We start from the raw sequence: 110,582 nt of genomic DNA on the forward strand, positions 1-110,582 counted from the left end.
GCGGTCTTCCTCAGGATCGCGTGGCGCTCGAGAATACCCGAGCGCGACCAGGCCGGAAACGCCGCCTTGGCGGCAGCGATCGCTGCGCGCGCATCGTCCGCCGACGCACGGGCATATTCGCCGACCACGTCGTTGGTATCGGACGGGTTGATGTTGGCAACGCCGTCACCGCCGACCCATTCGCCGGCTATCAGGTTCTGGTGCAAAGTCATGGCCTCAGGCCTCCTTCATAGATGCGCATGACCGTCCCTCGCGAACGGTCGCGCTTAGGAGATGTGTCAGAGCTGGCGGATCGCGACCTCTTCGTCAGCTGCGATCGCGAGAGCGTTGCGGAGCGGAAGGCCGAAACCATCGGCCTCGATCTCAAACACGTCACCTTCCTCGGTGCGGATGCCATCACCGAAGGACAGCGTCGCCGTGCCGAACATGTGCACGTGGATGTCGCCCGGCTGGCGGAACAAGCCATACTTGAAATGGTGATGCTCGAGATTGGCGAAGCTGTGCGACATGTTGGCTTCGCCCGACAGGAACGGCTTTTCCCACAGCACCTTGCCGCCACGCAGGATACGCGACAAGCCGCGAATGTCCTCCGGTGCGACACCAATGCGGATCTCCGGACCGAAGCTCGCCTGGCGCAGCTTCGAATGCGCGAGCCAGAGATAGTTGACCCTCTCGGTCTTGTGGTCGGAGAATTCGTTGGCAACGGCAAAACCGATGCGGAACGGAACGCCCTTCTCGGAGATCACATAGATGCCGGCCATTTCCGGCTCTTCGCCACCATCCTCGGCAAAGGCGGGCGAGACGAGCGCATTCCCCGGCGCCACGGCGGAGGTGCCGTTGCCCTTGTAGAACCATTCCGGCTGCACGCCTGTTTCGCCGGCCCTCGGCTTGCCGCCTTCGAGCCCCATGCGGAACATCTTCATCGAGTCGGTCAGGGTTTCCTCGGCCGCCTCGCTCGTCTTCTTGTGCATGGCGTCGCGGGTCGCAGCCGAGCCGAGATGGGTGAGACCCGTGCCGGTCAGGTGCAGGTGTGCCGGATCCGGATGAGTGATCGGCGGCAGGAAGCGCCCCTCCGCATAGGCCTTTTCGAGGTCGACGGCGGCGCCGAGCCCCTTGGCCTCGATCGTCTGCTTCAGGCTCCGTCCGGCATTGGCCGCTTCCATCGCCAGCGCATAGACGCTTGTCGCGCCGTTCACCGCATGCGCCGCCTCACCCGGCAGCCGTACCGCCACCGTGATCGACCCGTCTTCGTTCCTGATCTGCGAAATCAGCACGATGCTATCCTTCCTATCGTCTTGGGTCGCTGTGTTCGCCTCTTCAAGGCAAAAGCGTCCCCGTGGGTGGCTTTCGCCACCCAATTCCGGCGGACCAATCCGCCGATCCTGGCAGCTGTGGCTGCCGGTGAATGTTACTGGTTCGCGTCGGGTCTTATGGCTTTCCGCTCAACCCTTGTTCTTGTTGTAGACATCGAAGAACACGGCAGCGAGCAGCACGAGGCCCTTGATCAACTGCTGGTAATCGATGCCGATGCCCATGATCGACATGCCGTTGTTCATCACGCCCATGATGAAGGCGCCGATGACGGCCCCGATGATCTTGCCTACACCGCCCGACGCCGAGGCACCGCCGATAAAGCAGGCCGCAATGACGTCGAGCTCGAAACCGACGCCGGCCTTCGGCGTTGCCGAATTGAGGCGAGCGGTGATGATCATGCCGGCGAGTGCCGCAAGCACGCCCATGTTGACGAAGGTGTAGAAGGTCAGCCGCTCGGTGTTGATGCCCGAAAGCTTGGTCGCCTTGACGTTGCCGCCCATGGCATAGATGCGGCGACCGATCGTCGAGCGCGTGGTGACGAAGGTATAGAGCGCAATCAGCACGGCCATGGCGATCAGCACGTTCGGCAGGCCGCGATAGGTCGCAAGCTGGAAGCCGATGAACAGCGCCACGGCAGCGATGACAGCCATCTGCACGGCGAAGAAAATGAACGGCTCGTTCTCCGTGCCGTGCTGCTCGTTGATCTTGCGGTCACGAATGCCCGCGTAGATCGCGTAGCCGACGAGCGCGATGACGGCGACGAGCGCCACCATGTTCTGAATGGTCTCGGGCGCCGGATTGAGGAAATAGAGGAAATCCGGAACGAAGCCGGTCGACAGCAGCTGGAATTCCTTCGGGAACGGACCGATCGGGCGGCCGCCGAGCACCACATAGGTGAGCCCGCGGAACACCAGCATGCCGGCCAGCGTCACGATGAAGGACGGGATCTTCTGGTAGGCGACCCAATAGCCCTGGGCCGCCCCCATGATGCCGCCAACGATCAGACAGGCGGGAATGACGATGATGGCGGGCAAGCCCCATTTCACCAGCATGATCGCCGAGATCGCGCCGATGAAGGCGACGATCGAGCCGACCGACAGGTCGATATGCCCGGCAACGATGATCAGCAGCATGCCGAGCGCCATGATGACGATGAAGGAGTTCTGCAGCACCAGGTTGGTGATGTTGACCGGCTTGAACAGCACGCCGTTGGTGACGAACTGGAAGAACAGCATGATCACCACGAGCGCGACGAGCAGGCCGTATTCGCGGATGTTGTTCTTGAGATAGTCCCCGATCGAGGGCTTGTTGTTTTGGGTGCTCGTATCGGCGACCATTAGTGTTTCTCCCCTGAACGCATGATGGCACGCATGATGGATTCCTGGCTCGCTTCCGCCTTCGAAAGCTCCGCGACGATGCGGCCCTCGTTCATGACGTAGATGCGATCGCAGGTTCCAAGCAGCTCCGGCATTTCCGATGAGATCATCAGGATGCCCTTACCCTCGGCGGCAAGCTGGTTGATGATGGTGTAGATCTCATACTTCGCGCCGATATCGATACCGCGTGTCGGCTCGTCGAGAATGAGAACTTCCGGATTGGTGAACAGCCATTTGGACAAGACGACCTTCTGCTGGTTGCCGCCCGAAAGGTTGACCGTTTCCTGATAGATCGAGTGCGAACGGATGCGCAGCTTCGAGCGATAGTCGGAGGCGACCTTCGCTTCCTTGCGATCGTCGATGACGCCGTTCGCGGCCACCGCCTTCAGATTGGAGAGCGTTGTGTTCTCCTTGATGTTGTTGATCAAGACGAGCCCGAGCTGCTTGCGGTCCTCGGTGACATAGGCAAGCCCCGCATCGATCGCACGCGGAATGGTGCTGACGTCGACGGGCTTGCCGCGCATCGTCACGTCGCCGGTGATCTTGTGGCCCCAGGACTTGCCGAAGAGGCTCATCGCCGTTTCGGTGCGCCCTGCCCCCATCAACCCGGCGATGCCGACGACCTCTCCGGCGCGCACGGTGAAATTGACGTCGTGCAGGAACTGCCGGTCGCGGTGCTGCTGGTGGAAGACATTCCAGTTCTTCACTTCGAGCAGCGTCTCGCCGATCTTCGGTTCGCGCGGCGGATAACGATCTTCCATGGCGCGGCCGACCATGCCCTTGATGATCCGGTCTTCGCCAATGTCTTCGCTGTGACAGTCGAGCGTTTCGACCGTGCCGCCGTCGCGCAGGATGGTGATCTGGTCGGCAACCTTCCGGATCTCGTTCAGCTTGTGCGAAATGATGATCGAGGTCATGCCCTGGGTGCGAAACTCCATCAGCAGCTTCAAAAGCGCATCGGAATCGGTTTCGTTGAGCGAGGCGGTCGGCTCGTCAAGGATCAACAGCCGCACCTTCTTCGAAAGCGCCTTGGCGATCTCGACCAGTTGCTGCTTGCCGACACCGATGTCGGTGATCAACGTCGCCGGGGATTCGCTCAAGCCAACCTTCTTCAGCAGTTCCTGCGTACGGGCAAAGGTCTGCGGCCAGTGAATCACACCGTTGCTGGCGATCTCGTTGCCGAGGAAGATGTTCTCGGCGATCGACAGCAGCGGCACCAGCGCCAGTTCCTGGTGGATGATGATGATGCCGAGGTCTTCGCTGTCGGAAATCGTCGAGAAGCGGCGGGCTTCGCCGCCATAGTGGATTTCGCCATCATAGGTGCCGGCGGGATAGACGCCGCTCAGCACCTTCATCAGCGTCGACTTGCCGGCGCCGTTTTCGCCGACGAGTGCGTGGATCTCGCCTTCGCGGACCTTGAAGCTGACATTGTCCAGCGCCTTGACGCCCGGGAACGTCTTGGTGATGCCCCGCATTTCAAGAATGATATTGTCCATGTTCAGTCATTCCAGCGGCAGTCTTCAAGAGAGTACCGGCTCCGTCATCTGGATAAAAGGGCCCGCGCGCATGCACGGGCCCTCACGCTCAAAAAGATCAGTTGTTGATCTGGTCTTCGGTGTAGTAGCCCGAGCTGACGAGCACGTCCTTGATGTTGGACTTGTCGACGGCAACCGGCTTCAGCAGGTAGGACGGAACCACCTTGACGCCGTTGTCATAGGTCTTGGTGTCGTTCACTTCCGGCTCCTTGCCTTCCATGATCGCGTTGACCATGCCGACGGTGACCTTGGCGAGTTCGCGCGTGTCCTTGAAGATCGACGAATACTGTTCGCCGGCAAGGATCGACTTGACCGACGGCAGTTCGGCGTCCTGGCCGGTGACGGCAGGCATTGCCATGTCGCCCGAACCGTAGCCGACGCCCTTCAGCGCCGAAATGATGCCGATCGACAGGCCGTCATAGGGCGACAGAACGCCATCGACCTTGGCGTCGGTGTAGTTCGACGACAGCAGGTTTTCCATGCGGGCCTGGGCCACGGCACCGTCCCAACGCAGCGTGCCGACCTGGTCCATGCCCTTCTGGCCGGACTTGACGACGATCTTCTTGCTGTCGATCAGCGGCTGCAGGACCGACATCGCGCCGTCGTAGAAGAAGAAGGCGTTGTTATCGTCCGGCGAACCACCGAAGAGCTCGATGTTCTTCGGCTCGGTTGCGCCGTCGAGCTTGAGACCCTGGACCAGCGACGTTGCCTGCTGCACGCCGACCTGGAAGTTGTCGAAGGTGGCGTAGTAGTCGACATTGCCCGAGTCGCGGATCAGGCGGTCATAGGCGATGACCTTGACGCCGGCGTCGTGGGCCTTCTGCAGGATGTCGGAGAGCGTGGTGCCGTCGATGGCGCCGATGACGAGAACCTTGGCGCCCTTGGTCACCATGTTCTCGATCTGAGCGAGCTGGTTCGGGATGTCGTCGTCAGCAAACTGCAGGTCCGGCGTGTAGCCAGCTTCCTTGAACAGCTTCTCCATGGTCTCGCCGTCGGAAATCCAGCGGGTCGACGTCTTCGTCGGCATGGAAATGCCGACCGTGCCCTTGTCCTGCGCAAATGCCGGTGCAGCGAAGGACGCGATCGAAATCGCGGCGGCTGCGAGAAGCGAAGTCATCAATTTCATCAGTTCTCTCCCAAAAAAGTTGAAGCCGGCAGGCGAGAGCCTTTCCGTCTATGCGCAGCAATCCGCCGCCCGAGATCTTCGTCTCCGGCAGCGGATCAAGGTGAAGGAGAGGCCTCCCCGCCTCGCATGCTCCTACATGCGCTGGCACATAAGCAAAAACTGGAATGAAACCATATAACTGTCAAATACAATATTGCTTTGAATACATACCAAAAATGATATATCGAGCGCAAACAGTGTGATTTTTGAAAATCCCTGAAAACCAAAGAAAAAAACGCAGAGGTTGAAATGCGCGATCAGAAACCGAGCACCGCCGGCGAACTCTTCGATTCGACGCTTTTCCGCTCGGGCCTGAAGATCAGCCACCTCCGGCTGATTCTGGCGATCGACGATCACCGCCGCATCAGCGCCGCCGCTGACGCCCTCGGCATCTCGCAACCGGCGGCCTCGCGCATGCTCTCGGAAATCGAGACCATGCTGAAGGCGCCGGTCTGCGAACGCGTTGCCCGCGGTGTCCTGTTGACGCCCTATGGCGAAGCGCTGGCGCGACGCGCGCGCAGCATCTTTCTGGAACTCCGGGAGGCATCGCGCGAGATCAACGAGTTGAAGACCGGCAGCGGCGGCTCGGTTTCGCTCGGCTCGGTCACAGGCCCGGCGCTCAATCTCGCCGTGCCCGCCATCCGTCAGGTGATGACCGCCTATCCCGGCATCGAGATCAACGTCCAGATCGAAAACAGCAACGTGCTGGCAAGGGAACTGCTCGCCGCCCGCCACGATTTCATCATCGGCCGCATCCCCGACGACCAGCCGCCGCGGCTCTTCAACATGGTAGAGATCGGCTACGAGGAGGTTTGCCTGATCGTGCGCGACGGCCATCCGCTGCTCGACAAGCCCATGGTCGTCGCCGAGGACCTGCCCTCCTATGACTGGGTATTCCAGCCGCCCGGCACCCTTCTGAGACGCGCAGTCGAAGACAGTTTCGTGGCGGCCGGGGTGAGACTGCCGGCGACGGTGATCAACACCTCCTCGATCATCCTGACGCTGTCGATGGTGCGCAACACCAACGCGATTGCACCTGTGGCACTCGACGTCGCCAACCTGATTGCCGGCAACGGTACGCCGGCCGGCGAAATCCGCATCCTGAAGACCGAAATCCCGATCCGAATCAAACCCTATGGGCTGATCACTGCCGAGGGACGCGCGCTGCCGCCGAGCGCCAAGCTGCTCTACGACCTGATCCTCAAGCAGGGCCGCGCCTGATCAGCCCGGGCATGATCAGTCTGATCAGCCCGAGATAATCTCCGCCTGCCATGGTGCGCCGCGATCGGAGACGTCATGTTTGGAATGTCAGTCTTTCAGTCGGTGCTCGAGCGGCTGAAATCGGAAGAGGATATCGAACCGGCACCGGCCGAAGCGACGCGCGTCGCCACGCCTTACGCCCCGGCATTCGACAACGCCTTTGCGGCCGAAAGCGCCCGCTCGGCGGCCTTCGGCGCCGTGGAGCGCGCCTATCTCGATGCGTCCTTCGTGGAGCCGCCACCTCCGCCGGTGATGCCGGACTATCTCAGCCGTACGACCCTTGCCGACGTGGCCGAGGAACTGGCCCTTGTCGACAGCGAAACACAAATGACGCTTGCGGCAAAGCGCCGGGCCTTCGCGGCCCTGAACCATCCGGACCGTCTGCCGGCCGCGTTTCGCGCCAACGCCACCGTGCGCATGAAACTCGCCAACATGCTGATTGACGAAGCCGCAAAGCAGATGCGCGCCATCACCCCGGCGCCGTGAACCTCAGCCGGCAGCGTCGCTCCCGTCGCCCTTGCCTTGCCCCTCGTCCCCAGCTTTCTCGACGCCCTTCTCGCTCGGCTTGTAGAAAACCAAGAGAGCCGCCGAGGCATAGGCGGTCACCGCGAGGAAAATCATCCCCCACATCGCTTGCTCGCCCAGGAACTCGACCACTGTCCAGACGCCGCAGAAGCCCACGATCAGCAGACGGATCCACAGTGGGCGGTAGAAGGGATGGTCCGGATCGATGAATTTGAGCATTCTGTCCTCTGGTGGCCTTGTCGCGTGCGTCCCATTTAGGGGAAATTCGTCGCTGACGGCAAGGCCATGGCCTCCGACTCCCTTGACGGACGCAATAAAAATGGAATAAAAATTCCGAAATAATCTACATCGGCGACTTCATTCTAAATAGGAAGTTGCCGAGTAGAAACGGAGGTATCAAGGGAGAGGTGCTGAGCGCAGCGTTCCAACGCGCGGTCTTTCGTGGCAATTCTCCAAACCATTCGCGGAAGCAGCGTTCCGCGGCGCCTTTGCGCGATGAGCGCCGATCATCACGCCCCTTCCCGGTCGCGAACCGGAATTCGAGAGAAACAGAGATGACAGTCAGATTTGGTCTTCTGGGCGCCGGCCGCATCGGCAAGGTTCATGCGAAAGCCGTCAGCGGCAATCCCGACGCTGTGCTTGTTGCCGTCGCCGATGCCTTCCCCGCCGCCGCCGATGCCATCGCCAAGCAGTATGGCTGCGAGGTCCGCACCATCGAAGCGATCGAAGCGGCCAAGGACATCGACGCCGTCGTCATCTGCACGCCGACCGATACCCATGCCGACCTGATCGAACGCTTCGCCCGCGCCGGCAAGGCGATCTTCTGCGAGAAGCCCGTCGATCTCGACGCCGAGCGCGTGAAGGCCTGCCTCAAGGTCGTGAGCGAAACCAAGGCCAAGCTGATGGTCGGCTTCAACCGCCGCTTCGACCCGCATTTCATGGCCGTGAAGAAGGCGATCGACGCCGGCAAGATCGGCGATGTCGAAATGGTGACGATCACCTCGCGCGATCCGGGCGCCCCGCCGGTCGACTATATCAAGCGTTCGGGCGGCATCTTCCGCGACATGACCATCCATGACTTCGACATGGCCCGTTTCCTGCTCGGCGAAGAGCCGGTCTCGGTGACGGCAACCGCTGCCGTTCTCGTCGACAAGGCGATCGGCGAAGCCGGCGACTACGACAGCGTTTCGGTCATCCTGCAGACGGCGTCCGGCAAGCAGGCGATCATCTCCAACTCCCGTCGCGCCACCTACGGCTACGACCAGCGCATCGAAGTCCACGGCTCGAAGGGCGTGGCTTCCGCCGAGAACCAGCGCCCGGTCTCGATCGAGATCGCCAATGGCGACGGCTACACCCGCCCGCCGCTGCACGATTTCTTCATGACCCGCTATACCGAAGCCTATGCCAACGAGATCGAGAGCTTCATCGCCGCGATCGAAAAGGGTGCGGAAATCACGCCGTCCGGCAAGGATGGTCTCGCGGCTCTCGCGCTTGCCGATGCGGCTGTAAAGTCCGTCGTCGAAAAGCGCCAGATCAGCGTCGCCTGAGCCTTCGACCGACGACCGATCAAGGAAAAAGGCCGGGCGCCATATGCCCGGCCTTTTTCGTATCCGCACTGCCCGGCCGCGGCCGTTTCAACCGTCGGCGCGCGCCGGCACCTTCTCCCGGCGCGCGGTTTCCTGGCCGGTGCTGGGCGCGGCACCCGGCCGACCGGAGAGAAAGCCCTGTATCTGCAGGCAGCCCTCCTCCGCAAGGATCTGTCTTTGCCGTTCGGTTTCGACGCCCTCGGTCACGACCGCGAGCCTAAGGCTGTGGCCAAGCGCGATGATCGCCCGGACGATCGCCTGCGCCGAAGGGTCCTTTTCCAGCGCCGCGGTGAAGCTGCAGTCGATCTTCAGCTTGTCGAAGGGGAACGTCTGAAGGTTGCTCAGCGACGAATGGCCGGTGCCGAAATCGTCCATGACGATCCGCACACCAAGGACCCGTAGCCGCACCAGCACTGCCAGCACGTCCTCGCGATTGTGCATCAGCGCCGCCTCGGTGATCTCAAGTTCGAGCCGCCAGGGATTAAGGCCGGTGCGGCGCAGGATGTTCGCAACCTGGTCGAAGAGGTTGGGCAAAAGGAACTGGACCGGCGAAATGTTGACGGAGATCGGCAGGGGCTCGTTCCACTTCGCCGCTTCCGTGCAGGCTTGCTCCAGCACCCATTCGCCGATCTGGATGATCGAGCCGCTCTCCTCGGCAATCGGGATAAAGACATCCGGGCCGATCAACCCGCGCTGCGGATGCTCCCAGCGCAGCAGCGCTTCGTAGCCGATGATCCGGTCGCTCTGGACTTCGACCAGTGGCTGGTATTCGAGGAAGAATTGTCGGCGGAGCACCGCATGGCGCAGGTCGTTTTCGATCTGGCGGCGGGTGCGTACCGCCTCGTCCATCTCCCGGTCGAAGAAGCAGGCGATGCCCTTGCCGCTCTGCTTGGCGCGGTAGAGCGCCGTGTCGGCATTGTTGCGCAACTGATCCGCCGTCTGCCCGTCTGCCGGAAAGATCGCAGCCCCGATGCTGACGCCGACGGCGGTCGGGTCACGATTGGTGTCCATCTCGGCAGCAAACAGCGCCAGGATCCGGTCCGTCAACTGCCGCGCCGCCTCCGGCTCCCTGCCGCCCACCTGGATGATCGCGAACTCGTCGCCGCCGAGCCGGGCGATCGTATCCTGCTCGCCGACGGCTGCGCGCAGGATATCGGCGACCTTCATCAGGATGCGGTCGCCCTCGCCATGGCCGAAGATATCGTTGACCGCCTTGAAGCGGTCGAGGTCGAGGCAGAGGATCGCCAGTTCCTCGTTTCTCGCAGCCGCCGCCGCCAGCGTCTGGCCCAGCCTGCGGTCGAAGAAGGCGCGGTTCGGCAGGTCCGTCAGCGCGTCATGATGGGCGAGATGTTCGATCGTGCGCTCGGCTTCCTTACGCGCCCGCAGGTCACGCACGAAGATCACGTCACATTCCCGGCCGCGATACTCGATCGTACGGCACATGAACTCGACGGGAATGGTGCGCCCTTCTGCGTTCAAGAGGTCGATTTCGCCCGGACCGTCGCCGTGTCTGTGGGCGTCCAACCCCTCCTCGCCGAAGACGAAGATGTCTGCCGGGTGCCGTCCGGAAAGCTCCGAAAGCTTGCGACCTGTCAGGCCCGCGAAGCGCTCGTTGGCGTCCACGATTACGCCATCGAAGACGATCGCCATGCCTTCGAGCGATGCATTGGCGAGTCCGCGCAGATCCGTCAGATGCCGGTCGAGGAAGAGCGCGCCGAAGGCGAGCACGATCAATGTGGTCGAAGCGGCAATGACGCCGCCTGCAAGCCAGGCGGGATGGATGGTATCGGCAACGGCGACATTGGCCTCGGGCACCAGCGTGATGCCGCTCATCGAGGTGAAGTGCAACGCGCAGATGCCGACGACCAGCAGGAGCGACGCGACGACCAGGCGCCGCACGCCGCGCAAGAGCTGAAAGGCGTAGAGCGCGGCACCGGCCAGCACCGTCCCGGCGAGGACTGCGGAGACGGTGGATTGGGGATCGTAGGCAATATGTCCCTGGATCTCGATTGCCCGCATGCCGGTAAAGTGCATCGCCGCGATGCCGGCGCCGAGCAGCAGGCCACCGCAGGTCATCGAGAGATGCGAGCGCCCGCCAAGACCGATCGCAAAGGCCATCCAGGACGCTGCGATCGCCACGGCCACCGACAGGAGCGTGCCCCAGGCGCCATAGGCAACGGGAACGCCGCCGTCATAGGCGAGCATGGCGATGAAATGGGTGGACCAGACGCCGATACCGCAGGCAAAACCGCTTGCCGCGATCCACAAACCGCGTTGGCTGCCTTCGCTTCGTTGCGCGCGCAACAGGAGCAGCATCGTCGCGACGCTGCCTGCCAGGCAGACGATCGCGGCAACCAGGATGAGGCGCCAGTCATGATCGTCGCGTATGCATGCAATCACTGAAAACATAATCGTCTCCCGCGTCAGGGTCACCTTGACAAGGAGTCGCTAAATAACTGTAAATTGTATCACTGGAATTGTTCGCCTTCGGTACAACCCCAAAAATGGTTGCCCGAAAATTCGCCTCAACCGTGCATCGCCGATCCGCCGACGCTGGCGATGTCGCCATCGATCACACCCAGCGCCCGCGCCAGGTGCCCCTCGAAAACCAGGCGCTGCTCGTCGGCAACGACCGTGATTTCCGGCGGCCCCTGAAGACGGATCTGCATCGATTGGGCAAGCCCCTCCTCGATCCCGGGCAGCATCAGATCGAAGTATCGGATGCCGGGTCCGGTGACATGGACCGGCATGCGCTCGTAGAGGCTCAACATGCGCGAGATGCCGTTGCCGAGCGCGATGCCGGCCTGGCGAAAGGCATAGCCGGCCATGCGGTGGCCCTGTCGTGCGCTGGCGGCAATCTTGTCGAGCTCCGTCACCGGAACGAACTTGGCGGGGATCGTATCTGCCGGCACTTCGAACGCCGCGCGCAGGATGCCGTAGAACCCGGCCGCCGCCTCGATGCAGCCATAGGCGCCGCAGCGGCAAAGGCCCGCGGACGGCGCGTGCAGCATGTGGCCGAAATTCGGCGCGCTGACATCCATATCGCCGCTCTGGCTCTTGCGGGCAACACCAAGGCCGATGCTGTGGCCGAGCGAGATCGCCGCAAGCGCCCTGAAGCCGCTCTCCGGCTTGCGCTCTGCCTGGGCGGCGAGGGCCTGCGCGACCAGAAGGGTTTCGTTGCTGAGCATGACCTTCGCCCGCCAGTCCGGCGCGAGCAGCGCGGCGAAATCCAGTTCCTCCCGCCCGAACACCGGCGACCACAAGAGCCGCGCGGACGCGCCGTCGACCAGGCCCTTGCTGCTGATAGAGACGGCCAGTACCTGGTTCCGCTCCAGTCTCGACCGCTGCAACAGGCGCTCGAGCGCATCGACGAATGCCCGGGCGAAAGGGGCCGTACCGCGCTCGTCGTGGTTTCGGCTTTCGTCGAAGCGGTCGAGCAACGTGCCGCCGTAGTCGACCAGCGAATATTGCACGATGTCGGACGAGATCCGAACGACGATCAGATGACCGTGATCGCGGCGTGGCGTGAACAGCACCCGCGGCCGCCCGCGCCCGCCCTGGACCTGCTGCTCTGCCTTGGCGAGCGCACCAGCCTTTTCCAGTTCCGCCGTGATCGCCGAAACGGTCGCGGAGGCAAGCCCGGTCTCGGCAGAGATTTCCGTATGGGAGAGATTGCCGGCGCGCCTGAGCGCCGCAAGGACCAACGCGCTGTTTTGCTGACGCACGAGCTCAGTGCTGGACTTGGTCAGCATGAGACGTCCCTGTCAGTGGCGGATCCTTCGAACACATGCCCCTCCCAAAGCATCTGTTGAACGGCAAGACAAGGAGCAGAACGCCTTGTCGACAGCCTTGTGGCACCGATTTTCAGGGCGGTCGAGAAACATCGGACGCGACCGCTCGCGGAGCACCTTGTTGATGCCGCAACCAAGCTTTCGCACCGTGTTGACAGCCTCAAAAATCCATGACATTCATTTTCTCGACTGTCGAGAAAATAATTCCGCACAATGTAGCGGCACGATCTACGACAGCGTCTTAAGGCTGGCGGAGGATGGTGCGGGAGGTTCGCACGCTTGGCCGGCCCTCACTCGGGAGGATGAAATGAAAACCGTTTTGAAGCTGATGGCAGGGGTTGCCGTCATCGTTTCCCTGCATTCCGTTGCCCAGGCGAAGGACCTGGTCGTCGGCGTATCCTGGTCCAACTTCCAGGAAGAGCGTTGGAAAACCGACGAAGCCGCCATCAAGGCAGCCCTCGAAGCCTCGGGCGACAAGTACATTTCCGCTGACGCCCAGTCGTCCGCCGCCAAGCAGCTGACCGACATCGAGTCGCTGATCGCTCAGGGCGCCAACGCACTGATCGTGCTCGCCCAGGACAGCGACGCCATCGGCCCGGCGATCGAAAAGGCCGCTGCCGAAGGCATTCCGGTCGTCGGCTATGACCGCCTGATCGAAAACCCGGCCGCCTTCTACATCACCTTCGACAACAAGGAAGTGGGCCGCATGCAGGCCCGCGAAGTGTTCAAGGTCAAGCCGGAAGGCAACTATGTCTTCATCAAGGGCTCGTCCTCCGACCCGAACGCCGACTTCCTCTTCTCCGGACAGATGGAAGTGCTGAAGGAAGCCGTCGACGCCGGCAAGATCAAGAATGTCGGCGAAGCCTATACCGACGGCTGGAAGCCTGAAAACGCCCAGAAGAACATGGAGCAGTTCCTGACCGCCAACGACAACAAGGTCGATGCGGTCGTCGCTTCCAACGACGGCACCGCGGGCGGTGCGGTCGCAGCCCTCGATGCCCAGGGCCTGGCCGGCTCCGTTCCGGTCTCCGGCCAGGACGCCGACAAGGCGGCCCTGAACCGTGTTGCTCTCGGCACGCAGACCGTCTCGGTCTGGAAAGACAGCCGTGAACTCGGCAAGCGCGCCGCAGAAGTCGCCGTCGAACTTGCCGGCGGCAAGAAGATGGAAGAAGTCTCTGGCGTCACTACCTTCAACGGCGGCCCGAAGGGCGTGGCCATGCAGTCGGTCTTCCTGGCTCCCCTGCCGATCACCAAGGACAACCTGAACGTCGTCATCGACGCGGGCTGGATCTCCAAGGCTGAAGCCTGCCAGGGCGTCAAGGGCGACGTCGCGGCCTGCAAATAAGCCGCACCAGCAGAACTGAGCGCTGACAAAAGACAAGCGCCGCAACGCAACCCGTTGCGGCGCTTGCGCAAGGTGCGGACGCGGCGGACAATACCGCTACCGCGACCGCACAATCAGCACGAAGGCTCGGTTTCTGCCGTCGTACCGGACTTGTCGCGTCCACTTGGGGCTCTTGGTGCCACTGACGCGATGACATCAACAACATAAGTGGGGGGAAGGCACGTCCATGGCCGACATCACACAAGGCAACACAAAGGGCGCACAGACAAATCGCGCCCGTACAGCGGACGAGAACCCGGTAAAACGTTTCTTCCGCGCCACCGAGATCGACACCCGGCTGCTCGGCATGGTCGGCGCGCTCGTCATCATCTGGGTCGGCTTCCAGATCATGACCGGCGGGCTGTTCCTGACGCCGCGCAACCTGTGGAACCTGACGGTTCAGACCTCCTCCGTCGCCGTGATGGCGACCGGCATGGTGCTGATCATCGTCACCCGCAACATCGACCTCTCCGTCGGCTCCGTGCTCGGCTTCTGCGGCATGGTCATGGGGGTCATGCAGGCGAAGTTCCTGCCGCAATATCTCGGCCTCGAACACCCGGCCATCTGGATCATCACCCTTCTGAGCGGCATCGCCGTCGGTGCCGCCATCGGCGCGCTGCAGGGCTCGATCGTCGCCTTCCTCAACGTGCCCGCCTTCATCGTCACGCTGGGCGGCCTGCTCGTCTGGCGCGGCGCCACCTGGTTCGTCACCAGCGGCCAGACGGTCGCGCCGATGAACGCCACCTTCCGCCTGATGGGCGGCGGCACTGAAGGCTCGATCGGCGCAACGGCAAGCTGGATCGTCGGCATCCTTGCCTGTATCGCCATCGTCGCCGCCATCCTCAATTCGCGCAAGCAGCGCAAGCGCTTCCGCTTCCCGCTCCGTCCGATCTGGGCGGAGTATTTCCTGGCGATCCTCGGCTGTATCCTGGTTCTCGGCGCGATCGCCGTTGCCAACAGCTACTACTGGCCGACCAACATCGCCCGCAAATATGCCGACGCCAACGGCATCGCCTGGCCGGACGGCGGTCTGCTGATCTCCCACGGCATTGCCATTCCGGTGCTGATGGCGATCGCCGTCGGCATCGTCATGACCTTCATCGCCACCCGCCTGCGTTTCGGCCGCTACGTCTTTGCGCTCGGCGGCAACCCGGAAGCGGCCGAACTCGCCGGCATCAAGACCCGCTGGGTTACCGTCAAGATCTTCACGCTGATGGGCATCCTCTGCGCCATCGCCGCGGCGATCTCGACCGCCCGCCTCAATGCGGCAACCAACGCGCAAGGCGAACTCGACGAGCTCTACACGATTGCTGCAGCCGTCATCGGCGGCACCTCGCTTGCCGGCGGCGTCGGCACGATCGCCGGCGCCATGATCGGCGCGCTCGTCATGCAATCCCTACAGTCGGGCATGGTGCTCTTGGGGATCGACAGTCCGTTCCAGCGCATCGTCGTCGGCGTAGTCCTCGTCGTCGCCGTCTGGCTCGACACCGTCTACCGCGCCCGCGCCAAGTAAGGAGTACGATCCATGAAAGACCAACGCACTCCGCTTGTGGAAATGAAGAACATTTCCATCTCCTTCGGCGGCATTCACGCCGTGGACAACGCCTCCGTCGACCTCTACCCCGGAGAGGTCGTGGCGCTGCTCGGCCACAACGGTGCCGGCAAGTCGACGCTGATCAAGATCCTCTCGGGCGCCTACAAGCGCGATGCCGGCGAGATCCTGATCAATGGCGAGGCCGCCGACATCAACAACCCGCGCGACGCCAAGAAATACGGCATCGAGACAATCTACCAGACGCTCGCCGTCGCCGACAATGTCGACGCCGCCGCCAACCTCTATCTCGGCCGTGAGCTGCGCACCCCCTGGGGCACGCTCGACGACGTGGCGATGGAGGCCAAGGCCCGCGAAGTCATGGGGCGCCTCAACCCCAACTTCCAGCGCTTCAAGGAGCCGGTGAAGGCGCTTTCGGGCGGCCAGCGGCAATCGGTGGCGATCGCGCGCGCGATCCTCTTCGACGCCCGCATCCTGATCATGGACGAGCCGACGGCAGCCCTTGGGCCGCAGGAAACCGCCCAGGTCGGCGATCTCATCAAGCAGCTGAAGCGCGAAGGCATCGGCATCTTCCTGATCAGCCACGACATCCACGACGTCTTCGACCTCGCCGACCGCGTGTCTGTCATGAAGAATGGCCAGGTCGTCGGCCAGGCCCGCACCGAGGACGTCACCAAGGACGAGGTGCTCGGCATGATCATCATGGGCAAGGTGCCGCCAAAGGCGATCCCCGGCCCAGGCGCCATGCAGGTGGCGTAAGCCCAGCGTCGCACAAGACCACCCTCTCAATGACGCCGCGCCCCCCGGGCGCGGCGTTTCTATTTGCCCGATGGGGCTCGCCCCGCAGCACGGGCCGGCTCTGTGCCGCGCCCTTCCCCCGCGCTGCCGGCGCGAAAGATCAGCGTCCGGCTCAGCGCATAGTTCACCGAAAAGACCAGGAGCAGCGCCAGCGCCTGGGCAATGACATAGTGCATGACGGCCGATAGCAGCGTGAAGGCGACCGCGTTTATTCCGGCGCCGAAGGTCGACACCGCCAAGAACTTCGGCAACGCCTTCAGGTGCGGTTCGTCGGATCGGAAGGTGAAACGCCGCTGCAGGAAATAGTTGACGACGACGGCAAAGTAGAAAGCGATGGTGGACGCATAGACCGGTTCGAGCCGCGCCGTCTCGACCAGGACGGCGAGCGTAGCCACCTGCAGGCTCGCCGCGATGCAGCCGCAGGCGAAATAGCGAACAAAGCTCATATCCAGAAGGCGTCTCATCCGGTGCCTTTCGCATCGAGCGACATCCAGCGGCTGGCGCATAGATGGTCGCCGCCTGGTCGAAAACAACGTTTTAGTAGCTTTTGCTTATAAGAGCAGCTAGAAATACAGGCAGTAAAGAGCAGACAACCGTATTCATCAAAACAGCGCCAGGCTCCTTTCGAGGGGCCGGCTTGATAACGGGGCTCGGCCATGTCGCAGCACTTTCAACAGGCCATCCTGGCGCTCGGCGAGGCGATTGCCCATGAACGCGGCGCTACCGATGACAGCCGGGGCGCCCTGGGCGTACGTGCGGCAGAGTTTCTGCTGAAAGTTCATCGTCAGATGCCCGACTATCTGCGCCCGCCCTTCCATAGTCTCGTGCTTCTTTTCAATGCCTGGCCGCTGCTGCGCAGAGGCAAGTTCTTTCATCAGCTTTCGCTCGACGACCGACTGGCCGAACTCGACAAATGGCGGCAATCCCGCCTCGAGTTCCGTCGGCGCTTCGTCGAGTTCCATATGTCATTGGCATTATTCTGTATTTACTCAGACCTTTACGGCCAGGATTACCAGCATGAACCTGCAACCGGAGTACCTGCTAGCCCCTGAGAGGCTTGCCCCCGACATCATCGTCATCGGCTCCGGGCCGGGCGGTGCGGTGACCGCCACCCGTTGCGCGGAGGCGGGCAAGTCCGTGCTGATGATCGAGGAAGGTCCGCATCTGGCGCTCGAGTCTGCGCCGCATTTCTCCCGCGAGGAAATCCTTCAGAAGTACCGCAACGCCGGCATCAACATCGGCTTCGGCGCGACGAAGATCGCCTATGTCGAGGGCTGCTGCGTCGGCGGCGGCAGCGAGATCAACCGCGGCCTCTACCACCGCACGCCGCAAGCGGTGCTCGACCGCTGGCGCCGCGACTATCGGGTCGATGCCCTGACGCTCGAAGAACTGACCCCGCATTTCGACGCCTGCGAGGCAGTAGCCCGGGTCGAATACCTGCCCGGCCCTGCGCCGCAGCTGTCGACACGGCTCGATGAGGGTGCGCAGCGGCTCGGATGGTCTTCCCTCGAAGTGCCGCGCCTCTTTGCCTACGCCGCCGCCGGGGCCGGCGGATCTCCGGGCCGCAAGCAATCGATGTCGGCAACCTTCGTGCCGCGCTTCCTCGACGCCGGCGGTATGCTGCTCGCCGATACCTGCGCGACCAAGCTTACCCATGCGAACGGGCAGTGGACGGTGCATGCGCGCAGAAAGGGACCGGCGGGCACGAGCCAGATCGAACTGAAGGCAAAAACCGTCTTCGTTGCCGGCGGCGCGGTGCAGACCCCGTGGCTGCTGCGCCGCTCAGGCATCACGCGCCATGTCGGCGACAGCTTGCGCTTCCATCCGATGCTGAAGGTGGTGGCAGTCTTCCCCGACGAACTCAACACCCCTGGCGAACTCGAACCCGTCCACCAGATCAAGGAATTCGACCCGCGCTTCAGCATGGGCTGCTCGATGAGCAAACGGCCGGCGCTGGCGCTGGCCATGGCGGCACACCCGGAGATGATCGATGCGGTCGATCGGGACTGGCGGCGCATGGCGATCTACTACGTGCAGAGCACCGGCGGATCCGGCAAGGTGAGATCCCTGCCCGGCTTTCGCGATCCCCTGGTGCGGGTCGGCCTTCAACCGTCGGACCTGAAGGAACTGGCCGTCGGCCTTGCACGCCTCGCCGAAGTGCTCTTTGCCGCCGGTGCCCTTGCAGTCTATCCGAGCATTCCGGGCTATCCGGTGCTGAAATCGCTGGCCGATATCGCCAAGCTTCCCGAAACGCTCCCTCCCAAGCAGGCAAACGCCACTGCGCTTCACCTCTTCTCCTCCTGCCCGATGGGCGAGGACGCCGAGAAATGCGCTGCGAGTTCGTTCGGACGCGTGCATGGCGCCAGCAATCTCTACATCGCCGACGCTTCGCTTCTGTGCGGGCCGACGGTCGTCAATCCACAAGGGACAGTGATGGCCGTCGCGCATCGCAACATCACACGCGCGCTCGAGGATCGGGCGATCTGATCAGAAAACTTCCGCAGACAGGGGCTGGAGGGACATATGCGACATCTCATCACCGGCGGATCAGGCTTCATCGGCAACCTCGCAGCTCGACGGTTGCGCGAACACGGCGACGAGGTGCGGGTGCTCGACCTCTGGGAGGATCGTTCCCGCCCGGCGGACATCGAGTTCGTCAATTGCTCCGTGCTCGACCGCGACGGCGTGCGCGCCGCCATGCGCGACGTCGACGTCGTCCACCACAATGCGGCGCTGGTGGCGCAGACGGATGCGGGGCGCGACTACTGGAACGTCAACGTCGAGGGGACCCGTATCGTCTGCGAGGAAGCCGCAAGAGCGGGCGTCCGGTCGCTGATCCATGTCAGTTCGACCGCCGCCTACGGCATCCCGCCTTCCGGCCCGATCACGGCGACAACCCCGCTTCGCCCGGTGGAGCCCTATGGAAAATCGAAGCGCGCCGGCGAAGAAGTGGCCGAGGCCATCTGCACGGCCGCCGATATGACCCTGATCACCATCCGGCCCCGCGCCACCCTTGGCGGCGGCCGGCTCGGCATCTTCCAGATCCTCTTTGAATGGATCAGCGAAAACCGCGCCGTCTATGTCATCGGATCCGGCAACATCAAGTTCCAGTTCGTCCACGCCCATGATCTCATGGATTTCTACATGCTGGCGCTCAAGGCCGGTCGGAGCGGCACCTACAATGTCGGCACCGACAGCTTCGGCACGCTGCGCCATGACCTAGAGGCCCTGATCCGCTATGCCGGCAGCACATCGAAAGTCCGGAGCCTTCCGACCGCCGCCACCATCAACACGCTGCGGGCGCTGCATTGGCTGAGGGTCTCGCCGCTGGTGCCCTGGCACTACCTCACCTACCACAAGGAATGCTACTTCGACGTCGAGTCCCTGCTTGCCATGGGCTGGCGGCCGAAATACTCCAACGAAGCCATGCTGCAGGAGAGCTACGACTGGTATCGCCAAAGCGCGAAGCTCGCGTCAGCCGTCACCGCAAAGAGCCCGCACCGCGCGCCGCTCAAGCAGGGCGCGCTCTGGCTGCTCAAGATGATATCGTAAGCGAGCGGGGCGCCGGAGCCGGCGCGCCCATCGGCTGCGGCTCCGTCACTGGCCAAAAGATCTCGTCGTCATAGCCGCGGAACGTATCGACGCCGGCAATTGGGCTTGCGCTGCGAATCAGGGCGCGCATGCCGTGGCTCTGCGCCACCGCCCAGTCGCGCTCCACCCGGTCGCCAATCATGATCGCCTGCTCCGCCGGCACCTGCGCACGATTGAGCACATGGGCAAGACCGGCCGGATGCGGCTTCAAAGCGCCGACTTCGGGATCCATGGCGGAGACGACGATACTGGCGCCAAGGCCAAGCGCCTTCAGTTTCTCCGACGCCGGATAGTCGGACAAAACCGCAATCGTCTTTCCCTGAACCGCAAGGCCGGCAAACACCCGCTCGACGCCGTGGCACCGGCAAGCCGGAAGGAGATCGAGCGGACGCCGTTCGATCCATTCCTCGACCGTCTTCCGGACGCTCTCCGGCGACTGCCCGCACCGCTCCGCAGTCAGTTCGTATTGCCGGGCTGCCACATCGGTCGCCAACGCATCGCCCAGTTCCTCGCGGCAGTCGCGAAAGGCGCGCAGGATGCGGATGGTGCCAAGGCTGCACCTGCGCGCCGCGTCCGCAACAAGCCGCAGCAGCATCCGCGCCCGCAGCCGCCGCTGGTCGTAGAGCGTGCCGTCGAGATCGAACACCACGAGGCGCACCCGATCCCAATCCACCGGTCCGTTTGGCAAGGCTCCGTTCGGCAGCGTCGAACCGGTCATTGCAGCGACGATATCGGCACGAGGAAAGAAGCGGCCAGGAAGTCCAGCATCGGCACGTTGACGAAGCTCGCGAACAGGAAGACGGCGATGGTCAAAGTCAGCATGACGTCCAGCCGCCGGGAGTGAAACAGCCTTTCCGGCCGTTGCACCACCGATCCGGGGCGCGTGGCAAGCCAGAGATAGACGGCGAAGAGGCCGCTAATGAACGGAAAGACGAGGATGTATTCCACCCGGTATTTCACCAGGAAAACGCCAAGCAGAAACGCCGTCATCATCGCGTAGACGAAGCAGGAAACGGTGAGGCTCTCCTCGGTGTAGTATTCGAACGACCGCCTATATTTCTTCAGGACGGCGACCCCCGCATTCGCGGCGATGTCGCGATACTCCCCGAGCCGCTTGGCCGCCATCAGGAAGGCGCCGGCCATCCAGTAGGCCGCAAGCACGCTGACCGGCGGCAAGGTCACCTGATCGACGATGGCCCAGCCGAGCAGGAAGCGGATCGGATTGTTGAGGCATTCCGTCAGCACATCGAGATAGGGCTTGTCCTTCGCCCGGATGGGCTCGACGTTGTAGAGGATGCCGGACAGCAGGAAGAGCAGCGACGTGGCGAAGAACAGCTTGCCGACGACCGACGCAAGCAGCAGTCCGATGACGGCAAGCAGCAGATATTCGCCGTAGACGATGCGCGGCTGCATCTCGACGACGACGGCGCGACGTTGTGATTTGGTCGGATGGGCCGCGTCGCGTTCCCGGTCGAGCCACTCGTTGATGACGTAATTGGCAGATGCGATCGAGACGGCGCTCAGAAGCCCCACGGGAATGTTGACGAAAAGAGCCGCCGGATCGGGCTCGCTGAGGGCACAGGCAAGGATCAGCCCAGGCAGGATGAAAACGTGCTTGGTGACATGGTCGAACCGGGCCAGCGACAGGTAGTCGCTTGCCCTCCCCCGCGGTTGGGGCCCCAACGCCTCGATAGGCGTCGTCTCTTCCGGGTTTGCTGGCATGTCCCTCTCCTTGTCTAGAGACCACGCGCCTGAGTCGGGACGCCTACGGCGCGCCGGTACTTGCCGTCTGGTAGATGCGACCGTCCCGCTCGGAGCGCACGAGCTTCAGCTTGGCGAGTTTGACGAGCTCTTTCTCCGTTACCAGGTAGAACCGCCAGTCGATCGCATCGACGAAGACGACATAGGCATTCTTCTGCGCCATATCCTCGCGAAACCGCTCTAGCTGTACGTCGAGCGACCCCGCGTCACTCTCAAGGCCGGTTCGCCTTTCGCTGTGGGAGGGGATCCAGTCCGTCGAGCGGCGCGTCAGGAAATTGAGCGGGTCGCACGCATTGGTGAAGATGACCGCATCTGCCGGCAACGCCCTGACGGCGCGCACGATCGGCGACGACTTCCAGGCCGTGCTCTGAAACCCCACCCCGTCACGGAAGGCCTCCGCCGTCTGGGCGGTGCTGCGCAGTCCGTGGATGGCGAGAAGGCAGAGCAGGATCAGCGCAAGCGAACGCCGGACGACAGGTGCTGCATCGACGCGACCGCAATAGTCCGCCGCCGCAATTACCAGAACGAAGATGATGGCGACATAGAAGGGAAGCGAGTAGCGCGAATTAAGCTGCAGGTTCGCCTCCACATGCACGGCGAGCACGACGAACAGCAGATAGAAATATCCAAACAGGCCGAAGATGAGGGTCATCAGATCGTGGTCGTCCGGCTGGCGTTCGGGCCAGTTTCGCTTCAGCGTCTGCACCAGAACAACCGTCGCCGCGACAAGCGCGAGAAGCAGCACCGGGATGCGGATCACCTGCGGCACCTGGCTCGGCAGGAGAAAGCTCGCCAGAAGCGACAGCCCGCCTAGCCAGCGATCGGCATCGGCATTGCCATAGAACCAGAGCGCGCGGCCAACCGACCGGCCGACAAGCAGCTTGCTGACGATCACCCAGGCGAGAAAGATACCGGCGCTACCAGCGAACAGGAGAACGACGTCGAGGAGCCTTTGGCGAAGGGATCGCGCCGAATTGTAGAAGAGCGCGATTGTGGCAAAGGCCGCCCCGACCGGAGGCGCCACGAAGCGAGCGAGCATGGCAAGCCCGACGCAGACAGACGAGGCAAGCAAGGGCCCCCGCCCTTCACCGCGCATATAGCGAATGAAGAAACGGATGGCGAGAAATGTCAGCGCAAGGAACAGCGCCTCCGACATCGCTATCGTGCTCGTCCAGAGGAATGTCGGATTGACGATGATCAAAAGCGTTCCGACGGTCACGAAGAACGGTTGATCCGGCAGTGCCGTCCTGAACAGCGAAAAGACGAGCCAGGTATTGAGAAGATAAAGCAGAAAGGCGATGCCGAGCGCGACATGCTCAAGCGCGAACCCAAGGGATCCCCCGGCACCCAGCATCCACGCGTAAAGCGGCGCGTCATAGGGCGTGCTGACGATCTGCATGTAACGCGTCGAATCCGGAAGGATGCCGATACCGTTCCAGGTGTTCAGCACGAAAAGCACGGCCGCGAGAGCAACAAGAAACATCAATGCGGGATCGGAGCGCAGCCTCTCCAACGCCGGTTCGCCGGTCGTGAGATATCGGTTGACCAAAACTTGCCCCCTCGCCTGAAAAAATTACGCGAGCACTGGGTACTGGAGCACTTGGTTACTGGAACGCTTGCCTACTTGAGCACTAGCACTTTAATTTAGAATTATCTTTAATGCAGAATTTATAACGCGCCGCCTTTCGTCGCAAGGACGTTCGCCTGACCAATTCTAGCTACATCGGGTGGGTGATCCCGTCAGATGGGTTGACCATCGCCCCGCGCCATTGCCCGAAGCGATGCGCCGCGACCACAACGCAAGCACAGGATGGCGGTTTCTACCACAATCTCTTGCAATGACCATTGAAGCGACGCGCAAGCTAGGCTAAGAACCGCTCACAGCCTGCTTCGGCGGCCCTGCCGCCAACGGATGCACCCGTAGCTCAGCTGGATAGAGTGTTGGATTCCGATTCCAAAGGTCACAGGTTCGAATCCTGTCGGGTGCGCCATTTTACGTCTTGAAATTGTTGATTGATAACGTGCCGTCTTCAAGATGCGAGAAGCGCTGGTTGATGGCAGGCAATCCGTACATGTCCGCGCCCTTCCGATTTTCCTAGACTACCGTTTCGGCCTCGAGTGCCTGCAATTCCCTGAAGGAAGCCATCCACCCCTCGGGAAGGCCGTGTGACGCGTTCACCGGCGTGTCGGGCGCTTTGATATGGATCGCTTGGTTAACCCAGACCAATCCGCAATAGACCTTCATGAGATATGCCCGCTTCTGCCAGCGCGAAAGCGGCCACTGAGGATCGGCACCGCAAGCGATCTGCGACACCAGTTCCCCACCGTCCACGCTCTGGTCGACGCGATGAAGCGAACAGCCGAGCAGGCGAGCCTTCGCTTCATAGGCGTCCTCCACGCCTCTCAACCCCTTGAACGCCGGCAAGGCTGCCGGATGGATGTTGAACGTATCGACGCTATCAAACAGTTCGCTCGAAACCAGACGGTCAAAGAACAGCAGTATATTGTTGACGCGCAGGTCTTGAAGGGCTGCGGCCACCTTGCTGGAAAACAGCTTCCTGTCTCGCTCTTCGATGCGGATGTGCTTCGCGTTGACGCGGCCGGCAACCACCTCCGCCCCACACCCTCTATCAGTGATCACCGTGAAATCGACGCCGTCGTGTCGAACAATGCGAGCCACCTGTTCAAACGCTGCCCCACCAGAAGATACAAGGACGGCGAGTTTCATGTCTTGCGCTCCGTAGATATTTTACCGCCCCGAGGAATGCCCCGACATGGCGCAGCTACCGCGTCGCACGTCTGGTGAGACGCTGAAAGCACTGTAGGTTTTCGAACTGCCACACTTTCCATCCGTGTGGATGCCATGAAAGGACGCATGACGCAGAGGCAGGCAGACGGAAGTATCAGATCACCCCCTGCTTTGAGAAGACTATGGCACTTGCGCTTCAACCGATTGATGCGGCGGCCGCCGTGCTCTGTCGTTCCGCGAAACACAGGGCAACATATTCGTCGACCGATGGGCCAACGAGAAAAGTACCGGGCTGCGCATAGCCACGCCCGCCCGTTGGTGGCTATGCGCCCTGGTCTTCTGTGCTGAACGACGCGCTGATGGCCAACACATGTAGTCCATTCCGCGTTGGCGGAAGCGACCGCCCACGGTCGTTGGAAGCCGCCGCCCGCTCAAGTCGCGTCGCGTTCCGTCCTGAGATTGGAGACGACGCGGCGGTTCTGGACCTTGCAGGAGCGCTCGGTGCAGTCGCGCACCTCGCGGTCGTTGCCGTAGCCTTTGGCCCACAAGCGATTGGGGTCCACACCCTTGGACACCAGATAGGCCATTACCGCATCGGCGCGTTTCTGAGACAGCGTTTCCATCTTGGAAACAGAGCCGCTGTCGTCGGAGAAGCCCTGTAGCTTGACCAGCCAGCGCGGGTTGCTGTTAAGCCAGATCGCCTGCTTGTCGAGTGTCGCCTTGGCGACGCTGTCGAGTGCGGAGGAATCCTGGGTGAAGTAGGTCCGGCGGCCGACATTGAGGATAAAGTCCTCTTCGGTACCGACCGATACGGTTTCGAAGCCGGGTGCCGGGTCGTCGGTTTTTCCGGTCATCGGCACGGCTGCGGGCTCTTCGACTGCGGCCATCTCGGTGGTGTTGCAGGAAGCAAACGTCAAGAGAATGGCGGCCGCGGAAAGCAGCCTCGTCAATCCGGTCATAGCGGGCATCGGGTGATATTCCTCATTCGACCGGAGTTGCGACCGGGGTTGCTTGGCTGACCTCGGGGGCCTTTTCGGCGATATGCGGCAGCACCTGCACCGCCGTGCCGATGGGGCAACGCTGGTAAAGGTCGATCGCATCCTCGTTGAACATGCGGATGCAGCCGCTGGAGGCATCCTTGCCGATGCTGCCCGGCTCCAGCGTGCCATGGAAGCGGTAACCGGTATCGACGCCGTCGCGCAGCAGGTACATGGCGCGGGGGCCGAGCGGATTTTTCGGCGAACCGCCCTCGACGAACTCAGGCAGTTCGGGGTGGCGCTCACGCATCTCCGGTGGCGGCGTCCAACGCGGCCACAGCGATTTCCTGTCGATCGTCGCCCGGCCGTACCATTTGAAACCCTCTTTCCCGACGCCGACGCCGTAGCGGATGGCCGTCTTGTTCTCCATGATCAAGTAGAGAAAGTGGTGCCTGGTATCGACGACGACGGTGCCGATCGGCTCGCTGCTGAAATACTTGACGACCTGGCGCTGCCATTTCCTGTCAATGTTGGCGAAATTGGTGCTCCGGTATGTCACGCCGTTGTCCACGGCCGGGCCGGAAAAATAGGCTGTCGCCTTTGCCAGTGCCGGGCTCTGAAGCGCATTGGCGCCAAGCAGCGCCAAACCACCAAGCATAGTCTCCCTGCGGGTCCACACCATCGGCAATATCCCCCGAAAGCCAATTAGCGAGGCTGCAGTAAATCAGATTTTTGAACTGCTACAACAGAAAATTCTCAAGCATCGATTCTTTCGCGACGACCGGACAATAGATTGGATCTTCTCGGCGTTCGTCGCAAACGAAAAGGCGGCAGACATCGCCAGCCCACCGCGGACGTGCCTTCGCCCGCCTCGCCGTTGCAACTGCGCGGCGCCGGCCGCGGCGCAAGCGTCAGCTGCGTTTACCGGCAATATGCGGCGAACTACTTGATATCGCGTGCCTGACCTGACGCCCTGAGCTCCGCGAGCGTCTTTCCAAGGCAACTCCCGCCGGCATCAGAGCCAACCGCCTTGGCCGCGCCGTCCAGAGTGATCGTACCGGCGAAGTTGTCAGAAGCCTGATAGGTTGCGGTTCCATCCGCCGTCACCTTGGACAAATAGAAGGCGTGCTGGGTGCCCTTGTATTCGCAGGCAACGGCAAACGGAAATTGATCGAACAGGACGCCTTCGGCACGTGCCGAGGTACCGAAGGACTGAACGCTGGTCGCAACCAGCAGCACTGCCAGAGACTTGGACATATTCGCAGAGCGTATGCGCACCATCGATCCCCCAACCCAGTTAGATAAAGGTATCCGTCGAGCGCGATGGTGCCGCCTAGCATGCGCTTTGACAAGCCCGACTGGCAGATTCAAGCACAGCAAATATCGACCAGCGGTTGGCCGCTCCTTCCCGCTTCAAGCGGATGGCGCCAAGGAACAGGCGGCAGGCGTCACGCCAGCGCAAACAAGATCGTTCTGAACGGCCAGTCACGCCGGATGGCTGAAGCGGGCGATCTGCGCGCCCCGCATCAGGTTGCGGAAATTCGCGCCGCTCATGTGCACCAGCGTCCGGTGATCGCCGCCTTCGAAATAGACGTCGCTGACATCGCCGAGGCTTTCGTCTAGCAGCACCGGCACGTCATAGGCCGAACCAACCGGCGGCACGGCGCCGATGTCGCAATCGGCAAAGAGATTGCAGACCTCCTCTTCCGAAGCGAGGCCGAGGCGGCGGTCCATTACGTCCTGCAGGGTCGAGAGTTCGACCCGGTGCGTGCTCGGCACGACGGCGAGCACGTAGCCCATTTCGTGGTGAACGACCACGGATTTGGCAAGCCGGCTGCCCGGCACATGCGCCGCCCGTGCCGTCTGGCTGGTGGTCGCGGTGCGGTGATGGTCGACGGTGTCATAGGCGACACCCGAACCGTCGATATAGTCCTGAAGTTTTCTGGCGATCGTCATCGTCGACACCCCTTCTCTCTCGTGGTGGCGCGGAGAGGTTATTGTCCTCCCATCCCTCACGAAGTCAACGACGGGCGGCGACGATCCTGTTCGGCAGCAAAGGGAGCGCCTGGTCGCGCGGCGACATTTGCGAGACCGGCAACGGCCAGGCGATCGCGAGCCCCGGATCGAGCGGGTTAAGCCCGCCTTCGGCCTCGGGCGCATAGGGCTTGTCGTGCAGATAAATCAGCTCGCAATCCTCGGTCAGCGTCTGGAACCCGTGGGCAAAACCGCCAGGGATCATCATCGAGCGACCATTGTCCGCACTCAGCACCTCCCCGTGCCATTGCAGATAGGTCGCAGAATCCGGCCGCAGGTCGACCGCCACATCGAAGACAGCGCCGGAAAGGCAGGAGACGAATTTCGCCTCGTCGTGCGGCGCCTGCTGGAAGTGCAGGCCGCGGATCGTGCCTGCTGCCTGCGTCAGGGTATGGTTGATCTGCGCGATCTTTCCATCGCCGCCGAAATCGGCCAGCGCCTCGCGACAGAAGAAGCGCGAGAAGAAACCGCGATCATCGCCCCTGCGTTGCCGCTCGACGACGATGAGACCCGCTATGGGTGTAGAAATTCGATCGAATCGCGACATGGTTCCTTCCGCCAGAGACCAAGGACTACCCGTCTTTTCGCCCTTAAGAAACCGGCCTTGACCGTATTTGCAATTGCCGACATGAAAGCGTTCACAGGAAAGCGTTGCGAATCGGCGAAAGCGCCAGGGATCGCGATTCGCGGTCGAGAGCGTATCCATAGGTTGTATCCGAAGAAGGGCATCAGACAGCAATGGCAGTGGAAGACGATCGTCTCGCATTCGAAGCCCACAAGACCGAAATGGCCCTTGCGCTCGGCAAGGATCAGGGCGCTTTCCAGCAGGCACACGACACTGTGGTAGCGCTCGACAAGTACGACTACTCCTATCTCTGGTCCTTCATGGGCGTGCCGATCATACAGATGCCGGCTGACGTCATGGCGACCCAGGAAGTCATCTGGAACACGAAGCCGGACATCATCATCGAGACGGGCGTTGCCCGCGGCGGCTCGATGATCTTCATGGCCGCAATGCTGCAACTGATCGGCAAAGGCAAAGTCATCGGCGTCGATATCGATATCCGCGCCCACAATCGTGACTCGATCGAAAACCACCCGATGTCCTCGCGCATCACGCTGATCGAGGGGCCGTCGACGACGGCCGAAACGCTGGCGAGGGTCGCGGCCGAAATCCCAGAGGGTGCTTCGGTCATGGTGGTACTCGACAGCGACCACAGCCGTGATCACGTGCTGGACGAATTGCGGAACTACGGACCTCTGGTGACCGAAGGGCAATATCTCGTGGTCGCCGACACGCTGCTTGGCTATGGCGACGCGTCTCAGACACCTACGAAGCGCTCGAAAATCTGGCATCCGGGCGATGAGCCCTACGCCGCGCTCAACGCCTACCTCAAGGAAACGGATCGCTTCGAAACGGACCCGGTTCTCAACGGCAAGCTTGTGCTTTCGAGCTCCCCCGGAGGCTATCTGAAGTGCGTGCGCAACTAGGAACCGGAGATATCCCAAGCGCGCTGTTCGAGGGTCCTTGCCACGACACGGATGGAGACCTCGACACCATCTTCGCGCCGGACGAGCCCCACGTATGACCGCCGTCGTCATCTCCCAGCCGATGCTTTTTCCCTGGCCGGGCTTTTTCGAACAACTGGCGCTTGCCGACGGCTACATCTACCTCGACGATGCCCAATTCTCGAAAGGCAGCTTCACCAATCGCATCCAACTCCTGAAAGGCAACGATCGTTGCTGGATGACGATACCGCTTGCGGGAAAAGGAAGCTTCCAGAAGATCCAGGATCTTTCGGCGACCGCCGACAACTGGCGCGCCAGCCATCGCTCGTTGCTGCGCCAGTCGCTTGATGGCGCGCCCTACATCGATGACGCGCTGGCAATCTTAGACGAGGTCTACGCCAACGACGGCCTATGTGATCTTCTGATTGCGAGCACCGAGGTCCCGGCCCGCTATCTCGGCATCGGCTTCGAACGCATCATCCGGCGCTCCTGCGACATGGCTTCGAATGGAACGTCCTGGCAGCGCGTGCTCGACCTGGTGCTTGAGGCGAACGGAACGCGCTATCTGACCGGACACGGCGCTGCCAACTATCTCGATCATCAGGCCTTCGAGGCTGCCGGTGTTTACGTCGAATACATGAATTACAGCTGCACGCCGTGGCCCCAGCCCCGCGAAACCTTCACGCCTTATGTTTCCGTCCTGGACCTCATTGCGCGCACTGGGCCCGATGCGCGCAAGCATTTGTTACCAAAAACCATTTCGTGGCGGGAATTCCTGAAGGAGGAAGCAAGCGTATCATGAAGAACGGCACCATCATTTCCGAAAGCGCGCGCCAGGAATTCGAGACCAAGGGTTATCACGTCGTACCCGGCTTCTACGACATTCAGTCAGAGATTGCCCCGATCCACGAAGGCATCCGCCAGACCCTCGAACTGATCTGCAACAAGTACGGCGTCGACGCCCCGACCGACACGGCGCACGAGGCGATGACGATCGCCTATCGCAAGCTGATTGCGGTCAATCGCTCCTGGGGCGGTGAAGTCTATGATGCGATAAAGCAGATTCCTGCCTTCATGCGGCTCGTCAGCTCGGCTGCCAACGACGAGGTCTTTAAGGCACTTCGGCCCGGCAGCATCCCGGGCATCGCAGCTGGCGGCTACGGCATGCGCATCGACAATCCCGGCGAAGAAAAGTTCCGCGCGCAATGGCATCAAGAATTCCCCTCGCAACTGCGCAGTGTCGACGGCATCGTTTTCTGGACGCCGCTTTTGCCGGTCACCGAAGACATGGGTCCGGTCCAGATTGCCGAGGGGTCGCAGGCCGAAGGTCTCGTTCCGGTCTATGAAGACGACGCCGGCGCTGGCAAGACCGGCGCCTATGCGTTGCATCTTCACAAGGGTGAAGAGCGACTTGCCCGCTACAAACACGTTGCTCCCTTGAGCAGGCCCGGCGATCTGATCCTGATGGACTTCCTGACCTTGCATCAGTCGGGTCACAACGTTTCGCAGACGCCGCGGTGGAGCATCCAGTTCCGCTATTTCAACTACGCCGAGCCGCTCGGCATCCGCATCGGCTGGAAGGGCTCGTTCGCCGCAGGCGTAAAGTTCGCCGAGGTTCTGCCGGAGCTGGTTGCACCGCAGGGAGAATTGGCATGACGAACTGCCGTGTGTGCGGCGGCCACATTGGCGCACCGACCTACGACGTGCCCGCGCCGGCGCTGACCTCGATCATGACGCTGCTCGACGTACCGACACGCGTCTTCGTCTGCGGCGCTTGTGGACATGCCCAAAGCGACGATATTCCCGATATCCAAGCCTTCTACGACACCGGCTACCGGATCTCGCTGACCAGCGAAAATCATGATCAGATCTTCGCGGTCGCAACCGATGGCACGATCACCTATCGCACCGATCACCAGGCCGCACTGGCGCTGCGGTTGCTCGATCTGCCCGAGGGCGCCTCAATCCTCGACTATGGTGCAGCAAAGGCAGTGACACTGCGCAAGATGGTTGCGAACCGCAGCGACTTGCGTCCGCACGTCTTCGACGTCAGTGCCGATTATGCGGCCGCCTGGCAGGGCTGGGTGCCGGAAGCGGCCCAGGCCACCTACGCCGCGCCCGAAGGCTGGCAGAACAAGTTCGACGCCGTCATGAGCCACTTCGTCATCGAGCACGTGGCCGATCCCGTCGGCTTCATGCGCGACGTGCGCAACCTCCTGCGGCCGGGCGGCAGCTTCCTGTTTTCCATGCCCGATGTCGCCGGCAACCCGGGCGACATGGCCGTCGCCGATCACGTCAACCATTTCAGCGAAGCCTCGCTTGCCCATGCCCTGGCAAGCGTCGGGTTCGAACTGCAGGTGATCGACTCGACCTCGTTCCCTGGCGCCTTCTTCGTCGTTGCAAAGCGCGCGGAAGCGACCGTCGAGGCCGCCCACACGTCGAAATCCGCCGCCGATGCGGCCAAGGAAGCCCGCGACATCTGCGCCTTCTGGGATCGGGCGTCGGAAACGCTCGCGAGCGGGGCAGATCGCTACGCCAAGCGCAAGGTCGCGATCTACGGCGCCGGTTTCTACGGAAGCTGGATCTACTGCCGGATCGGCCAGGCCGTCGATGTCGTGGCATTCCTCGACCGCAACGAGAACATGAAGGGCGCCACCCATTTCGGCATCCCGGTGCTTTCGCCTGAGGACCTGCCAGCGGAAGCCGAAGCACTGTTCATCGGTCTCAACCCGCTGAAGGCCCGCGCTGCGATTGCCGCGCAACCCTGGCTGCAGCGGCCTGGGCTCGACCACGTCTGGCTCTGACAAGAGCACACAGCAAGAAGCCGGAGCGGGACGAAATCTCGACAAAATCCCGCCCGGCATCCACGCCCCTTTCGAACTCCCGGTTCTCACCAAGCGCTCCCCATGAAACCCCGCATCCTCTACACCAAACCTTCGATCACCGACCGTGAAGTGACCTATGCGACCGATGCGGCGGCCAATGGCTGGGGCGAGCGCTGCTACGACTACATCAACCGCTTCGAGGCGGCCTTCGCCGCGCATCTCGGCACGACGCACGCGATCTCGACATCGAGCTGCACCGGCGCGCTGCACATGGGGCTTGCGGCACTCGGCGTCGGAGCCGGCGACGAAGTGATCCTTGCGGACACCAACTGGACGGCGTCTGCCGCGCCGATCGTTCACCTCGGCGCAAAACCGGTCTTCGTCGACGTGCTTGCCGACAGCTGGTGCATCGACCCGGAAAAGGCGGAGGCAGCGATCACGCCAAGAACCAGGGCGATCCTTGCGGTTCACATCTACGGCAATCTCTGCGACATGGACCGGTTGCTTGAGATCGGCGCCCGGCACGGCATTCCTGTTGTCGAGGATGCGGCCGAAGCGCTCGGATCCGAGTGGCGCGGCCGCAAGGCCGGATCGCTTGGTGCCTTCGGCGCCTTCTCCTTCCACGGCACCAAGACTGTGACGACGGGCGAAGGCGGCATGTTCGTCACCAGCGACGAGACGCTCTACGAAAAGGTGCTGACGCTCTCCAATCACGGCCGCGCCCGCGGGCAAAAAAAGCAGTTCTGGCCGGACGAGATCGGCTTCAAATACAAGATGTCGAACCTGCAGGCCGCCGTCGGCCTCGCGCAGATCGAGCGCGTCGGCGAGCTGGTCGATCGCAAGCGAGAAATCTTCTACGCCTATCGCGAGCAGCTTGCAGGCGTGAACGCCATTGCCATGAACCCAGAGCCGGAGGGAACGAAGAACGGCTTCTGGATGCCGACCGTCGTCTTTGCGCCGGAAACCGGCGTCACCCGGGAGGCTTTGCAGAACGCCTTTGCGGCCGAGAACATCGACGCCCGTGTCTTTTTCTGGCCGCTGAGTTCGTTGCCGCCCTTTGACGAGGTGCCAGCGAACACCGTGGCCTATGACCTGCCCGGCCGCGCGATCAACCTGCCGAGCTATCACGACATGACATGCGACGAGATCGGCCGCGTGGTCGAGGTCCTGCGGGGCTGCCTCGCCGCCTGAGAGCAGGCGCGCGCAGACCACCTCCGCGCAAGGTCGCCAGGATATTAGGACTTTGCAATGCGCCATGCCGAGTGGCCGGCGCAAATACGGGGCGGTCGCATGAAAATCGTCATTCTCGCCGGTGGCTACGGCACGCGGATCTCGGAGGAGAGCCATCTCCGGCCAAAACCGATGATCGAAATCGGCGGGCGGCCGATTCTCTGGCACATCATGAAGATCTACAGCCACTACGGCTTCTCGGATTTCGTGATCTGCCTCGGCTATCGCGGCTACATGATCAAGGAATACTTCGCCAACTACGTGCTGCATTCCTCCGACGTCACCTATTGCATGGCGACGGGTGAAACCCTGTTCCATTCGAACAAGGCCGAGCCCTGGCGAGTGACGCTCGTCGATACCGGAACGGACTCCATGACCGGCGGGCGCCTGAAACGCGTGGCCGACCATCTCGGCGATACGTTCTGCCTCACCTATGGCGACGGCGTCGCCGACATCGATATCAAGGCGCTGACCGACTTCCACCGCCATCACGGCCGCCAGGCGACGGTCACCAGTGTGGTCCCGCCCGGCCGCTATGGCGCGCTTGCTGTCAGCGACGGGCGGGTCAGAAGCTTCATCGAAAAGCCGGCAGGCGACAACGGTCACATCAATGGCGGCTTTTTCGTCCTCAACCGTTCGGTGCTCGATCGCATTGAGGGCGATCAGACGCCGTTCGAAGCGGAGCCTCTGGAAGGTCTCGCCGCAGACGGCCAGTTGATGGCCTTCGAACACGCCGGTTTCTGGCGCCCGATGGATACGTTGCGCGACAAGAACCAGCTCGAAGACCTCTGGCAGAGCGGAGCGGCCCCCTGGAAAGTCTGGGCATGAGCAGGCTTGCGAACCCGTTCTTCTGGGCCGGAAAACGGGTGATGCTGACTGGTCACTCCGGCTTCAAGGGAAGCTGGGCCCGCCTGTGGCTGACACAAATGGGCGCTGAGGTGACCGGATACGGCCTGTCACCGGCGGCCACCCCCTCGCTGCACGCACTGCTCGGATCGGAATCGGCCACCAACGAACATTTCGCCGACATCCGCGACGGCGACACGCTCGCATCCGCCGTCCGCACTTGCGACCCGCAGATCGTCCTTCACATGGCGGCCCAGCCTCTGGTTCGCGAAAGCTACCGGACGCCGGTCGAAACCTTCGACGTCAACGTCATGGGCACGGCGCGCCTGCTGGAGGCAACACGCGCAGCCCCTGCCCTCAAGACCGTCCTTGTCGTCACCACCGACAAGGTCTACCGCAACGACGAAAGCGGCCGGCATTTTCCGGAAGACGCCGTGCTTGGCGGCCATGATCCTTATTCCGGTTCGAAGGCCGCCTGCGAGCTGGTCGTTTCGACCTGGCGGGATTCCTATCTGCGTGAGCGCGGCATAAGGGTGGCAACCGCCCGTGGCGGCAACGTGCTCGGCGGCGGCGATTTTTCCGCGGACCGGCTGGTTCCGGATATCGTTCGCGCTGCCCTTACGGGCGAGACGCTGGACATCCGCAGCCCGATGGCGACACGTCCCTGGCAGCACGTGCTCGACTGCCTCAACGGATACTTCGTCTATGCCGAGGCGCTTCATGGCGGCCAGACCGATGTGGCGGCGCTGAATTTCGGCCCGGCTCCGGACGAGCGACAGATCCCGGTTCGGGACGTTGCCGCCGCCATCCAGACCGCAATGGGCTTGCCCACGCGATGGCGTGACGCGTCATCCGAGGACCAGCCGCACGAAATGAAGACGCTCGGCCTCGATCCGGCACTTGCCGGACGGACGTTGTCATGGGCAACCCGTCTATCGCAGGACGAGGCGATCGCCTGGACCGCCCACTGGTATGACGGCTGGCGCCGCGGCGCTGACGCCCGTGATCTGACACTCGGCCAAATCGACGCATTCATGAGAGGCTAACGACTTCGATGTCCCACAACTGCCGTTTCTGCTCGACACCGCTCAAGACCGTCGTTGCCGACCTGGGCTCCACGCCCTGGTCCAATTCCTTTCTCGAACCGACGAAGGAAGCCATCGCCCGCGAGCGATCGTTTCCGCTGAAGGCGATGGTCTGCTCCGAGTGCCTGCTGGTGCAGACGACGGAAAACGTGCCGGCCGATGAAATCTTCACCGACGGCTACGCCTACCTCTCTTCCTTCTCCACAAGCTGGCTCGAACACGCACGCCGCTACGCCGAGAGCATGACCGAACGCTTCGCGCTCGATGACAATTCACAGGTCGTCGAGATCGCCTCGAACGACGGCTATCTGCTGCAGTATTTCGTCGCCAAGGGCATCCCGGCGCTCGGCATCGAACCGGCCGCCAATGCCGCGCGACTGGCCGAGGAGCGGCAGGTCCCGACCGAGGTCGCCTTCTTCGGACGGGAGACGGCAACCGAACTCGTCAAGCGTGGCATTCGCGCCGACCTCACGGCGGCCAACAACGTGCTCGCCCATGTGCCCGATATCGCCGACTTCGTCGGCGGCTTCGCCATCCTGCTGAAGCCCGATGGCGTTGCGACGTTCGAGTTCCCCCATCTGCTGCGTCTGATGGAAGGCGTGCAATTCGACACGATCTACCACGAGCACTATTCCTATCTGTCGCTGGCGGCCGTCGAACGCATCTTCGAAAGCTCAGGCCTCAAGGTCTTCGACGTCGAGGAACTGCCGACCCATGGCGGTTCGCTGCGCGTCTATGCGCAGCTGAGGTCCGGCGTGCGCGAGACCACGCTGGAACTCGAGCGGTTGCGAGCGACTGAGGCGCTTGCCGGGCTGATGCGGATGGAGACCTACACGGCATTCGACGACCGCATCGCCGCCGTCTGCAAGGATTTTCAGAATTTCCTGGCGAACGCCAAGGCGGAGGGAAAAATCGTAGCCGCCTATGGCGCCGCTGCGAAAGGCAACACGTTCCTCAATGTCTGCGGACTGTCGCCCAGCGAAATCGCCTTTGCCGTGGACCGCAATGACCTGAAGCAGGGCAAGCTTCTGCCCGGTACCCATATTCCGGTGCACGCGCCGACGGTCATCGAGGATGCAAAGCCCGATTATCTCGTCATCCTGCCCTGGAACCTGAAGACGGAAATCGTCGCCGACAACGAGGCGATCCGTGACTGGGGCGGCCGCTTCGTCGTCGCCATTCCGAAGCTGAGCGTCTTCTAATCCTAGACGCCAGGAAGTGTGGACAGTCCTCAACCAGATCGCGTTGAGCCGCCCAAAATCGACTTTATTGATCGCCTTAGGTCGCTTTGCCGTAAATTCGGTGACTTTGCCGTAAATTCGGCACGATCTAAGTGAACGTCAGGGTTGGCGTGGGTATTGACGGTTGAAAAAAATGCACCCAAGGAGGTGCTATGTCCACGATTGACCTATGCCTTGTCGCCACCCGGCGCCCGGACCTGCTTGCCCAGACGCTGGCGAGCTTCCGGGACAAAATCTTTTCCAGGCTCGACCTGCGCGGCGCCTATCTCAATCTCGATCCGGTTTTCGGATCGGAGGAGGATCATCGCGCCTGTGTCGAGATATTCCGCAACCATTTCCCCGACGGAACCGTGTTCCAGCCCGAGAGCCCGGGCTTTTGTGCGGCCGTCGCGAAACTCTGGTCGGCCACCAGCGCCGACTACGTCTTCCACCTGGAGGACGACTGGATCTCGCTGAGGGACATGGGCGAAGAACTGCTGGCGCCCTTCGCGGACCCGGCGATCAGCCAGGTCTCGTTCCACACGGCGGACCAGAACTGGAATATCCGCCGCAAGGGCCATTTCCATCGGCGCAACGAATACGCGTATCTGTTCGGGATCAAGATCCCGTTGTTTCGCACTTTCCCGAAATTCACGACGTCGCCGTCGATCCTTCGCGGCGACTTCGCGCGGCAATGCGCCGGCCTGATGGACCTCTCGCGTGATCCGGAAAAGCAGTTCTATTCGGGCGTCAACCCGGCGATGGAGGCCTATGTCGCCAGTCGCCGCAACTATATCTTCTCGCCCGAGGCGCAGCCGGTCATCAAGGATATGGGCCGGGAATGGCGCGAGCAACGCCGCATCCAGAAGGTGATCACCGACTCGACCTCGGTCTGGCGGCAAAGCGCCTAAGCGGCCGGACCGGATGGCTCGAAACGAAGCGATACAAGCGGGACGATGGCCCCGCTTGTATCGGTACCGTCACGCAGTCACGGCAGCGTCCTTGCGCTGAAAGCCCTTGCTCGCGACCATAAGGCTGCGCGTGTAATCTTCACCGATACGCCCGGCGACGAGGTCCGCCGAGGACAGGCGTTCGACGACACGTCCACCCTGCATCACCGCCAACCGATCGCACATATGGGTGACGACACCGAGATCGTGGCTGACCATGATGAAGGTCAGCTTATGGTCGCGCCGGACCTGTTCCAGGAGATTCAAGACTTCCGCCTGGACCGAGGCGTCGAGCGCCGAAGTCGGCTCGTCGAGCAGCAGGATCGATGGTTCGAGGATCAGCGCCCGGGCGATCGCAACGCGCTGGCGCTGACCGCCCGACAGCTGGTGCGGATAACGGAAGCGGAAACCCGACCCGAGACCGACCTCGTCAAGCGCCTTCAGGATGCGCCGCTCGCCGTCGGCCACGCCGTGGATCGCCAGCGGCTCCAGCAATTGCCGGTCGATCGTCTGGCGCGGGTGCAGCGAGCCATAGGGATCTTGAAACACCATCTGCACGGCGCGGTAGAAGGCCTTGTCGCGCTTTGCCCCCTGCAGAACACGATCGTGCACGCGAATGGTGCCGCCCGTGACGGGCGCGAGACCGGCGATCGCCCGAAGCAAGGTCGACTTGCCCGATCCGGACTCGCCGACGAGCCCGAAGGATTCGCCCGGCGCAATCTCGACGCTGACGTCGTTCAGCGCCTTGAACTCGTCATAGGTGACGGAAAGGTTCGAAACGGAAACGGCTGAGGTCATTGGGCCCACTCCGGCTTGCGGTCGAGAACCGGCAGAGGATGACGATCGGATCCGATCGCCGGCATGCAGTTCAGCAAACCTTGGGTATAGGGATGCTTGGCATTGGCAAGCTCGGACGCCGCCAGTTCCTCGACGATCCGGCCGGCATACATGACGATCACGCGGTCACAGAAGGACGACACGAGCCGCAGATCGTGCGACACGAAGACCAGACCCATGCCTCGATCGGCGACGAGCTTGTCGAGGATGCCAAGCACTTCGAGCTGTACCGTCACGTCGAGCGCCGAGGTCGGCTCGTCGGCGATCAAGAGTTCCGGCCCGGCAACCAGCATCATCGCGATCATCGCGCGCTGGCCCATGCCGCCCGAAACCTCGTGCGGGTAGAGATCGTAAACGCGCTTCGGATCACGGATCTGCACCGCGGCCAGCATGTCGAGTGCCCTCTCCCGGGCCTCGCCGCGGCTGACATTTTCGTGCTGCCGTAGCGTCTCGACGATCTGCCGGCCGATGCTCATCACCGGGTTCAACGAGTACTTGGGGTCCTGCAGGATCATCGCGATCCGCTTGCCCCTGAGATCCCGGCGGACCTTCGGCGATGCGGAGAGCAGGTCGATGCCGTCAAAGTTCAACTGCTTTGCCGTCACCTGCGCATGACCAGGCGTCAGCCCCATGATCGCCCGGCCGGTCTGCGACTTGCCGGAGCCGCTTTCGCCGACGATGCCGAGGCGCTCGCGGCCGAGCGTGAAGGAGACGCCGCGCACGGCCTCGACGAGGCCGGTGCGGGTCGGGAACGAGACCTTGAGGTCTTCAACGGTCAGAAGCGCACTCATTGGCCGCTCTCCCGCGGATCGAGCGCGTCGCGCAGACCGTCGCCGAGCAGGTTGAAACCGAGGCTGACGATCAGGATCGCGATGCCGGGCATCGTTGCCACCCACCACTGGTCGAGGATGAAACGGCGACCGGAAGCGATCATGGCGCCCCATTCCGGCAGCGGCGGCTGCGCGCCGAGGCCGAGGAAGCCGAGGCCCGCGGCCGTCAGAATGATGCCGGCCATGTCGAGCGTGACACGCACGATCAACGACGACATGCACATCGGCATCACATGGCGGAAGACGATACGGATCGGCGATGCGCCCATGAGCTGCACGGCGGCGATGTAGTCGGAGTTGCGCACCGTCAGCGTCTCGGCGCGGGCGATACGCGCATAGGGCGGCCAGGAGGTGATGGCGATCGCGATGACGGCGTTCTCGATACCCGGTCCGAGCGCTGCCACGAAGGCGAGCGCCAGAACCAGTTTCGGGAAGGCGAGGAAGATATCGGTGATACGCATCAGCACTGCGTCGACCCAGCCGCCAGCATAGCCGGCGACAGCGCCGACGATGAGCCCGACAGGTGCTGCAATGATCGCAACGAGAAGCACGACGGCAAGCGTCAGCCGCGAACCATGGATCAGCCGCGAGAGAATATCGCGGCCGAGATCGTCGGTGCCGAGCAGGTAGCCGGGGGTTCTCGGCGGCAGCAGACGGGCGTTGGCAAGATCCCCGATATAGGGCGAATGCGGCGCCAGGAAATCGGCGAAGGCGGCAACGAAGACCAACGCCAGCAGGATGAGCAGGCCGAGAACGGCGAGCTTGTTGGCGGCAAAACGCTGCCACGTCATATAGGCACGGCCAAGCCGGGCCTGGGTGCGCGACTGCGGGCGATCGGACAGCAGCCATTCGCGACGCGTCATCGCACGGGTTTCGGTAACGGTACTCATCGCTGGCGCGTCCTCGGGTCGAGCGTCCGGTAGAGAAGATCGGACAGGAGATTGATGCCGATGAAGACCGAACCGATGATGATGGTGCCACCAAGCACGGCGTTCATGTCGGCATTCTGCAGCGAGTTGGTGATGTAGAGACCGAGACCTGGCCAGGCGAAGACGGTTTCCGTCAAGACCGAGCCCTCGAGCAGGCCGGCATAGGAGAGCGCAATCACCGTCACGAGCGGCACGGCCGCGTTCCGGAGCGCGTGGCCCCAGATGATCCGGGTCTCGGACAGGCCCTTGGCGCGCGCCGCGACGATGTATTCCTGCTGCAGCTCGTTGAGCATGAAGCTGCGCGTCATGCGGCTGATATAGGCGAGCGAGAAGTAGCCGAGCAGCGAGGCCGGCAGAATGATGTGGCGGAACACATCCCAGAGCACGTCCCACTGCCGCTGCCAGAGCGCGTCGAACAGGTAGAAGCCTGTGATCGGCGTGAACGTGTACTCGAACACGATATCGATACGGCCGGGATAGGCGACCCACTTCAGCCGCGCGTAGAACACCAGCAGCGACAGGAGCGCCAGCCAGAAGATCGGCACGGAATAGCCGACAAGGCCGATGACGCGCACGATCTGGTCGGCAATGCTGCCGCGCTTGACGGCCGCAAGTACGCCGAGCGGAACGCCGAACAGGGCGCCGATGAGCGTGCCGAGCGTCGCGAGCTCCATGGTCGCCGGGAAGACGCGGCGGATGTCGGTCATGACCGGATTGGTCGTCAGCACCGAAACGCCGAAGTCACCGGTCAGCGCCTGGCGGACATAGATGAAGAATTGTTGGTAGAGGGGCAGATTGAGCCCCATCGCCTCGCGCGTCCTTTCGACGACATGCGTCGGCGCCCGGTCGCCGAGAACGGCCAGAACCGGGTCGATCGGGATTACCCGGCCGATGAAAAAGGTGACGGCCAGAAGGCCGAGATAGGTGGTGACGACAACGACAAGAAAGCGCAGCACCGCTGCCACGATCTTACCGGGACGGGCGCGTTTGCGCCCGCCCACTGTCCCTGTTGCGCTCATGCTCAAGGGAACGATCCTTTCGGTTTATTCCTTCGAGACGGCTTATTCTTTGGTGATGCCGGCGACGAAGTTGGTGTCGAAGCTCGGACCGAGCTTCAGGCCCTTGACGTTGCCGCGGTAGCCGGCGACTTCGGTCTGCTGGAAGATGATGACGAACGGGCTTTCGCCCAGCACCGTCTTCTGCAGTTCCTTGTAGGTCTCCGCACGCTTGGCGCTATCGCGCTCGAGCAGAGCGTCCTTGGTCTTCTTCGTCAGCTCCGGAACGTCCCAGGCATTGCGCCAGGCTAGGGTCTTGTTCTTGCCTTCGTCGGAGTTATCAGGGTTGCTGGTGAAGGTTTCGGCGTTCGAGTTCGGGTCGAAATAGTCCATGCCCCACTGACCGATATACATGTCGTGGTTACGGGCACGATACTTCGTCAGCGTCTGCTTGCCGTCGCCGGGGATGATTTCGAGCTTCACGCCGGCCTGGCCCAGCGTCTGCTGGAAGGACTCGGCAATGCCGGTGACCGGCTGGCCGTTGCGAACGTCCATGGTGACGGTGAAGCCGTCGGCAAGGCCGGCCTTGGTCAGCAGTTCCTTCGCCTTGGCAACGTCGAGCTTGTAGGGGTTCTCGTCGAGTGCACCCAGAACGCCCTTCGGCAGGAAGCTCTGGTGGATCTCGCCGATGCCCTTGATGAGGGTCGAGCCGATGGCATCGTAGTCGACCAGATACTTGAACGCTTCGCGCACTTCGGGCTTTGCGAGGTTCGCATTCTTCTGGTTGAGGCTGATGTAGTAGACCGTGCCCTTCGGCGCGTTCGTGGTGGCGAGTTCGGCATTCTTCGAAACGGCGTCGAAATCGCCCGGCTCGAGGTTGCGTGCCACGTCGATATCGCCCGCTTCCAGCGCCAGGCGCTGGCCCGAGCTTTCCTTCATGTGGCGATAGATGACGCGAGCAAGCTTTGCCTGTTCGCCATAGTAGTTCTCGTTGCGCTCGAGAACGATGACTTCGTTGGCGCGCCATTCGCGCAGCTTGAATGGGCCCGAGCCGGCATAGCCGGTCTTCAGCCATTCATTGCCGAAGTCGTTGTCATACTTGTACTCGTCCGTCGGCGTGACCGGCTTGACGTTTTCGAGCACGAGCTTCTTGTCGAGCACGGCGCCCACGGTTGCCGTCAGGCAGTTCAAGACGAAGCTCGGCGCATAGGCCTGATCGACGGTGAAGACAAAGGTCTGCGCGTCCGTTGCCTTGGCCTTTTCCGTCACGTTGTCGCCCGTAAGGCCGAACTGGGTGAGGATGAAGGCCGGGCTCTTGTCGAGCTTCACGGCACGCTCGAAGGACCAAGCGACGTCTTCAGCGGTCACCGGATTGCCGGAAGCGAACTTCAGGCCGGGCTTCAGCTTGAACGTATAGGTCAGGCCGTCGTCGGACACGGTCCAGCTGTCGGCGAGGTCGCCGACGACCTTGGTCGTGTCGTTGATGTCGAGGCGCACCAGCATGCTGTAGGTGTTGCCGGTGATTTCGGCCGCGGTCAGCTCGAAGGCTTCGCCCGGATCCATGGTAATCACGTCGTCGATCGCAAAGGCTTCGACCAGCGTGTCCTTCGGCGTTTCCGCAAAGGCCGGTGCGGTTGCAGCCATCACCATGGCCAGCGCCGCAGAAGCCGTCAGAAGACGAAGACGTCCATTGAGCTTGTGCATCATGTTTGCAGTTCCCTCGTTTGCGCCCTTTTGGGCCCCTTCTTCATGGGTTCAGGCGGCCTCGTGCCAAGCCTGTCCCAGAACTCTCCACCAGTTCTCCCGGCATATCTTTGCCAGTTCGGCATCACCATATCCGGCGCTTCTGAGCGCCGCAACGAGCGCCTGACTACCGGCCGCATCAGCAATCTCCTCGGGGATCGTTGCCCCGTCGAAATCCGACCCGAGTGCGACGCAGTCGATGCCCATGCGCTCGATGAGATAGTCGACATGGCGCACCATGTCGGAAAGCGGCGTTGCGGCATTTTCCTGGCCGTCGGCGCGCAGCATCGTCGTCGCATAATTGAGCCCCACGAGGCCCTTGCTTTCGCGGACGGCGTCGAGCTGCTTGTCGGTCAGGTTGCGCGCGACCGGGGTCAGCGCATGCGCATTCGAATGGCTGGCGACCAGCGGCTGGTCGGTGGTCTTCGCCACGTCCCAGAAGCCCTTCTCGGTGATGTGTGCAAGATCGATCAGAATGCCCAGACGGTTGCAGGTCCGCACGAGCTCGAAGCCGGCGTCCGTCAGTCCGGGTGCGGTGTCCGGAGACATCGGATAGGAGAACGGTACGCCATGACCGAAGACGTTGTGGCGGCTCCAGACCGGCCCGAGCGAACGCAGGCCAGCGGCATAGAACGTTTCGAGCGCGGAAAGATCGGCGCCGATCGCTTCGCAGCCTTCCATGTGGAGGACCGAGGCGAAGACGCCGGCCTCGACCGCTCTACGGATTTCGGCGGTCGACCGGCAGAGCTTCCACGCCCCTGCCCGGTCGAGGCGGACGGCGATATCGGCGAGCTCCATGGCGATCGCCAGCGACGGCAGGTGCTCGAGCGGTGCCGAAAGCGGTGTTTCGTAGTGACCGTTCTCGTTCGGCGGCTGCAGGACGAGATCTCCCGAGGGCACGTAGATTGCCGAGAGGCCACCAACGAGACCGCCCGCCTTGGCGCGCGGCGCATCAATATGGCCCTGGTCGATGCCGTCGACGAATTCGCGTACCGGGTCCTGGCCCTTCCGGGCGTTCTGCCACAGACGCAGAAGCACGTCGTTATGGCCATCGAAAACCGCCTGCATTCCTGAATTTCCTTATCATTTCAGGGAGATCGGACGGGCCGTTCGGGTCGCGTCCAGGGGAAAGTCGAAGCGATGCTAGTGAAAGCCCAAAGCCTTTTCAATGAATATCAGGGGGTTTTACCCAGGCCTGCCTGTAGCGAAATGTTGCATGATTGCCGCATAGCCGCTGGCAAACACGGTGCCGCAGGGCTTCGAACCCCAGCCAAGGGATGAAAACACAGCGTTTCTCATGCAAGGAGAATGGCTTGGGCCCACGGATCGGGCCGACATGCTGCATGATGCGGCACAGGGAGGTTGGTGGTGCGTTCGTTTTCTCTTGCGGGCTCGGAGAGGCCCTGGGGCCGCATCGCTGCGACGCTTCTCCTGGTGGCCACCCTTGCGGCCTGCGCCGGACGCCCCGTGGGCGTGCTCGTCCCTTCGGGCACGACGGGTGGCGCCTCCAAGGTCGATCTGCTGGTCGCAACCACCCGTGCCCCCTCCACCGAGCCGGGCGTGCTTTTTAGCGGCGAACGCTCAGCCGAGCTTTCGCTGACGGAAATTGCCGTCTCCATTCCGCCGGAAAAGAACCGCAAGGTCGGCCAGGTGCAATGGCCGACGAAGCTTCCCGCCAATCCGGAGCGGGATTTCTCCACCGTCAGCGTCACGCCGCTCAATCAGGGCAACGACGTGCAGAACTGGGTGAAAGGTCATCTGCCGAAAACCCGGCGCGTACTGATCTTCGTTCACGGCTTCAACAACCGCTACGAAGACGCCGTTTATCGTTTTGCCCAGATCGTGCACGACAGCGGCACCGATGTCGCGCCCGTCATCTTCACCTGGCCCTCGCGCGCCAGCATATTCGACTACAATTACGACAAGGAAAGCACCAACTATTCGCGCGACGCGCTGGAGGAACTGCTGCGGCGTGCCTCAAGCAATCCTGCTGTCGGCGAAATCACCGTCATGGCCCATTCCATGGGGTCGTGGGTGACGGTCGAGGCACTGCGCCAGATGGCGATCCGCGACGGACGCATCGCGCCCAAGATCACCGACGTCATCCTCGCGTCGCCCGACCTCGACGTCGACGTCTTCGGCCAGCAGATCCGCGCCATGGGTACGAAGCGCCCGAAGTTCACGCTGTTCGTATCGCGCGACGACCGGGCGCTGACCTTGTCGAGGCGTATCTCCGGCAATGTCGACCGCCTCGGCCAGATTGACCCGACCGCCGAGCCCTATCGCACGCAACTGGAACAGGCCGGCATCAGCGTCATCGATCTGACAGCGCTGAAGGGCGGCGACAAGCTCAACCACGGGAAGTTCGCCGAAAGCCCCGAAGTCGTGCGCCTGCTTGGCAACCGGCTGATCGCCGGCCAGACCGTGACCGATTCCGATGTCGGTCTCGGCGAACGCATCGGCGCCGTCACGCTCGGCGCCACGCAGACGGTCGGCAATGCCGCGAGCCTGGCGGTTTCGACGCCGATCATGATCTTCGATCCCAACACCCGCAGGAACTACGACGGGCAGCTGCGGCGTCTCGGCCAATCGATGGAAAACACCGTCGGCTCGGCAGTGACCCCTTGGACACCGCCGGAAAGCGGGGGAGCCGCGAAAAGCAACACCCCCGACCGTCACTCTCGTTAGACGGGCAGCTCGCGCCGCTCGGCTTCCGTCACCGTCGCGAGGTCGAGCACTTTCTGCAGGTTCGCCGCATGGCGGAACCCGGGCTCCTCCGTCTTGCCCTTACGGACGGCGGCCACGAAGCGCTCGTAGTTCGTCGCGACGGTGCCCGCATCGACATCGCGCCAGGTCGCGGTTTCGACGTCCGCCCCGAGGCAGGCACGCAGCGTCGATCCATCGGGCGTGTGCACCACTTCGAGGGCACCCTTGTCGCCGTGTAGCCTCAGCCGGAGTTCGTTCAGATGCCCGGTCGCCCAGCGGCTGGCATGGACGACGCCCATGGCGCCGTTGCCGAACTCGGCCGTCATGACGAAGCTGTCATTGGCGTCGAGATCATACTCGCCGATGCGGTTATCAGGCGCCTTGTCGAAGGTCTTCAGCCGCGCGAAGACCCGGGCGGCGTCCGTGCCCGCGCCATAGCCGGCAAAGTCGAGAATGTGGATGCCGACATCGCCGAGCACGCCGTTCGAGCCGTGCTTCGTCGAGAGCCGCCACAGCCATTGCGATTCCGTCGCCCAGTCGCCCCAGGCCTTGGAAACGAGCCAGCTCTGCAGATAGGACGCTTCGAGGTGGCGCAGCTTGCCGACCTCGCCGGCAAGCACCATTGCGCGTGCCTTCTGCAGCGGCGCGACGTTGCGGTAGGTGAGGTTGACCATGGTCACAAGGCCGGAACGCTCGGCCGCTTCCGCCATCTCTGCCGCCTTGGCATAATTCTCGGCGAGCGGCTTTTCGCACAGCACATGCTTGCCAGCGGCAATGAGCGCCAGCGTCGTCGGGTGATGCGCCTTGTCGGGCGTCACGTTCGTCGCCGCATCGAACTTGCCCCAGGCGATCGCCTCGTCGAGCGAGGTGAAGGTCGCGGCAATGCCGTGCTTGTCGGCAAAAGCCTTGGCCCGGGCGGGATCGACATCGACAGCGCCGACCATCTCGACGCCTTCGATCTTGGCAAAGGCCTGGGCATGGCTGTTTGCCATGCCGCCGGTTCCTACAATGAGAAGACGCATGATGCTCACCTGTATCCTGCTTCGCCGGCCTGGTGCAGCCTGGGGCCGCGCTCGACGATCGGTTCCAGCGCCTTTTCGACCGGTACGTTTGGTGCGTCGTGGATCGCCGTGTAGCGGTTGTCGGCGTTGTAGGCCCACTTCACCGAATTGCGCAGCACCTTCTGGACATTGGCGTCGTGATAGGTCGGGTAGGTTTCGTGGCCGGGACGGAAATAGAAGATGTTGCCGGCACCGCGGCGCCAGGTCAGCCCCGAGCGGAACACTTCCCCGCCGGCAAACCACGAGATGAAGACGGTTTCGAGCGGCTCCGGCACCGAGAACTGCTCACCGTACATTTCCTCGTTCTCGAGCACGAAGTTCTCCTCGATGCCTTCGGCGATCGGGTGACGCGGATTGATCGCCCAGACGCGCTCACGCTCGCCTGCTTCGCGCCATTTCAGCGCGCAGGGCGTGCCCATCAGCCGCTTGAAGATCTTGGAGAAGTGGCCGGAGTGCAGCACGATCAGGCCCATGCCCTCCCAGACGCGCTTGGCAACGCGCTCGACGATCTCGTCGCTGACGGCGCCGTGGTCCTTGTGGCCCCACCAGAGAAGCACATCGGTGTTGGCAAGGCGCTCGACGCTCAGGCCATGTTCCGGCTCCTGCAGCGTCGCCGTCGTCGCCTCGATCGCAGCTTCCGTATTCAGCGCCGCCGCGATCGTGTTGTGCATCCCGTTTGGATAGATGCTGCGGACGATTTCGTTGGTCTGCTCGTGAATATTCTCGCCCCAAACAACTGTTCTGATAGGCACGGCCATTCTCCTTGCGTGTTCGCCCGTTACGGGCCTGTCGTCTTACGATAGATGGGGCCGCCAGGAATTGGCGACCCCGAAGCTCTGGGTGTCTTCAGCTTGATCGAGGTCTGGTCAGGCAGCCCCTTTCATGGGTGCGCGGCCGAGAGCCTGCCCCGATGCATCGAAGCGGTGGATGTTGCCGCCGAGCGGCGCGATGTGAATTGTCTCACCCGGCCGGTGATGCGAGGTGCCACCTTCCCGGACGATGACCGGTTCGCCAGCGCCGATATCGAGATAAATGTAGCTGTCGGACCCCAGCATTTCGGAATGCACCACCGTTCCCGACCATTGACCCCCACTCGCCTTGATCTCCAGATGCTCCGCTCGGATGCCGATCGTATGGGCATCGTAGGGCGCAGCCAGTGCGCCGGACAGAAAATTCATCTTCGGCGAACCGATAAAGCCGGCGACGAAGACGGAGTTCGGGCTTTCATAGAGTTCGAGCGGCGTGCCGATCTGTTCGACCCGGCCATCCCGTAGCACGCAAATCCGATCGGCCAGTGTCATCGCCTCGACCTGATCGTGGGTGACATAGATCATCGTCGTCTTGTGCATGCTGCGATGCAGCTTGGCGATCTCGATGCGGGTCGCAACGCGCAGCGCCGCATCGAGATTGGAGAGCGGCTCGTCGAAGAGAAAGACCTTGGGATCACGCACGATAGCCCGGCCGATCGCCACGCGCTGGCGCTGGCCGCCGGAGAGCTGCCGCGGCAGCCGCTGCAGATAGGGCGTCAGCTGCAGCATCTCGGCTGCCGCCTCGACGCGCTTCTTGCACTGCTCCTTGTCCTTGCCGGCAAGCTGCATGCCGAAGGACATGTTCTCGAATACCGTCATATGCGGGTAAAGCGCATAGGACTGGAACACCATCGCGATGCCGCGCTTCGACGGCGTCAACTGGTTGACCACCTGGCCGTCGAAGGACAGCGTGCCCGATGAGATGTCTTCGAGCCCGGCGATCAGCCGCAGCAGCGTGGACTTGCCGCAGCCGGAGGGCCCGACAAAGACCATGAATTCGCCGGCCCGGATATCCATGCTGACGCCCTTGATCACCTCGAAGGCGCCGAAGGACTTGCGGATGTTGCGCAATTGAAGCTCTGCCATATTTTCTCCCCTTATCCTTTGACGCCACCGGCGGTGAGCCCGGAGATGATCCGCCGCTGAAAGATCAGCACGAGAACAACCAGTGGCACGGTGACGATGATCGATGCGGCCATGATGTTGCCCCACGGAATTTCGTACTGGCTGTTTCCCGAGAGCAGCGCGATCGCGACCGGCACCGTGCGCTGGCTGTCCGATGAGGTGAAGGTCAGCGCGAACAGGAACTCGTTCCAGGCGGCGATGAAGGCGAGCAGCCCCGTCGTCACCAGCGCCGGCCACATCAGCGGCATGAACACGCGGGTGATGATCACCCAGGGTGTGGCGCCATCGACGATCGCCGCTTCCTCGATCTCCACCGGCAGATCGCGCATGAAGGTGGTGAGCACCCAGACCGTGAACGGCAAGGTGAAGATCATGTAGGAAAAGATCAGCGCCAGGGGCGTGTTGAAGATGCCGACCGAGCGGATGAGTTCAAAGAGGCCGGCAAGCACCGCGATCTGCGGAAACATCGACACCGACAGGATCGTCAGAAGCAGGAGCCCGCGACCGCGGAACCGCACTCGCGCCAACGCATAGGCAGCGGTGACGGCCAGGAGCAACGACACGGCAACGACGATCGTTGCGACCAGCAGCGAATTGGCGAGATTGCGCAGGAAGCCGCTGCTGGTGACGATGCCCGCGTAGTTGTCGAAGGAGATCTCGGTCGGCCAATAGTCGACCCGGAACAGCGCCGTCCCGGATTTAAAGCTCGTCAGCACCGCATAGTAGAACGGGAAGACGGCCATGACGATGATGGCGGCAACGAGGGCGTAGAACGCCGTGCGCTTGGCAAGGGTGGCAACCATCAGCGCTCTCCTTCGAGATTGACGCGGCCGAACCACATGTAGGCGACGGTGATCGCCGCGATGATCAGGAACAGCATCGTCGAGGCCGCGGCGCCATAGGCGAACTTGTCGAAGTCGAACAGGTTTTCGCGCGCGAGCACCGACATCGTCTTGGTCTTCGCGTTGTTGGGCGTCAGCACATAGATGAGATCGAAGATGCGCAGCGCATCGAGCATGCGGAAGATCACCGCCACCATCAGCGCCGGCCGGATCAAGGGCAACGTCAACCGCCAGAAGACCTTGAGCGGATGCACGCCATCGATCTTGGCCGCCTCATAGATATCCGACGGTACCATCTGCAGGCCGGCCAGCATCAGGAGCGCCATGAACGGCGTCGTCTTCCAGACGTCGACGATCAAAACGGCGACCATCGCGGTCTCCGGATTGGCGGTCCAGGCGACCTTCTGGCTGATGAGGCCGAGGCCGAGCAAAAGATCGTTCAGGATGCCGAACTGGTCGTTGAGCATCCAGGCCCACATCTTGGCGGACACGATCGTCGGGATCGCCCAGGGAATCAGGATTGCGGCGCGCACCAGCCCGCGGCCCGGGAAATTCGCATTCAGGACCAGCGCGACGATCAGGCCGAGCACCGTCTCGATGGTGACGGAAACGGCCGAGAACTTCAGCGTGTTCCAGACGGCGTTCCACCAGGCCGGATCGGCAAGCAGGCCGTTATAGACGGTGCGCCCGCTCTTCAGCGTGATCCAGGAAAGGTAGTTCTTGAAGCCGACGAACTCGGCGCCTTCGAGGTTGGTCAGCGACGCATTGGTGAAGCTGAAATAGACTGTGCGAATGAGCGGCCAGCCGGCGACGAGTGCCAGCACCAGAAGCGTCGGTGCGAGAAAGATCCAGGCGGAGCGGATGCGCTCGGCGTTGAGATCGGAGCGGATCCGGGCCTGCTGCCCAAGGGCGGAAGGCGGGTCTGCGACGGAAATGTCGGTCATGTCTGTACTCACCCTTGCCATTCGGCGCACGGCCGAGCGGTTGATCGGAGAGAAAAGGCGGTGGCTCGGTGGAGCGAAGGGAGGCTTGACAAGCACTCCCCTCGCCCCCGGGAGGATCACCAGTTGTCGCCCTTCATCTCGGTGAGTTCGACTTCGAGCAGTTCAAGATTTTCCGCTGCCGTGCCGTTGCCGGAAAGCGAGTTGTGCACCGCGTTCCAGAACTTGGCGGAAACCTCGTTGTATTTGACCTTGGTGACGGCCGACGGGCGCGGCACCGCGCTTTCGAAGATCGGCTTCCAGGCCGGCATGAACGGCTGGGCCTTGGCGACCTCCGCATCGTCGTAGAGTGCGGCAACCGTCGGCAGGTTCGAAAGCTCGATCGCCCGGCGCTTCTGCACCTCGGCGGACGACAGGAACTTGGCGAGCGCAATCGCCGCCTCCTGGTCGTCGGAATATTTGGAGACGGCGACGTTCCAGCCGCCGAGCGTCGAAGACGGCTGGTCACCATCGGTGGCCGTCGGCAGCGGCGCGACGGCAAACTTGCCCTTCACCGCGCTGTCATCGCCATTGCCGAGCGCATAGGCATAGGGCCAGTTGCGCATGAAGACGGAATTGCCGGTCTGCCAGACCCCGCGCGATTCCTCCTCCTGATAGGCAAGCACGCCCTGCGGCGAGATCGTGCCGACCCATCCCTTGATCCGGTCGATTGCGGCGGCCGCCTTCTCGTTGTTGATCGAGATCGTGCCGTCGGGCTCGACGATCTGGCCACCGCCCGACGACTTGACCCATTCGAGTGCGTTGCAGGTCAGGCCCTCATAGGCATTGCCCTGGAAGACATAGCCCCAGAGATCGGCTTGGCCGGCGGCCCGCTCCTTCTCCTGGATTTCCTTGGCGGTCGCAGCCAGCTCGTCCCAGGTCTTCGGCGGCGTCTTGCCGTATTTTTCGAGCAGGTCCTTGCGATAGAACAGTGCCGGTGCATCGGTGAAAACCGGCAAGGCCACGAGGCGACCGTTCACCGTCTGCGAAGCGATGATCGACGGGAAGTGCTGGCCAACAACGTCCTTTGCCGCCTCCGTCAGATCGACGAACTGGTCGGCCAGTTGCGGCGCCCAGACGACATCGGTCTGGTAGACGTCGACATCCTTGTTTCCGGCGGCAAGCCACAGCCGGTACTGGCTGAACTGCTCGCTGCTCGATGGCGGCATGGTGACCAGGCTCACCTTGTGCCCGGTCTGCTTCTCGAAAATGTCCAGCTGTTCGCGAATGAAATGGACGTTCTTCCCGGTCGTGTTGGCGGCGAGCGAAAGCTCGGCGGCGCCAGCCGTCCCGGCTGCAACGATTGCGGCACAAAAACTCAGCACATTGAGCGTGGTTGTCATTGGGTCGACTCCTCCTGTTCCCCCTCCACCGCACGAAAGCTCCTCGGCAAATTCGAAAGCGGTTTGGATAAGAAAAAGTTGGCAGAAGACGGAAAAACTGTCAATCCACACACTTCGAAAAGTCCATTTGGCGTGGATTATTACAAATAATCGTTATTTTTCAAACAAATAGCAATGGGAGAAAAAAATCGACCGCCCCTCACAGAACCCCATAAAATCAAAGGGGAACCGTATTAATTTAAAACGGTTTGGTAAAATCCATACCCGGTCTGTAGAACCTGGCGTCCCCGACAAACCGATTGTTACGGGCAGCGAAGCTGTATATTTCTGGGACCGGGCTAGGCTTGAGGAAACGCATTTCGAATGAAGCTGAGGGAGTTCGCACAACAACTGGGGCTTTCGCCGACGACGGTCAGCCGGGCGCTGAGCGGTTATCCCGAAGTCAGCGAAAAGACGCGCAAGCGCGTGGCCGAAGAGGCAACCCGCCTTGGCTATCGTCCGAACATCAATGCGGTGCGGCTCGCCACCGGTCGGGCCGGCGCGATCGGCGTGGTCATGGGCCGCTCCGGCGAGTTCCATTTTTCCGAATTCATGGGCGGCCTGGCCGAACGGCTCGGCACCGAGGATATCGACATTCTCGTCAGCCCAATGGACGACAAGAACCCCACGGGCGAAATCCAGCTCTATAGCCGGCTCGCCGTCAGCGGCCGCGTCGACGCCGTGATCGTGCACTCGCCCGAACCGAACGACGAGCGCATCGCCCTCCTCCACAAGCTCGGCATGCCCTTCCTCGTGCACGGGCGCTCCGATATCGACGTGCCGCACGCCTGGCTCGACATCGACAACGAAGGCGCGATCCGCCGCGCGACCTCGCATCTCATCGATCTCGGCCATCGCCGCATCGCCATGATCAACGGCCGGCAAGGCCGCACTTTCTCGCTTCACCGCGATAAGGGGTACCGCGACGCGCTGCAGGCGCGCGGCATCGCCTTCGATCCGCGCCTCGTCGCCCATGGCAACTTTACCGACGAACTCGGCTTCCGCTTCGCGCGCTCGTTCCTGGAGCAGACGCCCCGCCCGACCGCCTTCGTTGCCGGCTCGATGATGACAGCGCTCGGCATCTACCGGGCAGCACGGTCCATGGGCCTGGAGATCGGCCGCGAGGTCTCGGTCATCGCCCATGACGACGTTTTCCCTTACCTCACGGCCGACAACATGGTGCCGTCGCTTTCGGCGACACGCTCTTCGATGCGTGCGGCGGGCGCGCGCTCGGCCGACCTCGTGCTGCAGCTTCTCTCAGGCCGGCCGACCGAAGAGGTTCACGAACTCTGGCCGGTGGAACTGATCCTCAGGGAATCGACCGCGCCACCGCAGGGCGCTTGAGGACAGGCGCTGCCGACCGCTTCAGTGGAAGGTCGACTTGGAAAAGAGATTGAGGACCACCACGCCTGCTATGATCAGCCCCAGTCCGAGGATCGCCGCCAGATCGAGCTTCTGCCCGAAGGCGAAGTAACCGACGAGCGAAATGAGCACGATGCCGAGCCCGCTCCACACCGCATAGGCGATGCCGACGGGGATGAAGCGCAGCGTATAGGACAGGAAGAAGAAGGCGATCGCATAGCAGACCACCATCATCACCGTCGGCCCCAGCCGGGTGAAATGCTGTGCGGCCTGCATCGCCGAGGTGCCGAGCACTTCGAAGACGATGGCTGCAACCAGGACGGTATAGAGCATGGCGGGGTTCATCGGGGACTCCATTCCGGACCAGAGCAGTTCCAGGAAAAGTGCAAAGCGGTTTTCCGTCCGGAACTGCGTGATTTCAAAGACTTAGATCACTTCAGTGTTTCGAGAAAACGATGAAGTGATCTATTGCGCCGAAAGCGCCTTGAGATTTTCAACCAGGCCGACCCGCGCCTCGGCATCGAGATCGTGGCTCTGCATCAGATCCGCGAGCCAGACGCCGTCGCAGGCAAAACGCGCAAGCACGCAGCCCGTCGAGGCGTCCGTCTCCGCGAACTCCGCCGTTCGTCGGCTGACCCAGTCACGCCAACGGCTCTTCAGATGCGGCTCGGCAATCAGCGCGATCGTCAGCATGCGCCAGCCCGGCACGTCTGTTGCCGGATCGAGCGCGAAGCAGACATCGATATAGGCGCGGGTGAAGCGCCCCTTCGCCACCGGATCGCGCGCCATCGCCGCCTCGATCTCGCGATCGAACCGTGTCACCAGGTCGTCGAACAGCCCGTCGAGCAGCGCGAGCTTGTTCGGGAAATGGTGCAGCAGCCCGCCCTTGCTGACCCCGGCTGCCTGCGACACGGCATCGAGCGTGATGCCAGCCACCCCCTGCTCGTGCGAAAGGCGTGCGGCAACCTCCAGCAATTGCTGGCGCACCTGTTCCGGCTGTTTCTTGCGACGATGGGCTTCGGTCATGCGCCATAAAGATACCGTCTGGACGGTTTGTCAAGAGAAGTGTTGTTTGACCGCGATGAAACGCCGCAAATTCCGCGTTCTGAAAACCGTTGTCCGCCCGGTCGCAGCGCGCTAGGACCGAACGAACGAAGGACGCAGAGCATGGCGGAACCGGAAACCACGACCCTCTATGAAGCCATCGGCGGCGACCCGACGGTCCGCGCCCTGACGCGCCGTTTTTATGAGCTGATGGACACGTTGCCGGAAGCGGCGCGCTGCCGTGCCGTGCATCCGCCCGATCTTTCCGGAAGCGAAGAGAAGTTTTACGAGTACCTGACCGGCTGGCTCGGCGGGCCGCCCATCTATGTCGAAAAGCGCGGCCATCCGATGCTGCGCCGTCGCCATTTCGTCGCCGAGATCGGGCCCGAGGAACGGGACGAGTGGCTGCTTTGCTTTACCCGCGCGCTTGAGGAAACGATCGACCATCCCAAGCTCCGGCAGATCATTCTCGACCCGATCACCCGCCTCGCCCTTCACATGCAGAACAAGGAATGACCATGTCGCACAGCGGATTTCGCGCCACGACGCTATTTGTTGCCGGTTTGATGGGCCTGACCGGCGTCGTCAGCGCGGCCGCCGCTTCGCATGGCGACGACCCGAGGCTGCTTGCCGGCATTTCGGCGATTTGCCTCGCCCACGCCCCGGCATTGGTGGCGCTCTACGCCGCCTGGCCGCACTTTCGAACGGCGGCCGTTGCCGCGCTCCTGATCGCGGCTGGCACGGCGCTGTTTTCGGCCGATCTCGCCATGCGCCATGTTGCAGGCCACGGCCTCTTCCCAATGTCCGCTCCGCTCGGTGGCACGACGATTATGGCGGGGTGGCTCGCCGTTTCGCTCGGCGCCTTCCTGCAGAAGAAGACGGCCTGACCCCAAAACAATTCGCCTCCCGGAGAGGTCCATCCGGGAGGCGAATAACACGCAAAATCAGGATCATATATCCGCGCCGGCGCGCGGATCAGGCGCCTTCAACGGCCGAAAAACCCTCGAACTTCGGCGGACCGAGATACATCGCCCTGTTCTCACCGGCGTTCTTGTGGGCCGCGCGAAAATTCTCCGACTTGGTCCAGGCTGAAAACGAATCCTTGTCCTTCCAGACCGAGTTCGAGACGAAGAGCGTGTAGCCCTCCTCCGGCACGCTGTCGCCGCGCAGCAGATGGAAGGAAACGAAGCCGGGCATTTCCGAAAGGCTGGAATCGCGCCCCTTCCACACCGCTTCGAAAGCCTCCTCGTGGCCGATGGCGATACGAAAACGGTTCATGGCAACAAACATCTTGGTCTCCTAGGTCCTTTTGCCGATACGGCGAAACGACCTGAATCTTTAAACGGACGCAACCCCGCACGGAAAACCGCTTCGCACTTTTCCTGGAATTGCTAGGCACTTTCCTTCTTGAGGGCGGCATCGCTTGTGGCCCGTGGAAAGGCGAGGATAGTTCCTTCCTTTGGCTCCGCAAGCCCGAACGGGTCGCGCACCGGCGGGCGCGCCTGCCAGGTGGGGAACTCGGCGACATTGGTATTCTCTTCCACCATGCGCGCCCGTCGCGTCAGGATCTCGTAGAGCTCGGGCACCAGGCCGTCGCCCTGCTGGGCCGCCAGCTTGTGCAAGCCGATCATCATGGCGAGGTCGGGACGTTCTTCGTTCATTGCAAATTCTCGTCTTGTCTTTCAGAGGATTACCGCTCGTTGCGGCTGGTGGTCAGGTCCTGGAGCGCGCGTTCCAGGCTCGACTTCGAGCCGTTGCGCAGCGGCACGAAGGCCTTGCCCCACTTCTTGCAGCCGGTCTTCACGCGAAGACATGCGTCATGGCTGATGCAGTCGATCGGGCAGAAGACGCAGTCGACAGACGGCAGCACGCGGTCGATACGCGAAACGGCCTCACGCAGGCCACCGTCGTGGTGCAGCAACTCGGCGCCGAAGGAGCTGGCGATTTCGCGCAAGTGCGCCACCTGGCAATCACGGCCACCGACATAAAGGAAGCTGCGCCCTTCGAGCGTCGCCTTGCCGGCCTCCTGGCGGGCCTCGACCGGTTCCGAACCCGAGCGACCCTTGCCGTTCTTCGCCGCATTCTGGTGACGCTTGCCGCGCATGCAATCTTCTCCGTCTGGTCGCGCAACAAGGGCCTTCGTCAGGCAGCCGGTCGCATCGGGATATCCTCTCGACACACACCCTTCGGCTGCGTGACGAGGGCAACCTATTAAACTTGATAAACAGAGTAAAGTATAAACATGAGTTTTCTAATCATATTTTTTCTTGCAGCTTCTGCGCGAATCCCCCCAGCAAGGGGAGAAGGTCAGCGGACGGTCGCAACCATCGGCACGATGAAGGATTCGGAGCTTGGCGCTCCGGCCGGAAACGCCGGGAATGGCGCAGCGCGGCGAACCGCATCGATGGCGGCCTCGTCGATCGCCGGCGAGCCGGAACTGCCCGCGAGGCTGACACGCGTCAGGTTTCCATTCGACGTCAAGGTGAAACGAACGGTCGCCGTGCCGGATACGCCGTCGCGTCTTGCAGCCGACGGAACCTTGAACCGGCGTGTGATCCGCTTGCGGATCTTGCCGCCATAATTCTCCATGTTGGCGTTGCCGACCTCGGACGCGCGGCTGTTGCCATTCGCAGCGGACGAACTGCCATTCTCCTGGCCGTCCTGCTTGCCCTTGACCTGATTTTGCGCCTGCTCGCCCTGATCGCCCGCCTTCTTGCGGGTGACCTTCTTCTTTTTCACCGGCTCCTTCTTCGGCTCCGGCTTTTCGACCTTTTCCTTCTTCGGCTCCTCGGGCTTTTCTTCCGGCACGACAGTCTCGACCGGCGCGACGCTCGCCGTCACCACAGCCTCGGCGACTTGCAGGGTAGGCATTTCCTCCGCCGGCAAGATCACGTCTGCCTCCGTCGCCGTCAGGTCGTGGGGTTGCTCTGCAGCGATCTCCTGCGTGGGGGCAACATCCTCGACCGGCTGGATCTCGGCGGGCTGAACCTCCTCGGGCAGATCTTCCGTGGGCTCGACGATTTCGGACACTTCACCGGACTGAAGCGTTTCCTCGAATGCATCGCCGAGAAGCGCCACTTCGACGCTTTCGCCACCCTGGATCAGATCCAGTTGCGTCTCGGGCGGGTTGCTACCAAACAGCGTCGCGAGCACGACGCCGTGTGTTGCAAGCGATAAGACGGCGGCCCCGCTCCAGATGACGATACGCTTCATTTCAGCCTTACCTTCGTCGCACCAGGGCGACGCAAACCTCATGCTCGGATTGCCGGACGCGCTAAGCCCCAGTCCCGCTCACCCCTTGAGTTCGACCGCCGACTTAGAGCCGGTCTTGATCCCGCTCATGCAGGCGCCCGGCTGAACCCCGTCGCCGACACAGGCCGGCGCGTCGTTGATCAGCAGGCTCTTCACCGCATCGCAGTTGGTGCCGGGCAGATCGAACTGGCGAACCTTGGTCTTGCCGGCGGGAAGGTCGCGGAAATCGAGCACGGCCATGCGTTCGACCAGCCCCTTCTGGTCGAAAATGACGAACTCGAAGGAAACCTTGCTCAACGACTGCGCGAATTCGTTGCCGGCAACGAAGGTGAGCTTGCAGCCCTTCTGGGACGGCGCCACCTCGTTGAGCTCGATCGTCAGCCCCCCAGCCGCTGCGGTCTCCTGCGCCTTGGCAGCGGTTGCGGCAACGAGAGCCGCAAGAGCAACGGAAACAATCGGAAGGCTGGGAAACTTCATGACGACACCACTCCAAAGGATCGAGCACACCACCGAACGCCGGCCGCACGCCCTTGTCCACAAGCCGGCAGCAACTAACTTGAGTTTATAAGTCCGGTATTGCGTCCATAAATAAATATGAGTAATGAAGTCAAGATAGTAATCGAATTGCACGGCGGGAAATGCGGGGAAATCAGCGCGGCCTGCCCACTCGAAACGGCCGAAACACAGTGACCAACGACAACAATCTCGCACGCCCCTCGGAGCCTCCGGTGCTGACCGGACGGGCGCAACGGATCATCGAAAGTCGCGAACTCTTCGGCACCGAAAACGAGATTCTCATTTCTCACGACGGCGCGATCTACCGCATGAAGATCACCCGCCAAGGCAAGCTGATCCTGAACAAATAGGCAGATGAAAATGACCGAGAGCCTTCGCCCCACTCCCGTTGAAATCCGCGCCTACCGCGCCGAAAACCCGAAGTTGCGCGAGCGTGATGTCGCAGCCCAGCTCGGCGTTTCCGAAGCCGCGCTGGTCGCTGCCGAATGTGGGCTGACCGCCGTGCGCATCGATGCCGACGCCAACCGCTTCCTGTCGCGGGTCGAAGAGCTCGGTGAAGTCATGGCGCTGACCCGCAACGAAAGCGCCGTCCACGAAAAGATCGGCGTCTACGAGAAGATCACCACCGGCGAGATGGCGAGCATCGTGCTTGGCGAACAGATCGACCTTCGTGTTTTCCCGAGCGCCTGGGCACACGCCTTCGCCGTGACGAAGACGGACGACAAGGGCGAAGTCCGCAAGAGCCTGCAGTTCTTCGACAAGTGGGGCAACGCCGTGCACAAGGTGCATCTGCGCGCCGCATCGAACGACGCGGCCTATGAAAAGCTCGTCGCGGATTTCCGCCTCGACGATCAGACGCAAGAGTTTGTCGCCGACACGAGCGTTCAGCCGACCGACGACAAGCCGGAAACCCTCGTCGACGTCGTCGAGCTGCGTGAGCGCTGGACGAAGATGACGGACACCCATCAGTTCCACGGCATGTTGCGCAAGCTGAAGATCGGCCGCCGCCAGGCGCTGAGCAACATCGGCGACGATTTCGCCTGGCAGCTCGACCCGCAGAGCGTCGAAGCGATGATGCAGGCAAGCGCCGAAGTCGAACTGCCGATCATGTGCTTCGTCGGCAACCGCGGCATGATTCAGATCCATTCCGGCCCGATCGCCAAGATCGCCACGATGGGCCCCTGGCTCAACGTCATGGATCCGACCTTCCACCTGCATCTGCGCACCGACCACATTGCCGAGCTCTGGGCCGTGCGCAAGCCGACAGCCGACGGCCATGTCACCTCGATCGAGGCGCTCGACGCCAAGGGCGAAATGATCATCCAGTTCTTCGGCAAGCGCAAAGAGGGCCTTGCGGAACGTCCCGAATGGCGCTCGATCGCCGAAGGCCTGCCGCGCCTCGATACGACGGTTGCCGCCTGAGCGAGAGAATAGGATACGCAAGATGATCAACGGTCTCGACTTCCGTCGCCTTCGCCGCCCGGGGCTGGCGCTCGGCGCCTTCGCCCTTTCGGCGACCTTCCTGCTGCCGGCAGTGGCACCCGATGCCCCCGCCTTCATCCGGACGGCCATGGCCGAGGACACGCAGAAGGCCGACGTCTCGCGCGTCGTTTCGGTCGGCGGCGCCGTCACCGAGATCATCTATGCGCTCGGCGAAGAAGGCCGTCTCGTCGGGCGTGATTCCACCAGCACCTATCCGGAAGCAGCAAAGACGCTTCCGGATGTCGGCTATATGCGCCAGCTCGCGCCCGAAGGCATCATTGCGGTCAATCCGAGCGCCATCGTCGCTGTCGAAGGCAGCGGCCCGCCGGAGGCGCTGGCGGTGCTGAAGGAGGCCAACATCGCCTTCACCAGCGTGCCCGAGACCTTCGACAAGGCCGGCATTCCCACCAAGATCCGCGCCGTTGGCGCTTTTCTCGGCGTCGAGGACAAGGCCGAAACGCTCGCCAAGAGCGTCGAAGCCGATCTCGATGCAGCCGTGGCGGAGGGTGCCGCGCGCGCCGACAGTGAGCGCAAGCGCGTGCTGTTCATCCTGAGCACCCAGGGCGGCAAGGTCATGGCCTCCGGTCAGGGTACCGCCGCCAACGGCATCATCGAACTCGCCGGCGCGGTGAACGCCGTCGGCACCTTCCCCGGTTACAAGGCACTCACCGACGAAGCGATCGTCGAAGCCAAGCCCGACGTCATCCTGATGATGGATCGCGGTGGCGAACACGCCGCCAAGGCGGAAGAGCTCTTCGCCATGCCGGCATTGAGCCTGACCCCTGCTGCCCAGAACAAGGCGCTGGTGCGCATGGACGGCCTGCACCTGCTCGGCTTCGGCCCGCGCACAGCAAGCGCCGTTCGCGAACTGAATGCCGCCATCTACGGGAAGAAGGCCAATGCCTCGCAGTGAGGCATTGGGCCGCGGCATGCGCCTGACCGGATTGGCCGCCGACATCCGCAACGAATGGCGTGCGGGCAACCGCTCGCGGCTGGCCCGGCTTCTCGTCGTCGCCCTCGTGGTAATCGCCATCGCCACCTTCGTCGGCTCGATCATGACCGGCGCGGCCGACGCGTCGCTCGCCAATGTCTGGCGCTGGCTGATCGGCGAGGCCGACCAGACCCTGAGCATCCGCGATCGCATCATCATTCTCGATATCCGGCTCCCTCGCGCCGTGCTCGGCATGCTCGTTGGCGCGTCGCTTGCGGTTTCCGGCGTGGTCATGCAGGGGCTCTTCCGCAATCCCTTGGCCGATCCCGGCCTCGTCGGCGTTTCCTCGGGCGCGAGTCTCGGCGCCGTGCTGCTGATCGTGCTTGGAACCGCCACCTTCGGGCCGCTGTTTGCCCTGTTCGGTTTCTACGCGCTGCCGGTAGCTGCCTTCTTCGGCGGCCTCGTCACGACGCTTTTGCTCTACCGCATTGCCACGCGCGGCGGACAGACCTCGATCGCCACCCTGCTTCTGGCCGGCATCGCGCTTGGCGCACTGACCGGCGCCGTCACGGGCGTGCTCGTCTTCATGGCCGACGACAAGCAATTGCGCGACCTCACCTTCTGGGGCCTCGGCTCACTTGCCGGCGCCAACTGGACGAAGATCCTGGCGTCGGCGCCGATCATTCTGCTTTCGCTCGCCGTCACCCCTTTTCTCGCCCGCGGCCTCAATGCGATCACGCTCGGCGAGGCGGCAGCCTTCCACATGGGCATTCCCGTCCAGCGGCTGAAGAACGTCGCGATCGTCAGCGTTGCTGCGGCGACCGGCGCGTCGGTTGCCGTCAGCGGCGGCATCGGCTTCGTCGGCATCGTCGTGCCGCATCTGCTGCGCCTCGTCATCGGTCCCGATCACCGCTACCTGCTGCCGGCCTCGGCTCTGCTCGGCGGCACGCTGTTGATCCTTGCCGACATGATCGCCCGCACCATCGTTTCCCCGGCGGAACTGCCGATCGGCATCGTCACCGCTTTTATCGGCGCACCGTTCTTCCTCTGGATCCTGCTGCGCGGCCGTTCGAACATGGGATTGTGAGCGAAGCCATGATCAACGTTTCCAATCTCTCCGTCCGCCTCGGCGGGCGACCGGTCATCCATGGCGTTTCGCTCGAGGCCCGACCCGGCGCGCTGACGGCGATCGTCGGCCCGAACGGCTGCGGCAAGACCACGACGCTGAAGGCCATTTCCGGAGAGCTTGCACCAGCAGGCGGGACGATCCGCATCAACGGCCGCGACCTGCGCGGCCTGAAGCCCTGGGAACTCGCGTCGATGCGCGGCGTGCTGCCGCAATCGACCGTCATCTCCTTCCCGTTCACGGTGCGAGAAGTGGTTCGGCTCGGGCTTGCCGCCGGCGCAAACGCCGACGCCGCCCTGCACGACCGGATCGCGGCAGAAGCGCTCGAAGCGGTCGATCTCGGCGGCTTTGCCGGGCGTTTCTATCAGGAACTGTCCGGCGGCGAGCAGCAGCGCGTGCAGCTTGCCCGCGTGCTTTGCCAGATCTCAGAACCCGTTACCGATGGCCAACCGCGTTACCTTCTGCTCGACGAGCCCGTCTCCAGCCTCGATATCCGCCACCAGCTGGGCATCATGCAGCTCGCGCGCAACTTTTGCGAACGCGGCGGCGGTGTGGTCGCCGTCATGCACGACCTCAATCTCACCGCCATGTTCGCCGACCATATGGTGATGATGAAGGCCGGCAAGGTCCGCGCCAGCGGCGCGCCGGCCGAGGTACTGACGGACGAGACGATGGAAGCGGTCTTCGGCTGCCGCATGCGGGTGGGCGTGGCTCCGCCAGCGCCGGTGCCCTTCGTGCTGCCGCAAACCGCATCGCTCTGACGCAAGCGCACGTCCGGATTCTTCCGAGAGCCAACACCAAGATTTATCGAAACAATTTCCGCACTTGCGCGTTGTTCTCCCGAAGCGCCGGCGTAGGCCTGCAGTTGTGCCCGCCGGTTTGATCAGGAAGCGCCGACCGTTCGCGGCCGGCGCATGTGTGAAAGGGAGTATTCGTCATGGCGTCAGGCCTCTTCTCCGGTTCGAGCTCGCGTTCGACAAAAAGCAACGGCAAGCTCGCCGACATCTCCATCGAGGAACAACTGGGCGAATTGCGCAATGATGTGGCGACGCTTGTCGCCCTCTTGGCCGATCGCGGATCGACGGCTTCGCAGCAGGCGCGCAGCAAGGCACAGGATGCCCGCGAACAGGCTGAAGCGGGCCTCAGCGAACTGTTGGCAAGCGGTGAAGATCTGCTGGCCGAGCTCCGTGATCGCTACGCCGGCACGGAAAAGCAGGTTCGGCACGCCGTGCGCGAACATCCTGTCGCAACCCTCGGCGCCGCCGCCCTGATCGGTCTGGCCATAGCCGCGCTTCTTCGTCGCTGAAGAAGATGCAAGCCGGTGAGGCGGATGGGTTGCGCCCATCCGCTGAGATCGAGGGGAAGATGATCGGGGGCAATTCATGGGACCATTGACGGCAGCCCTGACCGCGCTCATGAGCGCCGATATCGGCGCGGCCACTGCGCGCGTGAAACGCAATGCGATCTTATGGGGCATTATAGGATTGCTGCTTGCCACGGCCTATGTCTTCGGCCTCGCAGCCGCGTTCCTGTATCTCAGCGCACTTTACAGTCCGGTCACAGCCTCCGCCGCGATCGCGATCGCGTTTTTCGTGACCGCGCTGGTGCTGTTCGGCATCATTGCGATGCTGCAAGGACGCGACCGCCGCCTGGCCGAGGAGCGTCGCCGCCGCCGACAAGTGCAGACCAATCTGACACTGCTTGCCGCGGCGGGCATCCTGCGCAAACAGCCGCTGCTTGCGGTCGCCACCGCTCTGGCGATCGGGGCACTCGTGGGAACTGGCAAACGGCGCGAGCGGCGACGGACGACTGACGCTTAAGCAAGGTCCCAAACCAGTTACGGACTCGTCCGCCGCGATTGCGATCGACGCCTTATAGTGGCAGGCGGATCAGCGCCGTGACGCCGGCCGGCAGATATTCCACCTTGACCGAGCTGCCCAAGACCTTGTCGAGGCTCCGCTCGATCAGGATCGAGCCGAAGCCGCGCCGTTTTGGCTCGCGCACCGGCGGCCCGCCGACTTCGGTCCAGGTGAGATGCAGAACGTTGTCGCCATCCTCGATCATGTTGCGCGCCGTCAGAACCACCTTCCCCTTCGGCACCGACAGCGACCCATATTTGACGGCGTTGGTGGCAAGCTCGTGCAGAACCAGACCGAGGCCGACCGCCTGGTCAGGCCCGAGCGATATCTCGTCCTTGTGGATCTCGATCTGCTCGGCATAGCAGTTGACATGCGGCAGCAGCTGCTTGGCGATGAGGTCGGCGAGCCGGATGGTGCCCCATTCGTGATCGGAAAGCAGGCCGTGCGCTTCGGAGATCGCCTGCAATCTCCCGGCAAAGGCGGTCATGAATTCCGCCGGATCGCTGGTCTGGCGCAAGGTCTGACGGGCGAGCGACTGCAGCATCGCGAGCGTGTTCTTGACCCGGTGGTTGAGCTCCTTCAGCAACAGCCGCGTGCGCTGCACCGATGCCTGCTGATCGGTGACATCGATCGTGACGCCGATGAACGTCAACGGATTGCCCTTGCTGTCGCGATCATGCACACGGCCGCGCCCGAGCAGCCAGCGGCCGGTGTCGCCGACGCGGAACATGCCGTCGTACTCGTCGTCGGCCTTCATCGCCTGGCGTAGCTTGGAAAAAGTCGCGCCGCGATCGTCGATATGGATCGCTCCGAAGATCTCGCGGGCGCCGACGAAGCTGTCGGCCGGCAGTCCGAACATGCGTTTCATCGCGCTGTTACCGGCAATGACCCCGGAGCGGATATCCCACAACCAACTGCCGATGTTCGCTGCTTCGAGCGCCATTGCGTGGCGCTGCTCCTCGCGTGATAGTGCCGCCTCTTTCAGCGCGCGCCGGCGCGCTTCGTCCTTGATCTTGAAGAGGGAAGCGGCCAGCCCGGCGAGCCGGCTCAGCTGGTCCATCAGCGCCTGTGGCACGTCGGCGCGCGGCTTGTCGTCGAGAACGCAGACCGTGCCGACGGCCTGCCCGTCGAGCATGATCGGCGCGCCGGCATAAAATCGCAGGAACGGCGGCCCTACGACCCGCGAACGTCGCATGAACCGTGGATCAGTCGATGCGTCGAGCACGACGAGACTGGCGTCGGCTTCGGCCGCCACCTGCACGCAGAAGGACTCCTCCGACGACGCCCGGCTCTCCGTGGTTCCGACGGCCGCCTTGAACCATTGCCATTCGCGGTCGATCAAGGTCACCAGCGCAATCGGCGCGTCGAAGAGGCCGGCCGCAATTTCAACGATGCCGTCGAAGTCCCGATCCGGCACCGCCATGTCGGGCACGGTCGCGTGCAAGACGCTCAGACGTTCAGGCGCGTCGAGCAGCGTCATGACGGGCGGGTCTGTCCTTTCAGTCCTCATGCGCATTCGGTCTCAATTCCCAATCTGAGCGGCTTGGGGAGCCCTTGCAGGCTGCACCCGCATCTCGCTCGGTTCTGGGCATATCGACCCAAAATCGTCATGATTGCGCTCTGCCTCCACCACCCGCCTGCCCCTCGGGCACAGGCGTCAGTGAAAGCAGGACACCGCCGATTTTGCAACGGTGTCCGGCTCGAAACTTTCCTCAGGAAACAAAGGCGCGCGACGTGATCGGGGCCGACGTCTCGTCGGGGCCGTAGTCGTTTTCGCCCTTTACCTGAAGAATGTCCTGCAAGCGCTGGCGCGCCCGGTTGACACGGCTCTTGATCGTTCCGAGCGCGCAGCCGCAGATCGTGGCCGCTTCCTCGTAGGAAAAGCCGGAAGCGCCCACGAGGATGATCGCTTCACGCTGGTCGGGCGGCAACATCTCCAGCGCCTTGCGGAAATCCTGCAGGTCCAGCGAGCCGTATTGTTCAGGATGATGGGCGAGAGACTCGGTGAAATGTCCGTCGCTGTCCTGAACTTCGCGTCCGCGCTTGCGCATCTGGCTGTAGAGTTCGTTGCGCAGGATGGTGAAGAGCCAGGCCTTCATGTTGGTGCCCATCTCGAAGTGGTCCTGCTTCGCCCAGGCCTTCATGATCGTGTCCTGAACCAGGTCGTCGGCACGGTCGTGACGTCCGATCAGCGACATGGCGAAGGCACGCAGACTCGGCAACGCGGCCAGCATCTCACGCTTGAAATCATTCTTTTCGGATGACATTCCGGTACTTACTCCCTGCCCTGCAGCGCCGATTGCTGCTCGGCCGCGTCGAGTTTTTCCAGAAGATCGAGAAAACGCGCGGGTATCGCCTCTTCCTGCACGGACTGATAGAGCGCCTTCAGCTTCGCTGCAATTTGCGCATTTGGATCTTCTGTCCATAAGGTCGTGCCGGTGGTCCGCCCTGCCCCTGTTTTATGTTTCATTTTCAAACTGTCGCCTTCAAGTGTCGAAATCGCCAAAACTGTCCATAGCCGCCATAACGCTGTTGAAAATTGAAATGTTCCCTCGCGGAACCTTTTTTTACGCGGAGCGTTCTCGCAACGTCACCGTAAAACGATTTTCGAGGGAGTTCCTCTATGACTTTGTCCACGCGGATCGCACCGCTCCTGCCGTATCTGCGCCGCTACTCACGCGCGCTAACCGGCTCGCAGACATCAGGCGACGCCTATGTTGCCGCCGTTCTCGAAGCGCTGATCGCCGACACGTCGATTTTCCCCGAAGCAAGCAATGATCGCGTTGGCCTGTTCCGCCTGTTCACCTCGCTCTTCGGCTCCTCGTCCGTGCTCGTGCCTGAACCAGTTTCTCCGTTTGCCTGGGAGCAGCGCGCGTCGATCAATCTCGCAACCGTCTCGCCGCTTGCCCGCCAGGCATTCCTTCTGGTCTCGGTCGAAGGCTTCCGGCCGGAGGAAGCGGCCGAAGTTCTCGATGTCAGCATCGACAAGGTCGGTGGCCTGCTCGATCGCGCCTCGCAGGAAATCTCGCGCCAGGTCGCGACCGATATCATGATCATCGAGGACGAACCGCTGATCGCCATCGATATCGAGCAGATGGTCGAGAGCCTTGGCCATCGCGTCACCGGGATCGCCCGCACGCGCGACGAAGCGATCGCGCTCTACAAGAAGACACGGCCGAGCATGGTGCTTGCCGATATCCAGCTTGCCGATGGCAGCTCCGGCATCGACGCGGTCAACGACATCCTGAAGACGAGCGCCATTCCGGTGATCTTCATCACCGCCTTCCCGGAGCGGCTCCTGACCGGCGAACGGCCGGAACCGACCTTCCTGGTCACCAAGCCCTTCAACCCGGACATGGTCAAGGCGCTGATCAGCCAGGCTTTGTTCTTCAACGAATCCACCAAGGCGGCGGCCTGAGCGCGACTGCATGTTTCCCTCGACTGTAAGCAGTCGAGGGGGCATGCGCCGATCCAGATCTTGCAGCGGCCCGCGTCTTACGGCGCGTAGGCCGCTGCAGGTCGTTTCGGGGGTTGTTTGGCAAGATTGCCGGAACGTCCCGACGAGCACTCTCTGAGCTGACATCAGCAATTTCGTCACTGGACCTGCGCATTCACCGGCGGCTTCTGCCAATCTGCGCGTACCACCACACTTGGCTAGGTTTCTCGCAAAGGAAGCCCCGTGAAAACACAACAGCCAGTGCCGAGGGAAGGCACTGGCTGGTATGTGCAACTCACTCGGGGAGTGTGAGTTGTAGGCCGGCGGTCTGCCTCCGGCGCCGCATTGGGGGCTATGCGCGCCACCGTCCGGTCAACAACAGAATGCGCGACACGGAAAAAGGTTCCATGACCCCGCAACAACCTTTTCGGCAGCAGCCGTCACGCCATCTTGTCGAGCTCGTCACGGTGGCGATAGAGCGCCAGGAAGCGGCGATAGTCGCGATCATAGGCGTCGCGAACCGCCGTGTTCGGCAGGCGCTCGTGCCCACCTGACGCCATTTCGGCGCCGGCCGCGGCGAGATCCGCGTGCATGCCGCCGGCAACCGCTGCCGCCATTGCCGTTCCGAGCAGGACGGCATCCGGCGCTTCCGGCGCCACAACCCGGCAGCCGGTAACGTCACAATAGAGTTCCATGAGCAGCGCATTGCGCACGTGGCCACCGGTGACGTGTAGTGTGTCGAGTTGGTAGCCGACCTCGCGCATCATCTCCAGGATATGGCGGATGCCGAGCGCGATCGCGACGCAGGTGCGCCAGTAGAGCCGGCAGAGCGCGTCGAAGGAGGAATCAAGCGGCAGGCCGCTGATGACGCCGAGGCCATGCGGATCGGCGAGCGGCGAGCGGTTGCCGTGGAAATCCGGCAAGACATGCAGGCGATCGGCAAAGGCCGCGCCCTGCTCGGCGCGCAGTTCCTGCACCCGGGCGATGATCCGGCCATGGGTTTCAGCGGTCGGTTCGAGACCGCCGCCATGGAGCCGCACGATATGGTCGAGCAGCGCGCCGGTCGCCGATTGCCCGCCCTCGATCAGCCAGGCGCCGGGCAGCACCGCCTCGTAATAGGGGCCCCAGATGCCGAAACCCGGCTTCATGTCCTTGGAAAAGGCGACGATGCAGCTCGACGTGCCGGCAATCAGGGCCAGCTGTTTTTCGAGCTTCTCCGGCTTGCCGATGAAGCCGCCGACGACTCCGAGCGCGCCGGCATAGGCATCGATCATGCCGGGAGCTACCTGGCAGGCCTCGTCGAGGCCAAGCTCGGCGGCGGCCGCAGCGTTCAGACGGCCGACAGAGCTTCCGATCGGCAGGGTCTCTTCCGGCAGCCCGCCGCGCTCAATGAGATCCTCGAGCCCGATCTTTGCGAGATAGTCCGGCTGCCAGCCGCGCTTCTCATGCGCCAGGTAATTCCACTTGGCCGTCAGCGTGCAGCGCGAACGCGCAGCACTGCCGCTCGCCCGCCAGGAAAGATAGTCGGCAAGATCGAAGAAGAAGCCAGCCTTCTGCCATTGCTGCGGCAGATTGCGCTTCAGCCACATGAGCTTTGGCATTTCCATTTCCGGCGACATCACGCGGCCGGAGAAGTCGAGCACCGGATGGCCGGTCGCCGTGCAAAAATCCGCCTCGGCGAGCGCCCGGTGATCGAGCCAGACGATCGTGTCCCAGCGCGCCTCACCCTTGCGATTGACCGAAAGCGGCTTGCCCTCGCGGTCGCGCACCACCAGCGAGCAGGTGGCATCGAAGCCGATCGCTCCAATATCCTCCGCAGCGATCCCGGCCTTTTCCTTCGCCGCTTTGACGGCGCCGCAGACGGCGCGCCAGATATCTTCGGAATCGTGCTCCGCGTGGTTTTCTTCCGGCCGGTTCATGGCGATCGGCAGGTCGGCACGCGCAAGCAACCTGCCCTTGCCGTCAAAAATACCGGCGCGCGCACTGCCGGTACCGACATCGACCGCAACGACGAATTCACGCATCAAAGAAAGTCCCCGCCCCCAAGATCACGATGATTTAGGATCTGCCCGACCCAATCACAACCGCGATCGATTGTCATGAAGGAGAGCGGACGTGCGGGCGGAAAACCGCACACATGTTCCTCGTCCCGCTCCCGTTTCGTCCCTGCTGCTATCGGCCGACAAACTGTAGCAATTCGCCCATGTCGTCAAACAGCGCGTCGGGACTGAGAGCGGCAAGACTCTGCCGGTGCTTGTCGGTGCGCGCGTGGCTGCCGCCGGCAAAGGCAAAGACCCGCATGCCCGCCGCCTTCGCCGCTTCGATGCCGGCCGGACTGTCCTCGACGACGACGCAGTCGTGGGGATCGAAGCCCATCTGGCGGCTCGCGTGGAGAAAGAGATCCGGTGCCGGCTTGCCGTGTTTCACCATGGTGGCGGAGAAGATGTTGGGCTCGAAGAGGTCGATGAGCCCCGTGACGGTCAGCGACAGGCGGATGCGCTCGGGCTGGCTGGAAGAGGCGACGCAACAGGCGCCCTTCAGGCCTTCAACGGCGCCCCGGATGCCGGCGATCGGCTGGAGTTCGGTGCGGAAACGGTCGTAAAGCCGGAGGCGCATGCCTTCGAGAAACGCATCGTCGGTGGCAAGCCCGTATTCGTCGTGCAGGATCGCCGACATGCTCTTGAGGCTGCGTCCGAGAAAGCGTTCGGTCGCCTCCTCGGTGGTCATCGAGACGCCGGCGGCCGAGAGCACGTCCACCAGCACCTCCAGCGAGATCGGCTCGCTGTCGACGAGTACCCCGTCGCAGTCGAAGATCACCAGCCCGGACGCCGCATCCGCCATCGCATTTTATCCCTCAAGCTTGCCATCCAGATAAAGCTGGAGCGTAGCGCGCGTACCCTTTTCCCAGAGGGTTTTCAATGCATCGGCGAAACGACGTCGGAAGAGATCGGAGCGAGCGACGTCGCCGAAGATGTCGCCGAGCGCCAGGAAGGCCATGGGATCGTCCTTGGCGGCAAGCGCTGCCTTGTTCAGCCGGTCGGCGCTCTGGTCGTTGAAGACGATCGTCTTGCCGCTGTCCGACGTGCCGGCAAAGTATCGGCACCAGAGCGCTGAAACGAGCGACAGCCCGACGACATCCTCGCCGCGCGCCAGCCGATCGGCCGTCGAAGGCAGGATGAACTTCGGCTGCCGGTTGGAGCCGTCCTGGGCCAGCCGCGGGATCGTGTCGCCGATCTTCGGATTGGAAAAGCGCGTCTCGATCAGCTTGTAATAGTCGCCAAGATCGGTGTTCGGCACCGGCGGAATGACCGGGATGATCTCGTCATGCTCCAGCTTGGCAAGGAAGGCGCGGATCAGCGGCTCCTCCATCGCCTCGTGGACAAAATGAATGTCGAGCAAGGCGGCGGGATAGGCGATCGCCGCATGGCCGCCATTGAGAATGCGGATCTTCATGTGCTCATAGGGCGCCACGTCAGGCACGAACTGGACGCCAACCTTCTCCAGGGCCGGGCGACCGAGCGGGAAGTGATCTTCGAGCACCCACTGCTTGAATTCCTCGCAGAACACCGGCCAGGCATCCTCGATGCCGTAGTCGTCGGCGACGATGCCGATCTCGCGCGCACCGGTTGCCGGCGTGATCCGGTCGACCATGCCGTTCGGGAAGGCGACATTGGCGTCGATCCAGTCGGCAAAGGCGGGATCATGGAGACGGGCCAGCCCCGAAACCGCCGCATGGGTAACCTCGCCGTTGCCCGGGATGTTGTCGCAGGACATCACGGTGAACGGCGGCACGTTTTTGCCGCGGCGCGCCTTCAGCCCGGCAACGATCAGCCCGAACACCGTCTTCGGAGCCGCCGGGTTCTGCGCATCGGCAACGATATCGGGGTGGGTCGGGTTGAACACACCCGAGGCCGGATCGATGAAATAGCCGCCTTCAGTGATGGTCAGCGAGACGATGCGGATCGAGGGATCGGCGAGCCTGGCAACGATCCCGGCGACGTCGCCCGGTTCCAGATAGTCGATCATTGCGCCTGTGACATGGGCGCCTGTGCGGTTGTTGTCCTGCTCGACGACGGTCGTCAGGAAATCCTGCGCCGCGAGCTTGGCCCGCATCGTTGCGTCGGAGGGAAGGACGCCTGCACCGATGATCGCCCAGTCCCTGTCGTGGCCGGCGTTGAAGAGATCGTCGAGATAGACGGCCTGGTGCGCCCGGTGGAAGTTGCCGACGCCGAAATGCACGATGCCCGCCGTCAGTTGCGACCGATCGTAGGCAGGCACGCCGGCTTTGGCCTTGATCGTGTCGAGGGCGGCAATTGAGAGTTTGGTCTTCATGATCCCGTATCCTTTCGAGGCTTCACCGACTGGCGCCGGTTCAGCTCATCCAATTGCCGCCATCGACGTTGTAGGTCTGCGAGACGACGTAGTCGCTCTCGGCTGACGCGAGGAAGATCGCCATGCCCGTCAGGTCCTCTGCCGTTCCCATCCGGCCGAAGGGCACCTCGGCGCCAACGAGCTTCTTCTTTTCGCCGCGCGGGCGGTTCTCGTATTTGGCAAACAGCGCATCGACGCCGTCCCAGTGTTCGCCATCGACCACGCCGGGCGCGATCGCGTTGACGTTGATGCCGTGCTTGATGAGGCCGAGGCCGGCCGACTGGGTGAGACTGATGACCGCCGCCTTGGTGGCGCAATAGACGGCGACCAGCGCCTCGCCGCGCCTGCCTGCCTGGCTTGCCATGTTGATGATCTTGCCGCCCCTGCCCTGATCGATCATCTGCCTGGCTGCGGCCTGCATCGTGAACAGCGTGCCCGATACGTTGATCGCAAACAGCCGGTCGTAGCTCTGACGGCTGATCTCGACGATCGGCGCAAGGTCGAAGAGCGCGGCATTGTTGACGAGGATGTCGAGCCCACCCGCTTGCCGGACGACGGCGGCGATCGCCTCGTCGATCGACGCCTGTTGGGTCACGTCCATCTCCACCGCATAGGCGCCGGCGCCGATCTCGGACGCTGTCTCACGCGCCCGCTCGATGTTGATGTCGGCGATTGCGACCGTGGCGCCCTCGCGGATATAGGCCTCCGCGAAGGCACGACCGATCCCTCGCGCAGATCCGGTGATCAGCGCGCTCTTCCCGTCGAGCCTCTTCATCGAACCGCCAGCCCCTTTTCGTCGAACCTGTGGACGCGCTGCGGATCGGGCGTCAGGAAGACCCGGTCACCATGGGTCACGGCGAAATCGCCGCTGACCCGCGCCGTCACCGTGCCGACATTGTCGACATTGACGTGCAGGAAGGTGTCGGAACCGAGATGCTCGGCAACACCGACCGTGCCCTGCCAGGTTCCGCTTTCCTTCGAAAGCGCCAGATGTTCAGGCCGAATGCCCATCGTGTGCGCCTGATAGGCGGAAGCCGCCGCACCGCTGACGATGTTCATGCGCGGCGAGCCGATGAAGCCGGCGACGAACAGGTTGTCCGGCTTGTGGTAGAGGTCGAGCGGCGAGCCGACCTGCTCGATGCGACCACGATTGAGCACCACGATCTTGTCGGCCATGGTCATCGCCTCCACCTGGTCGTGGGTGACGTAGATCATCGTCGTCTTCAGGTCCTGGTGCAGTTGGCTGATTTCAAGCCGCATGTTGACGCGCAGCGCCGCGTCGAGGTTCGACAGCGGCTCGTCGAACAGGAACGCCTTCGGCTGGCGCACGATCGCTCGGCCGATCGCGACGCGCTGGCGCTGGCCGCCCGAAAGCTGACGCGGCTTGCGGTCGAGATAGTCGGTGAGGTTCAACACGCGGGCTGCATCCGACACCTTCTTGTCGATGACGGCCTTGTCCTCGCCCGCCATTTTCAGGGGAAAGGCGATGTTGGAACGCACGCTCATATGCGGATAGAGCGCATAGGACTGGAACACCATCGACAGGCCGCGCTGTGCCGGTGGCAGTTCGGTGGCGTTCTTGCCGTCGATGACGATGTCGCCGTCACTGACGTCTTCGAGGCCGGCAATCAGCCGGAGCAGCGTCGACTTCCCGCAACCGGACGGTCCGACGAAGACGACGAACTCGCCATTGTTGATGTCGAGGTCGATCGAGGGGATGACGGCATGGGCGCCGAAGACCTTCGAAACCTTGCTGAGTGTAATGCTTCCCATTGTCGTATCCCTTATTTGACCGCGCCGAAGGTGAGGCCGCGTACGAGCCGCTTCTGCGAGAACCAGCCGAGTATGAGGATGGGGGCGATCGCCATGGTCGAGGCGGCCGAGAGCTTGGCGTAGAACAGGCCTTCAGGGCTCGAATAGGAGGCGATGAACGCCGTCAGCGGTGCTGCCTTGGCGGCACTGAGGTTGAGCGTCCAGAACGCCTCGTTCCAGGCGAGGATGATGTTCAAGAGCAGCGTCGAGGCGATGCCCGGGATCGCCATCGGCGTCAGCACATAGATGATCTCCTTGGAGAGCGATGCACCGTCCATGCGCGCGGCCTCCAGGATCTCGCCGGGGATTTCCTTGAAGTAGGTGTAAAGCATCCAGATGATGATCGGCAGGTTGATCAGCGTCAGCACGATCACGAGGCCGGTGCGGGTGTCGAGCAGGCCGGTGTTGCGGAACAACAGATACATCGGCACCAGCACACCGACCGACGGCATCATCTTGGTGGAGAGCATCCACATGAGCACGTCCTTGGTGCGCTTGGTCGGCGAGAACGCCATCGCCCAGGCGGACGGGATGGCGATGATCAGGCCGATCAGTGTCGAGCCGAAGGAGACGACGACCGAGTTCATGAAGTGCAGGAAGTAGTTCGAGCGGCTTTGCACCTCGTGATAGTTCTCCGTCGTCCAGTCGAAGAAGAACAGCGACGGCGGCGATGCGATCGCCTCGGCCTCGGTCTTGAAGCTCGTCAGGAACGTCCAGAGGATCGGGAAGAAGATGAGGATGCCGATCGTCCAGGCGACAACGGTCACGACGATCTTTCTTTGGGTGGAGACGTTGCGTGCCATGGTTCTCAAGCCTCCAGCGTCTTGCCGATCATGCGCATCAGGAAGAATGCGACGATGTTGGCGAGGATGACCGCGATGATGCCGCCGGCCGAAGCACCGCCCACGTCGAACTGCAGCAGGGCCTGCGCATAGACGAGGAAAGTCAGGTTGGTGCTCTGCGTGCCCGGGCCGCCATTGGTGGTGACCAGAATTTCGGCAAAGACCGAGAGCAGGAAGATCGTCTGAATGAGGATGACGACGGTGATCGCGCGAGAAAGATGCGGCAACACCAGGTAGATGAAGCGGCTCAAGGCGCCGGCGCCGTCCATCTGCGCGGCTTCCTTCTGCTCCTCGTCGAGCGACTGCAGTGCCGTCAGCAGGATCAGCGTCGCAAAGGGCAGCCACTGCCAGGCGACGATCAGGATCACCGACATCAGGGGTGCGTTGGCGAGAAAGTCGAAAGGCTGCAGCCCGAAGAGCTTGGCGATCCAGGCAAAGAGCCCATTGACCGGGTTCATGAACATGTTCTTCCAGACGAGTGCCGCGACTGTCGGCATGATCAGGAACGGCGCGATGACCAGAATGCGCACGATCCCCTGCCCGAACATCGGCTGGTCCAGCAGAAGCGCCAGCGCGATGCCGCCGATGACAGTGATGAACAACACGCCGAGCACGATCGCCAGCGTGTTGAAGAGCGCCTGGAAGAAAGCGGGATCGGTCAGGAAGTAGCTGTAGTTGGAAAAGCCCGCGAACTCCTCCATCCCCGGCATCAGAAGATTGTAGCGCAGGAACGAGAAGTAGATCGTCAGGGCCAGCGGAACGATCATCCAGGCCAGAAGCAGAAGCACCGAAGGCGCAATCATCAGACGCGCGGCGGAGCGGGTGTGCAAGGTCGCCATGGCGTCCCCCCAAATGACGGAATTCAACGCTGTTTCGAGATCGGGTCGGGCGGCGCGTTTTTCCGCGCGAGCCCTGCGGCTACCTTCGGGATTTACCGGGGTGCCAGCCATTTGCGGCCAGCACCCCGGGCCCTTGGGAGCCTTACTTGATGTAACCGGCCTTGGTCATTTCGCGTTCGGTCAGCTTCTGGGCGCTGGCAAGCGCGTCGTCGACGCTCATCTGGCCGGCAAGAGCCGCCGAGAACTGCTGGCCGACCGCCGTGCCGAGACCCTGGAATTCCGGGATCGCCACGAACTGCACGCCGACATAGGGAACCGGCTTGACCGCCGGGTTCTTCGGGTCGGCCGCGTTGATCGAGTCGAGCGTCATCTTCGCGAAGGGTGCTGCCTTCTGGTACTCGGGGTTGGCGTAGAGCGAGGTGCGCGTGCCCGGAGGAACGTTCGCCCAGCCTTCCTTGTCTGCCACGAGCTTCAGATAGTCCTTGCCGGTTGCCCAGGAGATGAACTTCTCGGCCGAGGCGACCTTCTGTGAGCCCGCGGGGATCGCAAGGTTCCAGGCCCAGAGCCAGTTGCCGCGTTTGCCGAGGCCGGTGTCCGGCGCGAGCGCGAAGCCGACCTTATCGGCAACGGTCGATTCCTTCGGGTTGGTGACGAAGGAAGCGGCCACGGTCGCGTCGATCCACATGCCGCACTTGCCGGTCTGGAACAGCGACAGGTTCTCGTTGAAGCCGTTGGAGGATGCGCCGGGCGGTCCGGCGTCGTTCATCAGCTTGACGTAGAAGTCGAGCGCGTTCTTCCATTCGGGCTGGTCGAACTGCGGCTTCCAGTTCTCGTCGAACCAGCGGGCGCCAAAGGCGTTCGCGGTCGCCGTCAGGAAGGCCATGTTCTCGCCCCAGCCGGCCTTGCCGCGCAGGCAGATGCCGTAGACTTCGGCGTTCTTGTCTGTGATCTTACGTGCCGCGTCGGCGATGAAGTCCCAGGTCGGCGCGTCGGGCATGGTCAGCCCGGCCTTCTCGAACAGGTCCTTGCGGTACATCACCATCGAGCTTTCGCCGTAGAAGGGTGCCGCATAGAGCTTGCCGTCGATGGTGAGGCCGGAGCGGATCGCCGGCAAGAGGTCGTCGACATCGTAGTCGGCGCCGAGATTGTCGAGCGGCAGCAGCCAGCCCTGCTTCGCCCAGATCGGCACTTCATAGGTGCCGATCGTCATGATGTCGTACTGGCCGCCCTTGGTGGCGATATCGGTCGTCACGCGCTGGCGCAGCACGTTTTCCTCAAGCGTTACCCACTCGAGCTGAATGTCCGGATTCTTGGACGTGAAATCTTCCGTCAGCTTCTGCATCCGGATCATGTCGCCGTTGTTCACGGTCGCGATCGTCAGGGTTTCTGCTTGGGCCAGACCCGACAGTGCGACTGCCGAGCACGTGCCCAGCAGGAAAGTTCTCAAGTTCATCGACTTCCTCCCAGAAGAAATTGAGCATTTGCCTCGCTCATGGGCAATTACTCACTTCTCATGACGAATTGTCAATGCGCATTCGTTGCTGCGGCGCACACAGAAACATTAGAAGATTGTTTTGATTGCCGATTTTTTCGTTTCGCAAATGCGAAAGGCCGGCGCTGGGGCCGGCCTTTTCAATCGTTTCGCATAACGATCATGCGTTGAGCAGATAGATCGCCGTCGCCTCATCGGTGATAAGGCCGTTGATAATGCCGCCCTTTACGGCCGCCCGCAGCGCCTCATATTTGCGCTGCCCCTTGGCAAGTCCGATGACAGACGCCCGGTCGCGCGGCGGCAAGGGAACGGAGGCGACGCGCTCGTTGAAGCTGCCCGAGAGCAACGCGCCATCATGATCGAACATCCAGCCGCAGATCTCGCCCGCGGCACCCGCCTTGGCCAGACCGGCCATCTCGTCCTGGGCGAGGAACCCGTCCTGGCAGAGCGGCGCATCAGGTCCCAGTTCGCCGACGCCGACGAAGGCGACATTGGCTTCGGCGCCGAGCTTCAGAGCCACCTGCACCAGGCTCTGGCTGTGCAGCACCTCCCGCTCCTCGGCCGAAGCGGCGAGCACCGGCAGCGGCATCGGAAAATGCCGGGCCTTGACCGCATCGGCCATGCTGAAGATGACGTTGTAATAGGCGGCCGAACCGTCGAGGCCGATATTGCCCGTGAGCGACACGATGCGGTGCTGCGGACATTCCATCGGCGGCAACTGATCGACCGCCGCCTTCAGCGTGCGCCCGGTACCGATCGCCAGTACCTGCGGCTCGGACGATTTCAGCCAGCGCTCGATCTCGGCGGCCCCGGCTTCCGCGATGCCAACGGTCGTCGAGGTCGAACCGGGATCGCTCGGCACCACTTCCACATGTTTCAGTCCGTACCTGTCGCGAAGACCTGCGGCCGCCTCGAGGCAGGCGGCAATCGGATGGTCAAGCCGAACCTTGATCAGCCGCTCGGACATGGCGAGCGAAACCAACCGCTGCGCCGACTGGCGCGAGATTCCCATGACGGTGGCGATCTCATCCTGGGTGCGGCCAGCGACATAGTATAGCCAGCCCGCCCGGGCAGCATCGTCAAGCCTGTTGTTCGCCTCGCCCCTGCGTGCCATCGCTGTTCTCCATCCCCCCGATCACGATACTTTTGGATCCTGTCGATCCAAAAGTATCGTGATCGATCCTCATAAGCAGAGCGGGGTGCGGGCGGAAAACCGCGCACACTTTTCCTCACCCCGCTCTGATCTGCTGCCACTATTGCCCCGCCCTGTCAAACATCGGCCAAGAACAAGGGCTTGGCAGGTCTGCCGCAAGTCCCGGGATCACAAGGCTTTTCGACCGTTTCGACCTTAAATTTTTACCGTTTGATAAAAAAATAAAGCGTGTTACCGTTCCATCATCCTGAGAAAACATTGGGAGCCAAAAATGGGAACGACACAATCTGGGATCCTCGGCGGCCGCCTGCCGCTCGGGGAGTACGAGAGCAATTTCTCCGACCTGCATCCACCGCTCGACAAGCACGAGGCCCTCGTCGCTTCCGACCGCTGTTATTTCTGTCATGACGCGCCGTGCATGACGGCCTGTCCCACCTCCATCGATATCCCGCTGTTCATTCGGCAGATATCGACCGGCAACCCGATCGGATCGGCCAAGACGATCTTCGATCAGAACATCCTGGGCGGCATGTGCGCCCGCGTCTGTCCCACCGAAACGCTGTGCGAACAGGCTTGCGTTCGCAACACCGCCGAGGAGCGCCCGGTCGAGATCGGCCGCCTGCAGCGCTATGCGACCGACGTGGCGATGAAAGAGAACAAGCAGTTCTACACCCGTGCTGAAACCTCCGGCCGCAAGATCGCCGTCGTCGGCGCCGGCCCGGCCGGCCTTGCTGCTGCCCATCGGTTGGCCGTCAAGGGCCACGACGTCGTGATCTACGATGCCCGGCCGAAGTCCGGCGGCCTCAATGAGTACGGCATTGCCGCCTACAAGTCGGTCGACGACTTCGCGCAGAAGGAAGTCGACTACGTGCTGGCGATCGGCGGCATCGAAGTGCGCCAGGGCCAGGCGATCGGCCGCGATTTCACCCTCGCCGACCTCTCGGAACAGTATGACGCCGTCTTCCTCGGCCTCGGCCTTGCGGGCGTGAACGCGCTGCGTCTCGAAGGCGAAAGTGCCGAAGGCGTTGACGATGCCGTCGACTTCATCGCCGCCCTTCGCCAGTCGAAGACCAAGGCCGATATCCCGGTCGGCCGTCGCGTCGTCGTCCTCGGTGGCGGCATGACCGCAATCGATGCGGCGGTGCAGGCAAAGCTGCTCGGCGCGGAAGAAGTGACGATCTGTTATCGCCGCGGCAAGGAGCACATGAACGCCTCCGAGTTCGAGCAGGACCTGGCGGCCTCCAAGGGAGTCACCATCCGCCACTGGCTGCAGCCGAAGCGCATTGCCGAAAAGGATGGCAAGGTCGCCGGCATCGAGCTGGAATACACCACGCTCGAAGACGGAAAGCTGACGGCGACCGGCGAAACCGGTATCATTGCCGCCGACCAGATCTTCAAGGCGATCGGCCAGAGCTTCCTCGGAGCAGGCCTCGGCGCGCTGCAACTCGAAGGCGGCCGGATCATCGCGGACGCCGAGGGGCGCACGTCGCTGCCCAACGTCTGGGCCGGTGGCGACTGCGTGCTCGGCGGTGAAGACCTCACGGTCTCGGCCGTCGCCATGGGCCGCGACGCGGCTGAATCGATCAATCGGGCCTTCGCCGCGGCAGCGCCGCGCGCGAGCGCAGTTGCCTAAGGGATCGGGAGGAGAAACCAATGGCTGATCTTCGCAACAATTTTGTCGGCATCAAATCCCCGAACCCGTTCTGGCTGGCATCCGCCCCACCGACGGACAAAGCTTACAACGTCGAGCGCGCCTTCAAGGCGGGCTGGGGCGGCGTCGTCTGGAAGACGCTCGGCGAGGAAGGCCCGCCGGTCGTCAACGTCAACGGCCCGCGCTACGGAGCGATCTGGGGCGCCGACCGCCGGCTGCTCGGGCTGAACAACATTGAGCTCATCACCGACCGCGACCTCTATGTGAACCTGCGCGAAATGAAGCAGGTGAAGATGAACTGGCCGGATCGCGCCCTGATCGCTTCGATCATGGTGCCCTGCGAGGAAGAGGCGTGGAAGGCGATCCTGCCGCTGGTCGAGGAAACCGGCGCCGACGGCATTGAACTCAACTTCGGCTGTCCGCACGGCATGTCCGAACGTGGCATGGGTGCTGCGGTCGGCCAGGTGCCGGAATACATCGAGATGGTCGTGCGCTGGTGCAAACAGTACACGCGCATGCCTGTCATCACCAAATTGACGCCCAATATCACCGACATCCGCAAGCCCGCCCGCGCCGCCAAGGCCGGCGGCACCGACGCGGTGTCGTTGATCAACACGATCAATTCGATCGTCTCGGTCGACCTCGACAACTTCGCCCCCAACCCGACGGTCGGCGGCAAGGGCACCCACGGCGGCTATTGCGGCCCGGCGGTGAAGCCGATCGCGCTCAATATGGTCGCCGAGATCGCTCGCGATCCGGAAACCTACGGCCTGCCGATCTCCGGCATCGGCGGCATCACCACCTGGCGCGACGCGGCCGAGTTCCTGGCACTTGGCGCCGGCAACGTCCAGGTCTGCACCGCAGCCATGACCTATGGCTTCAAGATCGTCCAGGAAATGATCTCGGGCCTCTCCGACTGGATGGACGCCAAGGGTCACCGCAACCTCGATGATATCACCGGACGCGCGGTCCCGAACGTTACCGACTGGCAGTATCTGAACCTCAACTACATCGCCAAGGCGAAGATCGACCAGGATGCCTGCATCAAGTGCGGTCGCTGCCACATCGCCTGCGAGGATACCTCGCACCAGGCGATCACGCAGTTCGTCAACGGCGTACGTCACTTCGAGGTAATGGAAGACGAGTGCGTTGGCTGCAATCTCTGCGTCAACGTCTGTCCCGTCGAAAACTGCATCACCATGGAAGAACTGCCGGCCGGCACGCTCGACCAGCGCACCGGCAAGCCGGTCGATCCAAACTACGCCAACTGGACGACCCATCCGAACAACCCGATGGCCCGCCAGGCCGCTGAGTAGCGGATCTCGTCACTTCATCGAAACGCCGCCGGACCACAAATCCGGCGGCGTTTTCTCATGTGCCCTCAGAACTCGACGACGACCTTGCCGAACGGGCCGCGGTCGAGATGCGCCAAAGCCTCGCGGAACTGTTCGAACGAATAGCGCGCATCGATGACTGGCTTGATCGCGGTCCGGTCGATCGCCACGGTGAAATCCTCGAGTGCCCGGCGATGGGCAACGCCAATGCCCTGGATGACCGGCGATTTCAGCAGGACCGGCGTGACCGGCGCCGAGATCTCCGCGCCCTCGAACACCCCGATCACCGATATCCGTCCCTGCACGGCAACCGCCTGCAGCGACTTGCCAAGATTGGTACCACCCGCCATCTCCAGAATATGATCGGCGCCGTGATCGCCGGTAATCTCAAGAACCCGCTCCGCCCAATCCTCTTTTACGCGGTTGATGCCATGGTCGGCGCCCAGAGCAAGCGCGCGCTCGAGCTTTTCCTGGCTGGCCGACGTGACGATGACCTCGGCGCCATGCGCCTTGGCGATCTGCAACCCGAACAGCGATACGCCGCCGGTGCCCTGCACGACGACGCGGTCGCCGGCCTTGGGATGCCCCTTCTCGACCAGGGCGAACCAGGCCGTCACCCCGGCACAGGGCAAGGTGCTCGCCTCGCCGTCGTCGAGGCTCTCGGGTGCTGCGACGAACCAGTCCTCAGGGAAAGCGACATATTGCGACGCGACACCCGGGTTCAGGCCGCCAAGGGCAAACGACGTTGGGTGACGAGCCGTTCCCGGCTTTTGACCGTCGATCCAGGTCGGATCGAAAACGGAGATGACCCGATCGCCGGGCTGGAAACGGGACACGCCCCGGCCGACCGCTTCGACCACACCGGCCATGTCGGAGCCCGGCACGAAGGGGAAGGATAACGGCATGCCCATGCCGTTATCCAGGACCAGCTTGTCACGAAAATTGAGTGACACGGCCGTCGTGCGAACCAGCACCTCACCTGGGCCCGGCTCCGGAACACGGCGCTCGGTAATTTTGAGGTTTTCGGCTCCAAGCGCGTCGATCGTCCATTCCTTCATCAGTCTTGCCATGGTCCGTTCCTTTCACTGGATTGATCTGATGGAGGAAGCATAGAGTTGAATTTACCTCTCCAGTTGCGATAAGAATTCGCCACATTGGTTCTTAAAAGGAGACAATTGTGGAGCGGTTGGGAGGCATTTCGATCTTCGTCGAGGCGGTCGACGCTGGTGGATTTTCAGCGGCGGCCGAACGGCTGAACCTCTCGCGCTCCGCTGTCGGCAAGACGATTGCCAAGCTCGAACAAAGACTTGGCGTCCGGCTCTTCCATCGCACGACCCGCACGCAGAGCCTGACGGCCGAAGGCCAGCTCTATTATGAAAGTTGTCTCAGAGCCGTTGGTGAGATTCGTGCCGGCGAGGCACTGCTGGAATCGGGCAAGCAGGAGATCAGAGGTCGGCTGCGCATGTCCCTGCCCGTGGTTTTCGGACGGCAATGCGTCATGCCGCTCTTGTCGGAACTACTGGGTCAGCACCCGCTCCTGGAACTCGACGTCAATTTCAGCGACCGCAGGGTCGATCTTGTCGAGGATGGCTTCGATCTCGCCATTCGCACAGGTCCACTGCCCGATGAACCCGATGTAATGGCGCGCAAGGTTGCCGACCAGCCCATGACGGTCTGCGCCTCCCCCGCCTACCTGCAGCGGCACGGCACGCCGCGCAGCATCGATGACCTTCTTCACCATCAGGCGATCCTCTATCGGCGCAGCAGCGATGCGCTTTCCTGGTCCTTCCCGGTCAAGGGAGCGGTAGCCCGGCAGGTGACGCCGCCGGCACGGCTGAAACTCGACGACCTGACCTCGATCGCCGATGCGGCGGCAGACGGCTTCGGCCTCGCATGGCTGCCGTGCTGGCTGGTGCGCAGCCACATCGACTCAGGACGGCTCGTCCGCATTCTTACCGATGTGCCCGCCCTCTCCTTCGCAGCCCATGTCGTGTGGCCGCGCACGCAATACATGCCGCCGAAATTGCGGCTGATGATCGACACGCTGGCCCATCGACTGGCCCCCATGATGCAATGATCCGCGGAGCATTCCTGCTTCCAAAGGCGGCGGCGTGTGGATAATGGCCGGCTTTGGCGGCCGCTTCGCCCGGCTCTGCGGATCCCTCCGGCGCCCGAGCGCGGCCCGACGGCCGAACTCCGTTGAATAGCGTTCCCGGCCGATAACGAACAGGACACGAAAACGAAACAGATTGTGTAAAAATGGTAAGTTGTCGGCTCGTACGATCTGGATAATAAGGGAGTACTCATACGGGGTGCGTCGCGGGCTCGATCAGGGCCGCAACGCGATCTCCAAAGGTTTTGACACTGCAGCCGGACGACGCTCCGGCAGAGCCGGACTTGTTGCTTGACGATCATTTCGGCCAACCGACGCAAGCGAATGCACCTCGTCTCCGGGGCCATCCTCGGTACGTTTGTCCTGGCGCATTTCTTCAACCATTCGCTCGGCCTGATCTCCATCGAGGCGATGGAAACCGCCCGCAGGGGCTTCAATCTCATCTGGCACAGCCTGCCTGGCACGGTGCTGCTCTATGGCGCCCTGTTGCTGCACTTCGTCATGGCCCTCGAAAGCATCTATCGTCGGCAGACACTCAGAATGCCGGCGCGCGAGGCGCTGAAGATCGTCTTCGGCCTCAGCCTGCCTTTCCTTTTGATCGGTCATGTCACCGCCGCACGCGTCGAGCCACTCCTCACGGGGATCGACGTGGACTATCCGGACATGCTTCGCACGCTCTGGTCGAATTCGTTCAACGCCATCAGACAATCGCTCGCCCTGCTGCTCGTCTGGGGCCACGGCTGCCTCGGGGCCTGGTTCTGGATGCGCGGCCGAGCCTGGTTCCCACGCTACGAAATCCTGCTCTACACGGTCGCGATCCTCGTGCCGATCTTCGCGCTGCTCGGCTTCGTCAGCGGCGCCCGCTCGATCGAGGACGGTTACGCCGAACATGGCGGCTACGGCGACCGTTCCTATTCGAAGCCTCCGTTCGACCTCACGCTTCTCGAGGATATTCGGCTCGGCCTCTATTTCGGCTTCGGCGGCCTGATCGCCGGCACGTTCCTGCTGCGGGCCATGCCAAAGGGCGGGCGCATTCGCGTGCGCTATCCCGACGGTCGGGTGGCCACCGTCAATCTCGGCTTCAGCGTGCTCGAGGCGAGTAGGGCCGCGGGCATCGCCCACGTCTCGGTCTGCGGCGGCCGTGGCCGATGCTCGACCTGCCGGGTGCGCATCATCCAGGGGCTTGAAGACCAGCCGCCACCCGAGGATGCGGAGCTCGCGACACTCACCCGGATCGGCGCACCCGACAATGTCCGCCTCGCCTGCCAGTTTCGCCCTGTCCACAACGTCACCGTCGTGCCGATCCTCGACAGCGACAGCCTCGGCATCAAGAAGCAGATCGGCCGCGAGGGCGGCGAAGGTCGCGAACGGCGCATCGCCGTGCTCTTCTGCGACCTGCGCGGCTTCACCAGCATTGCCGAACACAAGCTGCCTTTCGACACCGTGTTCCTGCTCAACCGCTACTTCGAGATGGTGGGCGAAGCGGTCGAGGATTCCGGTGGCGTAATCGACAAGTTCATCGGCGACGGCGCATTGGCGATCTTCGGGCTGAAGAGCACCTACACGGAGGCCTGCCGGCAGTCGCTTGCCGCCGCCGTGCGCATATCCAAGGGCCTCGAGACGCTGAACCAGACCTTCCGCGGCGAACTCGACGAGCCGCTGCGCATCGCCATGGGCCTGCACGCCGGCCCGGCGATCATCGGCGAGATCGGCTACGGCCAAGCGACGTCGCTGACGGCGGTCGGCGATACGATCAACACGGCGAGCCGTCTGGAAGGCCTCGCCAAGGAACACGACGTACAATTGGCCGTCTCGGCCGAGCTCGTCAACCGCGCGGGCCTGGTGATCGAAGGGCATGAGCGGCTGGACATCGGCCTGCGCGGCCGGCAGGCGACGCTCGAAACCTGGATCGTCGGGGATGCCGCCGGTATCTCCACGGCCTTGCAACCTGCACCGTCGAACGCGTAGTGCAACCCCTTGAAAGCGTGAAACAGTTTCCACGCCCGAAGTTGCATACCTTCAAGGCTTTGGATCTTTTCACGGTTTCAATGAAGCGCTGAAATGATCTAGTAGTGGAGATCCTTCCCGCCCTCGCCGCCGATCCAATCCGGAAGCCCGCATGAAACAGGACGTCTCCCCGAAAACCGCGCACCAGGTTCATGCGAAGGGCGCCGAGAAGCTGAAGGCGCATCTGGCGATGATGACCTTCGCCGTCCTGATCGCCGGCTCCTTTTCCTTCGGCGGCCTTGCCACCCAACATATGGGCGCCGGGCCGCTGACGCTCTGGCGCTATCTGTTGACCGTCGTCGTCCTTGGCCTGCTCACCTTCGGCTATGCGCGCGTTCCCTTTCGCTTTCCCAAGCAAGCGTGGCGCTTCGTGATCCTCGGCGGGCTGATCGCCGTCTACATGCTGACGATGTTCAAGGCGCTGGAGTTCACCAGCCCTGTTTCAACAGGCGCGGTCTTCACGCTGATGCCGCTCTTGAGCGCCGGCTTCGCGTTTGTGTTGCTCGGTCAGCATACACGCCCGGGCGTGCTCGCCGGGCTCATCATCGCTGCCCTTGGCGCCGTCTGGGTGATCTTTCGCGCCGATGTCGGCGCGATCCTTGCCTTCGACGTCGGCCAGGGCGAATTGATCTTCTTCGTCGGCGTCGTCTGCCACGCGGTCTATGTGCCGCTGATCCGCAAGTTCGGCCGAGAGGAAAGTCCATTCGCCTTCGGCTTCTGGGTGGCTGTCTTCACCGTGCCCTGGCTGCTGGTACCGGGCGCGGCCGGTCTCGTCACGGCCGATTTCGCCAGCCTGCCACCGGTCGTCTGGCTCGCCGTCCTCTATCTGGCCGTTGTGACCACGGCCATCACCTTCCTGCTCCTGCAATACGCCTCGATGCGGCTACCCGCATCGAAAGTGCTTGGCTACGGCTATCTGACGCCGAGCTTCATCATCCTGCTCGAAGGTCTGCTCGGTCATGGCTGGACCAGCCTGCCGGTGCTTGCCGGCGCGCTGACCACGGCCTGCGGCCTGCTGTTGATGGCGCTGCTGCCAGATTGAAAGGCGGCTCAAGCCGCCGGCTGCTCGCTCACCTGCAGCCCGTCGACGAAGAGCCGTTCGAGGAAGCGTGCCGCATCCTCGAAGCGCCCGTCCCCGGCGTTTCCCTGGCCGAGCACGGCGCGCACCTGCACGTCGAAGTCGGCGTAGTGCTGGGTGGTGGACCAGATCGCGAAGATCAGGTGATAGGGATCGCATTTGGCGATCTTGCCGGCCTTGGCCCAGGCCCGGATTACCTCGGCCTTCTCGTCGACCAGCGACTTCAAGGGCCCCTTGAGCTCGTCCTCGATATGCGGCGCGCCCTGCAGCACCTCGTTGGCGAAGAGCCGGCTTTCGCGCGGATAGTCACGGGCCATTTCGAGCTTGCGCCGAATATAGCTGCGGATTTCGGCGACCGGGTTCCCCTCGGCGTTGAACTCCCGCAAGGGGTCGAGCCAGGTGTCGAGCACCCGGTCGATCAGCGCCCGGTGCATCGCTTCCTTGGTGCGGAAATAATAGAGCAAATTGGGCTTCGACATTCCCGCCACTTCGGCGATCTGATCGACCGTCGAGCCGCGGAAACCGTTGGCGGAAAAGACTTCGAGCGCGGCCTCGAGAATGCGCTCTTCCTTCTCCCCTTGTATGCGGGTCCGCCTCTGGGTCCTCGCCGCTCTCGGTAATACCATCTTTCCCCCTGGCCATGCCTGCGCAGCTCGTCGCGCAGGAACCGGCTGCCCAATTTCCGGCCTCGCCATCTTATTGGGCAACAACTTCGTTTTTTTGTTTTTCCGGCTTGAGTGCCGCAACGGAAGTTGTAATGTTTACCAACCGGTCAAATTATCAGCCAGTTCACCGCCAAAGGCAACGGCTGATCGAAGGGCACCAGAAAAAACCAAGCCTGGATTTGACCACGGGAACATGAGGGCGCGCCGATCAAGGCAAAGCCCTGAAAAGATGAGGAGACCGCCGTGGCTGCACCTGGCGAGAACATGCGCGTCAATGCCGACCGCCTGTGGGATTCACTTATGGAAATGGCCAAGATCGGCCCTGGTGTCGCGGGCGGCAACAACCGCCAGACGCTGACCGACGAGGACGCCGAAGGGCGCCGGCTGTTCCAGTCCTGGTGCGAAAAGGCCGGCCTCACCATGGGCGTCGACACCATGGGCAATATGTTCTTCACAAGGCCCGGCACCGACCCGGATGCGCTGCCCGTCTATATCGGCTCGCATCTCGATACCCAGCCGACCGGCGGCAAGTATGACGGCGTCCTCGGCGTGCTCTCGGGCCTTGAGGTCGTTCGCTCGATGAACGATCTCGGCATAAAGACCAAGCATCCCGTCGTCGTCACCAATTGGACCAACGAGGAAGGCGCGCGCTTCGCGCCGGCCATGCTCGCATCAGGCGTCTTTGCCGGCGTGCACAGTCAGGATTTCGCCTATGGCCGCAAGGATCCGGAAGGAAAGACCTTCGGCGACGAACTGAAACGCATCGGCTGGGTCGGCGACGAGGAAGTCGGCGCCCGCAAGATGCACGCCTATTTCGAGTACCATATCGAGCAGGGCCCGATCCTCGAAGCCGAGGGCAAGGACATCGGCGTCGTCACCCACTGTCAGGGCCTATGGTGGCTGGAGTTCACGCTGACCGGCCGCGAAGCCCATACGGGCTCGACCCCGATGAACATGCGCGTCAACGCCGGCCTTGCCATGGCCCGCATTCTGGAAATGGTCCAGGGCGTCGCGATGGAAAACCAGCCGGGCGCCGTCGGCGGCGTCGGCCAGGTGTTCTTCTCACCCAATTCCCGCAATGTGCTGCCGGGCAAGGTGGTCTTCACCGTCGACATCCGCTCGCCGGACAAGGCCAAGCTCGACCGCATGCGGGCAAAGATCGAGGCCGAGGCACCGAAGATCACGGACGCGCTTGGCGTCGGCTGTTCCATCGAGGCGATCGGCCATTTCGAGCCGGTCACCTTCGATCCAAAGCTCGTCAGCGCCGTGCGTAACGCCGCCGAGCATCTCGGCTACAGCCACATGAACCTCATCTCGGGCGCCGGGCATGATGCCTGCTGGGCCGCCAAGGTGGCGCCGACGACGATGATCATGTGCCCCTGCGTCGGTGGTCTCAGCCACAACGAGGCGGAGGACATCTCCAGGGAGTGGGCCAGCGCCGGCGCCGACGTCCTCTTCCACGCCGTCGTCGAAACGGCCGAAATCGTCGAATGAGTTTGCGGGCGGGACGAAAGTTCCGCCCTTTTTCGTGGCGGTTGCCTGGCCGCCGGAAGCGCAATCGCGAGGAACAATCATGAGCACTGTCATCAAGGGTGGAACCATCGTCACGGCCGACCTGACCTACAAGGCGGACGTCAAGATCGAGGGCGGAAAGATCGTCGAGATCGGCCCGAACCTGTCGGGCGACGAAACGCTCGATGCGAGCGGCTGTTACATCATGCCCGGCGGCATCGACCCGCATACCCATCTCGAAATGCCCTTCATGGGCACCTATTCCTCCGACGATTTCGAAAGCGGCACGCGCGCAGCCCTTGCCGGCGGCACGACCATGGTGGTCGACTTTGCACTGCCCTCGCCCAACCAGTCGCTGCTCGAAGCGCTCACGATGTGGGACAACAAGTCCACCCGCGCCAACTGCGACTATTCCTTCCACATGGCGATCACCTGGTGGAGCGAGCAGGTCTTCAACGAGATGGAGACCATCGTCAAGGACAAGGGCATCAACACCTTCAAGCACTTCATGGCCTATAAGGGCGCACTGATGGTGGATGACGACGAAATGTTCTCGTCCTTCCAGCGCTGCGCCGCCCTCGGCGCGCTACCACTGGTGCATGCCGAAAACGGCGACGTGGTCGCCCAGCTCCAGGCAAAGCTGCTGTCAGAAGGCAACAACGGGCCGGAAGCGCACGCCTATTCGCGCCCGGCCGAGGTCGAAGGCGAAGCGACCAACCGCGCGATCATGATCGCCGACATGGCTGGCTGCCCGGTCTACATCGTGCACACCTCTTGCGAACAGGCGCACGAGGCGATCCGCCGCGCCCGCTCCAAGGGCATGCGCGTCTTCGGCGAACCGTTGATCCAGCATCTGACGCTCGATGAAACCGAGTATTTCAACAAGGACTGGGACCATGCGGCCCGCCGCGTGATGTCGCCGCCGTTCCGCAACAAGCTGCATCAGGACAGTCTCTGGGCCGGCCTTGCCTCGGGCTCGCTGCAGGTAGTGGCGACCGACCACTGCGCCTTCACATCCGAGCAGAAGCGCTTCGGCGTTGGCGATTTCACCAAGATCCCGAACGGCACCGGTGGCCTCGAAGACCGCATGCCGATGCTGTGGACCCATGGTGTCAACACCGGCCGCATCACCATGAACGAGTTCGTGGCGGTGACCTCGACCAACATTGCCAAGATCCTCAACATCTACCCGAAGAAGGGCGCAATCCTTATCGGCGCCGATGCCGACCTCGTCGTCTGGGATCCGAAGCGCACCAAGACGATCTCCGCCAAGAGCCAGCAGTCGGCGATCGACTACAACGTCTTCGAAGGCAAGGAGGTAAAGGGCCTGCCGCGCTTTACCCTTACCCGTGGCGTCGTCGCGATCGAGGAAGGCACGGTCAAGACCCGCGAGGGCCACGGCGAATTCGTCCGCCGCGATCCCTTCCCGGCGGTCAGCTCAGCCCTTTCCAACTGGAAGGAAGTCACCGCCCCCCGCGCCGTCCAGCGCACCGGCATCCCGGCCACGGGCGTCTGAGGCCTCATGTTTCGCGGCTTGCACGTCTTCGCGCCGCTCTGTCCCACCGGACATGCCCCGCCACCTTGGCGGGGCAGTTCGGCGCGGGCGGCGTCAGGCGGGCACGAGGTGATCGAGCTCGGGCAGCAGCACGAGGCTCTCGCGCTGGTTCGGATCCGTGCGCGCGATGACGGCCGAACAGGGCGCGTTCGAGCGGTTCTCCGGCAGATGCGGCATGCCGGCGGGGATGTAGACCATCTCACCGGCCCTAGCGACGACGTGCTCCTCAAGCCTCTCGCCAAACCAGGTCCAGGCCTCCCCGGAAAGCACGTAGATCGCCGTCTCGTGGCTCTCATGCAGATGCGCCTTGGCGCGCGCACCGGGCGGGATCGTGACGATGTGCATGCAGAGCCCGGTTGCCCCGACGGTCTCCGCCGCAATGCCCTCGAAATAGTTGAGCCCCTGCTGGCCGGCCACGGCGCCTTCAGGACGAACCACGCGACAGCCCGGATTGGATGATCGAGACATGAGCGTTCTCCAGAATTCCCTGAAAAACCAGCAACAAACGGCTTCGCACCCAAATCCGCGATTGCATGTTGCCGGTCCGGATAGCAGTCTGACACAGACCAGCCAGAATGAGTATTCGCCGATGACGTCCAATACCGCATCCGTGGTTTCGGCCCGGGACCTCTGCCTGACTTTCGAAACCGCCGATGGCCCGGTGCATGCACTGACCGGCGTCAACCTGGATGTCGCCAAGGGTGACTTCGTTTCCTTCATCGGTCCGTCCGGCTGCGGCAAGACCACCTTCTTGCGCGTGATCGCCGATCTGGAAAAAGCGACCTCCGGCACGATCAGCGTCAACGGCATGACGCCTGAGCAGGCGCGCAACAAGCGCGCCTATGGCTACGTCTTCCAGGCCGCAGCGCTCTATCCCTGGCGCACCATCGAAAACAACATCGCTCTGCCGCTTGAGATCATGGGCTATTCGAAGGAAGAGAAGAAGGCCCGCATCGAGCGCACGCTCGACCTCGTCAACCTCTCCGGCTTCGGCAAGAAATATCCCTGGCAGCTCTCCGGTGGTATGCAGCAGCGCGCCTCCATCGCCCGCGCACTGGCGTTTGATGCCGACCTGCTTCTGATGGACGAGCCCTTCGGCGCGCTCGACGAGATCGTTCGCGACCACCTCAACGAACAGCTCTTGAAGCTCTGGGCCCGCACCAACAAGACGATCTGCTTCGTCACCCATTCGATCCCTGAAGCTGTCTACCTCTCCACCAAGATCGTGGTGATGAGCCCCCGCCCCGGCCGCGTCACCGATGTGATCGAATCGCCGCTGCCGCGCGAACGGCCGCTCGGCATTCGCGAAACGCCCGAGTTCCTCGAAATCGCCCATCGCGTCCGCGAAGGCCTGCGCGCGGGACACAGCTATGACGAATAGCATCGGCATCCGCCGGGCCGAACAGACCGACATGGCCGCCTGCGCCGGCATTCTCAACCGCTGGATCGACGCGACGGCCTGGATGCCGCGGGTGCACGAGCATGCCGATGTCGAACGCTATTATGCCGAGACCGTCTTTGCCGAACGCATCGTGCTCTTGGCAGAGGACGACGGCGAGATCGCCGGCTTCCTTTCCCTCTCTGACGACCACCACGTCACCGCGCTTTACATCGATGAGTGGCATCGTGGCGCAGGCATTGGCGCCCGGCTGATCGACACCGCCAAGGCGATGTCACCGGACGAATTGAGCCTATGGACCTTCGAACACAATCGTGATGCCCAGCGCTTCTACGAGCACCAGGGCTTCGAGGCTGTGCGGCGGACCGACGGCGACAACGAGGAGCAACTGCCGGATATCCTCTATCGCTGGCGCGGCAGAAAGGTGCGGGCATGAACCTTGCCTTCGGCCTCTGGATGCTCTTGGCAACGACGATCTTCCTCGGTGGCGCGACCGCCTCGCGCGCCTATGTCTCCAACAACCACCTCGGCATGCTCTTGCTTGCACTCGGGCTCTACGTGATCGGCAACATCATCATGGTGAAGCTCATGCGCGAGGGCGGCCTCGGCCTGGCAATCTCGCTGTCGGCGATCGTGCAGCTCGTTATGGTCAATGTCATCGCCTTCACCGTGTTCGGCGAACGATTGAGCCTCACGCAGGCCGCCGGCGTGCTTCTCGGCATCGTCGCAATGGGCCTGATGTTGTTCCCCGCAAGCGGAAAGGCGTGACAATGCAGGAACCAAGTTTCTTCAGGGACAAGTTGGTGCCGGTCGGCACCGTCGTCCTGCTGCTGATCGCCATCTGGTATGTCGCGGTCGTCTTCCTCAACGCCCCCTTCGAGCGTGATACAGCAGCCCGCGCCGGCACCGAGATCAGCTTCTCTGAGATCGTGCGCAACACCATGGCGCAAGAACGTCCGGTACTGCCGGCACCGCACCAGGTGATCGCCGAGATCTGGGACACCACCTTCAACAAGGCAATCACCTCGAAGCGCAGCCTCGTCTACCACGCCTGGATCACGCTTTCGGCAACCCTTCTCGGCTTCGGCATCGGCGCCGCCCTCGGCATCCTCCTGGCAGTCGGCATCGTGCACAACCGCGCCATGGACCGCTCGCTGATGCCCTGGGTCATCGCCAGCCAGACGATCCCGATCCTCGCGATTGCGCCGATGATCATCGTCGTATTGAACGCCATCGGCATTTCCGGACTTTTGCCGAAGGCACTGATCTCGACCTATCTCTCCTTCTTCCCGGTCGTCGTCGGCATGGTGAAGGGCCTGCGCAGCCCGGAGACGATCCAGCTCGACCTCATGCACACCTACAATGCCTCCCCGTCGCAGACCTTCTGGAAGCTGCGCTGGCCGTCGTCGATGCCCTACCTCTTCACCTCGCTGAAGGTTGCCGTCGCCATCTCGCTGGTCGGCGCCATCGTCGGCGAATTGCCGACCGGTGCGGTCGCAGGTCTTGGTGCCCGGCTGCTGGCCGGCTCCTACTATGGCCAGACGGTGCAGATCTGGGCCGCTCTCTTCATGGCGGCAGCCCTTGCGGCCGTTCTCGTCATGATCGTCGGCTTTGCCCACACCGCCGTCCTGAAGCGCATGGGAGCCAAGCCATGAACCTTCCCGTCCTTGCCGCCGCGATCATCTTCTGGCTCGCCGCCTGGGCCTTCAACGAATGGCTGGTGCGCCAGAACTTCCGGAGCGCGGCCGCAAACAGCGCCGCCCGCTTCGCCGTGCCGGCGATCTTCGGCATCACCATCCTGGTTCTCTGGGAAGGCATCGTCCGCGGCTTCCAGGTCCCCTCCGTGCTTTTGCCGGCACCCTCGATGATCTGGCAAAAGCTGATCAATTCGCTGCCGACGCTTGGGGCTGATTTCCGCCAGACCTTCCTGAAGGCAGTGTTGATCGGCTATGCGCTCGGCTGCGGCCTCGGCTTCGCCGTTGCGATCCTGATCGACCGTTCGCCCTTCCTGCAGAAAGGCCTTCTGCCACTCGGCAATTTCGTCTCGGCCCTTCCCGTCATCGGGGTAGCCCCGATCATGGTCATGTGGTTCGGCTTCGACTGGCAGTCGAAGGTCGCCGTCGTCGTCATCATGACCTTCTTCCCGATGCTGGTGAACACGGTTGCCGGCCTTGCCGCCGCCAGCCACATGGAACGCGACCTGATGCGCACCTACGCCGCCTCCTGGTGGCAGACACTGGTCAAATTACGCCTGCCGGCCGCCTGGCCGTTCATCTTCACCGCGCTCAAGATCAATTCGACGCTGGCGCTGATCGGCGCCATCGTCGCCGAGTTTTTCGGGACCCCCATCGTCGGCATGGGGTTCCGGATTTCCACGGAAGTGGGACGCATGAATGTCGACATGGTCTGGGCCGAGATCGCCGTTGCGGCGGTCGCCGGTTCCGCCTTCTACGGCGTGGTCGCACTCATCGAGCGCGCCGTCACCTTCTGGCATCCCTCCATTCGCGGAGGGCGCGCCTGAGCCTGCTTGAAGAACTTAAATAAAACGAAGTAAAAACAAGAGGGAACTGACATGAACAAAAGACTTGCATCGCTTCTCGCCGCAGGCGTCTTTTCGCTCGCAGCGTTCCAGGCTGAAGCTGCCGAAAAGGTGACGCTGCAGCTGAAGTGGGTGACCCAGGCGCAGTTTGCCGGCTACTACGTCGCCAAGGACAAAGGCTTCTACGAAGAAGAAGGCCTCGACGTCGACATCAAGCCCGGCGGTCCGGACATCGCCCCGGCCCAGGTGATCGCCGGCGGCGGCGCCGACGTTATCGTCGACTGGATGCCGTCGGCCCTTGCCACCCGCGAAAAGGGCGTGCCGCTCGTCAACATTGCCCAGCCGTTCAAGAAATCCGGCATGATGCTGACCTGCCTGAAGGAAACCGGCGTCACCAGCCCGGACAAGTTCAAGGGTCAGACGCTTGGCGTGTGGTTCTTCGGCAACGAGTATCCGTTCCTCTCCTGGATGGCGCACCTGAAGATCCCGACCGACGGCGGCCCGAACGGCGTGACCGTCCTGAAGCAGGGCTTCAACGTGGACCCGCTGATCCAGAAGCAGGCAGCCTGCATCTCCACCATGACCTATAACGAGTACTGGCAGGTCATCGACGCCGGCATCAAGACGGACGACCTGGTGACCTTCAAGTATGAAGACCAGGGCGTAGCGACGCTCGAAGACGGCCTGTACGTACTTGAGGACAAACTCAAGGATCCCGCCTTCAAGGACAAGATGGTCAAGTTCGTCCGCGCCTCGATGAAGGGCTGGAAATATGCCGAGCAGAACCCGGACGAGGCCGCCGATATCGTTCTTGAAAACGATTCCACCGGCGCCCAGACCGAGAAGCACCAGAAGCGCATGATGAGCGAAGTGGCAAAGCTCACCGCCGGCTCCAACGGCTCGCTCGACGAAGCAGACTACAAACGCACCGTGCAGTCGCTGCTTTCGGGTGGTTCCGATCCCGTGATTTCCAAGGAGCCCGAGGGCGCCTGGACACATGAGATCACCGACGCCGCGCTGAAATAGGCCTGTCTCGGCAACGCAAAAGAGGGTCGCACGGCTCAGTATCGTGCGGCCCTCTTCCGTTTTCTTAGCGGTCGTTCGCATCCGCCAAGCTGCTGCCGGGTACCGGGCGTGGGGGTGGCAATCCGGCGAACAACGGCGCTACCTTTGCTTGCCATTGTCAAGATCGTGTCAAGATCGCAACCATAACCGCAGAACGAACGGAATATTGAGGCACCATCGCTTCGTGCACCCTTGTAAGCGTCGAAGGCCGAGATTACATAGGCCACGATGTTTGTTGGAGGCAGGCATGACGGAGGACGCCTTTTTTCCAGTGCCTTGCCTGCGGTAACCGGTCCCAGTTCCGCCCGCGTCTACGGTCTGATACCGTGCACGCGGAGCGCGAAGTGAGGAATACGCCATCTCCTGTTCCCGAGCGCTTTGCCGGGACCTTGTGGCGGTGCGGTAAAATAGCCTGATTGCCCGTGGATCCTGCATCAAGCGGAGATCCGCTCGATATTGTTTCCATTGCCGGGACTGTGAAGCCGATGGCTCAAAAAGTATTGCCTGTCCTCAGCGTGTGCGCTGCGATGACCCTTGGTTCGCTTTCCTTCGCCCGGGCGGAGGAAGCAGCGCAACCGAAACCAGCACCAGGCTTGCCCTCCATCGTCGTGACGACGGCGGTCGACCAGTCGATCAGCGACCGGGTGGTTGCGACCGGCACCATCCAGGCCGTCGAGCAGGTCTATGTCGCCCCGATGGTCGACGGCCTCTCCATCCGCACGCTCAATGTCGATGTCGGCGACACGGTTGAAGCCGGCAGTGTTCTCGTGGTCCTCAACGACGACGCGCTTCGCCTGCAAAAGAGCGAACTCGAAGCCTCGCTTGCCAAGGCCGAAGCCGGGCTTGCCCAGTTGAACGCACAGCTCAGCGAAACCAAAGCCAACAACGACGAGGCCAAACGCGTCAGCGACCGTGCAGCCGAACTCTCCAAGAACGGCACCGTCTCGACGGCCGAGGCCGATCGCGTCCGAGCGCTCGCGATCGCGACGCATGCCCGTGTGCTTTCGGCTGAACAGGCCGTTGCCGTGGCCAGTGCCGACATCAAGGTCGCCGAAGCGCAAATCGACGACATCGACCTGCGCCTCGCCCGCACCGAGGTCAAGGCGCCGGTCGCCGGCGTCATCTCCGCCAAGAACGCCAAAGTCGGCGCGATCGCCACCGGTAACAGCGACCCGCTCTTCGCCATGATCCGCGACGGTGCCATCGAGATGAAAGCCGATGTCGCCGAAGCCGATATCATCAAGCTCGCCGTCGGCCAGCCGGCCGTCGTGACGCTTGCCGGCGGCAACACCAAGGTCGAGGGCAAGATCCGCCTGATCGCGCCGACGGTCGATCCCGTCAGCCGCCTCGGCACCGTCTTCATCAGTTTGATGGACACCGAGAAGGCACGCGCCGGCATGTATGCGAGCGCGCTGATCACCGCCGAACAGAAGCAGACGGTGGTCCTGCCGCAAACGGCCGTTACCAATGAGAACGGCCGCACCATCGTTCGCAAGGTCGAAAACGGCGTCATCCGCATCCTGCCGGTCAAGACAGGGATTTCCGACGGCAAGTTCATCGAAGTCCTCGAGGGCCTGAAGGCCGGGGAGGAAGTGGTAGCGAGAGCCGGCGCCTATGTCCGCGACGGTGACCGCATCAACCCCGTCAAGTCCGCCGCATCAGCGACCAACTGACAGGAACCGTGACCATGAACTTCTCAGCCTGGTCCATACGCAATCCGATCGCTCCGATCCTCTTCTTCGTCGTCCTGATGGTGCTGGGCTACCAGTCCTTCGTGTCGTTGCCGATCACCCGCTTCCCCAATATCGACGTCCCGATCGTCTCGATCAACGTGACGCAGAGCGGCGCCTCTCCGGCCGAGCTCGAAACCCAGGTCACCAAGGAAGTCGAGGACGCGGTCGCAAGCGTCACCGGCGTCGATCATATCCAGTCGACGATCAACGACGGTACCTCGACCACCGCCGTCATTTTCCGCATGGAAGTGCCTACGGCACAGGCGGTGCAGGACGTCAAGGACGCGATCGACCGCATCCGCAGCGACCTGCCGACCTCGATCGAAGAACCGATCGTCTCCAAGGTCGACGTCGAAGGCCAGGCGATCCAGACCTTCTCCGTTTCCGCGCCGGGCATGTCGCTCGAAGAACTCTCCTGGTTCGTCGACGACGTCATCAAGCGTGAGATCCAGGGCAAGAAGGGCATCGGCCGCGTCGACCGTTACGGCGGCGCCGACCGCGAAGTCCGGGTCGAACTCAACGAAGACAAGCTGAATTCGCTCGGCATCACCGCCGCCGACGTCAACGGCCAGCTGCGCCGCATGAACATGGACCTCGGCTCCGGCCGTGGTCAGGTCGGCGGCAGCGAACAGGCGATCCGTACGCTGGGCGATACCCGCAATGTCGAGCAGCTCGCCAACACGATGATCTCGGTGCCGAGCGGCCGCTTCGTGCGCCTGTCCGATCTCGGCACGGTCACCGATACCTATGAGGAACCGCGTTCCTTCTCGCGCTTCAACGGCAACCCCGGCGTGACCTTCGCGGTCTTCCGGGCGAAGGGCGCCTCGGAAGTCAGCGTTGCCGAGACGGTCGCCAAGTCGCTCGAAAAGATCCGCGCGGCCAACCCCGACGTCACCATCGAGATGGTCGACGATTCCGTCTACTTCACCTACGGCAACTACGAGGCGGCGCTGCACACGCTGATGGAAGGCGCGCTGCTCGCCGTCATCGTCGTCATGCTCTTCCTGCGCAACTGGCGGGCAACGCTGATTTCCGCCGTGGCCCTGCCGCTGTCGGCGATCCCGACCTTTTGGGTCATGGACCTGCTCGGCTTCTCGCTGAACCTCGTCAGCTTCCTGGCGATGACGCTCGCAACCGGTATTCTCGTCGACGATGCGATCGTCGAGATCGAGAACATCGAGCGGCACATCCATATGGGCAAATCGCCCTATCGCGCCTCGATCGAAGCGGCGGACGAAATCGGCCTTGCCGTTATCGCGACGACCTTCACCATCATCGCGGTCTTCGTGCCCGTATCCTTCATGCCGGGCATTCCCGGCCAGTACTTCATCCAGTTCGGTCTGACGGTCGCCGTGGCGGTGTTCTTCTCGCTGCTCGTCGCGCGTCTGATCACGCCTGTGATGGCCGCCTATCTGATGCGCCCGTCGGACGCCGGCAGTGATCATCATGACCGGGACGGCTTCATGATGCGCAACTATACGCGCCTTGTGGTCGCCACGACGAAGCACTGGTACACCCGCTACCTGACGCTGCTTGCGGCCATCGTCTTCTCGGTTGGTTCTGTCTTCGCGCTCGTCCTCTTCGTGCCCGGCAGCTTCCTGCCGCCGGAAGACGCCTCGCGCGTCAGCCTGTCGATCGAGCTGCCGCCGGACGCCATGCTCGAGGACACCGACCGCACCACCACCGAGATCTACGATCGGATCAAGGATATCGACGGCGTCGACAACATCTTCGTACTCGGCGGTGCCTCGCCGAAGGGCGACCTGGAACTGCGCCGCGCGACGGTGACGGTGCTTCTCAAGAAGCTCGACCAGTCGCTCGTCAACAAGATCGTCAATGACGTCATCGGCCGCACGCCGCTGATCGGCGCGTACCTGCCGAAGATGCCGCCTGCCGGCCGCATCATCCCGCAGTCGCAGATCGAGAAGGAAATCTTCGCTCGCGTCCGTGACATTCCGGATGTGCGGGTGATCAAGCTCAACGACCGCGGTGAGCGTGACCTCTCCTTCAACCTGCTCTCCAACAACGAGGCCGATCTCGACCAGGCGGTGGCGACGCTGGAAGGCAAGTTGAGGAGCGACTCGTTGCTGGCCAATGTCAGCCCGGATGGCGCCCTTCCCCGTCCGGAACTGCAGATCCGTCCGCGGGACGAGCAGATGTCGCGCCTCGGCATCACCACCGCGCAGATCTCCGAGGTGATCCGTGTCGCCACCATCGGCGATATCGACGCGGCGCTGACCAAGATCGCTCTCGACGGGCGGCTGATCCCGATCCGCGTGCAGATCAACCGCGACTTCCGCACGGATATCGCCGCGATCCGCAATCTGAAGATCACGACCGCCGCCGGCGCCACCGTGCCGCTGTCGAGCGTTGCCGACATCAACTATTCGGAAGGCCCGAGCTCGATCAAGCGCTACGATCGCAACCGCGTCGTATCGCTCGGCGCGGATCTCCCGGTCGGTGTTGCGCTCAACACCGCCTCGGAGCGCTTCAAGCAGATCGCCGGCCAGGCCGATCTGCCGAAGTCCGTGCAGTTCCTCGAAAGCGGCGACGCCGAGGTGCAGGCGGAAATGCAGCAGAGCTTCGGCAACGCCATGCTGCTCGGCCTGATGCTGGTGCTGGTGGTGCTGATCCTCTTGTTCAAGGACGTGATCCAGCCCTTCACCATCCTGTTCTCGCTGCCGCTCGCAATCGGCGGCGTGGCGGCCGCGCTGATCCTGACACAGAACGCGCTATCCATGCCGGTTCTGATCGGAATCCTGATGCTGATGGGTATCGTCACGAAGAACGCGATCCTGCTCGTCGACTTCGGTATCGAGATGATGCATCACGGCATGGACCGGCAGGTCGCCATGATCGAGGCCGGCCGCAAGCGCGCCCGCCCGATCATCATGACCTCGATCGCCATGTCGGCGGGCATGCTGCCCTCCGCGCTCGGCGTCGGCGAAGGCGGTTCGTTCCGCGCCCCGATGGCGATCGCCGTGATCGGCGGCATCATCGTCTCGACGGTGTTGAGCCTCGTGATCGTGCCGTCGTTCTTCCTGATCATGGACGACCTCTCGCGACTGCTCGCCCGCATCTTCGGCCGCTTCGTCGGCAAGAAGGACGAGGAAAACCTGCCGCTCGACCGCGAGGCCCTCACAGATCTGGTGCATGAGCAAGGCAAGACGATCGAAGGCCTGGAGGACCGGCTGAAGACGCTGGAAACGGACCAGACCAAGGGACGGTCCGGCGGCAAGGTCATCAACCACCCAGCGCTCGCTGCCGAGTAGGTCATCGCCGAAGGGGCTCACCGCCCGGGGCGGCCACAATTCTAAAGCAAGCCCGCGCCCTGCAAGCGCGGGCTTTTTGTGATTTCTATTTGATCGAGGTCAAACCAAGATCTGCAAAGCCCTCTACCCTAGCACTGGATTTTACTCAGGACGGGTACGATGAAGACGTTGCGATTGAACTCGAACGACAGGGCGGTGCTGCTCGGCTCCTGCTTTTTCGAAAAGCTGCCGGCGGCGGCGTCGAGCGCCATTCTCGATGATGTCGTGGTTTCCACACACGAGGAGCACGACATCCTCTTTGGCCAGGGCGAGGCACTGGATCAAGTCTTCTTGGTCCTCTCCGGTCTGGTGCGGCTCTACCGGCTGGGCAAGGACGGGCGCGAGGCGGATATCGCCGTCTTCCCGAAAGGCGAGCTGTTCGGCGAAAGCGCCATGTTCCTTGGCAACCGCGCCACCGCCAACGCCCAGGCGATCGAGACGACGATGCTTGCGCGCATCGACAGCCGCAGGCTTCGCAAGCTGGCCGAACAGACGCCCGAGATCGCCGACGCACTGATGCAGCTTTTGTGCCGGCACGCGCAAATGGCGGAGGATTGCCTGGCCGAAGACCGGCTGCTCACGGCACCGCAGCGGGTCGCGAGCTATATCCTCGGCAATTGCCCCGATGGCATCACCAACTTTTCCTTCCGCCTGCCCTTCCAGAAGAATGTGCTGGCCGGCAAGTTGGGCCTGGCGCCCGAGGCACTGTCTCGCGCCTTCTCGGCCCTTCGCCGCTCCGGCGTCACCGTCAAGGGCCGCGTCATCGAGATCCACGACCGGCAGGCGCTGGAGCGCTTCTGACGCGTTGACGAAGGTTCAGGCGCCAGAAGCAACAAAAGCGGACGGCGTCAGAGGCCGCCGTGCAGCGTCAGGAAATCGACGATCCGGTTGATGCCGTCGCCGCGCTTCATGTCGGTAAAGACGAAGGGCTTTTCCGCCCGCATGCGCGTCGCATCCCGCTGCATCACGTCGAGATCGGCCCCGACATAGGGCGCCAGATCCTTCTTGTTGATGACCAGAAGGTCCGATTTGGTGATGCCCGGCCCGCCCTTGCGCGGGATTTCCTCGCCCTGGCAGACCGAGATGACATAGATCGTCAGGTCAGCGAGATCAGGCGAAAAGGTCGCCGCAAGATTGTCACCGCCGGATTCGATGAAGACGACATCGAGATCGGGGATACGGCGGTTGAGATCAGCGATCGCCTGCAGATTGATCGTGGCGTCCTCGCGGATCGCCGTATGCGGGCAGCCACCGGTCTCCACCCCGACGATGCGATCGGACGGTAGCGCCTGCATGCGCACCAACGCCTCGGCATCTTCCTTGGTGTAGATATCGTTGGTGACGACGGCGACGGAGTACTTCTCCCGCATCGCCTTGCAAAGCTTGTCGGTCAGCGCCGTCTTGCCCGAGCCCACCGGCCCGCCAATGCCGACGCGAAGGGGACCGTTCTTCGATGCCATCTGGATGTCCTTTCAAGGTGGAAGCAATTCCAGGGAAGCGTGAGACAGTTTCCGTCCGAAATTGCGCAGTTCTATGAGTTACGAACGGAAGAGCCGCGAATGCAGGCTCTCGTGTCTGAGCGACGAAATATCCGCTGTCATCGTGGCCGAGCCGAGATCGTCGAGCGAGGCGCCTGCGGCCTTGACGGCTGTCGCCGCGATGACCGGTTCGAGTGCTGCAATGATGCCGACGCCATCGCGCTGGCCGGTCACGCCGCAACGGATCGCCACCGAGACGGCGTTCGAGACCGAGGCGTTGAGATAGGCGGCAAGCGCCGGCTCGAGGCCCGTTTCATGAGCGCCGGCGACGGCACCGACTGCGACCGGATAGGCGACACTCTCAGGCAGCGCATCGAGAACCGGATGCGGCCACGAGCGCGCCGCTGCCAGAAACGCCTGGCCCTGCAGCATCGTTTCCATATGGCGCTCGCGGCCTCCCGCCAGGGCTTCGGCAAGCTCTGCCGCCGCAGCCAGCCGGGCATGGTCGTTCACGGCGCGATAGCTCTCGGCCAGAAGCAGCGCATCGTTCCAGCCGTAGCCCAGAGAGATGACCGCCTCCAGCCAGTTGCGAAGCTCGCCGGCGTCGCTCACCAGACGGTCGTGAACCGCCTGCTCAAGCCCGCTGGAATAGGAAAACGCGCCGACCGGAAAGGCCGGCGACATCCATGTCACGAGGCGAAGCAGCGCTTGCGTGTCGACCCGCTCAGCCATGGTGGTGATGATTATGGCCATGATTGTGGCCGCCGGCATGGTAGGCGCCGCGCAGCGGATGGAAAGGCAGCGAAACCTCGTTCACCGCCGCGCCCAGGCCTTCGAGCATCTGGCGGATCACCGGATCGCGGGCAATCAGGATGCGGCTCTCTTCGAACTGTGCCGGCAAGTGGCGATTGCCGAGATGCCAGGCAAGCTCGATCAGATGCATCGCGTCGCGCGGGCGGATCTCGTAGAGCGCCTCGGGCGCGGCAGCGATGCGGATATGGCCGCCGCCTTCGAGCACCAGGAGGTCGCCATCGGCAAGCATAACCGCTTCCTTGAGATCCAGCATCACCACATCGTCGTTTTCGAGATGCAGCAACTTGCGGCGCAGATGCCGCGCGTCGTGCGTCAATGTCACGCTATGAAGCGGCGCAATATCGGCCGGCCCCGGCGAGAGAACCTCTGTCGAACGATAGGGCATCGTCAGAGAACCTCGACCTTTTCCGGCGTCACGAGCTCGAGGCGCGCCTCGACGAGCAGGTCGGCCATCGCCGCCTGAAAGGCCTTCAGATGTGGTTCCTCGAAATGCGCGTCGACGGCTGCCTTGTCCTTCCAGGTTTCGACAAAAACCAGCGCGTCGGGCTCGGCCGGCTTGCGGTAGAGATCATAGGTGATGCAGCCGGCCTCGCGCCGGGTGGCCTCGATCAGCGGTGCTGCGAGCGACACTACCTCATCCCCCTTGCCGGGGTGTGCGGTCAGGTAGGCGATAATGTAAACCATTGAACCCTCGATATCTTTTCTGCCGGCTACTTTAGCAAGAAAAAGCCCTGGCGCCAGCGGCGGGTGCGGCTTTTCAGGCGCTTGCGGCGGCTGTACCGCGCAAGAAAAAGCCCGAAGACCGGATCCGATCTTCGGGCTCTTTCCAATCAGGAACGATAGGCTGCCATCAGGCGGCGAGCTTCTGGGACTTCAGCGTCTCCAGAATGTTCTGCGGCGAGGAAACGCCATAGGGGTCGCTGTCGCAGTTGTCGGAATAGCCCTCTTCCTCGAACCACTGCTCGACAACGCCGTTGTTGACGACGGCAGCGTAGCGCCAGGAGCGCATGCCGAAGCCGAGATTGTCCTTGGCGACGAGCATGCCCATCTTGCGGGTGAACTCGCCCGAACCGTCCGGGATCAGCTTGACGTTTTCGAGGCTCTGGGACTTGCCCCAGGCGTTCATGACGAAAGCGTCATTGACCGAGATGCAGTAGATTTCGTCAACGCCCTCGGCGCGGAAATCGGCCGTCAGCTTTTCGAAATCGGGCAGCTGGAAGGTCGAGCAGGTCGGCGTAAACGCGCCCGGCAGCGAGAACAGCACGACGCGCTTGCCTGCGAAGTAATCGTCGGAGGACACGTCCTCCCAGCGGAACGGGTTCGAGCCGCCAACGGCCTCGTCGCGAACGCGGGTGCGGAACGTTACAGCGGGTACTTTTCTGCCAAGCATCGTCATCTCCTTTGGACCACGATGATTTGGGATCGGTTCGACCAAAATCATGAACGTGATCGTCTCTTGTAAGTTAGAGCGGGATACATGCGGAGAACCGCAAACCGCTCTGGCGCAGCTCTCGGTCGGCAGGTCTTGGGAGGATTGCTGGCAACCGAGGAAGGTCGGCCGTCTTCCTATCGGATATTGCGCTGCGACGCAGCACGAAAGGCCCCAATTCACATGCGAGCATGGCAGCCATGCGGTGGCCGCATGGCTGCTGCCTGCCAATCACTGCCTGCCAATCCTTGCTCAATTATGGAGCCGCAGCGACAACCCGAGGCTTGGCGGGACCGGGTTCCACAGGCCCGTTCGCAAGCCCGCCTCACGCAACGCCCGCGCCGTCCATGTGTTGCAGCCGAAAAGCGCGTTGAAGCTGCCTCCGGCCTCGAAGAAGCGGTCGTTGCCGTTGTAGGAAAAACCCTCGATCGAAACGACAGCTCCGGCCTCGCGGGTGAAGCTTTCGGCAATAAAGCCGAGCAGCCGATCGTATCCCGCTTCGTCCAGCTCGAAGCCGGTGACGGCAGCCTGCGGCTCGACGATCCGACCGGCGATATCCACATGCATCACCGAGCGATCGACGGTCAGCGCCTTGAACACGGGCCCGGGCTTCAGCTCAGACCAGGTCGGCGTTTCCAGATAGAAGGACCGCCCGCCCCAGCCAAAGATCAGCCATTCAGCCTGCGGATGCGCAAGCGGCACGCCGGCCGCCTCGACAAAGCCGAACCGCGCTCGAATCTCGTCCGTCAGGGGTATGGCGATGTCCGTGTGGATCGGGCCGGAAAGCAGAAGGATGCGCGTGCCCCCTGCTCCCGCCGCAGAGGCGGAAACCGGCAGGAGCGGCCGCGGCAGCAAGGTTCCGGCAACGATGGCAAGTATCGCCGCCAGTAAGCCGAAGAAAGCCCATTTCAGGCCACGCTTCATTCCCTGTCCCTGCTTGTTCAGAACAGGAAATAGCGCTGTGCCATCGGCACGACCGTCGCCGGCTCGCAGGTCAGAAGCTCACCGTCGGCGCGCACCTCATAGGTCTCCGGATCGACCTCGATATGCGGCAGGAGGTTGTTGTGGATCATCGATGCCTTGCCGATGCCGCCACGGGTGTTGCGGACCGCCACAAGCTGCTTGGCAACGCCGAGCTTGGCGGCAAGGCCGGCGTCGAGCGAGGCCTGCGACACGAAGGTTACAGACGAACTCGTGCGGTTCTTGCCGTAGGCGGCAAACATCGGCCGGTAGTGCACCGGCTGCGGCGTCGGGATGGAGGCATTCGGATCGCCCATGGGTGCCATCGCGATCGAGCCGCCGAGAAGCACGAAGTCGGGCTTCACACCGAAGAAGGCTGGGTTCCAGAGGACGAGATCGGCGCGCTTGCCGACCTCGATGGAGCCGATCTCATGGCTGAGGCCGTGGGCGATCGCCGGATTGATCGTGTATTTGGCGATATAGCGCTTCACCCGGAAATTGTCGTTGTCGCCGGTTTCCTGCGGCAGCGGCCCGCGCTGACGCTTCATCTTGTCGGCGGTCTGCCAGGTGCGGATCGCCACTTCGCCGACGCGGCCCATGGCCTGGCTGTCAGACGAGATGATCGAGAAGGCGCCGATATCATGCAGGATGTCCTCGGCGGCGATCGTCTCCTTGCGGATGCGGCTCTCGGCAAAGGCGATGTCCTCGGGGATCGACGGCGACAGGTGATGGCAGACCATCAGCATGTCCAGATGCTCGGCAAGCGTATTCTTGGTGTAGGGCCGCGTCGGGTTGGTCGAGGACGGAATGACGTTCGGCTGGCCGCAGATCTTGATGATGTCGGGCGCGTGGCCGCCGCCGGCCCCTTCCGTGTGGAAGGCATGGATGGTGCGGCCCTTGATCGCCGCGATCGTATCCTCGACGAAGCCGCTCTCGTTCAAGGTGTCCGTATGGATCATCACCTGCACGTCGTATTCGTCGGCGACACCGAGGCAGCAATCGATCGCCGCCGGCGTCGAGCCCCAGTCCTCATGTAGCTTCAGCGAGGTGGCGCCGGCGAGCACCATTTCCACCAGCGCGCCCGGCCGCGACGCATTGCCCTTGCCGGCAAAGGCGATGTTCATCGGGAAGCCATCGGCAGCCTCGATCATGCGGGCGAGATGCCAGGGACCGGAGGTGCAGGTGGTGGCGAGCGTGCCATGGCCCGGCCCGGCGCCGCCACCAAGCATGGTCGTAAGCCCGCTCACCAGCGCTTCCTCGATCTGTTGCGGGCAGATGTAATGAATGTGGCTGTCCATGCCGCCCGCGGTGATGATCTTGCCTTCGCCCGCGATGACCTCCGTGCCGGGACCGACGATGACGGTGACGCCCGGTTGCGTGTCCGGGTTGCCGGCCTTGCCGATGCCGGCGATGCGTCCGTCCTTGAGGCCGATATCCGCTTTGACGATGCCCCAGTGATCGACGATCAGCGCATTGGTGATGACGGTGTCGACGGCGCCCTCGGCGCGTGTCGCCTGGCTCTGCCCCATGCCGTCGCGAATGACCTTGCCGCCACCGAACTTCACCTCCTCGCCATAGGTCGTGAAGTCCTTCTCCACCTCGACGAAAAGTTCGGTATCAGCGAGCCGCACCTTGTCGCCGACCGTCGGGCCGAACATGTTGGCATAGGCCGCGCGCGACATCTTGTAGGGCATGGTTCAGGCTCCTTGGGACGAAGTAGAAATGGGATGGAGGCGGCGAAGACGGCCGCTGGCTGCAAGCGCATCGACATGGCGGCGCTCGGCGGCGAAGGGATGCCATTCCCAGCCGACATGGCCGAAGCCGGCAAGAACGACCTCGTCGTCGGGTGTCGCAAGATGCGCGAGCACATCGGCAATGACGATCATCCCGCTCGATGGAACGACATAAGGGGCCGGCGAAAAGCCGGCGAGATCCTGCTCCACCTGGTCGTGCACATCGACCGGGACGACGCGAAAACCGCGGTTGGTCGAACGGGCGAAGCTCTCGAAACCGACAGTGTAATCGTCGCAGAAATCGTCGAGATCCGGATGCGTTTCCGCAAGCCCGGCCCGCATGGCGGCAAACTTCGCGCCGGAGCGAACGCACCATATCTCCCGCGCCTGGCGCACGGCGGCATTCGTCTTCCAGCGACCACCGCCGAGCATGGAAATCCCCGGGCGTCCGGTATTGCAGACCGCGACGATATCGGTCCTGTGGCCACCGGAGCCGACAGAGCGGCAATCGTTGAAGCGCACGACCAGATCGGCGGCATCGATCGTTGCGCCGGCGCCGTCAGGCACCTCGCCATTGCCCACGATCATGATGACGCGGCGAGCCTGCAACGGTCAGTTCCCTTGAGCTTCGAGAAATTCGTTGAGTTCGGCGGTACGCTTCTGCGTGAGCTGGGCAAGGCAGCCTGAAACCAGCATCGGCTCCGCCTGGCCGCCTCGGGCCTGGAAACCGGCCAGCTCGCATTGTCCGTCGCGATAGCCGATCCAGGCGCGCTGCGCCGTCTTCAGCGCCTCGACCGCGCCGATATCGGCGCCTTCCAGCTCCTTGTCGACCTTCTGCGCCGCCGTCATCGCCTGCCTGTAGACCGCATTCAGTTCCGCGTCCGCCGCTTCGTATTCCCGGTAGGCGCAGTCATTCAGATCCGGCTGAGCCATCGCATTCGCGCAATCCACGTCCGGCTCATCCTCGGCGAGCGCCGGGGTGGCAAGCACCAGAAGCAAACCGAGAACCGGCAGCACTCTCATAGCTTGCCCATCACCTGCTGGCGGAAGCCATAGACCTCGCGCTTGCCGGAAAGCGGTATCAGCGTCACCTGGCGCGTCTGGCCCGGCTCGAACCGCACGGCCGTGCCGGCGGGAATGTCGAGCCGGCAGCCGTAGGCTGCTTTCCTGTCAAACTGCAGCCCCGCATTGGTTTCGGCGAAGTGATAGTGGCTGCCAACCTGGATCGGGCGGTCGCCGGTGTTGGCAACCTCGATCGTCGCCGTGTCGAGACCGGCATTGAGCTCGATCTCTCCGGCCGCAGCAATGATTTCTCCTGGGATCATGGTCTTCTCCTCAAGCCGCCCTCGGCCGGCCGCATGCTTTTATCCCGCGTTCAGGCCTCAGGCACCCTGCGCCAACAAGCCACGTACTCACCTCAAGCTTAGCGGATCGGCTCGTGCACGGTGACGAGCTTGGTCCCGTCAGGAAACGTCGCCTCGATCTGGATGTCGTGGATCATCTCGGGGATTCCCTCCATCACCTGATCGCGCGTCAGCACCTGGGCGCCCGCCTCCATCAGTTCGGCAACCGAGCGCCCGTCGCGCGCGCCCTCGACGACGAAATCGGTGATCAGCGCGATCGCTTCGGGATGGTTGAGTTTCACGCCGCGCTCCAGGCGCCTGCGGGCGACCATGGCCGCCATCGAAATCAGCAGTTTATCTTTCTCGCGCGGGGTAAGATTCATGCGTCGCCACCGGTTGTTCGTGAAGCAATTCCCTGGAAATCTGCGAAGCGATCTTCCGCCAGGAATTACAAAGTTTCAATGCGTTAGATCATTTCACTGTTTCAAATAAAAATGTGAAACGAGCTAGAGAACCCAGACTTTCGGCACAGTCTTCTGCTTGCGCAAGTGCGAAATAACCGGGATGAGGATTTTTCTGAGCGCGAAGCCATCCGGCGCCACGAAGCGGGCAACCAACTTGTCGCGGCCATGGACCTGAAAATGGCTGATGCCGACGCCCGCTGCGCCATCGACGAGCGACCGAAGACGCGGCAGCAGGGGCTCGCAGTCGGGACCGACATAGAGCAGCGTGGCGAAGGCGGCCCCACCATCGAGCACCGCCTTGCGCTGACTGAGGCGCGCGACCTCTCCTGATAGCGCCAGATTGTCCGCATGCAGCAGCTTGCCCTCGACGCGGATACGCCAGCGATCGCGGAAGAGCCCGGTTTCAACCGCCTCGCCCATCGCCTTGCGACCGAGCAGAACCGCTTCCACCGCGAGAAACGTCGCGTCGGCAGCAAGCTCCACCTCCAGCGAGCGCGATAGCGAGGCACGGTCGAAGAGGATCGTCTCCTGTGGCAACCAGTCGACACGCGCGCCGGCGGCAACCTCGATGCGCGTTTTCATTTCGACGGTATCGGCGCTCGCCTTATAGATCTTCTCGCAGGCCTGCGTCGTCACCGTCACATCGGTTCCAGCCCCCGCCGCGACCTCCCAGACCATGCGGTCGCCGCCGGTGAGGCCGCCGGAGGAATTGATGAGCACTGCCTCCATCGAGGTGTCGAAGGTCTTTGGCAGGCGGATCTTGGCGCAGCCTTCCTGGTAGAGTTCGGCAATGCGGCTGTGGCCGAGCGCCGCCTTGGCGACCAGCCGTCCCTTGCCCCAGGCCCGCTGCGGGGCGATGCGTGCTGCCTTGTCCATGTCAGACCGCTAAGCGGTGTCCTTCATTCTCGACGCGGCGCCCATGGGCGCGATCGCCTTATCTTGGCGCTATCGTCCGCATCGCGGCACGACAAGTCAAGTTATTGTTTTGCAAAGAAAATCGCCAGCATGCCGCATTTCCGTGCAGGCCCTGCGCAGAAAACGGGCAACCGCCTACGCCACCCGATCCGGCGGCTCGCGACCGTCGAAAAACGCCGTGATATTGTCGACCACCTTCATGCCCATGGCGACGCGCGTCTCCTCCGTGGCACTGCCGAGATGTGGAAGCAGCACGACATTTTCGAGCCCGCGCAGACGTTCCGGCACGTTCGGCTCCGCCTCGAAGACATCGAGCCCGGCGCCGCGGATGACGCCGTTTTCGAGCGCCGCAATCAGCGCCGGCTCGTCGATCACATCACCCCGCGCCGTGTTGACGAGGTAGGCGCCCTTTTTCATCAGCGCCAGCCGTTCGGCGTTGATCAGGTGACGGTTTTCGCCGCCGCCGGGGCAATGGAGCGACACGAAGTCTGCAACCTTCAATACGTCCTCGACCGTGTCGAGTTGACGCGCACCGTAGCGGCTTGCCTCGGCCGGGTCGATGCGCGAGCGATTGTAGAAGACGATATCCATGTCGAAGCCGAAATGACAGCGCTTGGCCATGGCCTTGCCGATGCGGCCGAAGCCGATGATGCCGAGCGTCTTGCCGGTGACCTTGCCGCCGATCATGTGGGTCGGCCGCCATCCACTCCATTCGCCGGCCCGTACCTGCCGCTCGCCCTCGCCTGCCCGCCGAGCGACCGCAAGCAGCAACGTCATGGCGATGTCGGCGGTGCAATCTGTGAGAACGCCGGGCGTGTTGGCGACGACGATGCCGGCAGCCTTGGCGGCCGCGACGTCGATGTGATTGTAGCCGACGCCATAGTTGCCGAGGATCTTCGCGCGGAGGCCGCCACCGGCGAAGAGGTCGGCCGGAAGTCGATCAGAAACTGTCGGAAGAACGGCGTCATAGGTCCGGAGTGCTTCAGCCAGTTCTGCAGCCGTCAGAGGCACGTCCCCTTCGTTCAAGGTGACGTCGAAGCGTTCGGCAAGCACCTGCTCCACCGCCGCCGGCCAACGACGGGTGACGAGAATGCGGGGTTTCGAGCTCATGCCTGCCTCCGGATCAGAATCGCTGCGAGATAGTGCACGAAACGGCGCGACGCGACAGCTATCTCAACAAGCGAAACACCTATCACGAAAAGCAAAAAAGAGGCGCCGTTGCGGGCGCCTCTTCTCGGGCTTCGGACATGTCAGGCCTTGGCGAAGGCGAGCAGGTCGGCGTTGAGCTGGTCCTTGTGCGTGTCGGTGATGCCGTGCGGGGCGCCGGCATAGACCTTGAGCTCCGCATGCGGCACCAGCGTCTTCGAGGCCCGTGCAGTCGCATCGATCGGCACGATCTGGTCGTCGTCGCCATGGATGATCAAGGTCGGGACGTCGAACTTCTTCAGGTCCTCGGTAAAGTCGGTCTGCGAGAAGGCGACGATCGAGTCATAGGTGTTCTGGTGTCCCCGGGACGAGCGGCAGGTCCGGGTGCAATTGACCGAGATGGGCAAGGCGCTGCGGCAGAAGGCAATCGACGTGCCCCGCAACCTTGGCGAAGCGACAAAGCTCGGCCCCGGCGATCTCGAGCGACTGCGCGCCGAAGTCTCGTCGCTCAGAGACACGCTATTGAAATAATAGACCGCTGCGCCAAGCGTCACCAAAAGAAAAGCCCGGCGATTGCTCGCCGGGCCCCAACCAGTCGGACACAAGGTCCGAAATCAGAACTACTCGTTCTGGAAGTAGTTGTACTTGCCGTCGTCACCCTTCTTCCAGGTGTACATGACGTAGTCCGGACGCGTGATGTCGCCCTTTTCGTCATAGCCGAGTTCGCCGATTGCGGTCTTGAACGGACCCTTTGCCTTGATGGCTTCGGCCACTGCCTGCGGGTCGTTGCCGCCGGAAGCCTTGGCAGCTTCGGCGATGACCTGGAGAGCGGCGTAGGCGTAGAGCGTGTAGGCTTCCGGTTCGAAGCCGGCAGAGCGGAACTTCTCGACGAGGTCCTTGGCAGCCGGGTTCTTGCGCGGATCCGGAGCGAACGTCATCAGCGTGCCGTCAACGGCGTCGCCGGCGATCGAGGCCAGTTCGTTCGAAACGATACCGTCGCCCGACATCAGGGTAGCCTTGAGGCCCTGGTCCTTCATCTGGCGCATGATCAGGCCGGCTTCGGTGTGCAGACCGCCGTAGTAGACAATCGAAACGCCGGCTTCCTTCATCTTGGCGATCAGCGCCGAGAAGTCCTTGTCGCCGGTGTTGATGCCTTCATAGAGGGCTTCGGTGAGGCCAGCTTCGTTCATCGACTTCTTGGTTTCGTCGGCAAGGCCCTGACCATAGGGGGTCTTGTCGTGAATGACCGCGATCTTCGCGTCCTTGAAGTTGGCAGCGAGGTAGGCACCGGCAACCGCACCCTGCTGGTCGTCACGGCCGCAGGTACGGAACGTGTTCCAGAGACCGCGCTCGGTGAACTGCGGGTTGGTGGAGGCCGGGGTTACCTGCAGGATACCGTTTTCGGCGTAAACTTCAGAAGCCGGGATGGACACGCCCGAGTTGAAGTGACCGACAACGAACTTCACACCGTCAGCAACGAACTTGTTGGCAACCGAAACGCCCTGCTTGGCATCCGAAAC

At 62.8% G+C, this 110,582-nt stretch carries 112 protein-coding genes, 1 tRNA gene and 1 pseudogene (1 of these 114 running past the window's edge); 47 read left to right on the forward strand and 67 right to left on the reverse strand.

Translation table 11 applies throughout. The annotated features are described in order from the left end of the window. From BLU15_RS22080 to chvE, 5 genes are all read right to left on the reverse strand, one after another. Positions 1-212 (reverse strand): aldehyde dehydrogenase family protein (locus BLU15_RS22080; RefSeq protein WP_143034242.1); only part of this gene is annotated, 212 nt, incomplete at its 3' end. Between the two features lie 66 nt (positions 213-278). Further along, positions 279-1,274 (reverse strand): AraD1 family protein, encoded by a 996-nt coding sequence (araD1, locus tag BLU15_RS22085; RefSeq protein WP_090298117.1) that lies wholly within the window; start codon positions 1,272-1,274, stop codon positions 279-281. Between the two features lie 168 nt (positions 1,275-1,442). Continuing rightward, entirely contained in the window at positions 1,443-2,651 is a 1,209-nt protein-coding gene (mmsB, locus tag BLU15_RS22090) for a multiple monosaccharide ABC transporter permease (protein ID WP_060582451.1), read from the reverse strand. After that, positions 2,651-4,186 carry a multiple monosaccharide ABC transporter ATP-binding protein gene (mmsA, locus tag BLU15_RS22095; protein WP_034793889.1) on the reverse strand — a complete coding sequence of 512 codons (1,536 nt, stop codon included), beginning with the start codon at positions 4,184-4,186 and terminating at the stop codon, positions 2,651-2,653. Before mmsA ends, mmsB begins: the two co-directional genes overlap by 1 nt. A 97-nt stretch (positions 4,187-4,283) precedes the next feature. Continuing rightward, positions 4,284-5,351: a multiple monosaccharide ABC transporter substrate-binding protein gene (gene chvE, locus BLU15_RS22100; protein ID WP_034793892.1), complete on the reverse strand. Its 1,068-nt coding sequence runs from the start codon at positions 5,349-5,351 to the stop codon at positions 4,284-4,286. A 288-nt stretch (positions 5,352-5,639) separates the two neighbouring features. Between chvE and BLU15_RS22105 the strand changes: the two genes are divergently transcribed. After that, the gene (locus tag BLU15_RS22105; RefSeq protein WP_034793895.1) at positions 5,640-6,611 is read left to right on the forward strand and encodes a LysR family transcriptional regulator; all 972 of its coding nucleotides are present in this window, start codon (positions 5,640-5,642) and stop codon (positions 6,609-6,611) included. Between the two features lie 75 nt (positions 6,612-6,686). Further along, positions 6,687-7,136, forward strand: coding sequence for a hypothetical protein (locus tag BLU15_RS22110; protein WP_060582450.1), 450 nt, complete (start codon positions 6,687-6,689; stop codon positions 7,134-7,136). Positions 7,137-7,139: 3 nt separating this feature from the next. On the opposite strand, the gene BLU15_RS22115 is transcribed toward BLU15_RS22110, so the two are convergent. Further along, positions 7,140-7,394, reverse strand: coding sequence for a hypothetical protein (locus tag BLU15_RS22115; RefSeq protein WP_090298120.1), 255 nt, complete (start codon positions 7,392-7,394; stop codon positions 7,140-7,142). A 335-nt stretch (positions 7,395-7,729) separates the two neighbouring features. Between BLU15_RS22115 and iolG the strand changes: the two genes are divergently transcribed. Further along, positions 7,730-8,722, forward strand: coding sequence for an inositol 2-dehydrogenase (gene iolG, locus BLU15_RS22120; protein WP_034793914.1), 993 nt, complete (start codon positions 7,730-7,732; stop codon positions 8,720-8,722). Positions 8,723-8,809: 87 nt separating this feature from the next. Here iolG and BLU15_RS22125 read toward each other — a convergent pair whose 3' ends face one another. After that, on the reverse strand, positions 8,810-11,170 hold the full coding sequence (locus BLU15_RS22125) for a bifunctional diguanylate cyclase/phosphodiesterase (protein WP_090298123.1): 2,361 nt from the start codon (positions 11,168-11,170) through the stop codon (positions 8,810-8,812). 116 nt (positions 11,171-11,286) lie between these two features. Continuing rightward, positions 11,287-12,513 carry an ROK family transcriptional regulator gene (locus tag BLU15_RS22130; RefSeq protein ID WP_060518848.1) on the reverse strand — a complete coding sequence of 409 codons (1,227 nt, stop codon included), beginning with the start codon at positions 12,511-12,513 and terminating at the stop codon, positions 11,287-11,289. A gap of 346 nt (positions 12,514-12,859) precedes the next feature. Here BLU15_RS22130 and xylF point away from each other — a divergent pair, with 346 nt between their 5' ends. The 3 genes from xylF (at position 12,860) to BLU15_RS22145 (ending at position 16,247) form a co-directional block, all read left to right on the forward strand. Further along, positions 12,860-13,897, forward strand: coding sequence for a D-xylose ABC transporter substrate-binding protein (gene xylF / locus BLU15_RS22135; RefSeq protein WP_034793921.1), 1,038 nt, complete (start codon positions 12,860-12,862; stop codon positions 13,895-13,897). Positions 13,898-14,123: 226 nt separating this feature from the next. Beyond that, entirely contained in the window at positions 14,124-15,449 is a 1,326-nt protein-coding gene (locus BLU15_RS22140) for a sugar ABC transporter permease (RefSeq protein WP_060518850.1), read from the forward strand. A 12-nt stretch (positions 15,450-15,461) separates the two neighbouring features. Continuing rightward, positions 15,462-16,247 carry an ATP-binding cassette domain-containing protein gene (locus BLU15_RS22145; protein WP_034793927.1) on the forward strand — a complete coding sequence of 262 codons (786 nt, stop codon included), beginning with the start codon at positions 15,462-15,464 and terminating at the stop codon, positions 16,245-16,247. A 59-nt stretch (positions 16,248-16,306) separates the two neighbouring features. On the opposite strand, the gene BLU15_RS22150 is transcribed toward BLU15_RS22145, so the two are convergent. Beyond that, on the reverse strand, positions 16,307-16,750 hold the full coding sequence (locus tag BLU15_RS22150) for a GtrA family protein (RefSeq protein WP_051659298.1): 444 nt from the start codon (positions 16,748-16,750) through the stop codon (positions 16,307-16,309). A gap of 192 nt (positions 16,751-16,942) precedes the next feature. Between BLU15_RS22150 and BLU15_RS39040 the strand changes: the two genes are divergently transcribed. Genes BLU15_RS39040 through BLU15_RS22165 form a run of 3 tightly spaced genes read left to right on the forward strand, consistent with a single transcriptional unit; the run spans position 16,943 to position 19,838 of the window. Continuing rightward, positions 16,943-17,338: a hypothetical protein gene (locus BLU15_RS39040; protein ID WP_143034243.1), complete on the forward strand. Its 396-nt coding sequence runs from the start codon at positions 16,943-16,945 to the stop codon at positions 17,336-17,338. Next, the gene (locus tag BLU15_RS22160; protein ID WP_210187457.1) at positions 17,304-18,773 is read left to right on the forward strand and encodes a GMC family oxidoreductase N-terminal domain-containing protein; all 1,470 of its coding nucleotides are present in this window, start codon (positions 17,304-17,306) and stop codon (positions 18,771-18,773) included. The genes BLU15_RS39040 and BLU15_RS22160 overlap by 35 nt, the downstream gene beginning before the upstream one ends. 36 nt (positions 18,774-18,809) lie before the next feature. Then, a complete protein-coding gene (locus tag BLU15_RS22165; RefSeq protein WP_090298129.1) occupies positions 18,810-19,838 on the forward strand; it encodes an NAD-dependent epimerase/dehydratase family protein in 1,029 nt (342 codons plus the stop codon). Here the strand turns inward: BLU15_RS22165 and BLU15_RS22170 are convergent. The 3 genes from BLU15_RS22170 to BLU15_RS22180 are packed head-to-tail and all read right to left on the reverse strand — an operon-like array spanning position 19,822 to position 23,121. Further along, positions 19,822-20,595, reverse strand: coding sequence for an HAD family hydrolase (locus BLU15_RS22170; RefSeq protein WP_090298132.1), 774 nt, complete (start codon positions 20,593-20,595; stop codon positions 19,822-19,824). The two genes, BLU15_RS22165 and BLU15_RS22170, sit on opposite strands and share 17 nt — an antisense overlap. Then, positions 20,592-21,599, reverse strand: a complete 1,008-nt coding sequence (locus BLU15_RS22175) for a UbiA family prenyltransferase (protein ID WP_090298134.1) — start codon at positions 21,597-21,599, stop codon at positions 20,592-20,594. The genes BLU15_RS22170 and BLU15_RS22175 overlap by 4 nt, the downstream gene beginning before the upstream one ends. A 43-nt stretch (positions 21,600-21,642) precedes the next feature. Then, positions 21,643-23,121, reverse strand: coding sequence for an ArnT family glycosyltransferase (locus BLU15_RS22180; protein WP_143034244.1), 1,479 nt, complete (start codon positions 23,119-23,121; stop codon positions 21,643-21,645). A 431-nt stretch (positions 23,122-23,552) separates the two neighbouring features. On the opposite strand from BLU15_RS22180, the gene BLU15_RS22185 reads away from it, so the two are divergent. Then, positions 23,553-23,629 (forward strand) — tRNA-Arg (locus tag BLU15_RS22185). Positions 23,630-23,733: 104 nt separating this feature from the next. Here the strand turns inward: BLU15_RS22185 and BLU15_RS22190 are convergent. The 6 genes from BLU15_RS22190 to BLU15_RS22215 all read right to left on the reverse strand — a co-directional run bounded on the left by BLU15_RS22190 (position 23,734) and on the right by BLU15_RS22215 (position 27,945). Then, the gene (locus BLU15_RS22190) at positions 23,734-24,366 is read right to left on the reverse strand and encodes a formyltransferase family protein (RefSeq protein WP_090298141.1); all 633 of its coding nucleotides are present in this window, start codon (positions 24,364-24,366) and stop codon (positions 23,734-23,736) included. 452 nt (positions 24,367-24,818) lie between these two features. Continuing rightward, positions 24,819-25,355: an OmpA family protein gene (locus BLU15_RS22195; protein WP_090298144.1), complete on the reverse strand. Its 537-nt coding sequence runs from the start codon at positions 25,353-25,355 to the stop codon at positions 24,819-24,821. Between the two features lie 13 nt (positions 25,356-25,368). Continuing rightward, positions 25,369-26,046 (reverse strand): L,D-transpeptidase, encoded by a 678-nt coding sequence (locus BLU15_RS22200; protein WP_034793947.1) that lies wholly within the window; start codon positions 26,044-26,046, stop codon positions 25,369-25,371. Between the two features lie 260 nt (positions 26,047-26,306). Beyond that, entirely contained in the window at positions 26,307-26,621 is a 315-nt protein-coding gene (locus BLU15_RS22205) for a hypothetical protein (protein ID WP_051659302.1), read from the reverse strand. A gap of 228 nt (positions 26,622-26,849) precedes the next feature. Beyond that, entirely contained in the window at positions 26,850-27,320 is a 471-nt protein-coding gene (locus BLU15_RS22210) for an aminoacyl-tRNA deacylase (RefSeq protein ID WP_034794215.1), read from the reverse strand. A 64-nt stretch (positions 27,321-27,384) separates the two neighbouring features. Continuing rightward, entirely contained in the window at positions 27,385-27,945 is a 561-nt protein-coding gene (locus tag BLU15_RS22215) for a dTDP-4-dehydrorhamnose 3,5-epimerase family protein (protein WP_034794218.1), read from the reverse strand. A 191-nt stretch (positions 27,946-28,136) separates the two neighbouring features. Here BLU15_RS22215 and BLU15_RS22220 point away from each other — a divergent pair, with 191 nt between their 5' ends. The 9 genes from BLU15_RS22220 to BLU15_RS22260 all read left to right on the forward strand — a co-directional run bounded on the left by BLU15_RS22220 (position 28,137) and on the right by BLU15_RS22260 (position 37,024). Next, positions 28,137-28,889, forward strand: coding sequence for a cephalosporin hydroxylase family protein (locus BLU15_RS22220; RefSeq protein ID WP_060518869.1), 753 nt, complete (start codon positions 28,137-28,139; stop codon positions 28,887-28,889). 94 nt (positions 28,890-28,983) lie between these two features. Further along, entirely contained in the window at positions 28,984-29,709 is a 726-nt protein-coding gene (locus BLU15_RS22225; RefSeq protein ID WP_090298147.1) for a WbqC family protein, read from the forward strand. After that, a complete protein-coding gene (locus BLU15_RS22230; protein ID WP_089045611.1) occupies positions 29,706-30,563 on the forward strand; it encodes a phytanoyl-CoA dioxygenase family protein in 858 nt (285 codons plus the stop codon). Before BLU15_RS22225 ends, BLU15_RS22230 begins: the two co-directional genes overlap by 4 nt. Continuing rightward, complete coding sequence (locus BLU15_RS22235) at positions 30,560-31,711, forward strand: class I SAM-dependent methyltransferase (RefSeq protein ID WP_090298151.1); 1,152 nt, start codon at positions 30,560-30,562, stop codon at positions 31,709-31,711. Before BLU15_RS22230 ends, BLU15_RS22235 begins: the two co-directional genes overlap by 4 nt. Before the next feature lie 102 nt (positions 31,712-31,813). Next, the gene (locus BLU15_RS22240; protein ID WP_090298154.1) at positions 31,814-32,923 is read left to right on the forward strand and encodes a DegT/DnrJ/EryC1/StrS family aminotransferase; all 1,110 of its coding nucleotides are present in this window, start codon (positions 31,814-31,816) and stop codon (positions 32,921-32,923) included. Between the two features lie 99 nt (positions 32,924-33,022). Continuing rightward, entirely contained in the window at positions 33,023-33,790 is a 768-nt protein-coding gene (gene rfbF, locus BLU15_RS22245; RefSeq protein ID WP_034793969.1) for a glucose-1-phosphate cytidylyltransferase, read from the forward strand. Beyond that, the gene (gene rfbG, locus BLU15_RS22250) at positions 33,787-34,854 is read left to right on the forward strand and encodes a CDP-glucose 4,6-dehydratase (protein ID WP_090298158.1); all 1,068 of its coding nucleotides are present in this window, start codon (positions 33,787-33,789) and stop codon (positions 34,852-34,854) included. The genes rfbF and rfbG overlap by 4 nt, the downstream gene beginning before the upstream one ends. 8 nt (positions 34,855-34,862) lie before the next feature. After that, entirely contained in the window at positions 34,863-36,095 is a 1,233-nt protein-coding gene (locus BLU15_RS22255; RefSeq protein WP_090298161.1) for a class I SAM-dependent methyltransferase, read from the forward strand. 191 nt (positions 36,096-36,286) lie between these two features. Beyond that, entirely contained in the window at positions 36,287-37,024 is a 738-nt protein-coding gene (locus BLU15_RS22260) for a hypothetical protein (RefSeq protein WP_226020614.1), read from the forward strand. 69 nt (positions 37,025-37,093) lie between these two features. Here BLU15_RS22260 and BLU15_RS22265 read toward each other — a convergent pair whose 3' ends face one another. Genes BLU15_RS22265 through BLU15_RS22290 form a run of 6 tightly spaced genes read right to left on the reverse strand, consistent with a single transcriptional unit; the run spans position 37,094 to position 43,465 of the window. Continuing rightward, complete coding sequence (locus tag BLU15_RS22265; protein ID WP_034793978.1) at positions 37,094-37,861, reverse strand: ABC transporter ATP-binding protein; 768 nt, start codon at positions 37,859-37,861, stop codon at positions 37,094-37,096. Next, complete coding sequence (locus BLU15_RS22270; RefSeq protein WP_034793982.1) at positions 37,858-38,691, reverse strand: ABC transporter ATP-binding protein; 834 nt, start codon at positions 38,689-38,691, stop codon at positions 37,858-37,860. The genes BLU15_RS22265 and BLU15_RS22270 overlap by 4 nt, the downstream gene beginning before the upstream one ends. Next, positions 38,688-39,620: an ABC transporter permease gene (locus tag BLU15_RS22275; RefSeq protein ID WP_090298164.1), complete on the reverse strand. Its 933-nt coding sequence runs from the start codon at positions 39,618-39,620 to the stop codon at positions 38,688-38,690. Before BLU15_RS22275 ends, BLU15_RS22270 begins: the two co-directional genes overlap by 4 nt. After that, positions 39,617-40,678 (reverse strand): ABC transporter permease, encoded by a 1,062-nt coding sequence (locus tag BLU15_RS22280; protein ID WP_034793987.1) that lies wholly within the window; start codon positions 40,676-40,678, stop codon positions 39,617-39,619. Before BLU15_RS22280 ends, BLU15_RS22275 begins: the two co-directional genes overlap by 4 nt. Before the next feature lie 42 nt (positions 40,679-40,720). Next, a complete protein-coding gene (locus tag BLU15_RS22285; RefSeq protein ID WP_090298167.1) occupies positions 40,721-42,361 on the reverse strand; it encodes an ABC transporter substrate-binding protein in 1,641 nt (546 codons plus the stop codon). A gap of 48 nt (positions 42,362-42,409) precedes the next feature. Further along, the gene (locus BLU15_RS22290) at positions 42,410-43,465 is read right to left on the reverse strand and encodes a dipeptidase (protein ID WP_034794001.1); all 1,056 of its coding nucleotides are present in this window, start codon (positions 43,463-43,465) and stop codon (positions 42,410-42,412) included. Positions 43,466-43,810: 345 nt separating this feature from the next. Here BLU15_RS22290 and BLU15_RS22295 point away from each other — a divergent pair, with 345 nt between their 5' ends. Next, positions 43,811-45,085, forward strand: coding sequence for an alpha/beta hydrolase (locus BLU15_RS22295; protein WP_371589992.1), 1,275 nt, complete (start codon positions 43,811-43,813; stop codon positions 45,083-45,085). Here BLU15_RS22295 and BLU15_RS22300 read toward each other — a convergent pair. The 6 genes from BLU15_RS22300 to BLU15_RS22325 all read right to left on the reverse strand — a co-directional run bounded on the left by BLU15_RS22300 (position 45,082) and on the right by BLU15_RS22325 (position 51,263). Beyond that, positions 45,082-46,125 (reverse strand): Gfo/Idh/MocA family protein, encoded by a 1,044-nt coding sequence (locus tag BLU15_RS22300; RefSeq protein WP_090298331.1) that lies wholly within the window; start codon positions 46,123-46,125, stop codon positions 45,082-45,084. The genes BLU15_RS22295 and BLU15_RS22300 overlap by 4 nt on opposite strands. A gap of 5 nt (positions 46,126-46,130) precedes the next feature. Then, entirely contained in the window at positions 46,131-46,922 is a 792-nt protein-coding gene (locus tag BLU15_RS22305) for a ThuA domain-containing protein (protein WP_089045619.1), read from the reverse strand. A gap of 108 nt (positions 46,923-47,030) precedes the next feature. Continuing rightward, positions 47,031-48,059 (reverse strand): ABC transporter ATP-binding protein, encoded by a 1,029-nt coding sequence (locus BLU15_RS22310; RefSeq protein ID WP_090298172.1) that lies wholly within the window; start codon positions 48,057-48,059, stop codon positions 47,031-47,033. An 11-nt stretch (positions 48,060-48,070) separates the two neighbouring features. Then, complete coding sequence (locus tag BLU15_RS22315; protein WP_060582429.1) at positions 48,071-48,901, reverse strand: carbohydrate ABC transporter permease; 831 nt, start codon at positions 48,899-48,901, stop codon at positions 48,071-48,073. Continuing rightward, entirely contained in the window at positions 48,901-49,884 is a 984-nt protein-coding gene (locus BLU15_RS22320) for a carbohydrate ABC transporter permease (protein WP_034794007.1), read from the reverse strand. The genes BLU15_RS22315 and BLU15_RS22320 overlap by 1 nt, the downstream gene beginning before the upstream one ends. A 116-nt stretch (positions 49,885-50,000) precedes the next feature. Continuing rightward, complete coding sequence (locus BLU15_RS22325; protein ID WP_051659303.1) at positions 50,001-51,263, reverse strand: ABC transporter substrate-binding protein; 1,263 nt, start codon at positions 51,261-51,263, stop codon at positions 50,001-50,003. A 363-nt stretch (positions 51,264-51,626) separates the two neighbouring features. Here BLU15_RS22325 and BLU15_RS22330 point away from each other — a divergent pair, with 363 nt between their 5' ends. Next, positions 51,627-52,646, forward strand: coding sequence for a substrate-binding domain-containing protein (locus BLU15_RS22330; protein WP_034794009.1), 1,020 nt, complete (start codon positions 51,627-51,629; stop codon positions 52,644-52,646). 21 nt (positions 52,647-52,667) lie between these two features. Here BLU15_RS22330 and BLU15_RS22335 read toward each other — a convergent pair whose 3' ends face one another. Both BLU15_RS22335 and BLU15_RS22340 read right to left on the reverse strand, forming a co-directional pair. After that, positions 52,668-53,009, reverse strand: coding sequence for a DMT family transporter (locus BLU15_RS22335; RefSeq protein ID WP_034794243.1), 342 nt, complete (start codon positions 53,007-53,009; stop codon positions 52,668-52,670). 120 nt (positions 53,010-53,129) lie between these two features. Continuing rightward, positions 53,130-53,690, reverse strand: a complete 561-nt coding sequence (locus BLU15_RS22340) for a TetR/AcrR family transcriptional regulator (RefSeq protein ID WP_090298175.1) — start codon at positions 53,688-53,690, stop codon at positions 53,130-53,132. 141 nt (positions 53,691-53,831) lie between these two features. On the opposite strand from BLU15_RS22340, the gene BLU15_RS22345 reads away from it, so the two are divergent. Both BLU15_RS22345 and BLU15_RS22350 read left to right on the forward strand, forming a co-directional pair. Next, positions 53,832-54,224 carry a globin domain-containing protein gene (locus BLU15_RS22345; RefSeq protein ID WP_034794012.1) on the forward strand — a complete coding sequence of 131 codons (393 nt, stop codon included), beginning with the start codon at positions 53,832-53,834 and terminating at the stop codon, positions 54,222-54,224. Between the two features lie 2 nt (positions 54,225-54,226). After that, positions 54,227-54,595 carry a DUF423 domain-containing protein gene (locus BLU15_RS22350; protein WP_090298333.1) on the forward strand — a complete coding sequence of 123 codons (369 nt, stop codon included), beginning with the start codon at positions 54,227-54,229 and terminating at the stop codon, positions 54,593-54,595. 88 nt (positions 54,596-54,683) lie between these two features. Here the strand turns inward: BLU15_RS22350 and BLU15_RS22355 are convergent, their stop codons facing one another. From BLU15_RS22355 to BLU15_RS22375, 5 genes are all read right to left on the reverse strand, one after another. Beyond that, entirely contained in the window at positions 54,684-54,998 is a 315-nt protein-coding gene (locus BLU15_RS22355; RefSeq protein WP_034794014.1) for an antibiotic biosynthesis monooxygenase family protein, read from the reverse strand. Between the two features lie 101 nt (positions 54,999-55,099). Then, on the reverse strand, positions 55,100-55,369 hold the full coding sequence (locus BLU15_RS22360; RefSeq protein ID WP_034794016.1) for a hypothetical protein: 270 nt from the start codon (positions 55,367-55,369) through the stop codon (positions 55,100-55,102). A 29-nt stretch (positions 55,370-55,398) separates the two neighbouring features. Next, positions 55,399-55,812: a DUF2325 domain-containing protein gene (locus tag BLU15_RS22365; protein WP_034794019.1), complete on the reverse strand. Its 414-nt coding sequence runs from the start codon at positions 55,810-55,812 to the stop codon at positions 55,399-55,401. A gap of 203 nt (positions 55,813-56,015) precedes the next feature. Then, positions 56,016-56,921, reverse strand: a complete 906-nt coding sequence (locus BLU15_RS22370) for a cell envelope integrity TolA family protein (RefSeq protein WP_060605125.1) — start codon at positions 56,919-56,921, stop codon at positions 56,016-56,018. A gap of 78 nt (positions 56,922-56,999) precedes the next feature. Continuing rightward, a complete protein-coding gene (locus BLU15_RS22375; protein WP_034794025.1) occupies positions 57,000-57,437 on the reverse strand; it encodes a hypothetical protein in 438 nt (145 codons plus the stop codon). 251 nt (positions 57,438-57,688) lie between these two features. On the opposite strand from BLU15_RS22375, the gene hemP reads away from it, so the two are divergent. The 7 genes from hemP to BLU15_RS22410 all read left to right on the forward strand — a co-directional run bounded on the left by hemP (position 57,689) and on the right by BLU15_RS22410 (position 62,835). Beyond that, complete coding sequence (gene hemP / locus BLU15_RS40875; protein WP_034794249.1) at positions 57,689-57,826, forward strand: hemin uptake protein HemP; 138 nt, start codon at positions 57,689-57,691, stop codon at positions 57,824-57,826. A 10-nt stretch (positions 57,827-57,836) separates the two neighbouring features. Further along, positions 57,837-58,898 carry a hemin-degrading factor gene (locus tag BLU15_RS22385; RefSeq protein WP_162744766.1) on the forward strand — a complete coding sequence of 354 codons (1,062 nt, stop codon included), beginning with the start codon at positions 57,837-57,839 and terminating at the stop codon, positions 58,896-58,898. A gap of 22 nt (positions 58,899-58,920) precedes the next feature. After that, entirely contained in the window at positions 58,921-59,871 is a 951-nt protein-coding gene (locus BLU15_RS22390; protein ID WP_090298181.1) for a heme/hemin ABC transporter substrate-binding protein, read from the forward strand. After that, the gene (locus BLU15_RS22395) at positions 59,858-60,976 is read left to right on the forward strand and encodes a FecCD family ABC transporter permease (protein WP_090298183.1); all 1,119 of its coding nucleotides are present in this window, start codon (positions 59,858-59,860) and stop codon (positions 60,974-60,976) included. Before BLU15_RS22390 ends, BLU15_RS22395 begins: the two co-directional genes overlap by 14 nt. 8 nt (positions 60,977-60,984) lie before the next feature. Continuing rightward, complete coding sequence (locus BLU15_RS22400) at positions 60,985-61,776, forward strand: heme ABC transporter ATP-binding protein (RefSeq protein WP_034794256.1); 792 nt, start codon at positions 60,985-60,987, stop codon at positions 61,774-61,776. A gap of 176 nt (positions 61,777-61,952) precedes the next feature. Then, the gene (locus BLU15_RS22405) at positions 61,953-62,321 is read left to right on the forward strand and encodes a DUF883 family protein (protein ID WP_034794036.1); all 369 of its coding nucleotides are present in this window, start codon (positions 61,953-61,955) and stop codon (positions 62,319-62,321) included. Between the two features lie 76 nt (positions 62,322-62,397). After that, positions 62,398-62,835, forward strand: a complete 438-nt coding sequence (locus BLU15_RS22410) for a hypothetical protein (protein ID WP_090298186.1) — start codon at positions 62,398-62,400, stop codon at positions 62,833-62,835. Positions 62,836-62,887: 52 nt separating this feature from the next. Here the strand turns inward: BLU15_RS22410 and BLU15_RS22415 are convergent, their stop codons facing one another. The 3 genes from BLU15_RS22415 to BLU15_RS22425 form a co-directional block, all read right to left on the reverse strand. Next, positions 62,888-64,390 (reverse strand): sensor histidine kinase, encoded by a 1,503-nt coding sequence (locus tag BLU15_RS22415; RefSeq protein ID WP_034794041.1) that lies wholly within the window; start codon positions 64,388-64,390, stop codon positions 62,888-62,890. A gap of 196 nt (positions 64,391-64,586) precedes the next feature. Next, the gene (locus BLU15_RS22420; protein WP_034794051.1) at positions 64,587-65,141 is read right to left on the reverse strand and encodes an RNA polymerase sigma factor; all 555 of its coding nucleotides are present in this window, start codon (positions 65,139-65,141) and stop codon (positions 64,587-64,589) included. A gap of 8 nt (positions 65,142-65,149) precedes the next feature. After that, positions 65,150-65,344 carry a NepR family anti-sigma factor gene (locus BLU15_RS22425; RefSeq protein ID WP_034794063.1) on the reverse strand — a complete coding sequence of 65 codons (195 nt, stop codon included), beginning with the start codon at positions 65,342-65,344 and terminating at the stop codon, positions 65,150-65,152. Between the two features lie 153 nt (positions 65,345-65,497). On the opposite strand from BLU15_RS22425, the gene BLU15_RS22430 reads away from it, so the two are divergent. Next, positions 65,498-66,292, forward strand: a complete 795-nt coding sequence (locus BLU15_RS22430; RefSeq protein ID WP_034794073.1) for a response regulator — start codon at positions 65,498-65,500, stop codon at positions 66,290-66,292. A 458-nt stretch (positions 66,293-66,750) separates the two neighbouring features. On the opposite strand, the gene BLU15_RS22435 is transcribed toward BLU15_RS22430, so the two are convergent. The 9 genes from BLU15_RS22435 to BLU15_RS22475 form a co-directional block, all read right to left on the reverse strand. Continuing rightward, the gene (locus BLU15_RS22435) at positions 66,751-68,334 is read right to left on the reverse strand and encodes an FGGY-family carbohydrate kinase (RefSeq protein ID WP_090298189.1); all 1,584 of its coding nucleotides are present in this window, start codon (positions 68,332-68,334) and stop codon (positions 66,751-66,753) included. 148 nt (positions 68,335-68,482) lie between these two features. Continuing rightward, positions 68,483-69,151, reverse strand: a complete 669-nt coding sequence (locus BLU15_RS22440; protein WP_060518898.1) for an HAD family hydrolase — start codon at positions 69,149-69,151, stop codon at positions 68,483-68,485. Between the two features lie 6 nt (positions 69,152-69,157). Beyond that, on the reverse strand, positions 69,158-70,642 hold the full coding sequence (locus BLU15_RS22445) for a mannitol dehydrogenase family protein (protein WP_090298192.1): 1,485 nt from the start codon (positions 70,640-70,642) through the stop codon (positions 69,158-69,160). Positions 70,643-70,682: 40 nt separating this feature from the next. Next, the gene (locus BLU15_RS22450) at positions 70,683-71,456 is read right to left on the reverse strand and encodes an L-iditol 2-dehydrogenase (protein WP_034794082.1); all 774 of its coding nucleotides are present in this window, start codon (positions 71,454-71,456) and stop codon (positions 70,683-70,685) included. Then, entirely contained in the window at positions 71,453-72,454 is a 1,002-nt protein-coding gene (locus tag BLU15_RS22455; RefSeq protein ID WP_034794095.1) for an ABC transporter ATP-binding protein, read from the reverse strand. Before BLU15_RS22455 ends, BLU15_RS22450 begins: the two co-directional genes overlap by 4 nt. Before the next feature lie 11 nt (positions 72,455-72,465). Beyond that, the gene (locus tag BLU15_RS22460) at positions 72,466-73,296 is read right to left on the reverse strand and encodes a carbohydrate ABC transporter permease (RefSeq protein ID WP_090298195.1); all 831 of its coding nucleotides are present in this window, start codon (positions 73,294-73,296) and stop codon (positions 72,466-72,468) included. A 5-nt stretch (positions 73,297-73,301) separates the two neighbouring features. Continuing rightward, positions 73,302-74,174 (reverse strand): carbohydrate ABC transporter permease, encoded by an 873-nt coding sequence (locus tag BLU15_RS22465; RefSeq protein ID WP_090298336.1) that lies wholly within the window; start codon positions 74,172-74,174, stop codon positions 73,302-73,304. A gap of 142 nt (positions 74,175-74,316) precedes the next feature. Next, positions 74,317-75,627, reverse strand: a complete 1,311-nt coding sequence (locus BLU15_RS22470) for an ABC transporter substrate-binding protein (RefSeq protein WP_060582418.1) — start codon at positions 75,625-75,627, stop codon at positions 74,317-74,319. A 199-nt stretch (positions 75,628-75,826) separates the two neighbouring features. After that, positions 75,827-76,780 (reverse strand): sugar-binding transcriptional regulator, encoded by a 954-nt coding sequence (locus tag BLU15_RS22475; protein WP_090298198.1) that lies wholly within the window; start codon positions 76,778-76,780, stop codon positions 75,827-75,829. A 310-nt stretch (positions 76,781-77,090) separates the two neighbouring features. Between BLU15_RS22475 and BLU15_RS22480 the strand changes: the two genes are divergently transcribed. Together BLU15_RS22480 and preA are read left to right on the forward strand one after the other, a co-directional pair. Beyond that, positions 77,091-78,452 (forward strand): NAD(P)-dependent oxidoreductase, encoded by a 1,362-nt coding sequence (locus BLU15_RS22480; protein WP_090298201.1) that lies wholly within the window; start codon positions 77,091-77,093, stop codon positions 78,450-78,452. A gap of 20 nt (positions 78,453-78,472) precedes the next feature. Continuing rightward, complete coding sequence (gene preA, locus BLU15_RS22485) at positions 78,473-79,786, forward strand: NAD-dependent dihydropyrimidine dehydrogenase subunit PreA (protein ID WP_034794108.1); 1,314 nt, start codon at positions 78,473-78,475, stop codon at positions 79,784-79,786. Positions 79,787-79,851: 65 nt separating this feature from the next. On the opposite strand, the gene BLU15_RS22490 is transcribed toward preA, so the two are convergent. Further along, a complete protein-coding gene (locus tag BLU15_RS22490; RefSeq protein ID WP_090298204.1) occupies positions 79,852-80,874 on the reverse strand; it encodes a zinc-dependent alcohol dehydrogenase family protein in 1,023 nt (340 codons plus the stop codon). Between the two features lie 107 nt (positions 80,875-80,981). Here BLU15_RS22490 and BLU15_RS22495 point away from each other — a divergent pair, with 107 nt between their 5' ends. From BLU15_RS22495 to BLU15_RS22505, 3 genes are all read left to right on the forward strand, one after another. Further along, entirely contained in the window at positions 80,982-81,881 is a 900-nt protein-coding gene (locus tag BLU15_RS22495; RefSeq protein ID WP_090298207.1) for a LysR family transcriptional regulator, read from the forward strand. Between the two features lie 327 nt (positions 81,882-82,208). Then, the gene (locus BLU15_RS22500; RefSeq protein WP_090298209.1) at positions 82,209-83,885 is read left to right on the forward strand and encodes an adenylate/guanylate cyclase domain-containing protein; all 1,677 of its coding nucleotides are present in this window, start codon (positions 82,209-82,211) and stop codon (positions 83,883-83,885) included. 151 nt (positions 83,886-84,036) lie between these two features. Next, complete coding sequence (locus BLU15_RS22505) at positions 84,037-84,966, forward strand: DMT family transporter (protein ID WP_051659304.1); 930 nt, start codon at positions 84,037-84,039, stop codon at positions 84,964-84,966. Between the two features lie 8 nt (positions 84,967-84,974). Here the strand turns inward: BLU15_RS22505 and BLU15_RS22510 are convergent, their stop codons facing one another. Next, complete coding sequence (locus BLU15_RS22510) at positions 84,975-85,628, reverse strand: TetR family transcriptional regulator C-terminal domain-containing protein (RefSeq protein WP_034794116.1); 654 nt, start codon at positions 85,626-85,628, stop codon at positions 84,975-84,977. 282 nt (positions 85,629-85,910) lie between these two features. On the opposite strand from BLU15_RS22510, the gene BLU15_RS22515 reads away from it, so the two are divergent. Next, positions 85,911-87,161, forward strand: a complete 1,251-nt coding sequence (locus BLU15_RS22515; protein ID WP_090298213.1) for a Zn-dependent hydrolase — start codon at positions 85,911-85,913, stop codon at positions 87,159-87,161. Positions 87,162-87,240: 79 nt separating this feature from the next. Continuing rightward, a complete protein-coding gene (gene hydA, locus BLU15_RS22520; protein WP_090298216.1) occupies positions 87,241-88,695 on the forward strand; it encodes a dihydropyrimidinase in 1,455 nt (484 codons plus the stop codon). 93 nt (positions 88,696-88,788) lie between these two features. Here the strand turns inward: hydA and BLU15_RS22525 are convergent, their stop codons facing one another. Continuing rightward, complete coding sequence (locus tag BLU15_RS22525) at positions 88,789-89,202, reverse strand: cupin domain-containing protein (protein ID WP_090298220.1); 414 nt, start codon at positions 89,200-89,202, stop codon at positions 88,789-88,791. 121 nt (positions 89,203-89,323) lie between these two features. Between BLU15_RS22525 and BLU15_RS22530 the strand changes: the two genes are divergently transcribed. The 9 genes from BLU15_RS22530 to BLU15_RS22570 all read left to right on the forward strand — a co-directional run bounded on the left by BLU15_RS22530 (position 89,324) and on the right by BLU15_RS22570 (position 99,582). Beyond that, positions 89,324-90,115, forward strand: a complete 792-nt coding sequence (locus BLU15_RS22530; protein WP_034794266.1) for an ABC transporter ATP-binding protein — start codon at positions 89,324-89,326, stop codon at positions 90,113-90,115. After that, positions 90,105-90,569 carry a GNAT family N-acetyltransferase gene (locus tag BLU15_RS22535; protein ID WP_089045637.1) on the forward strand — a complete coding sequence of 155 codons (465 nt, stop codon included), beginning with the start codon at positions 90,105-90,107 and terminating at the stop codon, positions 90,567-90,569. The genes BLU15_RS22530 and BLU15_RS22535 overlap by 11 nt, the downstream gene beginning before the upstream one ends. After that, positions 90,566-90,901 carry a membrane protein gene (locus BLU15_RS22540; protein WP_034794138.1) on the forward strand — a complete coding sequence of 112 codons (336 nt, stop codon included), beginning with the start codon at positions 90,566-90,568 and terminating at the stop codon, positions 90,899-90,901. The genes BLU15_RS22535 and BLU15_RS22540 overlap by 4 nt, the downstream gene beginning before the upstream one ends. 2 nt (positions 90,902-90,903) lie before the next feature. Further along, a complete protein-coding gene (locus BLU15_RS22545) occupies positions 90,904-91,788 on the forward strand; it encodes an ABC transporter permease (protein WP_034794141.1) in 885 nt (294 codons plus the stop codon). Next, entirely contained in the window at positions 91,785-92,654 is an 870-nt protein-coding gene (locus BLU15_RS22550; protein WP_090298222.1) for an ABC transporter permease, read from the forward strand. Before BLU15_RS22545 ends, BLU15_RS22550 begins: the two co-directional genes overlap by 4 nt. A gap of 51 nt (positions 92,655-92,705) precedes the next feature. Continuing rightward, on the forward strand, positions 92,706-93,698 hold the full coding sequence (locus BLU15_RS22555; protein WP_034794145.1) for an ABC transporter substrate-binding protein: 993 nt from the start codon (positions 92,706-92,708) through the stop codon (positions 93,696-93,698). A 524-nt stretch (positions 93,699-94,222) separates the two neighbouring features. Continuing rightward, positions 94,223-95,410, forward strand: coding sequence for an efflux RND transporter periplasmic adaptor subunit (locus BLU15_RS22560; protein WP_090298339.1), 1,188 nt, complete (start codon positions 94,223-94,225; stop codon positions 95,408-95,410). Between the two features lie 14 nt (positions 95,411-95,424). Then, on the forward strand, positions 95,425-98,742 hold the full coding sequence (locus BLU15_RS22565) for an efflux RND transporter permease subunit (RefSeq protein ID WP_090298225.1): 3,318 nt from the start codon (positions 95,425-95,427) through the stop codon (positions 98,740-98,742). A gap of 159 nt (positions 98,743-98,901) precedes the next feature. Next, positions 98,902-99,582 (forward strand): Crp/Fnr family transcriptional regulator, encoded by a 681-nt coding sequence (locus BLU15_RS22570; protein WP_034794150.1) that lies wholly within the window; start codon positions 98,902-98,904, stop codon positions 99,580-99,582. 47 nt (positions 99,583-99,629) lie between these two features. On the opposite strand, the gene ureG is transcribed toward BLU15_RS22570, so the two are convergent. The 15 genes and pseudogenes from ureG to BLU15_RS22645 all read right to left on the reverse strand — a co-directional run. Then, entirely contained in the window at positions 99,630-100,241 is a 612-nt protein-coding gene (gene ureG, locus BLU15_RS22575; RefSeq protein ID WP_034794155.1) for an urease accessory protein UreG, read from the reverse strand. Positions 100,242-100,319: 78 nt separating this feature from the next. Further along, positions 100,320-100,991, reverse strand: coding sequence for an urease accessory protein UreF (locus BLU15_RS22580; RefSeq protein ID WP_060518926.1), 672 nt, complete (start codon positions 100,989-100,991; stop codon positions 100,320-100,322). Further along, complete coding sequence (ureE, locus tag BLU15_RS22585) at positions 100,984-101,457, reverse strand: urease accessory protein UreE (RefSeq protein ID WP_060582411.1); 474 nt, start codon at positions 101,455-101,457, stop codon at positions 100,984-100,986. The genes BLU15_RS22580 and ureE overlap by 8 nt, the downstream gene beginning before the upstream one ends. Positions 101,458-101,459: 2 nt before the next feature. Then, positions 101,460-101,756, reverse strand: coding sequence for a putative quinol monooxygenase (locus BLU15_RS22590; RefSeq protein WP_034794161.1), 297 nt, complete (start codon positions 101,754-101,756; stop codon positions 101,460-101,462). Positions 101,757-101,922: 166 nt separating this feature from the next. After that, positions 101,923-102,462 carry a peroxiredoxin gene (locus BLU15_RS22595; RefSeq protein ID WP_034794163.1) on the reverse strand — a complete coding sequence of 180 codons (540 nt, stop codon included), beginning with the start codon at positions 102,460-102,462 and terminating at the stop codon, positions 101,923-101,925. A gap of 291 nt (positions 102,463-102,753) precedes the next feature. Then, the gene (locus BLU15_RS22600; RefSeq protein WP_060582410.1) at positions 102,754-103,425 is read right to left on the reverse strand and encodes a TIGR02117 family protein; all 672 of its coding nucleotides are present in this window, start codon (positions 103,423-103,425) and stop codon (positions 102,754-102,756) included. 17 nt (positions 103,426-103,442) lie between these two features. Further along, entirely contained in the window at positions 103,443-105,155 is a 1,713-nt protein-coding gene (ureC, locus tag BLU15_RS22605) for an urease subunit alpha (protein WP_034794169.1), read from the reverse strand. A gap of 3 nt (positions 105,156-105,158) precedes the next feature. Beyond that, a complete protein-coding gene (locus BLU15_RS22610) occupies positions 105,159-105,803 on the reverse strand; it encodes a Urease operon accessory protein (protein ID WP_083523655.1) in 645 nt (214 codons plus the stop codon). A 3-nt stretch (positions 105,804-105,806) separates the two neighbouring features. Further along, positions 105,807-106,217, reverse strand: coding sequence for a lysozyme inhibitor LprI family protein (locus tag BLU15_RS22615; RefSeq protein ID WP_090298228.1), 411 nt, complete (start codon positions 106,215-106,217; stop codon positions 105,807-105,809). Further along, positions 106,214-106,519 (reverse strand): urease subunit beta, encoded by a 306-nt coding sequence (locus BLU15_RS22620; RefSeq protein ID WP_034794182.1) that lies wholly within the window; start codon positions 106,517-106,519, stop codon positions 106,214-106,216. Before BLU15_RS22620 ends, BLU15_RS22615 begins: the two co-directional genes overlap by 4 nt. Positions 106,520-106,617: 98 nt before the next feature. After that, entirely contained in the window at positions 106,618-106,920 is a 303-nt protein-coding gene (locus tag BLU15_RS22625; protein WP_034794185.1) for an urease subunit gamma, read from the reverse strand. Between the two features lie 123 nt (positions 106,921-107,043). Beyond that, positions 107,044-107,877 (reverse strand): urease accessory protein UreD, encoded by an 834-nt coding sequence (locus BLU15_RS22630; protein WP_090298231.1) that lies wholly within the window; start codon positions 107,875-107,877, stop codon positions 107,044-107,046. 174 nt (positions 107,878-108,051) lie between these two features. Continuing rightward, the gene (locus tag BLU15_RS22635; protein ID WP_090298234.1) at positions 108,052-109,026 is read right to left on the reverse strand and encodes a 2-hydroxyacid dehydrogenase; all 975 of its coding nucleotides are present in this window, start codon (positions 109,024-109,026) and stop codon (positions 108,052-108,054) included. A gap of 140 nt (positions 109,027-109,166) precedes the next feature. Then, positions 109,167-109,424: pseudogene (locus BLU15_RS22640) on the reverse strand (alpha/beta fold hydrolase); the annotation flags it as partial. A gap of 258 nt (positions 109,425-109,682) precedes the next feature. Continuing rightward, positions 109,683-110,582: the 3' portion of a branched-chain amino acid ABC transporter substrate-binding protein gene (locus BLU15_RS22645; RefSeq protein ID WP_034798823.1), read on the reverse strand. The gene runs 219 nt beyond the window's last position; the window shows 900 of its 1,119 coding nt (coding positions 220-1,119); its start codon lies beyond the right edge, outside the window; it ends in the stop codon at positions 109,683-109,685.

Source organism: Ensifer sp. YR511 (assembly GCF_900103045.1).
Lineage (GTDB): Bacteria > Pseudomonadota > Alphaproteobacteria > Rhizobiales > Rhizobiaceae > Ensifer > Ensifer adhaerens.

What these genes read in the sequence shown, in the direction of transcription:
- mmsB (WP_060582451.1), bottom strand. Translation starts at nt 2,651, where the DNA reads ATGGTCGCCGATACGAGCACCCAAAACAACAAGCCCTCGATCGGGGAC.
- mmsA (WP_034793889.1), bottom strand. Translation starts at nt 4,186, where the DNA reads ATGGACAATATCATTCTTGAAATGCGGGGCATCACCAAGACGTTCCCG.
- chvE (WP_034793892.1), bottom strand. Translation starts at nt 5,351, where the DNA reads ATGAAATTGATGACTTCGCTTCTCGCAGCCGCCGCGATTTCGATCGCG.
- BLU15_RS22105 (WP_034793895.1), top strand. Translation starts at nt 5,640, where the DNA reads ATGCGCGATCAGAAACCGAGCACCGCCGGCGAACTCTTCGATTCGACG.
- BLU15_RS22110 (WP_060582450.1), top strand. Translation starts at nt 6,687, where the DNA reads ATGTTTGGAATGTCAGTCTTTCAGTCGGTGCTCGAGCGGCTGAAATCG.
- BLU15_RS22115 (WP_090298120.1), bottom strand. Translation starts at nt 7,394, where the DNA reads ATGCTCAAATTCATCGATCCGGACCATCCCTTCTACCGCCCACTGTGG.
- iolG (WP_034793914.1), top strand. Translation starts at nt 7,730, where the DNA reads ATGACAGTCAGATTTGGTCTTCTGGGCGCCGGCCGCATCGGCAAGGTT.
- BLU15_RS22125 (WP_090298123.1), bottom strand. Translation starts at nt 11,170, where the DNA reads ATGTTTTCAGTGATTGCATGCATACGCGACGATCATGACTGGCGCCTC.
- BLU15_RS22130 (WP_060518848.1), bottom strand. Translation starts at nt 12,513, where the DNA reads ATGCTGACCAAGTCCAGCACTGAGCTCGTGCGTCAGCAAAACAGCGCG.
- xylF (WP_034793921.1), top strand. Translation starts at nt 12,860, where the DNA reads ATGAAAACCGTTTTGAAGCTGATGGCAGGGGTTGCCGTCATCGTTTCC.
- BLU15_RS22140 (WP_060518850.1), top strand. Translation starts at nt 14,124, where the DNA reads ATGGCCGACATCACACAAGGCAACACAAAGGGCGCACAGACAAATCGC.
- BLU15_RS22145 (WP_034793927.1), top strand. Translation starts at nt 15,462, where the DNA reads ATGAAAGACCAACGCACTCCGCTTGTGGAAATGAAGAACATTTCCATC.
- BLU15_RS22150 (WP_051659298.1), bottom strand. Translation starts at nt 16,750, where the DNA reads ATGAGACGCCTTCTGGATATGAGCTTTGTTCGCTATTTCGCCTGCGGC.
- BLU15_RS39040 (WP_143034243.1), top strand. Translation starts at nt 16,943, where the DNA reads ATGTCGCAGCACTTTCAACAGGCCATCCTGGCGCTCGGCGAGGCGATT.
- BLU15_RS22160 (WP_210187457.1), top strand. Translation starts at nt 17,304, where the DNA reads ATGAACCTGCAACCGGAGTACCTGCTAGCCCCTGAGAGGCTTGCCCCC.
- BLU15_RS22165 (WP_090298129.1), top strand. Translation starts at nt 18,810, where the DNA reads ATGCGACATCTCATCACCGGCGGATCAGGCTTCATCGGCAACCTCGCA.
- BLU15_RS22170 (WP_090298132.1), bottom strand. Translation starts at nt 20,595, where the DNA reads ATGACCGGTTCGACGCTGCCGAACGGAGCCTTGCCAAACGGACCGGTG.
- BLU15_RS22175 (WP_090298134.1), bottom strand. Translation starts at nt 21,599, where the DNA reads ATGCCAGCAAACCCGGAAGAGACGACGCCTATCGAGGCGTTGGGGCCC.
- BLU15_RS22180 (WP_143034244.1), bottom strand. Translation starts at nt 23,121, where the DNA reads ATGTTTCTTGTTGCTCTCGCGGCCGTGCTTTTCGTGCTGAACACCTGG.
- BLU15_RS22190 (WP_090298141.1), bottom strand. Translation starts at nt 24,366, where the DNA reads ATGAAACTCGCCGTCCTTGTATCTTCTGGTGGGGCAGCGTTTGAACAG.
- BLU15_RS22195 (WP_090298144.1), bottom strand. Translation starts at nt 25,355, where the DNA reads ATGCCCGCTATGACCGGATTGACGAGGCTGCTTTCCGCGGCCGCCATT.
- BLU15_RS22200 (WP_034793947.1), bottom strand. Translation starts at nt 26,046, where the DNA reads ATGGTGTGGACCCGCAGGGAGACTATGCTTGGTGGTTTGGCGCTGCTT.
- BLU15_RS22205 (WP_051659302.1), bottom strand. Translation starts at nt 26,621, where the DNA reads ATGTCCAAGTCTCTGGCAGTGCTGCTGGTTGCGACCAGCGTTCAGTCC.
- BLU15_RS22210 (WP_034794215.1), bottom strand. Translation starts at nt 27,320, where the DNA reads ATGACGATCGCCAGAAAACTTCAGGACTATATCGACGGTTCGGGTGTC.
- BLU15_RS22215 (WP_034794218.1), bottom strand. Translation starts at nt 27,945, where the DNA reads ATGTCGCGATTCGATCGAATTTCTACACCCATAGCGGGTCTCATCGTC.
- BLU15_RS22220 (WP_060518869.1), top strand. Translation starts at nt 28,137, where the DNA reads ATGGCAGTGGAAGACGATCGTCTCGCATTCGAAGCCCACAAGACCGAA.
- BLU15_RS22225 (WP_090298147.1), top strand. Translation starts at nt 28,984, where the DNA reads ATGACCGCCGTCGTCATCTCCCAGCCGATGCTTTTTCCCTGGCCGGGC.
- BLU15_RS22230 (WP_089045611.1), top strand. Translation starts at nt 29,706, where the DNA reads ATGAAGAACGGCACCATCATTTCCGAAAGCGCGCGCCAGGAATTCGAG.
- BLU15_RS22235 (WP_090298151.1), top strand. Translation starts at nt 30,560, where the DNA reads ATGACGAACTGCCGTGTGTGCGGCGGCCACATTGGCGCACCGACCTAC.
- BLU15_RS22240 (WP_090298154.1), top strand. Translation starts at nt 31,814, where the DNA reads ATGAAACCCCGCATCCTCTACACCAAACCTTCGATCACCGACCGTGAA.
- rfbF (WP_034793969.1), top strand. Translation starts at nt 33,023, where the DNA reads ATGAAAATCGTCATTCTCGCCGGTGGCTACGGCACGCGGATCTCGGAG.
- rfbG (WP_090298158.1), top strand. Translation starts at nt 33,787, where the DNA reads ATGAGCAGGCTTGCGAACCCGTTCTTCTGGGCCGGAAAACGGGTGATG.
- BLU15_RS22255 (WP_090298161.1), top strand. Translation starts at nt 34,863, where the DNA reads ATGTCCCACAACTGCCGTTTCTGCTCGACACCGCTCAAGACCGTCGTT.
- BLU15_RS22260 (WP_226020614.1), top strand. Translation starts at nt 36,287, where the DNA reads ATGTCCACGATTGACCTATGCCTTGTCGCCACCCGGCGCCCGGACCTG.
- BLU15_RS22265 (WP_034793978.1), bottom strand. Translation starts at nt 37,861, where the DNA reads ATGACCTCAGCCGTTTCCGTTTCGAACCTTTCCGTCACCTATGACGAG.
- BLU15_RS22270 (WP_034793982.1), bottom strand. Translation starts at nt 38,691, where the DNA reads ATGAGTGCGCTTCTGACCGTTGAAGACCTCAAGGTCTCGTTCCCGACC.
- BLU15_RS22275 (WP_090298164.1), bottom strand. Translation starts at nt 39,620, where the DNA reads ATGAGTACCGTTACCGAAACCCGTGCGATGACGCGTCGCGAATGGCTG.
- BLU15_RS22280 (WP_034793987.1), bottom strand. Translation starts at nt 40,678, where the DNA reads ATGAGCGCAACAGGGACAGTGGGCGGGCGCAAACGCGCCCGTCCCGGT.
- BLU15_RS22285 (WP_090298167.1), bottom strand. Translation starts at nt 42,361, where the DNA reads ATGATGCACAAGCTCAATGGACGTCTTCGTCTTCTGACGGCTTCTGCG.
- BLU15_RS22290 (WP_034794001.1), bottom strand. Translation starts at nt 43,465, where the DNA reads ATGCAGGCGGTTTTCGATGGCCATAACGACGTGCTTCTGCGTCTGTGG.
- BLU15_RS22300 (WP_090298331.1), bottom strand. Translation starts at nt 46,125, where the DNA reads ATGCGTCTTCTCATTGTAGGAACCGGCGGCATGGCAAACAGCCATGCC.
- BLU15_RS22305 (WP_089045619.1), bottom strand. Translation starts at nt 46,922, where the DNA reads ATGGCCGTGCCTATCAGAACAGTTGTTTGGGGCGAGAATATTCACGAG.
- BLU15_RS22310 (WP_090298172.1), bottom strand. Translation starts at nt 48,059, where the DNA reads ATGGCAGAGCTTCAATTGCGCAACATCCGCAAGTCCTTCGGCGCCTTC.
- BLU15_RS22315 (WP_060582429.1), bottom strand. Translation starts at nt 48,901, where the DNA reads ATGGTTGCCACCCTTGCCAAGCGCACGGCGTTCTACGCCCTCGTTGCC.
- BLU15_RS22320 (WP_034794007.1), bottom strand. Translation starts at nt 49,884, where the DNA reads ATGACCGACATTTCCGTCGCAGACCCGCCTTCCGCCCTTGGGCAGCAG.
- BLU15_RS22325 (WP_051659303.1), bottom strand. Translation starts at nt 51,263, where the DNA reads ATGACAACCACGCTCAATGTGCTGAGTTTTTGTGCCGCAATCGTTGCA.
- BLU15_RS22330 (WP_034794009.1), top strand. Translation starts at nt 51,627, where the DNA reads ATGAAGCTGAGGGAGTTCGCACAACAACTGGGGCTTTCGCCGACGACG.
- BLU15_RS22335 (WP_034794243.1), bottom strand. Translation starts at nt 53,009, where the DNA reads ATGAACCCCGCCATGCTCTATACCGTCCTGGTTGCAGCCATCGTCTTC.
- BLU15_RS22340 (WP_090298175.1), bottom strand. Translation starts at nt 53,690, where the DNA reads ATGACCGAAGCCCATCGTCGCAAGAAACAGCCGGAACAGGTGCGCCAG.
- BLU15_RS22345 (WP_034794012.1), top strand. Translation starts at nt 53,832, where the DNA reads ATGGCGGAACCGGAAACCACGACCCTCTATGAAGCCATCGGCGGCGAC.
- BLU15_RS22350 (WP_090298333.1), top strand. Translation starts at nt 54,227, where the DNA reads ATGTCGCACAGCGGATTTCGCGCCACGACGCTATTTGTTGCCGGTTTG.
- BLU15_RS22355 (WP_034794014.1), bottom strand. Translation starts at nt 54,998, where the DNA reads ATGTTTGTTGCCATGAACCGTTTTCGTATCGCCATCGGCCACGAGGAG.
- BLU15_RS22360 (WP_034794016.1), bottom strand. Translation starts at nt 55,369, where the DNA reads ATGAACGAAGAACGTCCCGACCTCGCCATGATGATCGGCTTGCACAAG.
- BLU15_RS22365 (WP_034794019.1), bottom strand. Translation starts at nt 55,812, where the DNA reads ATGCGCGGCAAGCGTCACCAGAATGCGGCGAAGAACGGCAAGGGTCGC.
- BLU15_RS22370 (WP_060605125.1), bottom strand. Translation starts at nt 56,921, where the DNA reads ATGAAGCGTATCGTCATCTGGAGCGGGGCCGCCGTCTTATCGCTTGCA.
- BLU15_RS22375 (WP_034794025.1), bottom strand. Translation starts at nt 57,437, where the DNA reads ATGAAGTTTCCCAGCCTTCCGATTGTTTCCGTTGCTCTTGCGGCTCTC.
- BLU15_RS22385 (WP_162744766.1), top strand. Translation starts at nt 57,837, where the DNA reads ATGACCGAGAGCCTTCGCCCCACTCCCGTTGAAATCCGCGCCTACCGC.
- BLU15_RS22390 (WP_090298181.1), top strand. Translation starts at nt 58,921, where the DNA reads ATGATCAACGGTCTCGACTTCCGTCGCCTTCGCCGCCCGGGGCTGGCG.
- BLU15_RS22395 (WP_090298183.1), top strand. Translation starts at nt 59,858, where the DNA reads ATGCCTCGCAGTGAGGCATTGGGCCGCGGCATGCGCCTGACCGGATTG.
- BLU15_RS22400 (WP_034794256.1), top strand. Translation starts at nt 60,985, where the DNA reads ATGATCAACGTTTCCAATCTCTCCGTCCGCCTCGGCGGGCGACCGGTC.
- BLU15_RS22405 (WP_034794036.1), top strand. Translation starts at nt 61,953, where the DNA reads ATGGCGTCAGGCCTCTTCTCCGGTTCGAGCTCGCGTTCGACAAAAAGC.
- BLU15_RS22410 (WP_090298186.1), top strand. Translation starts at nt 62,398, where the DNA reads ATGGGACCATTGACGGCAGCCCTGACCGCGCTCATGAGCGCCGATATC.
- BLU15_RS22415 (WP_034794041.1), bottom strand. Translation starts at nt 64,390, where the DNA reads ATGCGCATGAGGACTGAAAGGACAGACCCGCCCGTCATGACGCTGCTC.
- BLU15_RS22420 (WP_034794051.1), bottom strand. Translation starts at nt 65,141, where the DNA reads ATGTCATCCGAAAAGAATGATTTCAAGCGTGAGATGCTGGCCGCGTTG.
- BLU15_RS22425 (WP_034794063.1), bottom strand. Translation starts at nt 65,344, where the DNA reads ATGAAACATAAAACAGGGGCAGGGCGGACCACCGGCACGACCTTATGG.
- BLU15_RS22430 (WP_034794073.1), top strand. Translation starts at nt 65,498, where the DNA reads ATGACTTTGTCCACGCGGATCGCACCGCTCCTGCCGTATCTGCGCCGC.
- BLU15_RS22435 (WP_090298189.1), bottom strand. Translation starts at nt 68,334, where the DNA reads ATGCGTGAATTCGTCGTTGCGGTCGATGTCGGTACCGGCAGTGCGCGC.
- BLU15_RS22440 (WP_060518898.1), bottom strand. Translation starts at nt 69,151, where the DNA reads ATGGCGGATGCGGCGTCCGGGCTGGTGATCTTCGACTGCGACGGGGTA.
- BLU15_RS22445 (WP_090298192.1), bottom strand. Translation starts at nt 70,642, where the DNA reads ATGAAGACCAAACTCTCAATTGCCGCCCTCGACACGATCAAGGCCAAA.
- BLU15_RS22450 (WP_034794082.1), bottom strand. Translation starts at nt 71,456, where the DNA reads ATGAAGAGGCTCGACGGGAAGAGCGCGCTGATCACCGGATCTGCGCGA.
- BLU15_RS22455 (WP_034794095.1), bottom strand. Translation starts at nt 72,454, where the DNA reads ATGGGAAGCATTACACTCAGCAAGGTTTCGAAGGTCTTCGGCGCCCAT.
- BLU15_RS22460 (WP_090298195.1), bottom strand. Translation starts at nt 73,296, where the DNA reads ATGGCACGCAACGTCTCCACCCAAAGAAAGATCGTCGTGACCGTTGTC.
- BLU15_RS22465 (WP_090298336.1), bottom strand. Translation starts at nt 74,174, where the DNA reads ATGGCGACCTTGCACACCCGCTCCGCCGCGCGTCTGATGATTGCGCCT.
- BLU15_RS22470 (WP_060582418.1), bottom strand. Translation starts at nt 75,627, where the DNA reads ATGAACTTGAGAACTTTCCTGCTGGGCACGTGCTCGGCAGTCGCACTG.
- BLU15_RS22475 (WP_090298198.1), bottom strand. Translation starts at nt 76,780, where the DNA reads ATGGCACGCAGGGGCGAGGCGAACAACAGGCTTGACGATGCTGCCCGG.
- BLU15_RS22480 (WP_090298201.1), top strand. Translation starts at nt 77,091, where the DNA reads ATGGGAACGACACAATCTGGGATCCTCGGCGGCCGCCTGCCGCTCGGG.
- preA (WP_034794108.1), top strand. Translation starts at nt 78,473, where the DNA reads ATGGCTGATCTTCGCAACAATTTTGTCGGCATCAAATCCCCGAACCCG.
- BLU15_RS22490 (WP_090298204.1), bottom strand. Translation starts at nt 80,874, where the DNA reads ATGGCAAGACTGATGAAGGAATGGACGATCGACGCGCTTGGAGCCGAA.
- BLU15_RS22505 (WP_051659304.1), top strand. Translation starts at nt 84,037, where the DNA reads ATGAAACAGGACGTCTCCCCGAAAACCGCGCACCAGGTTCATGCGAAG.
- BLU15_RS22510 (WP_034794116.1), bottom strand. Translation starts at nt 85,628, where the DNA reads ATGGTATTACCGAGAGCGGCGAGGACCCAGAGGCGGACCCGCATACAA.
- hydA (WP_090298216.1), top strand. Translation starts at nt 87,241, where the DNA reads ATGAGCACTGTCATCAAGGGTGGAACCATCGTCACGGCCGACCTGACC.
- BLU15_RS22525 (WP_090298220.1), bottom strand. Translation starts at nt 89,202, where the DNA reads ATGTCTCGATCATCCAATCCGGGCTGTCGCGTGGTTCGTCCTGAAGGC.
- BLU15_RS22530 (WP_034794266.1), top strand. Translation starts at nt 89,324, where the DNA reads ATGACGTCCAATACCGCATCCGTGGTTTCGGCCCGGGACCTCTGCCTG.
- BLU15_RS22535 (WP_089045637.1), top strand. Translation starts at nt 90,105, where the DNA reads ATGACGAATAGCATCGGCATCCGCCGGGCCGAACAGACCGACATGGCC.
- BLU15_RS22540 (WP_034794138.1), top strand. Translation starts at nt 90,566, where the DNA reads ATGAACCTTGCCTTCGGCCTCTGGATGCTCTTGGCAACGACGATCTTC.
- BLU15_RS22545 (WP_034794141.1), top strand. Translation starts at nt 90,904, where the DNA reads ATGCAGGAACCAAGTTTCTTCAGGGACAAGTTGGTGCCGGTCGGCACC.
- BLU15_RS22550 (WP_090298222.1), top strand. Translation starts at nt 91,785, where the DNA reads ATGAACCTTCCCGTCCTTGCCGCCGCGATCATCTTCTGGCTCGCCGCC.
- BLU15_RS22555 (WP_034794145.1), top strand. Translation starts at nt 92,706, where the DNA reads ATGAACAAAAGACTTGCATCGCTTCTCGCCGCAGGCGTCTTTTCGCTC.
- BLU15_RS22560 (WP_090298339.1), top strand. Translation starts at nt 94,223, where the DNA reads ATGGCTCAAAAAGTATTGCCTGTCCTCAGCGTGTGCGCTGCGATGACC.
- BLU15_RS22565 (WP_090298225.1), top strand. Translation starts at nt 95,425, where the DNA reads ATGAACTTCTCAGCCTGGTCCATACGCAATCCGATCGCTCCGATCCTC.
- BLU15_RS22570 (WP_034794150.1), top strand. Translation starts at nt 98,902, where the DNA reads ATGAAGACGTTGCGATTGAACTCGAACGACAGGGCGGTGCTGCTCGGC.
- ureG (WP_034794155.1), bottom strand. Translation starts at nt 100,241, where the DNA reads ATGGCATCGAAGAACGGTCCCCTTCGCGTCGGCATTGGCGGGCCGGTG.
- BLU15_RS22580 (WP_060518926.1), bottom strand. Translation starts at nt 100,991, where the DNA reads ATGGCTGAGCGGGTCGACACGCAAGCGCTGCTTCGCCTCGTGACATGG.
- ureE (WP_060582411.1), bottom strand. Translation starts at nt 101,457, where the DNA reads ATGCCCTATCGTTCGACAGAGGTTCTCTCGCCGGGGCCGGCCGATATT.
- BLU15_RS22590 (WP_034794161.1), bottom strand. Translation starts at nt 101,756, where the DNA reads ATGGTTTACATTATCGCCTACCTGACCGCACACCCCGGCAAGGGGGAT.
- BLU15_RS22595 (WP_034794163.1), bottom strand. Translation starts at nt 102,462, where the DNA reads ATGCTTGGCAGAAAAGTACCCGCTGTAACGTTCCGCACCCGCGTTCGC.
- BLU15_RS22600 (WP_060582410.1), bottom strand. Translation starts at nt 103,425, where the DNA reads ATGAAGCGTGGCCTGAAATGGGCTTTCTTCGGCTTACTGGCGGCGATA.
- ureC (WP_034794169.1), bottom strand. Translation starts at nt 105,155, where the DNA reads ATGCCCTACAAGATGTCGCGCGCGGCCTATGCCAACATGTTCGGCCCG.
- BLU15_RS22615 (WP_090298228.1), bottom strand. Translation starts at nt 106,217, where the DNA reads ATGAGAGTGCTGCCGGTTCTCGGTTTGCTTCTGGTGCTTGCCACCCCG.
- BLU15_RS22620 (WP_034794182.1), bottom strand. Translation starts at nt 106,519, where the DNA reads ATGATCCCAGGAGAAATCATTGCTGCGGCCGGAGAGATCGAGCTCAAT.
- BLU15_RS22625 (WP_034794185.1), bottom strand. Translation starts at nt 106,920, where the DNA reads ATGAATCTTACCCCGCGCGAGAAAGATAAACTGCTGATTTCGATGGCG.
- BLU15_RS22630 (WP_090298231.1), bottom strand. Translation starts at nt 107,877, where the DNA reads ATGGACAAGGCAGCACGCATCGCCCCGCAGCGGGCCTGGGGCAAGGGA.
- BLU15_RS22635 (WP_090298234.1), bottom strand. Translation starts at nt 109,026, where the DNA reads ATGAGCTCGAAACCCCGCATTCTCGTCACCCGTCGTTGGCCGGCGGCG.